Raw genomic sequence first — 94,420 nt, 5'->3', positions numbered from 1 at the left:
CGTTCACACTTATCGGTTTGTTTGCTGTTACAGCCAAGGGTCTGTAGCTCAGGTGGTTAGAGCACCGTCTTGATAAGGCGGGGGTCGTAGGTTCAAGTCCTACCAGACCCACCAAGTTATCCGAGGGGGATTAGCTCAGCTGGGAGAGCACCTGCTTTGCAAGCAGGGGGTCGTCGGTTCGATCCCGTCATCCTCCACCACCGCTTACGAGCGGTGCGAAACACCTGGTACCTTGGATTGGTTGTCAAAGGAAAGCGCTTACCGAGTGCTTTCCTTTGGCATTGCCAAGCGATCTAACGATCGGCTGTTCTTTAACAATATGGGATGTAGTAAAGGTGTCGCGGTGCTTTGATGAGAAGCACAGTAGTTGAACGCGATACCGGGTTGTGATTGTATCAACCAAATGTATTTTAAAGTGATCGAAAGATGACTTGGAATACGGCACAAATGCGAGAACTCAACCTGTAGTGAGCGTGTCCTCGAGACACACTTGTTATAGGGTCAAGCGAACAAGTGCATGTGGTGGATGCCTTGGCGATCACAGGCGATGAAGGACGCGGTAGCCTGCGAAAAGCTTCGGGGAGCTGGCAAACAAGCTTTGATCCGGAGATGTCCGAATGGGGAAACCCGGCCCGAATGGGTCATCCCTTGCTGAATACATAGGCAAGGGAAGCGAACGCGGCGAACTGAAACATCTAAGTAGCTGCAGGAACAGAAATCAACCGAGATTCCCAAAGTAGTGGCGAACGAAATGGGAAGAGCCTTGTACTCTTTAGCAGTGGTGTTAGCAGAACGGGATGGAAAGCCCGGCCATAGCAGGTGATAGCCCTGTATGCGAAAACACGATTGTGGAACTAGGTGTACGACAAGTAGGGCGGGACACGTGAAATCCTGTCTGAAGATGGGGGGACCATCCTCCAAGGCTAAATACTCGTGATCGACCGATAGTGAACCAGTACCGTGAGGGAAAGGCGAAAAGAACCCCGGGAGGGGAGTGAAATAGATCCTGAAACCGCATGCATACAAACAGTCGGAGCCTCTTCGGGGGTGACGGCGTACCTTTTGTATAATGGGTCAGCGACTTACATTCAGTGGCAAGCTTAACCGATTAGGGAAGGCGTAGCGAAAGCGAGTCCGAACAGGGCGTTGAGTCGCTGGGTGTAGACCCGAAACCAGATGATCTATCCATGGCCAGGTTGAAGGTGCGGTAACACGTACTGGAGGACCGAACCCACTAACGTTGAAAAGTTAGGGGATGAGCTGTGGATAGGGGTGAAAGGCTAAACAAATCTGGAAATAGCTGGTTCTCTCCGAAAACTATTTAGGTAGTGCCTCGTGTCTCACCTTCGGGGGTAGAGCACTGTCATGGTTGGGGGGTCTATTGCTGATTACCCCGCCATAGCAAACTCCGAATACCGAAGAGTGCAATCACGGGAGACAGACATCGGGTGCTAACGTCCGGTGTCAAGAGGGAAACAACCCAGACCGCCAGCTAAGGTCCCCAAGATTGGCTAAGTGGGAAACGAAGTGGGAAGGCTAAAACAGTCAGGAGGTTGGCTTAGAAGCAGCCACCCTTTAAAGAAAGCGTAATAGCTCACTGATCGAGTCGTCCTGCGCGGAAGATGTAACGGGGCTAAGCCAGTCACCGAAGCTGCGGACGCACGCAAGTGCGTGGTAGGAGAGCGTTCTGTAAGCCTGTGAAGGTGTCTTGTAAAGGATGCTGGAGGTATCAGAAGTGCGAATGCTGACATGAGTAGCGATAAAGGGGGTGAAAGGCCCCCTCGCCGTAAGCCCAAGGTTTCCTACGCAACGTTCATCGGCGTAGGGTGAGTCGGCCCCTAAGGCGAGGCAGAGATGCGTAGCTGATGGGAAGCAGGTTAATATTCCTGCACCGTCGTATGATGCGATGGGGGGACGGATCGCGGAAGGTTGTCCGGGTGTTGGAAGTCCCGGTCCCTGTAGTGGAGAAGGCGCTCAGGCAAATCCGGGCGCGGAATTCAAGGCTATGGGGCGAGCGGCCTAGTGCTGCGAAGCAATTGGAAGTGGTTCCAAGAAAAGCCTCTAAGCTTCAGTCATACGAGACCGTACCGCAAACCGACACAGGTGGGCGAGATGAGTATTCTAAGGCGCTTGAGAGAACTCGGGAGAAGGAACTCGGCAAATTGGTACCGTAACTTCGGGATAAGGTACGCCCTGGTAGCTTGACTGGCCTGCGCCAGAAGGGTGAAGGGGTTGCAATAAAATGGTGGCTGCGACTGTTTAATAAAAACACAGCACTCTGCAAACACGAGAGTGGACGTATAGGGTGTGACGCCTGCCCGGTGCCGGAAGATTAAATGATGGGGTGCAAGCTCTTGATTGAAGTCCCGGTAAACGGCGGCCGTAACTATAACGGTCCTAAGGTAGCGAAATTCCTTGTCGGGTAAGTTCCGACCTGCACGAATGGCGTAACGATGGCCACACTGTCTCCTCCCGAGACTCAGCGAAGTTGAAGTGTTTGTGATGATGCAATCTCCCCGCGGCTAGACGGAAAGACCCCATGAACCTTTACTGTAGCTTTGCATTGGACTTTGAACCGATCTGTGTAGGATAGGTGGGAGGCTTTGAAGCGTGGACGCTAGTTCACGTGGAGCCGTCCTTGAAATACCACCCTGGTTTGTTTGAGGTTCTAACCTTGGCCCGTGAATCCGGGTCGGGGACAGTGCATGGTAGGCAGTTTGACTGGGGCGGTCTCCTCCCAAAGTGTAACGGAGGAGTTCGAAGGTACGCTTGGTACGGTCGGACATCGTACCTAAAGTGCAATGGCAAAAGCGTGCTTAACTGCGAGACCGACAAGTCGAGCAGGTGCGAAAGCAGGACATAGTGATCCGGTGGTTCTGAATGGAAGGGCCATCGCTCAACGGATAAAAGGTACTCTGGGGATAACAGGCTGATACCGCCCAAGAGTTCATATCGACGGCGGTGTTTGGCACCTCGATGTCGGCTCATCTCATCCTGGGGCTGTAGCCGGTCCCAAGGGTATGGCTGTTCGCCATTTAAAGAGGTACGTGAGCTGGGTTTAAAACGTCGTGAGACAGTTTGGTCCCTATCTGCCGTGGGCGTTGGAATCTTGACGGGGGCTGCTCCTAGTACGAGAGGACCGGAGTGGACGTACCGCTGGTGTACCTGTTGTCTCGCCAGAGGCATCGCAGGGTAGCTATGTACGGAAGAGATAACCGCTGAAAGCATCTAAGCGGGAAACTCGCCTGAAGATGAGGATTCCCTGGAGGCTTGACCTCCTTGAAGGGTCGTTCGAGACCAGGACGTTGATAGGCTGGGTGTGGAAGCGCAGTAATGCGTTAAGCTAACCAGTACTAATTGCCCGTAAGGCTTGATCCTATAACCAGTGTGTTTCACCTGGTGAGTCGATCGCCTTGTGCCTCGATACACACACAACCAACACTACATCCCGATTCGTGACGCTGGCTTCAACCCCAGCGCCACAACCCCTCATGCCTGGTGACCATAGCGAGTTGGAACCACCCCTTCCCATCCCGAACAGGTCCGTGAAACGACTCCGCGCCGATGATAGTGCGGATTACCCGTGTGAAAGTAGGTCATCGCCAGGCTCTTATTGTGCAAAACCCCTCGACAGCGTGTGCTGCGAGGGGTTTTGTCTTTGGCGCGGCGCTCGCCGTTGTTTTCCCGCTGCATTGCGGGTCGCGGCGAATTCCTGCTCCGACTACCTTCTGTTATGTTCGACCCTCAAGTGCCCACGCGCGGCACGAAGGCGGTTGCGACATGTGTTTGCAGCAAGCAGTGAGCAATAGAGCGGGCCGATGCCGACAGAGCGGGTCCGTGATTTCGGGTTTCGAGGGGTTACATGACGGCCAAGATGTTTCGGCTGGTTTTGACTGGCGCCGCCGGCGCGCTACTGCTGGCCGGGTGCGCTTCCGCTCCTCCTGTCCCTGCCGCGCCACCAGGACATTCGGCCTCCGCCGCCCCGATCGTCTCCGGCTCCGCCGTTGATTGCCAGGCCTTCACCGAGCGCATGGCTGCCCACGCCGCTGCGCAGGCCGATACCCGCGAGGCCGAGTCCGACGCACTGGCCGCTGCCACCACTGCCGCGCCGGATGCGGAAGCAGGCGACGATGGCGAGTCTGCCGACGCCACGCCTGCCACCCTCGCCACGCTGCCGTTGTTTTCGGTGTCGCCGCGCGGCAACCGGCTGCCCGTAGGCTGGCAGCCGTGGACCATCAACCGCAACAAGATTCCCACCACTTACTCGATGGCCGAGGTCGACCAGCGCGTCGTGGTGCACGCCAAGGCCGATAGTTCTGCCTCAGGCCTCTATGTGCCGCTGCGCGAGCGCGATGCCGGCATGCTGCGCTGGACCTGGAAAACCAGCGGCATCATCCGCAATGCCGACAACAGCCACGGCCCGCGCGAGGATTCGCCGCTGCGGCTGTTCGTCGCGTTCGATGGCGACAAGGGCACGCTGCCGCTCAAGGACCAGTTGATGTACGAGATGGCGCGGCTGACCACCGGCCGCGAAATGCCGTACGCGACGCTGATGTATATCTGGGGCGGACAGCGGCCGGAAGGCGCGCTGGTGAAAAACCCGCACACCGATCGCGTGCGCATGATCGTGGTGGATAGCGGTACGAAGCATGCCAATCAATGGCGTTGCCACGAACGCGATCTGCGCGCCGACTACCGCAAGGCGTTCGGGACCGACCCGGGCCGCGTCATCGCGGTCGGCATCATGACCGATACCGACAATACCAAGAGCCAGGCCGAAGCCTGGTACGGCGACATCGCTCTGGATTAGCGGGCAGTGCCGGCGGCACCTCAGCCGCCGATCGGCTCGGCCAGCGCGAGCACCGCGAACGAGGCCAGCCAGTGCGTGGACACATACTCGCCCTCCACCGCCTGGGGCAGCGACGCCTCGATATGGTCCGACCACGCGCGGATTGCCAGCGGCCGCAGCGGATCGGGTAGCGCAGGCTCCAGCATGCGCCAGCACCACGCGCGCGACAGGTTCAGACCGTCCAGGTGTGCGGCCTTTGGGTCGCCGCGGTTGGTCACCGTGACCGGTGTCAGCCAGTTGGCCAGTTCGGCCTGGCCCGGCACGAACAACTCCCACCACTCCGAAAACGCACAGCCGTCCATCACGGCGTGCATCAGCACGGCTTCGGTCAGCCCGCCGGACAGGAACTCGTCGCCGCCAGGCTCGTAGCGCGCGGGATACTTCTGATCGTGGCCGAACCAGCGGTGCGCACGCCGTACGATGGCGCGCCGCAAGGCGAGGTCCTGGTGCGCGCGCGCATAGGAGAGGGCCATGACCAGCGCGAAGGCGCTGTTGTAATGGGTGCCGGTGCGTACCGGGAACGCTGCCGCATCGAGGAAATCCGCCAGTTGCTGAGATAAATGCGAGGCCAGCGGCGCGCAGGCATCAGCCCAGACGCTGGCATGCGGATCGTGCCGTGCCAGCGCCAGCAGTTCGGCCTGCAGCTTCAGCATCCAGCCCCAGCCGTAGGGGCGTTCGAAGGTGCGTGAGTCGGGCCGGCGGAAATACGCGAGTTCGGCGGCCATCGCGTCCGGCCGCAACTGGGCGTCCAGCATGGCGCGGATGCGCGGCGCTTCCTCGAGGTCCGGATGCAGTGCCAGCAGCCGCACCAGCAGCCAGTGCATATGTACGCTGGAGTGCCAGTCGTAGCTGCCGCAAAACACCGGATGCCAGGCGGCCGGTCCGGCGAGATCGCCGGCGCCCGCCATCATGTGGTCAAGCTTGTACGGATAACGGCGCAGGATATTCTCCAGCGCCACGCGCGCAAAGCTGCGCGCGGTCTCGCGATCCAGCGCAGAACGCCCCATCGCCGAAGCTCCCCTTGGTGATCGTATTGCCCTGTTCAGGCAGGCGTGCTCGGGCACGCTCTGGTCTCTGCCAACCGTGCCTGCCCTCAGGCAGGTGCCAGCCATTTCTCCACCAGCCGCACGAAGAAGGTCGAGCCGACCGGCAGCAGTTCGTCGTTGAAATCGTAGCTGGGGTTGTGCAGCATGCAAGGCCCGATGCCGTGGCCGGCGTCGCGATGGCCGCCGTCGCCATTGCCGAGGAACAGGTAGCAGCCCGGCTTGTGCTGCAGCATGAACGAGAAATCCTCTGCACCCATGGTGGGCTCGACATTGCTGTCGACGTTGTCCGCGCCGACCAGTTCGGCGGCGACCGCGGCGGCAAAGCCGGTCTCGGCCTCGCTGTTGATGGTGGGCGGGTAGTTGCGGTGGAATTCGTATTCGACGGCGCAGTCGAATGCCGTCGCCACCGCGCGCGCCACCTCTTCCATGCGCCGCTCGATCAGGTCCAGCACCGGCACCGTGAACGTGCGCACGGTACCGCCGATCCAGGCCTGGTCCGGCACGATGTTGGTGGCATCGCCGGCATGGAATTGCGTGACCGAGATCACCGCGGTATCGATCGGGCGCTTGTTGCGCGTGATGATGCCCTGCAGCGCCGACACGATTTGCGCCGCGGTGAACACCGGGTCGTTGCCGTTGTTGGGCATGGCCGCATGCGCGCCCTTGCCGCGCACGACGATGCGGAACTCGTTGCTCGATGCCATCAGCGGGCCGGCGCGCGTGCCGAAGGCGCCCATCGGCATGCCCGGCCAGTTGTGCACGCCGAATACCGCGTCGCACGGAAAGCGCTCGAACAGCCCGTCCTTGATCATCTCGCGCGCGCCGCCGCCGCCTTCCTCGGCCGGCTGGAAGATCAGGTGCACGGTGCCGTCGAACGGCTTGTGCTGCGCCAGGTAGCGCGCCGCACCGAGCAGCATGGCGGTGTGGCCATCATGGCCGCATGCGTGCATCTTGCCGGCGTGCTGCGAGCGGTGGTCGAAGGTATTGGCTTCCTGCAGCGGCAGCGCGTCCATGTCGGCGCGCAGGCCGATGGTGCGAGGGCTGCTGCCGTTGCGGATCACCCCGACCAGGCCGGTGGTGCCCAGCCCGCGGTGGACTTCGATGCCCCACGCTTCCAGGTTGCGCGCGACCACGTCGGCGGTGCGCTGCTCTTCGAAGCACAGTTCTGGGTGGGCGTGGATGTCGCGCCGGATCGCGCGGATTTCGGCTTGTGCCTGCAGGATTTCGGGGATGAGCTTCATGATGCCGGGCGGCCCTGGGATCAAAGGCGTTAGCAATGGGATACCGGGATCATACGATGCCTGTCGCGAAAGCGCCAAAACGCGGCGATTTGCTGCGCGCTCGCCGCGTTGGCGCAGTGCAATATGCCGGCGCGGGTGGGTTTCCCCGCATTGCCGTGGCATGTGCACTGCTGGAACAGTTCATGCTTGAAGTGCCCGGCCGGCAATACCGTCGCTTTGTGATGCCCCATCGCACCAAAAAGCAGCGCCGCTCGTGACCCGCTGCGTGCGCGCATTGCCGATCCTAAAACGTCTGCTTCACTTCCTACAGGGAGAATTGCGCGATGTCCCTTCGCACTTTCAAGAAGGCAATTGGCGCGGTCGCGGTGGCGGGGGCCCTTGGCCTCGCGCTGGCCGGCACCGCCCAGGCCGCGGACCTCAAACTGGCCATGAGTTCGCCGCCGACCTCCATGGATCCGCACTTCTACAACCTGTTCTCCAACATCAACGTTTCCGAGCACATCTTCGACTCGCTGACCAAGATGGACCCAGACAGCCGCATCATCCCGGGCCTGGCCGAGTCGTGGAAGCTGGTCAACAACCTCACGTGGGAATTCAAGATCCGCAAGGGCGTGAAGTTCCACGACGGCTCCGAGCTGACCGCCGAGGACGTAATCTGGTCGCTCGACCGTCCCGCCACCATCCAGAACAGCCCGGGCAAGTTCGACGTCTACACCAAGGCGATCGTCAACAAGAAGATCATCGACAAGTACACCATCCAGCTCACCACCAGCCAGCCGTATCCGCTGATGCTGAATGACCTGACGTCGATCTTCATCGTGCAGAAGAAGGCCACGCAGGGACTGGGCTCGGATGACTTCGCGCAGGGCAAGGGCATGATCGGCACCGGCCCGTTCAAGTTCGTCAGCTATGCGCGCGACGACCGCGTCGAACTGGTGCGCAACAACGATTACTGGGGCAACAAGCCGGCCTGGGACAAGGTGACGCTGCGCTTTATCCCCAACCCGGCGACGCGCCTGGCGGCGCTGCTGTCGGGCGACGTGCAGGCCATCGAGAACGTGCCCACGCCGGACCTGCCCAAGGTGCGCAACGATCCCAAGCTGGCGTTCTTCTCCAAGATCTCGCATCGCGTGATCTACCTGTACTTCGATGCCAAGCGCGACAAGTCGCCTTACGTCACCACCAAGGAAGGCGCGCCGCTGGACAAGAACCCGCTGAAGGACACGCGCGTGCGCAACGCCATCAGCATGGCGATCAACCGGCAGGGCATCAAGGACCGGCTGATGGAAGGCCTGTCCGAGCCGACCAACAACCTGGTGCCGCCCACGCTGTTCGGCTACAACCCCAACCTGAAGACGGTCAAGTACGACCCCGAGGGCGCCAAGAAGCTGCTGGCCGAGGCCGGCTTCCCCAACGGCTTTGGCGTGACGCTGCACACGCCCAACAACCGCTACGTCAACGACGAGAAGATCGCGCAGACCATCGCGCAGAACCTGACCCGCATCGGCATCGCCACCAAGGTCGAGGGCATGCCGATGGCGACGTACTCGTCCAAGGGCATCAAGCACGAGTGGTCCTTCGGCCTGCTCGGCTGGGGCGCGCAGACCGGCGAGGTCAGCTCGCCGCTGCGCGCGCTGCTGGCGTGCGAAGACAGCAAGAAAGGCTTCGGCACCACCAACTGGGGCGAGTACTGCAATCCGAAGATGGACGTCGTGCTGGAAAAGGCGCTGTCGACGGTGGACGATACCGAACGTTCCAAGCTGCTGCAGGAGGCCACCGCGATCGCGATCAACGATGGCGGTATCATCCCGATCCACCAGCAGGTGACCACCTGGGCCACGCAGAAGGGCATCGTCTACGTGCCGCGCACCGACGAGCGCACGTACGCGCATAACTTCAAGCCCCAGTAAGGCAAGCCCCAAGCCAAGCCCCGGCAGGCTGCCTGCTGCTGAGTTCGCGGTGCCGCGCATGGCTGCCGCGCCGCCTGGAAGCGCACGGCGCTCCCGGGCGGCGTGCGCATTCCCGCGCGAAAGGAAAGTGGTTCGAATATGCTGGTCTTTATCATCCGGCGCCTGATGCAGAGCGTGGTCGTGCTCTTCGTCATGTCGCTGCTGGTTTTCCTCGGCGTCTTTGCCATCGGCAATCCCGTCGACATCCTGATCAACCCGCAGGCCGACCAGGAGGACATCAAGCGCACCATCGCGGCGCTGGGCCTGGACAAGCCGTTGTGGGAGCAATACTGGGTGTTCCTGCAGAACGCGCTGCAAGGCAACCTCGGCACGTCGTTTGCGCACGGCACGCCGGCGCTCAAGCTGATCTTCGAGCGCATGCCCGCGACCATGGAGCTGGCCGTCTGCGCGATCCTGCTGGCCATCGTACTGGGCATCCCGCTGGGCCTGTGGGCCGGGCTGCGGCCCAAGGGCATTGCCGGCAAGTCCATCATGACGGTGTCGATCCTGGGCTTCTCGCTGCCCACCTTCTGGGTCGGGCTGATGCTGATCATGGTGTTCGCGGTGCAGCTGGGCTGGCTGCCGTCCAACGGCCGCGGCGAGACCGTGCGCGTGCTGGGCATTCCGCTCAGCTTCCTGACCGCGGACGGGATCCGCCACCTGATCCTGCCCGCCGTGACGCTGTCGCTGCTCAACATCGCCATGGTGATCCGGCTTACGCGCGCCGGCACGCAGGAGGCGATGCTGCAGGACTACGTCAAGTTCGCGCGCGCCAAGGGGTTGTCCAATACCCGCATCGTCGGCGTGCATGTGCTGAAGAACATCCTGATCCCGATCGTGACCGTGATCGCGCTGCAGTTCGGCTCGATCATCGCCTTTGCGATCGTGACCGAGACTATCTTCGCCTGGCCCGGCATGGGCAAGCTCATCATCGACTCGATCCAGCTGCTGGACCGGCCGGTGATCGTCGCCTACCTGATGGTGATCGTGACGCTGTTTATCCTGATCAACCTGGTGGTGGACATTATCTACAGCATGCTCGATCCGCGCGTGCGCATTGCCGACAACAAGGGCTGAGCCATGACCGCCGTCACTGTCGAACCCGAAGACAAGACGCCGCCGCCCGCCGCGGCGCGCGAGCAATCCCCATGGCGGCGCTTTGCCGCCGAGTTCTTCGCCAGCAAGATTGCCGTGGCCGGGCTGGCGACGCTGGTGACCATCATCCTGATCGCCATCTTCGCGCCGTGGCTGGCGCCGCAGAACCCGTATGACCTGGCCACGCTCGACGTGCTCGACGCGCGCCTGGCGCCGGGCGAGCAGGCCGGCAGCGGCATGACCTTCCTGCTGGGCTCGGACGAACAAGGCCGCGACATCCTGTCGGCGGTGATGTACGGGCTGCGCATCAGCATCGGCGTGGGCGTGGTCAGCACGCTGATCGCGCTGCTGCTGGGCGCCACGCTTGGCCTGCTGGCCGGCTTCCTGGGCGGGCGCACCGAGGCCTTCATCATGCGCGTGGCGGACCTGCAGCTGTCGTTCCCCCCGATCCTGCTGGCGCTGATTCTGCTGGCCTTCCTGCGCCCGGGGCTGGGCAATATCGTGATCGCGCTGGTGGCGGTGCAGTGGGCCTACTATGCGCGCACCACGCGCAGTGCCGCGCTGGTCGAACGGCGCAAGGAGTACATCGAAGCCGCCACCTGCCTGGGCCTGCCGCCCGCGCGCATCATGTTCCGGCACCTGCTGCCCAACTGCCTGCCGCCGCTGATCGTGATCGCGGCGCTGCAGGTGGCATCGGCGATCACGCTGGAGGCGACGCTGTCGTTCCTCGGGCTGGGCGTGCCGATCACCGAGCCGTCGCTCGGTTCGCTGATCTCCAACGGCCAGCAGTACATGCTGTCGGGAAAGTACTGGATCAGCTTCTTCCCGGGCATCGCGCTGGTGGTCACCATCGTGGCGATGAACCTGGTCGCCGACCAGCTGCGCGATGTGCTGAACCCGCGCCTGCAGACGCAATAACCGGGAGCGCGAGATGGCACAACCGATGGCACAACCGACACTGGTGGTCGAACACCTGAAAACGCATTTCCATACGCGCGGCGGCATCGCCAGGGCCGTCGACGACGTGTCCTTCACCGTGGGCCGCGGCGAGATCATGGGGCTGGTGGGCGAGTCCGGCTCGGGCAAGTCCATGACCGGCTATTCGATCATGGGCCTGATTGATCCGCCCGGGAAGATCGTCGACGGCCGCATCGCGCTGACCAGCCGCGACGGCGTTACGCGCGACCTGCGCGCGCTCACGCCGGCGCAGCAGCGCGACGTGCGCGGCAACCGCATCGCGATGATCTTCCAGGATCCGATGATGACGCTGAACCCGGTGCTGCGCATCGATACGCAGATGATCGAGGCGGTGCTGGCGCACGAGAACGTAAGCAAGGCGGTGGCGCGCGAGCGCGCGCGCAACGCGCTGGCGCGGGTCGGCATCCCATCGCCGGACGAGCGCCTGCTGGCGTATCCGCACCAGTTCTCAGGCGGCATGCGCCAGCGCGTGGCGATTGCCATCGCGCTGCTGAACAAGCCCGACCTGATCATTGCCGACGAGCCGACCACGGCGCTCGACGTCACCATCCAGGGCCAGATCCTGTACGAGATGCAGACGCTGTGCCGCGAGTCGGGCACGGCGCTGATCTGGATCACGCATGACCTGTCGGTGGTGGCAGGGCTGGCCGATACTGTCTGCGTGATGTATGCCGGCAAGATCGTTGAAGCCGGCGACGTGCGCCAGGTGCTGGAACGCCCCGAGCATCCCTATACCCACGGCCTGATCCGTTCGGCGCCGTCGCGCAATCCGCGCGGCACGCCGTTGCGGCAGATCCCCGGCATGACGCCGTCGCTTCTGAACCTGCCGGGCGGCTGCGCGTTCCGCGAGCGCTGCCCGTATGCAACGGCTGCCTGCAAGACCGAACCCCCGCTGGAAACCGCGGCGGACGGGCGCCGGCTGCGCTGCTTCCATCCGGTTCTGGCCAACCAGGAGGCGGCATGAACGCCACTGCACTGCAATCCCGCCCGATGACGGAGCCCGCCGGGCAAGAAGGCGCCACGCCTGCCGCGCCGATCCTCGAACTGCGCGGCGTGTCCAAGCGCTTCGTCAAGTCGCTCGATGCCGCGGCGCGCATCGCCAACCTGTTTGGCGCGCATGCGCGCGAAGAGGTGGTGCACGCGGTGGACCGCGTCGACCTGAGCATCCGCGCCGGCGAGGTGGTGGGGCTGGTCGGCGAGTCCGGCTGCGGCAAGTCCACGCTCGGGCGCATGGCCGTGGGCCTGCACTCGCTGACCGAAGGCGAGCGGCTGTGGCGCGGCACCAACCTGGACCGGCTGCCGCCCGACAAGCGCCGCGAAAAGCAGCTGGCGATCCAGATGATCTTCCAGGATCCGTATGCCTCGCTGAACCCCCGGCTGCGCGTGCTGGATATCGTCGGCGAGGCGCCGGTGGTGCATGGCCTGATCGGCCGCGGCGAGCAGAAGGGCTATGTGGAAGACATGCTGGTGCGCGTGGGCATGGACCCCACCGTGCTGCGCCGCTTTCCGCACCAGTTCTCCGGCGGCCAGCGCGCGCGCATCGGCATTGCGCGCGCGCTCGCGGTGAAGCCCGAATTCCTGGTCTGCGACGAATCGGTGGCGGCGCTGGACGTGTCGATCCAGGCCCAGGTGCTGAACCTGTTCATGCGCCTGCGGGAAGAGCTGAACCTGACCTACCTGTTCATCAGCCACGACCTGGGCGTGGTCAAGCACATCAGCGACCGGGTGGTGATCATGTACCTGGGGCGGGTAGTCGAATCCGCGCCGACCGAGGACGTGTTCGCCACGCCCAACCACCCCTATACGCAGGCGCTGCTGGCGGAGGCGCCCAAGCTGGAGGTGGCGCGCAAGACCTATGTTGCGATCCGGGGCGAGATTCCGTCGCCGCTGAACCCGCCGAGCGGCTGCCATTTCCATCCGCGCTGCCCGCACGCGATGCCGCGCTGCCGGGAAGAGCAGCCGCTGCTCAAGGAGATTGCGCCGCTGCGGTTTTCGGCATGTCACCTGAATGACATGAAGTAGGGCGTCTCAAGTCGCGCTGGTTTTCTCCCCTCTCCCATTTATGGGAGAGGGGCGGGGGAGAGGGCAGGAGTCTCAACGGAGTGAGGCGCCTTGATGCTTGCCATGCGCCTGCTCTCTCCCACAGCCCCTCTCCGGCAAGCGGGAAAGGGGAGACAACATGCGGTCACGCTGAGCACCTCAGCGGATCACCTGCCCCTTCGAATTGATGATCGTCATCTCCACGAACTTCGAGCCGACATGGTTCTCCGGCGTGAAGTTGACGATAAACCCGCCCAGGTCGTAGTTGCGCATCGACTCCAGTGCGGTCACCAGCTTTTCGCGCGTCAGGTCCTTGCCCGCCCGGCGCAGGCCTTCGGTGAAGGTCTTGGCGGCGATGAAGCCCTCGATGCTGGCGTAGTCGAATTCGCTGGGCTTGCCCGCGGCCTGCAGCAGGCGCAGGTATTCGCGCACGATCGGCAGCGTGGCGTTGCCCGGATGCGGCATCACCTGCGAGATGATCACGCCGCTGCCCTGTGCGCCGACCTCGTTGGCCAGCGCCTGCGTGCCCACGAACGACACGTTGTAGAACTGGCCGTTGTAGCCGCGGCGCAGCGCTTCCTTCACGAAGGCCCCGGCGGTGCGGTAGGCGCTGATCATGACCACGGCGTCGGGCTTTGCCTTCATCGAGCCCTGCATGGCGTCGCCGATCTCGGTGGTGTTGCGCACCACGGGCTCGCGCGCGACGATCTGCACGCCGCTGTCGGGCGCGGCCTTGAGCGCGCGCTCGAGCCCGTCCAGGCCGGCCTTGCCGTACGCATCCTCGTTGTAGACCACGGCCACGCGCTTGAGCCCGGTGGTCTGGATCTGGCGCACGATGGCCGCGGTTTCCTCGTTGTATCCGGCGCGCACATGGAAGACGTAGCGGCTGCGCGGGTCGCGCAGCGACTGCGCGCCGGTGTACGGCCCGAAGAACGGCACCCTGGCCTGGATCGCCAGCGGCAGCGCAGCCTGGCTGGTGGGCGTGCCGACATAGCCGAACAGGGCGAAGACGCGATCCTCTTCGATCAGCTTCTTCGTGTTCCTGGCTGCGGGCTCGGGTTCGTAATAGTCGTCCAGCGCCTCGAGCCGGATCTTCCGCCCGTGGATGCCGCCCTGCTGGTTGATGTGGTCGAAATAGAGCCGCGCGCCCGAGTTCATCTGCTTGCCCAGCACGGCGGTCGGGCCCGTCAGCGCGGCCGACTGGCCCAGCAGGATGGTGTCGGCGGTGACGCCTTGCTCGGATATGGCAGTAGTGGTTGCGGTGTTCGCCGCCAAGGCGGCGCAGGACGCGCCGCCCGTGCCGATGGCGCACGCCACCAGCAGGCCGGCAAGCCGGCCGTTGACCCCGGATCGGAAAGACATAAACCCCCCGCGAATGATGGTTCGGTTACCCGTTCGCCGCGTTGGCCGGTCTGCGCCGGCGCGTTGGTGAAATCGTGCGGCATGCCGCGCGTCCCGGTCTGTGCCGCGAGCGCGCCGGCACATCATAATCGAATACAATCGGGACGAGATACTCCCCGCCGTTGCCGCGCACGCCCGGGGGAATGCGCCGCCAGCCGGCGCGCCGCAGGTGCCGCTATCCGCCGCCTGCGCCAGCATCTCACGTTCCGTACGACCGAACGAAAACAACACATCCCCCGCCCGGAGACCCCATGGCTTCCCGCATCGTCCGCGCCGCCTGCCCGCATGACTGCCCCGATACTTGTGCCTTGCTCGTCACCGTCGAGGACGGCCGTGCCGTCAAGGTAGCGGGCGACCCCGACCACCCCGGCACGCAGGGCGTGCTGTGCACCAAGGTCTCGCGCTACACCGAGCGCACCTACCATCCGGACCGCCTGCTCACGCCGATGAAGCGCATCGGCAAGAAGGGCGAGGGCAAGTTCGCGCCGATCTCCTGGGATGAGGCGCTCGACACCATCGCCACCCGCCTGCAGGCGATCGCCGCGCGCGATCCGCAGGCGATCGTGCCGTACAGCTACGCCGGCACCATGGGGCTGGTGCAGGGCGAGAGCATGGCGGCGCGCTTCTTCAACAAGCTGGGCGCGTCGCGTCTGGACCGCACCATCTGCGCCAGCGCCGGCGCCACCGCGCTGCGCTACACCTACGGCGCCAGCGTGGGCATGGACATGGAGCACGTGGTCGATGCCAGGCTGGTGATCATCTGGGGCGGCAACCCGATTGCTTCCAACCTGCACTTCTGGACCCGCGCGCAGGAGGCCAAGCGGCGCGGCGCCACGCTGGTGGCGATCGATCCGTACCGCTCGCTCAGCGCCGAGAAATGCCACCGCCATATCGCGCCGATGCCCGGCACCGACGGCGCGCTGGCACTGGCGCTGATCCACGTGCTGATCCGCGACGGCCTGCTCGATCACGACTACATCGAACGCCACACCGTGGGCTTCGAGGCGCTGCGCGAGCGCGCGCAGGCCTATCCGCCGGCGCGCGCCGCCCAGATCTGCGGCATCCCGGTCGAGGACATCGAATGGCTGGCCGGGCTCTACGGCCAGCTCGCGGTGCGCGAGCGCCAGCCGGTGGCGATCCGGCTGAACTACGGCATGCAGCGCGTACATGGCGGCGGCCAGGCGGTGCGCGCGGTCGCGTGCCTGCCGTCGCTGGTGGGCGCGTGGCGCCATCCGGCGGGTGGGCTGCAGTTGTCGACCTCGGGTTTCTTCCCGATCAACGAAGCCGCGCTGCAGCGGCCGGACCTGCTGCCCGGATGGCCGCAGCAGCTGCCGCGCCTGGTCAACATGAGCACCATCGGCGATGCGCTGCTGGCCGAACCCGCGCCCGGCGCGCCGCGCATCGAGGCGGTGGTGGTCTACAACAGCAACCCGGTGGCGGTGGCGCCGGAATCCGGCAAGGTCGCCGCAGGCTTCGCGCGCGAGGACCTGTTCACGGTGGTGCTGGAGCATTTCCGCACCGACACCGCGGACTACGCCGACATCATCCTGCCCGCGACCACGCAGCTCGAGCACACCGACGTGCACAAGGCCTACGGCCATACCTATTTCCTGGCCAACAACGCCGCCATCGCTCCGCTGGGCGAGGCCCTGCCCAACACCGAGATCTTCCGCCGCCTGGCGCGGCGCATGGGCTTTACCGAGGCTTGCTTCGCCGACAGCGACGAGGCTATCGCCGCGCAGGCGATCCTGCCCGACGATGCGCGCGCGGCGGGTATCAGCTGGGAAACGCTGAAAGCGCAGGGCTGGCAGAAGCTGGCGCTGCCGGCGGCGCCGTTCGCCGAGGGCGGCTTCCCCACGGCATCGGGCAAGTGCCAGTTTTATTCCGAGCCGATGGCGCGCGACGGCTTCGATCCGCTGCCCGACTACGTGCCGCAGTACGAAGCGCCGCAGACCGCGCCGGAACTGGCGGCGCGCTATCCGCTGGCGATGATCTCGCCGCCGGCGCGCAATTTCCTCAACAGCTCGTTCGTCAACGTCGACAGCCTGCGCGCCACCGAGGGCGAGCCGCACCTGGACATCCATCCGGCCGACGCCGCCGAGCGCGGCATCGTGCACGGCGCGCTGGTGCGCGCCTTCAATGACCGCGGCAGCATGGTGGCACGCGCGCGCGTGACCGATCGCGCCCGGCGCGGCCTGGTGGTAGGGCTGTCGATCTGGTGGAAGAAGCTCGCGTCCGACGGCAAGAACGCCAATGAGCTGACCAGCCAGCGCTTGACCGACCTGGGCCGTGCGCCGGTGTTCTACGACTGCCTGGTGCAGGTCGAAGCCTGCTCGCAGGGGGCAGTCCAGGCGGCATGACGCGGCCGCGCGGGCGCCGCGGCTGGGCGGCACTCCTGGCGGCGGCGGCGCTGTCGGCGGTGGTGCTGTCGACGGCGGGATGCGAGGCGATCGGCTACTACGCGCAGTCGATCGGCGGGCATCTGGGCGTGATGGCCCAGGCCCAGCCGCTGACCGACGCGATCGCCAGCGCGCGCGACGCCAACGACGCGCGCCTGGCCCAGCGGCTGGCGCTGGCCGGCCGCATGCGCGACTTTGCCTCGCGCGAGCTGAAGCTGCCCGACAACGGCAGCTACCGCCGCTACGCCAACCTGCACCGGCCCTATGTGGTGTGGAGCGTGTTCGCCACGCCGGAGCTGTCGATGGAACTGCGCAAGTGGTGCTTCCCCATCGTCGGCTGCATCAGCTACCGCGGCTACTACGCCCAGTCAGACGCCGAGCAGTATGCGCAAGGCTTGCGCCGCGATGGGCTAGAGACCTACGTGGCAGGCGTCCCCGCCTATTCGACCCTGGGCTATTTCGATGACCCGCTGCTCAATACCTTCGTCTACCTGCCCGAGGGCGAGCTGGCGCGGCTGATCTTCCATGAGCTGGCGCACCAGGTGGTGTACGTGCGCAACGACACCGCCTTCAACGAGTCCTTTGCCACCGCGGTGGAAGCGGCCGGCGTGGAGCGCTGGCTGGACCAGGACGCGTCGGAGGACGCGCGCACCAGCTATCGCCAGTACGATGCGCGGCGCCAGCAGTTCCGCGCGCTGCTGCTGGGCACGCGCGACCGGCTGGTGGCGCTGTACCAGACTCCGCTCGACGACGCGGCCAAGCGCGAGGGCAAGGCGAAGATCTTTGCCGACCTGCGCGCCGGCTATGCGCGGCTGCGCGCGGAGTGGGGCGGCTACAGCGGCTACGACCGCTGGTTCGACCAGCCGCTGACCAACGCCCATCTGGCGGCGGTGGCGACCTACCAGCAATGGGTGCCGGCCTTCACCGCGCTGCTGGCGCGCTGCGATGGCGACTGGCAGCGCTTCTATGCCGAGGCGCGCCGCATCGGCGCGCTGCCCGCCCGCGAGCGCGAGGCGGCATTGCGCCAGCTGGCGCCGCCGGCGACCCGCACCAACACCCTGACCGCGGGCGGCAAGGCCGCGGTCAACTAGGCCGCAGGCCGGCTGCGGGCGGGTAACCACGGTGCTGCGCCCCGCGCGCCCCGTGCGAGAATGCCGTCATGTCGATTGCTCCCAGATCCGAACCGCTGGCGCCGCCGTTGAGCGCGCCGCCGGAGCCCCAGCCGGCCCGCCCGCCGATCGCCGAGCGCCAGGAGGCGCGCCGCCGGCAGATCCTCGATACGGCCGCGCAGCTTTTCTACAGCAAGGGCTACCCCGGCATGACCATGAACGACCTGTGCCGCGCGCTGGGCGTGACCAAGCCGGCGGTCTACTACTACTTCACCGACAAGTACGAGATCTTCGACATCCTGTGCCGCGAGTCGGCGCAGACCTGCCTGCCCGTGATCCGCGAGACCGCGGACCCGGCGCAACCCGTGCAGGCCCGCCTGCATGCCTGCCTGCTCGAGATGGCGCGGCGCTGCATCGCCTGCCATGTGCCGGCCACACTGAGCTTTCGCGACCGGCAGTACCTGCGCCCGGACACGGTGGCCTGGCTCGACAGCATGGCGCGCGACTTCTATCGCGACCTCTATGCCCTGCTGGACGAAGGCAGGCGCGAGGGGGTGTTCGCCTTTGGCGACGCACGCGTGACCGCGCATGCCATCGGCAGCGTGGTTGGCTTCCTCTACACCTGGCACGAACCCGGGCGCACCGACCCCGAAACCCTGGCGCAGGAACTCGCGGCCAGCATGATGAAACTGGTGCTGCCCAGCGGCGGGTGAGCGTGAACGCGGCCCCTAGGGGTTATCCCGCTGCTTATGTCGGGTCAGTGGCGCATAATGCTCGCCAGGGGCGCGAGAGATGTCGGAACGACCCTGAGGACTTCGTCTAAGTTGTTGTTTTAACCGGGGCGCACGTTTAGCATCTCGGCAAAATCGAACGACCATTCAGAAAATCAGGAGACGGTGCTATGGAAAGAATTTGGCTGAAACACTACCCGGCCGGCGTCCCTGCCGAGATCGATGCCAGCCAGTTCCGCTCGCTCGCTGCGCTGCTCGAGGCGTCTTTCCACAGCTATGCCGACCGCAAGGCCTTTATCTGCATGGACAAGGCCATCACCTACGGCGAACTGGACCGGCTCTCTGGGCATTTCGCGGCGTGGCTGCAGTCGCGCGGGCTGCGTCCCGGCGCCCGCGTGGCCATCATGATGCCCAACGTGCTGCAATACCCGGTGGTGCTGGCCGCGGTGCTGCGCGCGGGCTTCGTGGTGGTCAACGTCAATCCGCTCTATACCCCGCGCGAGCTCGAGCACCAGCTCAAGGACAGCGGCGCCGAGGCCATCGTGATCCTGGAGAACTTTGCCGCGACGCTGCAGCAGGTGCTGCCCCGGACCCCGGTCAAGCACGTGGTGGTGGCCAGCATGGGCGACATGCTGGGCGGGCTGAAGGGTGCGATCGTCAATTTCGTCGTGCGCAACGTGAAGAAGATGGTGCCGGCGTGGGAGCTGCCCCACTGCGTGCGCTTCAACAGCGTGCTGGCCGAAGGCCGCAAGCTGACGCTGCAGCCGGCCACCACCGGCCCCGACGACATCGCGTTCCTGCAGTACACCGGCGGCACCACCGGGGTGTCGAAGGGCGCGGTGCTGCTGCACCGGAACGTGGTCGCCAACGTGCTACAGTCCGAGGCGTGGATGCAGCCGGCGCTGAACAAGGGCGCCCATATCGACCAGCCCATCACCATCACGGCGCTGCCGCTGTACCACATCTTCGCGCTGACGGTCTGCTGCCTGCTGGGCATGCGCAGCGGCGGCACCAGCGTGCTGATTCCGAATCCGCGCGACATCCCGGGCTTCATCAAGGAGCTGCAGAAGTACAAGTTCAACATGTTCCCGGCCGTCAACACGCTCTACAACGCGCTGCTCAACAACCCCGAGATCAGCAAGGTCGATTTCTCCGGGCTACGCGTGGCCAACGGCGGCGGCATGGCGGTGCAGGAGGCGGTGGCCAGGCAATGGCTGGCCAAGACCGGCTGCCCGATCATCGAGGGCTACGGCCTGTCCGAGACCTCGCCCTCGGCCACCTGCAACCCGACCGATACCGATGCGTTCTCCGGCACCATCGGCATGCCGCTGCCGTCGACCGAGGTCGTGATCCGCGACGACGACGGCAACGACGTGCCGCTGGGCCAGCCCGGCGAGATCTGCATCCGCGGCCCGCAGGTGATGGCCGGTTACTGGAACCGCCCGGACGAGACCGCCAAGGTCATGACCCCGGACGGCTTCTTCAAGACCGGCGATATCGGCGTGATGGACGAGCGTGGCTACACCCGGATCGTCGACCGCAAGAAGGACATGATCCTGGTGTCGGGCTTCAATGTGTATCCGAACGAAGTCGAGGGCGTGGTGGCCGAGTGCCCCGGCGTGCTGGAAGTGGCTGCGGTGGGCGTGCCCGACACGCACTCGGGCGAGGTGGTCAAGCTGTTCGTGGTGAAGAAGGATCCCGCGCTGACCGAGGCCGATGTCATCGAGTTCTGCAAGGAGCGCCTGACCGGTTACAAGCGGCCCAAGTACGTCGAATTCCGCACCGAGCTGCCGAAGACCAACGTCGGCAAGATTCTGCGTCGCGAGCTGCGCGACAGCCGCCAGGCAGCCTGAACGCAAGGCCCTGCCGCAGCAAAGACAACGGCCTCCGCGGAGGCCGTTGTGCATTCAGGCGCGGCCGCGCAGGTTCAGCATTCGTTCGACGGTGCCAGCTGCGCCTCCTGGCCGCCGTCGGGGTAGATCACGCGCACGCAGGCGCCGGGTTCCAGGCCGGGAATCGCGGGTGCGTTGGCCGACACGATCGCGCCGTCCAGGGTGCGCACCTTGTACTGGAACAGGTCGACCTGCTGCACCGGCGCCGGCCTGCTGAACAGCCGGCTCAGGTCGAAGGCGAAGCCCACGCCCACGCCGCCGCCGTGGCCGCCGCTCGCCGCACCCACGCCGACGCTGGTGCCGCCGCCGTAGTAAGGGGGCACCTGGGCCACGTCCAGGCGGGTCAGGAACACCCTTTCGGTGACGCGGCCGAGCTTGATGGTGGCGTTCACCGGGGTGACCTGCGGTGGCTGCGGCGCGCTGGTGCAGGCGGCCAGCACCGGCAGCACACCGCACAGGGTAAGGAAGGCAAGCGGTTTCATGGCGAGATCAGGCCGGATTTGAGCCGGCCAAGCAGTCGGAACAGGGCGCGCCGGTCGGTCTCGGCCAGGCCCGAGAACAGTTGCCCGATCCAGTCCTCATGCGCGCGCGCCATGCGCGAGAACGCGGCGCGCCCGGCCGGCGTCAGGCGGATCAGGTAGGCGCGCCGATCGGTGGGCAGGGCCTCGCGCGAAACCAGGCCTTCCTGCTGCAACTGGTCGGTGATGCCCGTGACGTTGCCGCCGGTCACCATCATGCGGCGCGACAGCTCGCCCATCTTGAGGCCCTCGGGATGGCGGTCGAGCTGCGCCATCAGGTCGAAGCGGGGCAGTGTGCAGGCAAAATCCTGGCGCAGCCGCGAGCGGATATCGGCCTCGATCAGGTTGGTACAGGTCAGCAGCCGCAGCCACAGCCGCAGGGCCTCGTGCTCGGTTTGGTCGGCGCGGGTTTCAAGGTCGACCGGCGCGTTCTCGGCGCCGGTGGCGGGAGACAGGTTGGGCATCTTCAGTGCGGCGAGGTGTGGCAGGTGTGCGGCAAGCGCCGCCAGGGGCGCCCAGGCTGCGGGCGTTCAACATTTGATGCCTCAAGTATATGCGCGATGCGCGCCGCGAACCTGTCCGGCGTCAATCCACCTTGGCGCCCGAGTCCTTGACCACCTTGGCCCATTTGGCGGTTTCGGCGCGGATGAAGGCGGCGAACTGTTCCGGCGTGTTGCCGACCGGCTCGGCCCCCTGTGCCTGCAGCCGTTCGCGCACCGCCGGAGCGCCCAGCGCCTTGGCCACTTCGTGCTGGATACGCTGGATGACGTCCGGCGGCGTGCCCGCCGGCGCGAGCATGCCGAACCATGAACTGGCCTCGTACTGCGGCAGGCCGGCGGCCTGGGCGATGGTCGGCACGCCCGGCAGCGCCGGCGATGGTTTGGCGCTGGTTACCGCCAGCGCCTTGAGCTTGCCGCTCTTGATCAGCGCCATCGACGACGGCAGGTTGTCGAACATCACCTGCATGGTGCCGCCCGCCAGATCGGTCAGCGCGGGTCCGCTGCCCTTGTACGGGAAGTGCACCATGAAGGTCCGGGTTTGCGTCTTGAACAGCTCGCCGGCGAGGTGGATCGAGGTGCCGTTGCCGCTCGAGGCCATGTTGATCTTGCCCGGATTGGCGCGCGCATAGGCGATCAGGTCCTTGACGCTGTCGATCTTGTTCTGCTGCGCAAACGCCGGATTGAGCACCAGCACGTTGGGCACCGCCGCCACCTCGGTGATCGGCGCGAAGTCCTTGATCGGGTCGAACGGCAGCTTGCCGTACAGCGACTGGTTGATGCCATGGGTGCCGACGGTGCCCATCAGCAGCGTGTAGCCGTCGGGCGCGGCCTTGGCGACGATGTCGGCGCCGATATTGCCGCCCGCGCCCGGCTTGTTGTCGACCACCACGTTCCAGCCCGGCAGCTTGGCCAGCTCGGCCGCCACCGCGCGCGCCAGGATGTCGGTGGTGCCGCCGGCGGCGAAGGGCACCACCAGCCGGATCGGCTTGGCCGGATACGGGTCGGCGGCCAACGCCGGCTGGCCGGCAAGCGCGCCGATGCCGGCGGACAGCAGCAGCGCAACGACGCGCCGGCGAGTGGTTTGCATGCCTGGTCTCCTGTGTGTCCCGCTGGATCGCCCATGGCGGGGATGGTCAGTGCATTCTAGGCGGCAGCCGCGGCGGCGCCGATGGGGTGATGCCCTATGGCAGCCGCCCTGCCGCCATGAAAAAAGGCACCCGAAGGTGCCTTGCAAGATCGAACCGGGAAGGCGGATCAGAACTTGTGGCGCACGCCGACGGCGACGGCGACCATGTTGTCCTTGCCCGTGCCCAGGAAGTAGCCGTTGGCGAAGCTGATGGCCGAGGTGTCGAAGTTGACGCCGGCGTTCTTCGCGTAGGCGGTGGTCAGGTAGACGTCGGTGCGCTTGGACAGGTTGTAGTCGGCGACAAACGAGATCTGCCAGGGGTTCTTGATGTTGTTGGTGGCGCCGTTGGCAGCAAGGTTCAGGTTCTTGACGTCGTCGTAGAAGTAGGCGAGCGTCAGGCCCAGGGCCGGGCTGACCTGGTAGTTCGCGCCGACCCAGTAGTAGTTGTCCTTCAGGATGTTGTTGTCGTTGGCGGCCTTGTTCATGCCCCAGCGGTAACCGGCCATCAGCTTGGCCGGGCCGAAGGCATAGCTGGCGGCGACGGCGGCCTTCTTGAAGTCGCCGGTACCGCCGGCGGCGTTCAGGGTCGGGTTGTACTGGTCGTAGGCCGCCGAAATGCCGAACGGACCTGCCGCCCAGGACAGGCCGGCACCGTAGCCGGTGTCGCGGCGGAATTGGCCCGGCACCTCGCCGCCGCCGGCGACGCCGTTGCCGAACGACCAGTGGGCGATCGCGGTCACCGGACCGAACTTGCCGGTGTACTTGGCGGTGTTGTCCGAGCGGAAGTTCAGGCCCAGCTGTGCCACCACCGGTTCATACTGGGTGGCGTAGCCGGTCGGCGAGAAGTTGGCCATCATGTCGAACAGCGTGGTGTACTGGCGACCGAAGGTGAAGCGGCCAACGCGGTCGCTTTCCATGCCGACGTAAGCCTGACGACCGAACAGTCGGCCGGCTTGCTGCGACCTGCCATCATCGAGACCGAAACCGCTTTCGAGCACGAACAGGGCCTTCAGGCCGCTGCCGAGGTCTTCCACGCCGCGCAGACCCCAACGCGAACCGGACAGGCCGCCCGAGGTCAGCCGGAAGACGTTTTCCGCCGGGCCGACGGCCAGGCCGTTGGCGGCCGACGGCGTGACGCTGGACATGTTGCTCACGTATTCGATGTTGGCATCCACCACACCGTACAGGGTCACGCTCGATTGGGCCTGCGCCGCCCCAGCAAATGCGCCAAGCGCTGCCAGCGCCAGAAGCGATTTCTTCATGCTCGTTGATCTCCACTGTAAGAATTATTGGTGACGGCTCGGAAGAACCTCCTGATGGTCTCCATCTCCCGTGCGTCAAACTTCCTTGGAAGTTGCGAAGTACTGTAACAAACAACGTTTCGTTCACCATCGGGGCCCAACCCCTTGTCTTCTTTTAACAACTCAGGGTTTCTGAGTAGCCGGGCGTATCAGGGCAAGGCGGGAAGCGGGCTGGCGGCGATTAGAGGCAAGCTACAATACGGGTAATCCCGATGGCGCCCGGCATGCCGCCGCACCGCGGCCGCGCACCCCACCATGGCCGCGGCAGCCGGGCACCGAGACCAACCGCCTCTGCGACATGGATACCCTGATCAAAGAATTCGACGTGGCCCTGCGCGCCATTGCCGGCGCCACGCGTTCGGCGCGCGCCAACCCGGCTGACCGGCTGGCGCCGGACACCGAACAGATGAGCGCCGAGGAGCGCCGCCATGTGGCCGGCCTGATGCGCATCAACCATGTCGGCGAGGTCTGCGCGCAGGCCCTGTACCAGGCGCAGAAGCTGACCGCGCGCAACGGCGCCGTGCGCGCCCAGATGGACGCCGCCGCGCGCGAAGAGGAAGACCACCTGGCGTGGTGCGCCGAGCGTCTGCGCGAGCTGGGTTCGCGCCCCAGCCTGCTCAATCCCCTTTGGTACGCCGGCGCCTTCGCCATCGGCTGGGTCGCCGGGCGCGCCGGCGATCGCGTCAGCCTTGGCTTCGTGGCCGAGACCGAGCGCCAGGTCGAGCACCACCTCGGCGGACACCTGGACCGCCTGCCCGAATCCGACAGCCGCTCCCGCGCCATCCTCGAACAGATGCGCGACGACGAGATCCGCCACGGCGACGCCGCGCGCGAGGCCGGCGGCATGCCCCTGCCGGCGCCGGTGCGGGCGCTGATGCGCGGCGCGTCGCGCGTGATGACCACCGCCGCCTACCGCATCTGAGGTCCGCCGCCCGGGTCCGGGCCCACTCCCGCCAAGCCCTGATTCCAGCGGGCCTGGCGGGCAATTGTTGTATCCTCTGGACGCGCGCCGGGACAGGTCTTTCCGGCGCGGTCGGCAGTTCCTCCGCAAGTGGTTCTCAGGTGGTTTCTCTGCTTTCTTCCCTAAGATCTTCATTTCATTAAGGATTCACTTTTCCGGTGCGTGAAGTGTGCGCGCTAAGTCATTGTTCTGATTAAAAAAATCTCGTTTGCAGCCCTGCCTGCAGCCTTGACCGCCCATATGGCTTCCTCTAAAGTGGGAAATAGTGTGAGGAAGTGTATTTTTGTGTGAAATTGGGCCCCGGCCATGGGATGATTCTCACCATAGTCGGAACGGAAGGATTCACGCGCATGCCGGCCGGCGAAGCGTTCGCAAGGCCGGCGTGGACCGGGAGCAAGCTTGTTTCAGGGAGCATCGGCGCTGTCGCTGGATGCCAAGGGGCGGATGTCCATTCCGTCGCGGCATCGCGAAGCGCTGCAACAGCAGGCCGAGGGCCGGGTGACGCTGACCAAGCACCCGGATGGCTGCCTGTTGCTGTTTCCCCGGCCCGAGTGGGAGACCTTCCGCACGCGCATTGCAGCGCTGCCGATGGATGCGCACTGGTGGAAGCGCATCTTCCTGGGCAACGCTGCCGACGTGGAAATGGACGGCGCGGGCCGGGTGCTGATCGCACCGGAGCTGCGCAGTGCCGCCATGCTCGACAAGGAAGTCATGCTGCTCGGCATGGGCAGCCATTTCGAAGTGTGGGATGCCGCGACCTACGCCGCCAAGGAACAGCAGGCGATGGCGCAGGGCATGCCCGAAGCATTGAAGAATTTCTCTTTCTGAAGAGGTCATGAGTCCTACCGGAACCCCGGCAACCCCCGCCTTGCAGCATCGCACCGTGCTGCTGGACGAGGCCGTCGACGCCTTGGTCTGGCGGCCCGACGGGGTGTATGTCGACGGCACCTTCGGCAGGGGAGGGCACAGCCGGGCGGTACTGGCCCGGCTGGGGCCAGACGGGGCCCTGGTTGCGTTCGACAAGGACCCAGCAGCAATCGCAGAAGCGGGCACCATCAAGGATGCCCGCTTCTCCATTGAGCACGCGAGCTTTGCGGCCATGGCCGAGCGCCTGGCGGGGCGCGGCCATGTCGCCGGCGTGCTGCTCGACCTGGGGATCAGCTCGCCCCAGATCGATGAGGCGGCGAGGGGGTTTTCCTTTCGTTTCGAGGGCCCGCTGGACATGCGCATGGACACCACGCGCGGCATCACCGCCGCGCAGTGGCTGGCGCAGGCGGATGAGCAGGACATTGCCAGGGTGATACGAGACTATGGGGAAGAACGGTTTGCTGTACAGATTGCAAAGGCGATTGTTGCTCGCCGGAGCGAATCCGGCGATGGCGGACCCGTCGCCACTACTGCCGACCTTGCCGCGCTCGTGGCGAAAGCCGTCAAAACACGCGAGAAGGGTCAGGACCCTGCGACCCGCACCTTTCAGGCTCTACGGATTCACGTCAATCAAGAGCTTGAGGACCTCGAAAGAGGGCTGAAGGCGGCCTATGACCTGCTGCAGGTAGGGGGACGCCTGGTGGTGATCAGTTTCCATTCGCTGGAGGACCGCATCGTCAAGCGGTTCATGGCGGCGCATGCCCGTCCCCAGCAGGATGCCGACCCGGCGCTGCGCCGCGCGCCGCTGCGCGCGGCCGACCTGCCGCAGCCGACGCTGCGCCTGCTTGGCCGCTACAAGCCCGGCGCCGAAGAGGTGGCCGCCAACCCGCGCGCGCGCTCGGCGGTGATGCGCGTGGCCGAGAAGCTGGCCCCGGCCGGCGGAGGTGCGCGCGCATGAACCGCCTGACCTTCTTCCTGCTGGCCGCGCTGATCCTGTGCGCGCTGTCGCTGGTCAGCGCGCAGCACCAGGCGCGCACGCTGTTCGTCGCGCTCGAGCGGGCCCAGACGGAAGAGAAGCAGCTCGATATCGACTGGTCGCGCCTGCAATACCAGCAGAGCGCGCTGGGCAAGAGCGCGCGCATTGCCGATGCAGCGCGTGCGCAGCTGAAGATGGCGCCGGTCAACCCCGGCAAGACCCAGTACCTGTCCGGCATCGTGCTGCCGCCGGCACCGTCCGCGCCGGCCAGCGCAGCGGAGGCGCGCTGATGAGCATGGCCCGCCCCAACCCGCCCCGCCGCGACCGCAACGGCACCGCCTCGCGCCCGCGCAGCGGCCAGTTCGCCGCCAGCCCGGTGCTGGGGCTGCGCCTGCCGATGTGGCGCTCCAAGCTGGTGGTGTTCCTGATGTTCGCCGCGTTCGTCGCGCTGGCGGTGCGCGCGGCCTGGATCCAGGGGCCTGGCAACCAGTTCTACGAGGCCGAGGGCAAGAAGCGCTTCCAGCGCACGCTGGAGCTGCCGGCCACGCGCGGCAAGATCCTCGACCGCAACGGCCTGGTGCTGGCCACCAGCCTGCCGGTCAAGGCGATCTGGGCGGTGCCCGAGGACGTGCCCAACCAGGTCGAGGCCGCCAAGATCCGCCAGCTGGCCCGGCTGCTCGGCATGTCCGAGAAGGAACTGGGCAAGAAGCTGTCCGAAGACAAGGGCTTTGTCTACCTGAAGCGCCAGGTGCTGCCCGACGTCGCCGACAAGATCGCCGCGCTGAAGATCGAAGGCATCCACCAGACCCGCGAATACAAGCGCTTCTACCCGGAAGGGGAGGCGATGGCGCATATCGTCGGCTTCACCAACGTGGAGGACCGCGGCCAGGAAGGCGTCGAGCTGGCGCGCGAGAGCGGCCTGGCCGGCCGCGCCGGTGCGCGCCAGGTGATCAAGGACCGGCTCGGCCGCGTGGTCGAGGACATCGGCGTGCTGAAGACCCCGCGCGACGGCGAGGACATCCAGCTGTCGATCGACGCCAAGATCCAGTACCTGGCCTACAACGAGCTCAAGGCCGTGGTCGACAAGCACAAGGCCAAGGCCGCCAGCGCGGTGGTGCTCGACGCCCAGACCGGCGAGGTGCTGGCGCTGGCCAACTGGCCCACCTACAACCCCAACGACCGCACCCGGCTGTCGGGCGAACAGCTGCGCAACCGCGTGCTGACCGACACGTTCGAGCCCGGCTCGATGATGAAGCCGATCACGGTAGCGCTGGCGCTGCAGCTCAAGCGCGTGTCGCCGTCGACGGTAATCGCCACCACCGGCAAGTACAACTTCGAAGGCGCGACCATCACCGATACCCACAACTACGGCGCGCTCACCGTCACCGGCGTGATCCAGAAGTCGTCCAACATCGGCACGACCAAGATCGCGATGATGATGAAGCCGCAGGAAATGTGGGACATGTACACCAGCATCGGCCTGGGCCAGGCCCCCAAGATCGGCTTCCCCGGCGCGGTGGCCGGGCGCGTGCGCCCGTACAAGAGCTGGCGCCCGATCGAGCAGGCGACCATGTCGTATGGCTACGGCCTGTCGGTGTCGCTGTTCCAGATGGCGCATGCCTACACCATCTTCGCGCACGACGGCGAACTGATCCCGGTGACGATGTTCCGCACCAACGGCCCCGCCACCGGCGAGCGCATCCTGTCGCCGCAGGTGGCGCGCGACGTGCGCGCGATGATGGAAACCGTGACCGCGCCCGGCGGCACCGCGCCCGAGGCGCAGGTGATGGGCTACCGCGTCGGCGGCAAGACCGGCACCGCCTACAAGCATGAAGGGCGCGGCTACAACCGCAGCAAGTACCGCGCCTCGTTTATCGGCCTGGCGCCGATGTCGAACCCGCGCATCATCGTCGCCGTCAGCGTGGACGAGCCGACCGCCGGCAGCCACTACGGCGGCCTGGTCGCCGGCCCCGCGTTCGCGGCCATTACCGGCGGCACGCTGCGCGCGCTGAACGTCCAGCCCGATTCGCCGATCCGCCAGCTGGTGGTCAGCGACAAGGTGCAGGAAAGCGAACCGTGGAGCTCGACGCAATGAGATCGACCCGATGACGGCCAAGCCCCTGCTTCCCCTCGAGGTCACCGCCCAGGCCAGCAACGCGCTGGCCTGGCTGCGTACCAACGTGGCCGCCGCGGCGCAGCTGAGCGGCGATACCCGGCGCCTGTCGCGCGGCGATGTGTTCTTCGCCTACGTGCTGGGCAACGACCGCCTCGCCACCGACGGCCGGCCGTATATCGCCCAGGCGATCGCCGCCGGCGCCGGCGCCGTGGTCTATGAGGCCGACGGCTTCGACTGGCCCTTCGGCGACGCCGTGCCGCACCTCGCCGTCAGCCGCCTGCACCAGCTCGCCGGCCCGATCGCCGCCGGCTGGCATGGCAACCCGGCGCGCGGCCTGGCCGTGACCGGCATCACCGGCACCAACGGCAAGACCTCGTGCAGCCAGTGGCTGGCGCGCGTGCTGCAGGCGACCGGCACGCCCTGCGCGACCATCGGCACGCTCGGCACCGGCTTCCCCGACGCGCTGCAGGCCACCGGCTTCACCACGCCCGACGCGGTGCAGCTGCAGGCCAGCCTGGCTACGCTGCACGACGCCGGCGCGCGCGCCGTGGCGATGGAAGTGTCCTCGCACGGCCTCGAGCAGGAGCGCGTGGCCGGCACGCATTTCTCGGTGGCGGTGCTGACCAACCTGACCCAGGACCACCTCGACTACCACGGCTCGATGGCCGAGTACGAGGCCGCCAAGGCGCGCCTGTTCCGCTGGGACGGCCTGCGCACCGCGGTGATCAACCGCGACGACGCGATGGGCCAGCGCCTGCTGGCGGCAGATGCCGCCGCCGTGGTCGCGCCGCACGTGATCGAATACGGCATCGACGGCCCCGCCGCCGCCACGGTGCGCGGCCCGCGTGGCGCATGGCTGCGCGCCACCAGCGTGCGCGCCACGGCCACCGGCACCGCCTTCCATATCGACGGCAGCTTCGGCCACGCCGAGATGGCGACCCCGATGATCGGCGCCTTCAATGTCAGCAACCTGCTGGCGGTGCTGGGCGCCGCGCTGGCCAACGGCGTGGCATGGGACGCGGCGATTGCCGCGCTGCGCGCGCTCGCGCCGGTGGAAGGCCGCATGGAGCTGTTCGGCGCCGCCGGCCACGACGCCGCGCAGGCGCCGCTGGCCGTGGTCGACTACGCCCACACCCCCGACGCGCTCGAGCAGACCCTGGCCGCGCTGCGCCCGGTAGCGCAGGCGCGCAACGGCCGCCTGTGGTGCGTGTTCGGCTGCGGCGGCGACCGCGACCCGATCAAGCGCCCGCTGATGGGCGCCGTGGCCGAGCGGCTGGCCGACGAGGTCGTGCTGACCAGCGACAACCCGCGCAGCGAAGACCCGCAGGACATCCTCGACGCGATTGCCGACGGCATGACCGAGCGCGCGCGCGGGCGCCAGATCGAAGACCGCGCCGCCGCCATTCTCTATGCCGTGCGGCACGCCGCGCCGGCCGACGTGGTGCTGGTGGCGGGCAAGGGCCACGAGGCCACCCAGGAGATCCAGGGGCGCAAGCGCCCGTTCTCGGATCGCGAACACGTACGGCTGGCACTGGCCACGCGCGGAGTATCGGCATGAGCCAGACCCCCATGACCACCTTGCAACAGGCCGCCGGCTGGATCGCCGGCGCGCGCATTTGCGGCGACGGCGCCGTGCCGTTCGCGCGCGTGCATACCGACAGCCGCAGCGTCGAGCCCGGCGACCTGTTCGTGGCGCTGCGCGGCGAGCGCTTCGACGCGCACGACTTCATTGCCGACGTGGTCGCGCGCGGCGCCGCCGCGGTGCTGGTGAGCCGCGAGGTCGACGCCGCGGTACCGGCCATCGTTGCGCCGGACACGCGCATTGCGCTGGGCCAGCTGGGCGCCGGCTGGCGCCGCCAGTTCACGCTGCCGGCGGTGGCGGTGACCGGCAGCAACGGCAAGACCACGGTCAAGGAAATGATCGCGGCGATCTTTGCCGCGGCCGTCGGCGAAGACCAGCGCCTGGCCACCGGCGGCAACCTGAACAACGATATCGGCCTGCCGCTGACGGTGCTGCGCCTGCGCGCGACCCACAAGCTGGCGGTGCTCGAGCTCGGCATGAACCATCCGGGCGAGACGGTCTACCTGGCCGGCATCGCCCAGCCCACCGTGGCGGTGATCACCAATGCGCAGCGCGAGCACCAGGAGTTCATGGTCAGCGTGGAAGCCGTGGCGCACGAACACGCCGCTGCCATCGCGGCGCTGCCGGCCGACGGCGTGGCGGTGTTCCCGCTCGATGCGGAAAGCGGCGGTGCCTACGCGCCGGTGTGGCGCGCGGCGGCGGGCACGCGCCGCGTGCTGTCGTTCGGCACCACGCAGCAGGCCGACGTGCACGCCACCGTGGAGCTGGTCGACGGCGTGCAGGTGATGCAGGTGCGCGCGCCGGGCCATGCCTTCGAGGTGCGGCTGGCGTTGCTGGGCGAGCACAACGTGCGCAACGCGCTGGCGGCGATCGCGTGCGCGCTCGCCGCGGGCGTGCACGTGCCGGCCATCCAGGCGGGACTGGCGGAGTTCAAGCCCGTGAAGGGGCGGCTGCAGGTCAAGTACACGCCGGCCGGCACGGTGGTCATCGACGACACCTATAACGCCAACCCCGACTCGATGCGCGCCGCCATCGACGTGCTGGCCGGCTTTGCCGCGCCGCGCGTGCTGGTGCTGGGCGACATGGGCGAAGTGGGCGACCAGGGGCCGGCGTTCCACGACGAGATCGGGGCCTATGCCCAGGCGCGCGGCATCGAAGTGCTGTGGGCCACCGGCGAGCTGGCGGTGCACGCGGTGCAGGCCTTCGGCGCCAACGGCCGCCATTTCGGCAGCGCGGAAGACCTGGCAAAGGCCTTGGAGGAAGACAGCGGGGGCATGGTGGCGCAAGCGGGCGCCGTGCTGGTGAAGGGATCGCGCTTCATGCGCATGGAACGGATGGTCGCGGCGCTGGTCGCAGACACTTCCGCACACTAAATAAGACTACACGATGTTATTGGCTCTGGCCCAGTGGCTGCAAAACGACTACAGCTTCCTCCGGGTCGTCAACTACCTGACTTTCCGCGCGGTGATGGCCAACGTCACCGCGCTGGTGATCGGCCTGGCGTTCGGGCCGTGGGTGATCCGCAAGCTGACCGAGCTGAAGGTCGGCCAGGCGGTGCGCACCATCGGCCCGCAGACGCACCTGGTCAAGTCCGGCACGCCGACCATGGGCGGCGTGCTGGTGCTGGTGTCGATCGCCGTGTCGACGCTGCTGTGGTGCGACTGGGGCAACCGCTTTATCTGGGTGGTGATGCTGGTCACGTTCGGCTATGGCGCGATCGGCTGGGTCGACGACTACCGCAAGGTGGTGTATCGCGACCCGCGCGGCATGTCGAGCCGCGAGAAGTTTTTCTGGCAGACGCTGATCGGCCTGGTGGCCGCGGTCTACCTGGCGTTCTCGGTGTCCGAGAGCAGCAACGTGCGGGTCTGGGAGCTGTTCCTGAACTGGGTCGAGGGCGGGCTGTCGCTGGACATGCCGTACAAGTCCAACCTGATCGTGCCTTTCTTCAAGGAGATCAGCTACCCGCTGGGCGTGGCCGGCTTCATCGTCCTGACTTACCTGGTGATCGTGGGCTCGAGCAACGCGGTCAACCTGACCGACGGCCTGGACGGCCTGGTGATCATGCCGGTGGTGCTGGTCGGCGGCGGCCTGGGCGTGTTTGCCTATGTGATGGGCAACGCGGTCTACAGCAAGTACCTGCTGTTCCCGCATATCCCGGGCGCGGGCGAGCTGCTGATCTTCTGCTCGGCGCTGGGCGGGGCAGGGCTGGCCTTCCTCTGGTTCAACGCGCACCCGGCGCAGGTGTTCATGGGCGACGTGGGCGCGCTGGCGCTGGGCGGCGCGCTGGGCACGGTGGCGGTGATCGTGCGGCAGGAAATCGTGCTGTTCGTGATGGGCGGCATCTTCGTGGTGGAAACGCTGTCGGTGATGGCGCAGGTCACGTGGTTCAAGATCACCAAGCGCCGCTATGGCGAAGGCAGGCGGCTGTTCCGCATGGCGCCGCTGCATCACCATTTCGAGCTGGGCGGCTGGAAGGAAACGCAGGTCACGGTGCGCTTCTGGATCATCACCATGCTGCTGGTGCTGATCGGGTTGTCGACGCTGAAGCTGCGTTAAGAAAGACGCTGCGCCGATGAGGCGCGGCTTTATCGTTACAGGAAACCAAGGGCAGGAAATCGAAGTGTTTGGCGAGCTGCAAAAACCTCATGTGCTGGTACTGGGCCTCGGCGAGTCGGGGCTGGCCATGGCGCGCTGGTGTGGCCTGAACGGCTGCGCGGTGCGCGTGGCCGACACGCGCGAGGCGCCCGCCAACCTTGTGTTCCTGCAGGCCGAGCTGACTTCGGCCGAATTCGTCGGCGGCCCGTTCGCCGAAGGCCTGCTCGACGGCATCGGTCTGGTCGCGATCAGCCCCGGCCTGTCGCCGCTGGAGGCCGCCACCGGCGCGCTGCTGGCCGCGGCGCAGGCGCGCGGCATCCCGGTGTGGGGCGAGATCGAGCTGTTCGTGCGCGCGCTGCGCCACCTGGAAGCCGAGTCCGGCTATGCGCCGAAGCTGCTGGCTATCACCGGCACCAACGGCAAGACCACCACCACCGCGCTGACCGGCCGCCTGGTTGAGCGCGCCGGCAAGAGCGTGGCGGTGGCGGGCAATATCAGCCCGTCGGCGCTGGACAAGCTGTCGGCCTGCATTGCCTCGGCCTCGCTGCCGGAGGTCTGGGTGCTGGAGCTGTCGAGCTTCCAGCTGGAAACCACGCACACGCTGGCGCCGCATGCCGCCACGGTGCTCAACGTGACGCAGGACCACCTCGACTGGCACGGCTCGATGGAAGCCTATGCCGCGTCCAAGGCGCGCATCTTCGGCCCCGCCGGCCACGCGTGCGTGCAGGTGCTGAACCGCAACGACCGCCTGACGCTGGACATGGCTCGCCCCGGGTCGACCCCGGTGACCTTCGGCATCGACCTGCCCGAAGTCCCGGGCAGCTTCGGCATCCTGCGCGAAGGCGGCATGCCGTGGCTGGTGCTGGCCGAGCCCGATCCCGACGCGGAAGGGGAGGGCAAGCCGCGCGGCCGCAAGGCCGCCGAGGCGGTCCAGGAAGCGGTGCCGGTGCGCCACAAGCGCCTGATGCCGGCGGACGCGCTGCATATCCGCGGCATGCACAACGCCACCAACGCCATGGCGGCGCTGGCGCTGTGCCGTGCCATCGACCTGCCGATGAACGCGCTGCTGCATGGCCTGCGCGAGTACCGCGGCGAACCGCACCGGGTGGAGTGGGTTGCCACCATCGACGACGTCGAGTATTTCGACGACAGCAAGGGCACCAACGTGGGCGCCACCGTGGCCGCGCTGTCGGGCCTGGACAAGCGCGTGGTGCTGATCGCCGGGGGCGAGGGCAAGGGGCAGGATTTCTCGCCGCTGGCCGCCCCGGTGGCGCAGTACGCGCGCGCGGTGGTGCTGATCGGCCGCGCGGCGGCCGAGCTGCGCGATGCGCTGCAGGGCAGCGGCGCCACGCTGGTCGACGCCGCCACGCTGGAAGAGGCCGTGACGCAGGCCGCCGGGCTGGCCGAAGCCGGTGACGCGGTGCTGCTGTCGCCGGCGTGCGCCAGCCTCGACATGTTCCGCAACTACGTGCATCGCGCCGAGGTGTTCCGCGGCGCGGTGGAAGAACTGGCCCTGTCCCGGGGGATCCTGCCATGAGCGACGCACAGGTCAAGCGCAGCGGTTTTATCGGCGCCACCATCGGCAATGCCTGGGGCGGCCTGCGCGACGCGGTGTCGGGCGTCAAGCCGACCCGCTCGCGCATGATGGAGTACGACCAGCCCATGCTGTGGGTCTCGATCGTGCTGCTCGCGCTCGGCCTGGTAATGGTCTACTCGGCGTCGATCGCGCTGCCGGACTCGCCGCGCTACGCCAACTATCGCGAAAGCCACTTCCTGCTGCGCCATGCGTTCGCGCTGGGGATCGGGCTGTCGGTCGGGCTGGCGGCGTTCCAGGTGCCGGTCAAGGTCTGGGACCGCTATGCGCCCAAGCTCTTTATCGTCGCGCTGATCCTGCTGGTGATCGTGCTGGTGCCGTTCGTGGGCAAGGGCGTCAACGGCGCGCGCCGCTGGATTCCGCTGGGCGTGATGAATTTCCAGCCGTCCGAGCTGATGAAGCTGGCGGTGGTGCTGTACGCCGCCAACTACACGGTGCGCAAGCAGGAATGGATGCAGACCGTGTCCAAGGGCTTCCTGCCGATGGGCGTGGCGGTGGTGGTGGTGGGCATGCTGCTGCTGCTGGAGCCCGACATGGGCGCGTTCCTGGTGATTGCCGCGGTGGCGATGGGCATCCTGTTCCTCGGTGGCATCAACGGCAAGCTCTTCGCCGGGCTGGTGGGGGTGGCAGTGGGCGCGTTCGCGCTGCTGATCACCGCGTCGCCCTGGCGGCGCGAGCGGATCTTCGCCTACCTGAATCCATGGGAAGAAAGCAACGCGCTGGGCAAAGCCTACCAGCTGACGCACTCGCTGATTGCCTTCGGCCGCGGCGAATGGACCGGGGTCGGGCTGGGCGGCAGCATCGAAAAACTGCACTACCTGCCCGAGGCGCATACCGACTTCATCCTCGCCGTGATCGGCGAGGAATTCGGCTTTATCGGCGTGCTGGTGGTGATCGTGCTGTTCTACTGGCTGGTGCGCCGCGCCTTCAATATCGGCCGCACCGCGCTGCAGCTGGACCGTACTTTCGCCGGCCTGGTGGCCAAGGGCATCGGCGTCTGGATCGGCTGGCAGACCTTTATCAACATGGGCGTGAACCTGGGCCTGCTGCCGACCAAGGGGCTGACGCTGCCGCTGGTCAGCTATGGCGGCTCGGGGATTCTGATGAATTGCGTGGCGCTGGCCATCTTGCTGCGGATCGATTACGAGAATCGGGTATTGATGCGCGGAGGGAAGGTATGACCCAGCCGCGCACCCTGCTCGTGATGGCCGGCGGCACCGGGGGACATGTATTCCCCGGGCTGGCGGTCGCGCATGCGTTGCGCGAGCAGGGCTGGAACATCGTCTGGCTGGGCAACCGCACCGGCATGGAAGCCACGCTGGTGCCGAAGCACGACATTCCGATGGAGTTCATCCAGTTCGGCGGGCTGCGCGGCAAGGGGCTGGTGACCAAGTTCCTGCTGCCGCTGAACCTGCTGCGCGCGTTCTGGCAAAGCATCGCCGCGCTGCGGCGGGTGCGTCCGAGCGTGGTGCTGGGCATGGGCGGCTATATCACCTTCCCGGCCGGCATGATGGCCTCGCTGCTGGGGCGGCCGCTGGTGCTGCACGAGCAGAATTCGATCGCCGGCCTGGCCAACAAGGTATTGGCCAAGGTGGCCGACCGCGTGCTGTGCGCATTCCCTGACACGCTGCCCGGCGGCGAATGGACCGGTAACCCGGTGCGCGAGGAACTGGCGCACCTGGATGCGCCCGAGTCGCGCTACGACCAGCGCACCGGCCCGCTGCGCATCCTGGTGGTGGGCGGCAGCCTGGGCGCCGCGGCGCTGAATGACGTGGTGCCAAAGGCCATCGCGCTGTTGCCGGAGGGCGAGCGCCCGGTGGTGACGCACCAGGCCGGCGCCAGGCAGATCGACACGCTGCGCGCCAACTACGCGGCGGCGCGGGTGCCGGCGCAGACCCTGCCGTTCATCGACGACATGGCGCGGGCCTATGCCGACGCCGACCTGGTGATCTGCCGCGCCGGCGCGATGACGGTGTCGGAAGTGGCCGCGGCGGGCGTGGCGGCGCTGTTCGTGCCGTTCCCGCACGCCGTGGATGATCACCAGACCACCAACGCAAAGTTTTTGTCCAGCCAGGGCGCGGCCCTGCTGGTGCAGCAAAACGACCTGACGGCCGAGGGCCTGGCGCAGACCATCGCCAGCCTGACCCGGCCGCAGCTGAAGGACATGGCGCGCCTGGCGCGCGGACTGGCCAAGCCTGAGGCAACCCGGCGCGTCGCTGAGGTGTGCAGCGAGCTGGCCAGGGACTGAAGTGAGCGAAGCAGCAATCCAATGAAGCATATCGTCAAGAACATCCACTTCGTGGGCATCGGCGGCGCCGGCATGAGCGGCATCGCCGAGGTCCTGCTGAACCTGGGATACAAGGTCTCGGGCTCGGACGTGGGCAACAACGCCGCCACGCGGCGCCTGGCGTCGCTGGGCGCCACCGTCATGCACGGCCATGACGCCGCCAACGTGAGCGGCGCCAACGCGGTGGTGGTGTCGACCGCCGTCAGCGGCGACAACCCCGAAGTACTGGCCGCGCGCAGCCAGCGCATCCCGGTGGTGCCGCGCGCGGTGATGCTGGCCGAACTGATGCGGCTGAAGCAGGGCGTGGCCATCGCCGGCACGCACGGCAAGACCACCACTACCAGCCTGGTGGCATCGGTGCTGGCCGAAGGCGGCCTCGATCCGACCTTCGTCATCGGCGGCCGGCTGAACTCGGCCGGCGCCAACGCGCGCCTGGGCACCGGCGATTTCATCGTGGCCGAGGCCGACGAGTCGGATGCCTCGTTCCTGAACCTGTTCCCGGTCATCGAGGTCATCACCAATATCGATGCCGACCACATGGACACCTACGGGCACGACTTCGCCCGGCTCAAGCAGGCGTTCATCGAATTCACCCAGCGGCTGCCGTTCTACGGGATCGCGGTGCTGTGCGTGGACGACCCGAACGTGCGCGAGATCCTGCCGTTCGTGTCCAAGCCGGTGGTGCGCTACGGCTTTGCCGAAGACGCGCAGATCCGCGCCGTGGATGCGCGCGCGGTCGACGGCCAGATGCACTTTACCGTGCTGCGCCAGCTCAACGGCCATACCGAGCCGCCGCTGGAGATCGTGCTGAACCTGCCCGGCCTGCACAACGTGCAGAACGCACTGGCGGCGATCGCCATCGCGACCGAGCTGGAAGTGCCCGATGCCGCCATCGTCAAGGCGCTGCGCGAGTTCCACGGCGTTGGCCGCCGCTTCCAGCGCTACGGCGAGGTGGCTACGCCCGACGGCGCCGGCACCTTCACGCTGGTGGACGACTACGGCCATCACCCGGTGGAAATGGCCGCGACGCTGGCCGCGGCGCGCGGGGCGTTCCCCGAACGCCGCCTGGTGCTGGCGTTCCAGCCGCACCGTTTCACCCGCACGCGGGATTGCTTTGAAGACTTCGTCAAGGTGCTGGGCACGGTCGACGCCCTGCTGCTGTCCGAGGTCTATGCCGCCGGCGAGGCGCCGATCGTGGCCGCCGACGGCCGTGCGCTGACCCGCGCGCTGCGCGTGGCCGGCAAGGTCGAACCTGTTTTCGTGGAGCAGATGGAAGAAATGCCGCAGGCCATCCTGAATGCCGTACGGCCCGGCGATGTGGTCGTGACCATGGGCGCGGGTTCGATCGGCGGCGTGCCGGGGCAACTGGTGTCGCACCAGCAAGCGCTGCAAGGGAGCCAGGCATGAGCTTCGTCGCCCATCCCAATATCGATCCCAGGTCGCTGGGCAAGGTCGGCGTGCTGCTGGGCGGGCGCTCGGCCGAGCGCGAGATCTCGCTGATGTCCGGCAACGGCGTGCTGGCCGCGCTGCAGTCGCGCGGCGTCGACGCGCACGGCTTCGACCCCGGCCTGCAGGGCGTGGCCGAACTGGCGGCGGCCGGTTTCGACCGCGTCTTCATCGCGCTGCACGGCCGCTACGGCGAAGACGGCACCATCCAGGGCCTGCTCGAGCAACTGGGCGTGCCGTACACCGGCAGCGGCGTGCTGGCCTCGGCGCTGGCCATGGACAAGCAGGCCACCAAGCGCCTGTGGATGACGCACGGCCTGGCCACGCCGCGCTTCGCCATGCTGCACGCAGACACCGACTTTGATGCCGTGGTGGCGGACCTGGGCCTGCCGCTGATCGTCAAGCCGGCGCGCGAGGGCTCGTCGATCGGCCTGACCAAGGTCACCGCCGCCGACCAGATGCGCGCCGCCTTCGACAAGGCCGCAGCGCTGGACAACGACGTCATCGCCGAGACCTTTGTCGACGGCGCCGAGTTGACCTGCCCGGTGGTGGGCGAGGGCGACACCGCCGAAGCGCTGCCGGTGATCCGCATCGTCGCGCCCGAGGCCAACTACGACTATCAAAATAAGTACTTTACTGACGATACCCAGTACTTGTGTCCGTCGGGCCTGGATGCCGAAGTCGAACGGCAGGTGCAGGCGCTGGCGGTGCAGGCCTACCGCGTGCTGGGCTGCCGCGGCTGGGCGCGAGCCGATGTGATGCTGCGCGCCGACGGCACGCCTTTCCTGCTCGAGATGAATACCTCGCCCGGCATGACCGGCCATTCGCTGGTGCCGATGGCGGCGCGCGCGGTCGGCATCAGCTACGAGGACTTCGTGCTGCAGGTACTGGCCGCCGCCACGCTGGACCTGCATCCCAACGAGCATTGGAAACCCGAATAACTTCACCCGAGACCGCACCGGACCATGTGGCATAACGCACGCCTGCTCAACCTGATCGCCTCCACGCTGTATGCGGTGGTGGCGCTGATGGCGCTCGCGGCGGGCCTGCTGTGGCTGGCGCAGCGGCCGGTGTTTGCCATCACGCACGTGGAGATCGGCCCGATGGACGGGGGCGCCCTGCGCCACGTGAACGCGCCGAGCGTGCGCGCCAGCGCGCTGGGCAAGCTGAGCGGCAACTTTTTCACGCTGGACCTGAACGCGGCGCGCCAGGCCTTCGAATCGGTGCCGTGGGTGCGGCGCGCCAGCGTGCGGCGCGAATGGCCCAACGGCCTGGCGGTCGAGGTCGAGGAGCACGAGGCGCTGGGCACCTGGGGCGCGCCCGACAGCGGCCGGCTGATCAATACCTATGGCGAGATCTTCGTCGCCAACACCGCCGAGGCGGAAGAGGACGCGCAGCTGCTGGCGCTGGACGGCCCGCCGGACAGCGAAGGCGATGTGATCGAAAAGCTCGAGGTCATGCGCCAGTGGTTCAAGCCGCTCAAGGCCGAGCCGCTGGCGGTGGCGCTGTCCGGCCGCTACGCCTGGCGCGCGCGCCTGTCCAACGGCATGGAGGTCGAGCTGGGCCGCGAGCAGAACGACGAGGACCGCACCGCGATGGACCAGCGCGTGCGCCGCTTCGTCGCGGCCTGGCCGCAGGTCACGCAGCAATGGGGCAGCCAGATCGAATATGCCGACCTGCGCTATCCCAACGGCTTCGCCATCCGCGCCGCCAACGCGCGCTTCCTGACCGAGGCGCAGATCGCGGCGGCGGTGCGGGCCGAGAAGGCCGAAAAAGCGGCCAAGGCCAAGGCGGCGAGCGCGGCAACGAGTGCCGCCAGGCCGGGGGCGGCCGCAACGGTTTCAGGTACATCCAACAACAATCCGACGCGACTGAAGAGCAAGAACGCGGAGAAAACCCGATGAGCAAGGAATACAAGGACCTGTTGGTCGGTCTCGATATCGGCACCTCGAAGGTGGCGGCCGTGGTGGCGGAACTGCGCCCCGACGGCAGCTACGAGGTGATCGGGATGGGCCAGTCTGAGTCCAAGGGTCTGAAGAAAGGGGTCGTGGTCAACATCGAGGCCACCGTGCAGTCGATCCAGAAGGCGCTGGAAGAGGCCGAGCTGATGGCCGACTGCAAGATTTCGGAGGTCTTCACCGGCATTGCCGGCAGCCATATCCGCAGCTTCAATTCCAGCGGCATGGTGGCCATCAAGGACAAGGAGGTTACGCAGACCGACGTGGCGCGCGTGATCGAGACCGCCAAGGCGGTCAATATCCCGACCGACCAGCAGATCCTGCACATCCTGACGCAGGAATTCATCATCGACGGCCAGGAAGACGTGCGCGAGCCCATCGGCATGAGCGGCATCCGCCTGGAAGTGAAGGTGCATATCGTCACCGGCGCGGTCAGCGCCGCGCAGAACATCGTCAAGTGCGTGCGCCGCTGCGGCCTGGAAGTGCACGACCTGATCCTGCAGCCGCTGGCGTCGAGCCTGGCGGTCCTGACCGAGGACGAGAAGGAACTGGGCGTGGTGCTGGTCGACATCGGCGGCGGCACCACCGACATCGCCATCTTCAGCGAAGGCGCGATCCGCCATACGGCCGTGATCCCCATCGCCGGCGACCAGATCACCAACGATATCGCGATGGCGCTGCGCACGCCGACGCCGGACGCCGAGGACATCAAGATCCAGTACGGCATCGCCAAGCAGGCGATCGCCGATCCGGAAGACATGATCGAGGTGCCGGGCGTGGGCGACCGCGGCACGCGCACGCTCAGCCGCCAGGCGCTGGCCGCGGTGATCGAGCCGCGCATCGAAGAGCTGTACTCGCTGGTGCACCAGGTGGTGCGCGAGTCGGGCTATGAAGAACTGTTGTCGTCGGGCGTGGTCATCACCGGTGGGACCGCGATGATGCCGGGCATGGTCGAGCTGGGCGAGGACATCTTCCTGAAGCCCGTGCGCGTCGGCGTGCCCGAGTATCGCGGCAACCTGCACGAGGTGGTGAAGAGCCCGCGCTACGCGACGGTGATGGGCCTGCTGCTGGAAGGCCGCGTGCAACGCATGCGCGGGCGCAAGGTGGCGGTGCAGAGCGGGTCGGTCAAGCAGGTGTGGACCCGCATGAAGGAATGGTTCGTCGGCAATTTCTGAGCCGCGCGCGGATGGATGCGCCGGCGATGCAACGGTGCGCGGGCAGGATGGTCTACCGGACAGGCTTACGCGCCAGGTAACGGTTTTCAGGTTTTCTTTTTTTGGTTTCTTGTTCAGAAACCAGGGGTTGCGGCGGGGAGGCCGCATCGTCTGGGGACTGATTTTTCTCGGAGGCAGTGATGGACTTTGACATGATCGAAACGGAAGTGCAGGACGGCACCATCATCAAGGTGGTCGGCGTGGGCGGCGCGGGCGGCAACGCTGTGCAGCACATGATCAGCCGCGGCGTGCAAGGCGTCGAATTCATCTGCATGAACACCGACGCGCAGGCGCTCAAGCGTTCGACCGCTTCGCGCGTGCTGCAGCTTGGCAACACGGGCCTGGGCGCCGGCGCCAAGCCGGAAGTGGGCCGCAACTGCGCCGAATCGGCGCGCGATCAGATCGCCGACGCCTTGCGCGGCGCGCACATGGTCTTCATCACTGCCGGCATGGGCGGCGGCACCGGCACGGGCGCCGCGCCGATCGTCGCGCAGGTGGCCAAGGAGATGGGCATCCTGACCGTGGGCGTGGTCAGCAAGCCGTTCGACTTCGAAGGCGCACGCCGCGCCAAGGTGGCCGAGCACGGTTCCAGCGAGCTGGAATCGAGCGTCGACTCGCTGATCGTGGTGCTCAACGAGAAGCTGTTCGAAGTGATGGGCGACGACGCTGAGATGGACAAGTGCTTCCAGTGCGCCGACGACGTGCTGCACAACGCGGTGGCCGGCATTGCCGAGATCATCAACGTTGACGGCCTGGTGAACGTCGACTTCGAAGACGTCAAGACGGTGATGGGCGAGCAGGGCAAGGCCATGATGGGGACGGCTACCGTGTCGGGCGTGGACCGCGCCCGCCTGGCGGCCGAGCAGGCCGTGGCCAGCCCGCTGCTGGAAGGCGTGGACCTGTCCGGCGCGCGCGGCGTGCTGGTCAACATCACCGCCAGCCGCTCGCTGAAGCTGTCGGAAACCAAGGAAGTCATGAACACCATCCGCAGCTACGCCGCGGAAGATGCGACCGTGATCTTCGGTACGGTGTACGACGACTCGATGAGCGATGCGCTGCGCGTGACCGTGGTCGCGACCGGCCTGGGCCGCTCGGCCAAGAAGCAGCAGCCGATGACGCTGCTGAAGACCGGTACCGACAACATGCCCGTGCAGATGATGGCCAACATGGCCGCCACCGCCGCGCAGCACAGCTCGCCGGACTACAGCAACCTGGATACGCCGGCGGTGTGGCGCAGCTCGCGTGAGTCGGCTTCGGCCCACGTGGCGGCGCTGCAGGAAAAGGGTGTGGATACGTACGACATCCCGGCCTTCCTGCGCAAGCAGGCAGACTGAAGCCTGCCTGGCGCGGCATCGGTGCCTCCACCGGCCGCCTGACGGAACGCGTCGCCTGGTCGCGATGCACGTGCGCTCCCCATCCGCGCGTGCCTTTGCATGGCTGACATGAACCGCCGGGCTGCCGGCGGCGCCGCGCCTGCGCCGGACTGACTTCACCCGCATCCCGTTGCCGGGTTCGGGCGTGCCGCTGGCCGCCTCCCCGGACTGGTTTCCCGCCTTCCCGGTCGGGATGTATCGCCGTCCGCGCGGCGCACCCAAAAGGTGCGCCGCGCGGACGTCTTTGTAGCGTCTTCGGGTGTATCGGCATTCGTCCGAATATTGGTGCGAACGTAAGCGGATGTGATCCGGCTTTGGCAGCGCCGGCCGGGCGCCTATGATCGTTAGGTTGCCCGGCGGCAACGCGCCGCCATGCGCCCCCGCATCCGTCCTATCCTTCATAGACCCGTTCACACACCCAAGGAAAACCAGAGCGCCATGATCACTGTCGGATCCCGCGTCCCCGACGCCACGCTGTACGAATTTTTCGAGACTGAAAGCAACGGCTGCGCGCTCGGTCCCAATGCCTTCAAGGTGGCGGACCTGGTCCGCGGCCGCAAGATCGTCGTGTTCGGCCTGCCCGGCGCCTTCACGCCGACGTGTTCGGCCAAGCATGTGCCCGGCTTCGTGCAGCATGCCGAAGCATTGCGCGCCGCCGGCGTGGACGAGGTCTGGTGCGTCTCGGTCAACGATGCCTTCGTGATGGGCGCCTGGGGCCGCGAGCAGCAGGTGGCCGGCAAGGTCCGGATGATGGCCGACGGCAGCGCCGAGTGGACGCGCGCGCTGGGCCTGGACCAGGACCTGAGCGCGCGCGGCCTGGGCGTGCGTGCCAAGCGCTTCGCCATGGTGATCGAGGACGGCGTGGTGACCCGGATCGATGTCGAGGCGCCGGGCGAATTCCGCGTCAGCAGCGCCGAAGCCGTGCTGGCGGCGTTGCGTGGCTGACACAGTCATCCGGGTAAACGTGGATAATACGTAACTTGTGACGGGCGTGTTAACAGCCGGAAACAAAACCCGGCTGCAGCGCCGCGGATGTGGTGGTAAAATCCCTTAATCAAAAAGATAACAAGATAGATTTTATTAATTGTTGAGGCTGTCATGCTCAAACAGCGCACGATCAAATCCCTGGTGAAGACCGTTGGCATCGGCCTGCACTCTGGCCGCAAGGTCACGCTGACGCTGCGTCCGGCGCCGGCGGGTACCGGCATCGTCTTCACCCGCGTCGACCTGCCCGAGGCCGTCGAGATTCCCGTGGCCGCCTCGGCCATCGGCGACACACGCCTGGCATCGGTGCTGCAGAAGGATGGCGCGCGCGTTTCCACCGTCGAGCACCTGATGTCCGCGTGCGCCGGCCTGGGCATCGACAACCTCTATGTCGACGTCGACGCCGAGGAAATCCCGATCATGGACGGCAGCGCGGCGTCGTTCGTGTTCCTGCTGCAGTCGGCCGGCATCGAAGAGCAGAACGCGCCCAAGACCTTCATCCGCGTGAAAAAACCGGTGGAAGTGCGCGAAGGCGACAAGCTGGCGCGGCTGGAGCCATTCTTCGGCTTCAAGCTGTCGTTCACCATCGACTTCCGCCATCCTGCAGTCGACAAGACCGGCCAGACGTTCTCGATCGACTTTGCCGACACCAGCTATGTGCGCGAGATTGCGCGCGCCCGCACCTTCGGCTTTGCGCACGAGGTCGAGGCCCTGCGTGAAATGGGCCTGGCGCGCGGCGGCAGCCTGGACAACGCGATCGTGCTGGACGAGCACCGCATGCTCAACAACGAGGAACTGCGCTACGGCGACGAGTTCGTGCGTCACAAGATCCTCGATGCGATCGGCGACCTGTACGTGGTGGGCCATCCGCTGATCGGCGCCTATGTGGCGAACAAATCCGGCCACGGCCTGAACAACCAGCTGCTGCGCGCGCTGCTGGCGGACCAGGAAGCGTATGAGCTGGTCACCTTCGACCGCGTCGAGGAAGCCCCGGCGGCGTTCCTGCCACAGGCCCAGCCGGCCTTCGCCTGAGCGGCCTCGCATAGAGAAAGAGCCGACCTGCACAGGTCGGCTCTTTTGCTTTGGACGCGGCGCGGTCGCTCAGCGGTGGTGGGACAGCAGCGTATTGAGCGCGTCGCGCAGCGGCGAATCCGGCAGGCTGCGCGCAAGCTGGTCGAGATTGGCCAGCCCGGTCGGCGTCATGCGGCCGCCGGTGCGCGGGCGTGCCACCGGTTCCACCTCCCAGTCGGCATGGCGCTGCACCTCGGGCTGCACCCGCACGCGGATCGAGGTGACCGGCGAGCCGCGCTGCTGCAGGCGTCCGAGCAGCGTGGGCACGACCTGGCGCACCCGCGCCGCGGCAGCGCCATGGGCCGCCAGCAACAGCAGCACCTGGCCGTTGGGGTCGGACGGGTCGCGCTTGATGCCGGCCACGGCCAGGCCCGCGCGCATGCCGGCCGGCAGCAGGGACAGTACCTCGGCCTCGAGCACCGACAGCTGGCGTGCAGTCTGGAGCAGCGTCGATACCGGGCCGGCCTTGTCCAGCCAGTCGTTGAGCGGCTTGGCGGCGGGGGTCTGCAGGGCGGGATGGGTGAAGCGGCGCATGGGTCCATTCTAGCAAGGGGCGGCGCGCGCACGCAGGGCAGCGCGGACCGAAAGCGAGAGCGGCCGGATTGAAGCCGGCGCAACCGTCCCAACCTGCTTGCGGCAGGGCCCGCGCCAGCGCTCCGCACCGCCGGGCGTGACCCCGGCACATGATAAACTCGGCGTTTTGCGCCAATCTATCCATTACCGCGCCCGGTCGCCGGGGCAGTCCGCCTTCCCTGGGGATGCCACCCGGTTCCGCGCAGGTGAAAGCAATCGATGATCACGGGCCTTCTCAAGAAAGTCTTCGGCAGCCGCAATGAGCGGCTGATCAAGCAATACCGCCGCACGGTGGCGCAGATCAATGCGCTGGAGCCGAAGTTCGAGCAGCTCTCCGACGACGAGCTGCGCGGCATGACCGAGGCCTTCCGGCAACGCCACGCCGGTGGCGAATCGCTCGAGGCGCTGCTGCCCGAGGCTTTCGCCGTGTGCCGCGAGGCCAGCAAGCGCGTCATGAAAATGCGCCACTTCGACGTGCAGCTGATCGGCGGCATGGTGCTGAACGACAACAAGATCGCCGAAATGCGCACCGGCGAAGGCAAGACCCTGACCGCGACGCTGGCGGTGTACCTGAATGCCATCACCGGCAAGGGCGTGCACGTGGTCACCGTCAACGACTACCTGGCACAGCGCGATGCCGAGTGGATGGGCCGGCTGTACAACTTCCTGGGCCTGTCGGTGGGCGTGAACCTGTCGCAGATGGCGCACGACCAGAAGCAGGCGGCGTACAACGCCGACATCACCTACGGCACCAATAACGAGTTCGGCTTCGACTACCTGCGCGACAACATGGTCTACGACCCGTCGCAGCGCGTGCAGCGGCCGTTGCACTACGCCATCGTCGACGAGGTGGACTCGATCCTGATCGACGAGGCGCGCACCCCGCTGATCATCTCCGGCCAGGCCGAGAACCAGACCGACCTGTACCAGCGCATGAACGGCATCCCCAAGCTGCTCGAGCGCCAGATCGGCGAAGAAAAGGCCGACGGCACCGGGGTGGAGAAGCCGGGCGACTACTACGTCGACGAGAAGGGCCACCAGGTCTACCTGACCGAGGCCGGCCATGAAAAGGCCGAAGAGATCCTGTCGCAGCTGGGCCTGATCGGCGAAGGCGAATCGCTCTACGCGCCGCAGAACATCACGCTGATGCACCACCTGTACGCGGCCTTGCGCGCGCACAGCCTGTTCCACCGCGACCAGCACTACGTGGTGCAGAACGACGAAGTCGTGATCGTCGATGAATTCACCGGCCGCCTGATGACCGGCCGCCGCTGGTCCGACGGCCTGCACCAGGCCGTGGAAGCCAAGGAAGGCGTCACTGTCCAGCAGGAAAACCAGACGCTGGCGACCGTCACCTTCCAGAATTACTTCCGCATGTACGAGAAGCTGGCCGGCATGACCGGCACGGCCGACACGGAAGCCTATGAATTCCAGGAGATCTACGGCCTGGAAGTGGTGGTGATCCCGACCAACCGCCCGACCCAGCGCAAGGACTTGCAGGATCAGATCTACAAGACCGGCAAGGAACGCTACGACGCCGTGGTGCGCGATATCCGCGACTGCTACGAGCGGGGCCAGCCGGTGCTGGTGGGCACCACCTCGATCGAGACCTCGGAATACCTGTCGGGCCTGCTCGACCGCGAACAGCTGCCGCACCAGGTGCTCAACGCCAAGCAGCATGCGCGCGAAGCCGAGATCGTGGCCCAGGCCGGCCGCCCCAAGATGATCACCATCGCCACCAACATGGCGGGCCGCGGTACCGACATCGTGCTGGGCGGCAACGTGGAGAAGCAGGCGGGCTTCATCGAAGCGGACCCGAACCTGTCCGACGCCGACAAGGCTGCCCGCATCCAGCAGCTCAAGGATGAATGGCAGTCGCTGCACGAGCAGGTCAAGGCCGCCGGCGGCCTGCATATCGTCGGCACCGAGCGCCATGAGTCGCGCCGCATCGACAATCAGCTGCGTGGCCGCGCCGGCCGCCAGGGCGACCCCGGCTCGTCGCGCTTCTATCTGTCGCTGGACGACCAGCTGCTGCGCATCTTCGCCGGCGACCGCGTGCGCGCCATCATGGAGCGGCTGAAGATGCCCGAGGGCGAGCCGATCGAAGCCGGCATCGTCACGCGCTCGATCGAATCGGCGCAGCGCAAGGTGGAAGGCCGCAACTTCGACATCCGCAAGCAGCTGCTGCAGTACGACGACGTCGCCAACGACCAGCGCAAGGAAATCTACAAGCTGCGCAACGACGTGCTCGAGGCCAATGACGTCGGCGAGATGGTCGCCAACCTGCGCGAGAGCGTCCTGATCGAGCTGTTCCGCGACCACGTGCCGGCCGACACGATGGAAGAGCAGTGGAACATCGCCGGCCTGGAAACGCGCCTGCGCGAGGACTGGGGCCTGGAAGTGCCGCTGGCAAAGACCATCGAGGGCGCGCAGAGCATCGAGGACGAAGAACTGCTCAACCTGATCATGAAGGCGGCGACGGAGCGCTACGAAAGCAAGGTGGCCATGGTTGGCCGCGAGTCGTTCGCCGGCTTCGAGCGCTCGGTCATGCTGCAGAGCATCGACACGCACTGGCGCGAGCACCTGGCTGCGCTGGACCACCTGCGCCAGGGCATCCACCTGCGCGGCTACGCGCAGAAGGACCCCAAGCAGGAGTACAAGCGCGAGTCGTTCGAACTGTTCGCGCGCCTGCTGGACGTGATCAAGAACGAGGTCACGCGCGTGACCTTCAACGTGCAGATCCAGTCGCCGGAAGAGCTGGAACAGGCTTCCGAGCAGATCGAGGAAGGCCTGTCGCACCTGGAGAACGTGCAGTACAAGCACGACGAGTTCGCCGAAGGGCGCGAGCCGGTCGAGGAAGCGCCGTCGCCGCGCACCGGCACTGCCATGGCCGCCGCCGAGCTGGCGCTGGCGGGCATGCCCAAGGTCGGCCGCAACGACCCGTGCCCGTGCGGCTCGGGCAAGAAGTTCAAGCAGTGCCACGGCAAGCTCAGCTGAACTGAGCCAGGCCGGGCATCCGGTATGACGCCGCTCCCCGCAGTACGGGCGTGGCGCAAGAGGAATCGAACATGCCCGCCCTTCGCGGGCATGTTCGTCTGAGACAAGCAAGTCGCTAGCTGCAGCAACATCGAGGAGTCCTGCATGCCCGTCAATCTTCCGCTGCCCCAGGCAGAGAACCTGAAATCCGTCGCCGGCGTCGAGCTCGGCTGGGCCGAGGCCGGCATCCGCAAGGCCAACCGCAAGGACGTGCTGGTGGTGCGCGTGGCCGAAGGCAGCACCGTGGCCGGCGTCTTTACCAGCAACCGCTTCTGCGCCGCGCCGGTGCAGGTGTGCCGCGAGCACCTGGCGGCAGCGGACAAGTCCGGCAAGGGCATCCGCGCGCTGGTGGTCAACACCGGCAATGCCAACGCCGGCACCGGCGAGCAGGGACTGGCCAACGCCCGCGCCACCTGCGACGCACTGGCTGCGCAGCTGGGCATCGAGGCCGGCCAGGTACTGCCGTTCTCGACTGGCGTGATCCTCGAGCAGCTGCCGATGGACCGCCTGCTGGCCGGGCTGCCCGCCGCCATCGCCAACGCCAGGGCGGACAACTGGCTGGCCGCCGCGGAGGCGATCATGACCACCGACACCCAGCCCAAGGTCGCGTCGCGCACGCTGCAGATCGACGGCAAGACCGTGACGCTGTCGGGCATCAGCAAGGGCGCCGGCATGATCCGCCCGAACATGGCGACCATGCTGGGCTTCATCGCCATGGATGCCGCGGTGGCGCAGCCCGTGCTGCAGGCGCTGGTGACGCACGCCGCCGACCACTCGTTCAATAGCATCACCATCGACGGCGATACCTCGACCAACGATTCCTTCGTGCTGATCGCCTCGGGCAAGTCCGGTGCCGTGGTCGACCGTGCCGAAGGCCCGGCCTTTGAAGCACTGCGCGATGCGGTGACCGGCCTGGCGCAGGAGCTGGCGCAGATGATCGTGCGCGACGGCGAAGGCGCGACCAAGCTGATGACCATCCGCGTAGAAGGCGGCAAGGACGTGGCGGAGTGCCGCCAGATCGCCTATGCGGTCGCGCATTCGCCGCTGGTCAAGACCGCGTTCTATGCCTCGGACCCCAACCTGGGCCGCATCCTGGCCGCGGTGGGCTACGCCGGCGTGGACGATCTCGATGTCGGCCGCGTCAACCTGTGGCTGGACGATGTCTGGGTCGCCCGCGACGGCGGCCGCAATCCCGACTACCGCGAGGAAGACGGCCAGCGCGTGATGAAGCAGGCCGAGATCACCGTGCGCATCGCGCTCGGCCGCGGCAATGCCGAAGCCACCGTGTGGACCTGCGACCTGTCGCACGACTACGTGTCGATCAACGCCGACTACCGTTCCTGAGCCTGTCCGTCCTTCCCGCGCACGCGGGAAGGACATCGATTTCCGCTGCCTGTCACCGCCCCGCTGCCATGTCCGACCTCGCCGCCCGCCTCGACAACTTCCTCGCCCGACTCGAACAATGGCTGCCGCCGCAACTGAGCGATGCGGACTGGCAGGAGGCGGTCGCGTTCCGCTGGCGCAAGCGCCAGAGCCTGTTCGGCAATATCGGCTACCTGCAGCCGGTGCGCCAGCTGCCGCCGATCCACCTGGACGACCTGAAGAACATCGAGCGCCAGAAGGATGCCATCGTCGGCAATACGCGCCAGTTCGTGAACCGCCTGCCCGCCAACAACGTACTGCTGACCGGCGCGCGCGGCACCGGCAAGTCATCGCTGATCAAGGCCTGCCTCAATGCCTTCGTCCAGGACGGGCTGCGGCTGGTCGAGGTCGACAAGGACGACCTGGGGGACCTCGGCGATATCGTCGAGCTGGTGTCGCAGCGGCCCGAGCGCTTCGTGATCTTCTGCGACGACCTGTCGTTCGAGGAAGGCGAGTCGGGCTACAAGTCGCTCAAGTCGGCGCTGGATGGCTCGGTGGCGGCGCAGTCGGACAACGTGCTGATCTACGCCACGTCCAACCGCCGGCACCTGCTGCCGGAGTACATGAAGGACAACGAGAGCTACCGCCACACCGACGACGGCGAGATCCACCCCGGCGAAGTGGTGGAAGAAAAGATTTCGCTGTCCGAGCGCTTCGGGCTGTGGCTGTCGTTCTATCCGCCCAAGCAGGACGAGTACCTGGCCATCGTCGGCCACTGGCTGCGGCACTTCGGCTGCACCGACGCGGACATCGCCGCCGCGCGCGGCGACGCGCTGGTGTGGGCGCTGGAGCGCGGCTCGCGTTCGGGCCGCGTGGCCTGGCAGTTCGCGCGCGACTGGGGCGGCAAGCACGGCAAGCCGTACATTGCCGATGTTGCCGGGGACGCCAAGGCATGAGCGCGGCCACGGAGAATCCTGCAGCCATCGGCGGCAACCCCCCGCGCAAGGTGACCGAGGTGGCGGTCGGCGTGCTGGTGCAGCCCGACGGCCGCTTCCTGCTGGCGCAGCGCCCGGCCGGCAAGCCCTACGAGGGTTACTGGGAATTCCCCGGCGGCAAGCTGGAGCCGGGCGAGTCGGTGGAGGCAGCGCTGGCGCGCGAGCTGCACGAAGAGCTGGGGCTTGATGTCACGCAATGCGAGCGCTGGCACATCCTGGAACATGACTACCCGCACGCCTACGTGCGGCTGCATTTCTGCAAGGTCACGGCCTGGCAGGGCGAGCCCGTCGGCCGCGAAGGCCAGGCCTTCTCGTGGCAGGGCACGCCGGTGACGGTGGGGCCGCTGCTGCCGGCCACCATTCCCGTGGTGGCGTGGCTGGACGAGGAAGCGCGCAACGGCTGACCCTGCCGTCCGCATCGCTGACAAGCGGCCGCGGCGCCCGCTTGCGCGCCGCCCGGGCCAGCGGCCCGGATCCACAGGAAAGGAACCTGCATGCTACGTGTCGATCGTATCGCCGACGACGTTTCCCTGCCTGAACTGACCCTGCGCGGCATCATCCTCGGTGCGCTGATCACGGTCGTGTTCACCGCCTCCAACATCTACCTGGGGCTGAAGGTCGGCCTGACCTTCTCGTCGGCGATCCCCGCGGCGGTGATCTCGATGGCCGTGCTGCGCCTCTTCCCCGGCGCCAACATCCTCGAAAACAACATGGTGCAGACGCAGGCCTCGGCCGCGGGCACCCTGTCGTCGATCATCTTCATCCTGCCCGGCCTGGTGATGCTGGGCCACTGGCAAGGCTTCCCGTTCTGGCAGACGCTGGCGATCTGCGCCGCCGGCGGCATGCTGGGCGTGGTGTTCAGCATCCCGCTGCGCCATGCCATGGTGGTGCAGAGCGACCTGCCTTATCCCGAGGGCGTGGCCGCGGCGGAAATCCTGCGCGTGGGCAGCGCCGCCCCGGCCGAAGCTGCGCCGGGCCAGAAGCCGCAGGCGACCGGCCTGGCCGACCTGATGGCCGGGGGCCTGGTCGCGGGGCTGTTCAGCTTCGCCGCCGGCGGGCTGCGCGTGCTGGCCGAGGGCGCCAATTTCTGGCTGTCGGCGGGCGCCTCGGTGGTGCGGCTGTCGATGGGATTCTCGCTGGCGCTGGTGGGCGCGGGCTACCTGGTCGGCATCGTCGGCGGGCTGGCGATGCTGCTCGGGCTGGTGCTGACCTGGGGCGTCGCGGTGCCGTGGCTGACCGCCATCACGCCGCGCCCGGACGGCGCCACGCTGTCGGCCTTCGGCACCATGGTGTGGAGCCAGCAGGCGCGCTTTATCGGCGCCGGCACCATCGGCATCGCCGCGATCTGGACGCTGCTGTCACTGGCCAGGCCGATGCTGTATGGCATCCGCGCCTCGTTCGGCGCGCTGCAGGCCGGCCCGGCGGGGCAGGGCAGCGTGCCGCGCACGCAGCAGGACATGCCCGCCAGGTGGATCGGGCTGGTGATGCTGGCGCTGCTGGCGGTTCTGGTAACGGTGTTCGCCTGGTTCCTCGCGCCGGCGCCGCTCGATAACGGGGCGCGCTGGCGCCTGGTGGTCTACGCGGTGGTATTCGCGTTTATCTTCGGCTTCCTGGTGGCGGCGGCGTGCGGCTACATGGCCGGACTGGTGGGCTCGTCGGCCAGCCCGATCTCGGGCATCGGCATCATCGCGGTGATCCTGGTATCGCTGCTGATCCTGCTGGCGGGCCAGGCCGATGGCCTGCTGGCCACGCCGGAGGGCGGCAAGTTCGCGATCGCGCTGGCGATCTTCACCACCTCCGCGGTGGTGGCGGTGGCCTCCATCGCCAACGACAACCTGCAGGACCTGAAGACCGGCTGGCTGGTCGGCGCCACGCCGTGGCGCCAGCAGGTGGCGCTGCTGATCGGCTGCGTGGTGGGCGCCGCGGTGATCCCGCCCGTGCTCGAGCTGCTCTACAGCGCCTATGGTTTCGCCGGCGCGCTGCCGCGTGCGGGCATGGACCCGAACCAGGCGCTGGCCGCGCCGCAGGCGACGCTGATGACCGCGATCGCCACCGGTATCTTCACCCACCAGCTCAACTGGAACATGATCCTGATCGGCATCGGGCTGGGCGTGGTGCTGATCGCCATCGACGAGATCCTGCGCCGCCGCGGCGGCCCGGCGCGGCTGCCGGTGCTGGCGGTGGGCATCGGCATCTACCTGCCGCCGACGATCAGCTCGGCGCTGGTGGTCGGGGCAGTGCTGTCGTGGCTGCTGCTGCGCGCCGAGCGCCGCCGTGCCACCGCGCGCGGCGACGACGTGCGGCTGGCGCTGGAGCACGCCGAGCGGCGCGGCACGCTGCTGGCGTCTGGCCTGATCGTCGGTGAAAGCCTGGTCGGCGTGATGCTGGCCGCGGTGATCGGCCTGTCGGGCAGCGATGCGCCGCTGGCAGTGGTCGGGGGCGGGTTTGAAGCGGCCGCGCAGTGGCTGGGCCTGGCGGTGTTCTTGCTGGTGTGCGTGGGCTTCTACCGCCGCGTGCTGGCGGCGGCGCACTGAACGCGGGGCGCCGGGCCTCGCGCTTCAGTCGTCCTCGTCGTCAGGCGGGCCGGCCGGGGATTCGCCCGGCTTGCCGCCGATCACGTACTTCTCGGACGCCCAGGCGCCGAGATCGATCTGCTTGCAGCGCTCGGAACAGAACGGACGGAATTTGTTGTCGGGTACCCAGGCCACCTCGGTGCCGCAGGTGGGGCATTTGACGACAGCAGGCATGGCGTTCAGCGCAGGCTTCAGAAGTTGCAGAGTTTGAGCAGGAACGGGATATCGGCATCGACCGAGCGCGGGCGCAGGTCACCGTCCTGCTGCGTGAAGCGCACCCACAGCATGTACTTGTTGGCGCTCATCTCGGGAATGAAGGCCAGCAGCGAATCGTCCAGGTAGACCTGCATCAGCTGGTAGCTGCGGCCCGACAGCATCTGCTGGTAGCTGCCCCCGGTGGCGATCACCTTGCCGCTCTGTCCCGCTTCTCGCAGCAGCCGCAGCACGATGGTGGTGCCCATGCGCAGCGACACCAGCGGACGTGCCCATTTCAGGATGTCGGCGCGGCGGTCTTCGGCGGGGCGATGCTGCCAGGCATAGTAGGCGGGCAGGTCGAACTCGCAGGTGCCGCCGGGGATGATGGCGCGGCTGCGGATGCTGGTCAGCCACTCGTTGTCCGTCAGCAACTGGCCGGCCTTGCCCACGGTCTGGTTGAGCATGGCGATACCCTGCTCGATCTCGCCGATGACCGAGTCGAGCGCGTCCTGGTCAATCTGCGGATTGGCGCGCAACGGCGCCAGGGCCTGGCGCTGGCGCTCCAGTTCCTTGATCAGGTCGGTCTTGAGGTCCGCACGGCCGGCCACGTCGATGATCTCGAACAGCGTGGTCAGCGCGACATGATGCTGCTGGGCATGATCCTGGCCGAGGAAGTATTCCAGCCGATCGAACAGGTCTTCCAGGCGCAGGAGAGTCCTGATGCGTTCGTTGAAAGGGTATTCGTACAGAATCAAGTGCTGTGTCCGTGCAGGGCGTCGGGCGCTTCAGGGGCGGCCCGGTGCAGAATGAGGCCCGGGAAATACCGGAAAGGGCGATCTATGCGTGGGGGATACCGGCACTATGCGGCGATTTCCCGGCATGTTCCAGCGCATTCTATGCGAGACAAGGTCCGAGGACAATGTCGCCCGCATGATGCCATGCGCCACGGCGCCGGCCCCGGGCGTTATGGATGGACCGTGCCCGCGGCCGACAGTTCACGGTAGTAGCGGTCGAGCCGGTCGACCTGCGCCACCAGCGCCTGCACCGGCCCGTCGTTGTCGATGACGTCGTCGGCACATGCCAGGCGCGCGGCGCGCGTGGCCTGCCTGGCCATGATGGCCAGCACCTGTTCGCGGCTGAAGCCGTTGCGCGACATCACGCGGGCCACCTGCGTGGCTTCCGTGCAGTCGACCACCAGCACGCGGCCGACGCGCTCGCGCCACGAGCCCGACTCCACCAGCAGCGGCACCACGTAGATCAGGTAGGGATGCGCGCCCGCAGCGCGGATCGACTGTGCGCGTTCGGTCGTCAGCGCGCGGATCAGCGGATGCGTGATGGCTTCGAGCCGGGCCTTGGCGGCGGGATCGGCGAATACCAGCGCGCGCATCGCGTCGCGGTCCATGGCGCCGTCCGGGCGCAGGCAGGCCGGGCCGAAGGCTTCGACCAGCGCCGGGATGGCGCGCCCGCCCGGGGCGGTGATCTCATGCGCGAGCAGGTCGGTGTCGATGATCGCGGCGCCGCGCGCGGCGAACATGTCGGCCACGCGGGTCTTGCCGCTGCCGATGCCGCCGGTCAGTCCGATTTCCAGCATGTGAAGTTCTGTCAGACGTCGTTGCCGCAACGATACCAGCTTCGGCCGGGGTCCGATGAGGGCCGCGCGGCCTTACCAGGCAAACAGCGGCAGCACCCCGGGACCGAACAGCAGCACCACCACGCCGGCCAGGGCAATAAAGGGCCCGAACGGGAACGGCGTGTCTCGGTCCTGGCGGCGCAGCGCGATATTGGCCAGCCCGAACAGCACGCCGGCGACCGACGACAGCAGCACCAGCGCGGGCAGCGCCTGCCAGCCAAACCACGCCCCCAGTGCCGCCATCAGCTTGAAGTCGCCGAAGCCCATGCCCTCCTTGCCGCGCAGCAGCCGGAACAGCCAGTAGGCAATCCACAGCACCAGGTAGCCGGCGGCCGCGCCGATCACCGCGTCGGGCAGCGCCACGAACAGGCCGGCGACGTTCAGCAGCAGGCCGATCCACAGCAGCGGCAGCGTGATCTGGTCGGGCAGCAACTGCGTATCGGCATCGATCATGGTCAGCGCCAGCAGCCCCCACACCAGCACCAGCGCGGCCAGTGCCTGCGCGGTCGGGCCGAAGCGCCATGCCACCAGCGCGCTCAGCACACCGCAGGCCAGCTCCACCAGCGGATAGCGCACGCTGATCGGCGCCTTGCACGCGGAGCAGCGGCCGCGCAGGAACAGGTAGCTCAATACCGGCACGTTTTCCCACGGGGCGATGGCGTGGCCGCAGTGCGGGCAGGCAGAACGCGGCACCATCAGGTTGTAGCGGCCGGGGTAGGGCAGCGGGTCGCCGCGCAGCTCGGCAATGTAGTTGGCCTCGTCGCGCTCCATCATGCGCGGCACGCGGTGGATCACCACGTTGAGGAAGCTGCCGACCACCAGCCCCAGCAGCCCCGCTGCCGCCACCAGAAAGACTGGCGGCAGCGCCGCCAGCGCGTGCAGCAGCGGGGCGGTGCCGGTCGCGGTTCCGGTCGCGGCTCCGTTCGGATAGGGGGAAACGGACCACACAGGCTGCATCGCTTACACCACCTGTCCCAGCTTGAAGATCGGCAGGTACATCGCCACCACCATGCCGCCGATCAGCACGCCCAGCACCACGATGATCAGCGGCTCGATCAGGCTTGAGATGGCGGCAACGGCATCGTCGACCTCGCGCTCGTAGAACTCCGCCACCTTCAGCAGCATGTCGTCCAGCGCGCCGGATTCCTCGCCGATCTGCGTCATCTGCAGCACCATGTTGTCGAACACATGGGTCGCCTGCATGGCGTTGGTGAGGCTGGTGCCGATGCGCACCGATTGCTCGATCTCTCGGGTGGCGTCGTAGTAGACCCAGTTGCCGGCGGCGCCGGCCACGGACTCCATCGACTCGACCAGCGGCGTGCCGGCCGCGAACATCGTCGCCAGGGTGCGGGTCCAGCGAGCGATCACGGCCTTGCGGAACAGGCTGCCGAAGATCGGCAGCTTCAGCAGCGCGCGGTCGGTGGCGCGCTGCACCTTCTCGGATTTCTTCAGCGCGCGCAGGTAGAAGCTGATGCCGGCCACCGGCGCGCCGATCACCAGGTACCAGTACTGCACAAAGAAGTCCGAGATCGCGATCACCAGCAGCGTCGGCGCCGGCAGGTTGGCGCCGAAGCTGGAGAACACCCCCTTGAACGCCGGGATCACGAACAGCATCAGGATCACGGTGACGGCAAAGGCGACGGTCAGCACCGCGATCGGGTAGATCATCGCGGACTTGATCTGCCCCTTCAGCGCGATGGTCTTCTCCATGTAGAGCGACAGGCGCTCCAGCAGCGAGTCCAGGATACCGCCCTGTTCGCCGGCATCGATCAGGTTGCAGTACAGCGTGTCGAAGTACTTGGGGTGGCGGCGGAACGCCGCGGCCATGCTGCTGCCGGCCTCGATGTCGAAGCGGATGTCGGACAGCAGCTGGGTGAAGTTGGGGTTGACGTGCCCGCGCGCGATGATGTCGATCGACTGCAGCAGCGGGATGCCGGCCTTGAGCATGGTCGACAGCTGCCGGGTGAAGTAGGCGATGTCCTTCTCGGTGATCTTGCGCCCGCGCGCGGCCTTGCGCTTTTTCAGCCTGACGATGGTCAGGCCCTGCTTGCGCAGCGTGGCGGTGACCTCGGCCTGGTTTTCGGCGCGCAGTTCGCCGGTGAAGGTCTTGCCCTTGCGGTCCTTGCCTTCCCACTCGAAGATGTACTGGGTGGGGGCCTTGCGTCCCTTCCCTGATTTGGCCCGTGACGGTGCCCCCGTCCGGGCGCCCGCTGCTGGTGCGCGCGTCGCCATGGTATTGACCCCCGATGCAAATGACGCTTGTTGTGCGTCTTGTCTTTACGTTGTGTCGTACTTGCCTACGTGTTCGTGGTCGCCAGCACTTCTTCGAGTGACGTGACGCCCTGCCTGACCTTCAGCAGCCCCGCTTCGCGCAACGATAGCACGCCGTCCTTGCGCGCCTGTTCGGCAATCTGCAGCGCCGTGCCGTGCGCCAGGATGATTTCCTGCATGGCCTCGGTGATCGGCATCACCTGGTAGATGCCGCAGCGGCCCTTGTAGCCGCTGCCGTTGCAGCGCTCGCAGCCGACCGGATGGTAGGGCTGCCAGCTGCCGTCCAGGTCGTGCTCGCGGAAGCCCGCTTCCAGCAAGGCCTCACGCGGGATCTCGCCCTCGCGCTTGCAGGTGCACAGCCGTCGCGCCAGCCGCTGGGCGGTGATCATCAGCACGCTGGACGCAATATTGAAGGGGGCCACGCCCATGTTCATCAGGCGTGTCAGCGTGGTGGGCGCATCGTTGGTGTGCAGCGTCGACAACACCAGGTGACCGGTCTGCGCGGCCTTGATGGAAATGTCGGCGGTTTCCAGGTCGCGGATTTCGCCGACCATGATGATGTCCGGATCCTGGCGCAGGAACGACCGCAGCGCGGCGGCGAAGGTCAGCCCGGCCTTGTCGTTGACGTTGACCTGGTTGATCCCCGGCAACTGGATTTCGGCCGGGTCCTCGGCCGTGGAGATATTGATGTCGCCCTGGTTCAGCAGGTTCAGGAAGGTGTACAGCGACACGGTCTTGCCGCTGCCGGTGGGGCCGGTCACCAGCACCATGCCGTAGGGGCGCTTGATCACGTCCAGCAGCAGCGCCTTCTGCTCCGGCTCATAGCCGAGCTGGTCGATATCGAGCTTGTCGGACGAGGATTCCAGGATCCGCATCACGATCTTCTCGCCGAACAGCGTGGGCAGCGTCGAGACGCGGAAGTCCACCGCCTTCTCGACGGTTTCCTTGGCATCCTTGTCCTTGGGCAGCGCGATCAGCAGCTTCATGCGGCCGTCCTGCGGCACGCGCTTTTCAGAAATATCCAGCCGCGACAGCACCTTGATCCGGGTCGCGATCTTGTCGCGGATATCCAGCGGCGGGCGCGCAACCTCCTGCAGCACGCCATCGACGCGGAAGCGGATGCGGTAGAAGGTTTCGAACGGCTCGAAGTGCAGGTCCGAGGCGCCGCGATGGAAGGCCTCGGTCAGCAGCTTCTGCAGGAAGCGCACCACCGGGGCGTCGTCGATGTTGTCGGCCGTGGTGCGGTTGCGCGGGTTGGCGGCCGCGGCCACCGGATCGTATTCGATCATCTTGCGCTCGGCCTGCACCGGCGAGATGTTCTTGAGCGTGCCCAGCGCCTCGCCGGCGGCGCGCACATGCTTCATCAGCTTGTCGTGCTCGACCACCACCGCTTCGACCGGCAGCTTGTACTTGTCGCGGATCGCGTCCAGGCCGGCCTGGTTGGACGGGTCGGAAAGCGCCAGCACCAGGCGGTTCTCGCGCCGGCCCAGCGGCAGCAGCCGGTGGGCATGGAATTCCCGGTTGCCGGCCAGCGCCGGCGGCACCTTGGAGAGGTTGTACTGGGCCAGGTCCAGCAGCGGCAACTGGTACTTGTCCGCGGCGAACAGCGCCAGGTCGTGCGCGCTCATGGTGCCGCTGCCGACGATCTCGTCGATCAGCTGCGATTGCTTTTCACGCGCGGCCTGCTCCAGCTGAGCAAGCAGCGCGGGCGCGATACGCCGGCTCTGGGCCAGGGCAAGTCCGAGTGTCATGGCAGGTGCGCAGTGATTGGAGCAGTGTCCGCGGACAGGGCAGGACGAGACGAGCCCGCTTCTAGGGATCGGGGCAGTTTGCCGATGGGGTCACTTTTTGTAAAGGCGACGGCGGGACGTATTGGCGTTTGTGCGACACCGGCGCAACCGCTAATGCGCGGGGCCCCAGTCCCACGGGGCCGCGAACACCGCAGACGGCAATTTGAGAGTCGCCTCAATCCCAATGGGCCGCTGGCCCGCCATGCTTCTCGGCACGGTGGCTCGCCGGCGTCCGACGGAGCCTGATCTGTTATAGAATCAAAAATGAGTGTATAACATCGCATGAGGCGAAACTACAAGAAGCCTTTCGCACAGTTCGTCAAGAAAGCACACAAGCCCCTGCAACTGGCGATCGAAGACGAGGTTGAGGAGCTCTGTGCGGCGCCCGAGTTGGGGGAAGCGAAGATCGGGGACTTGGGTGGCATCCGGGTGCACAAATTCCGGTTCAACCGGCAGCAATACCTGATCGCCTACCGGGTACTGCCGCAGGAGTTCAACGCGAAAGGCGGGGCGCTTGAAGTGCTATGGATCGATTTCTACAAGGTGAGCTCGCATGAGAACTTCTATGACGAGCTCAAGAAATACCTGAAGGCAGAAAGGAATGGACACGATGACGGCTGAAGATCTGCTGCATGCCCTCGGCGAGTTGCCCCCGCGGGAGCGCGTCAGGTTCTTCACACTGATCGGGCAGCAGGCCTTTGGTGACGAAGATTTCTCGCACGAGGAAGTCTTCGGCCATCTGGCTGAGGACGATTTCACCGCGGCAGAGGCTGCCCAATACCTCGAAATCTCGATTGCCACCTTCCGCCGGCTGGTGCGCGATGGCAAGCTGGCTCCACGGGCGGAAGTCGGGCGCAGCCAGCTTTTCTCCGTGGCAGAGCTGAAGGCATTCAAACGACGGCGCAAAGCCATCAAGGGCTGAGAAGGAAGGGGTAGAAAGACAAAAAGCCGAACCAACTTTCGTTGATTCGGCTTTCTAAATCTGGTCGGGGTGAGAGGATTCGAACCTCCGGCCTCTACGTCCCGAACGTAGCGCTCTACCAGGCTAAGCTACACCCCGATTTGGTTTGCCGGCAGACGCTTTGGCGTCAGCAGCAAAGAACGTAAGTTTAGCAGCGTTTTTTTGGGAATGGAAGAGGGCGAAGGAAAACCGCCTTTCATCCCGCTGATCCCGGGCTCAGGACTGCCGCTGCAGGGAGAATGCGCAGAGCTGGATCAGGGTTTCCTTCAGCGCTGACGGCGGGAATTGCCGGGCCGCCTGCTCGGCGGCTTCGGCTTCGCGCCGCGCGGCTTCGAAGGTGACCTCGAGCGCGCCGCTGGCATGGATGGCGGCGAAGACCGCGTCGAAATGCTCGGTGCCGCCCTGCACGATCGCGTCGCGGGCCAGCTGGCGCTGCTCGGCCGTGCCGTGTTCCATCAGATGCAGCAGCGGCAGGGTGGGCTTGCCTTCGCGCAGGTCGTCGCCGGCATTCTTGCCCATCTGCTCGGCGCTGGCGGTGTAGTCCAGCATGTCGTCGATCAGCTGGAACGCAGTGCCGATGCGCCGGCCGTATTCGGCGGCGGCTTCTTCCATCTGCGCGTCGGCGCCGGACAGCACGGCGCCCAGCTGCGCGGCGGCCTCGAACAGCTTTGCGGTCTTGTAGCGGATCACCTGCAGGTAGCGCTCGACTGTGACGTCGGGATCGTGCATGTTCAGCAGCTGCAGCACTTCGCCCTCGGCGATCACGTTGGTCGCGTTCGACAGGATTTCCATGATGCGCATGCTGCCGGCATCGACCATCATCTGGAACGCGCGCGAATAGAGGAAGTCGCCCACCAGCACGCTGGCGGCATTGCCGAACACCGCGTTGGCGGTGTCGCGCCCGCGCCGCAGCTCGGACTCGTCCACGACATCGTCGTGCAGCAGGGTGGCGGTGTGGATGAATTCCACGACCGCGGCCAGCTCATGGTGACGGTTGCCGTCGTAGCCCAGCGCGCGCGCCGTCAGCAGCAGGATCACCGGGCGCAGGCGCTTGCCGCCGGCACCGATGATGTATTCGCCGATCTGCTCGATCAGCGGGACTTCGGAGGACAGCCGCTGGCGGATAACAGCATCGACCGCGCGCATGTCTGCAGCGACCGGGGCAAGCAAGGCAGTGGCGGAAGGCTGGGACAAGATGATCACCGTTACGCAAAACCGGACGATTATATGCGATGCACGCGGCGTTCTACGCATGCCCCGCATTCTTGCCTGGCACTGGCTAAGGGTATGCGCGCAGCGGCGCTGATGACCGGCGCCACTATAATGCGGGCATGGACAAGCCCATACCTCGCCGCCAACTGCGCCGCACCGCGTGGTGGGTGGCGTTTGCCGCACTGGCGGGGTTCCTCCTCGCCGACCTGACCTGACCGAGCCGCCGCCGATTGTGCGGGCTGCGCCGCTCACAGGCTATGTGCCTGTTTTCTTTGCAGTTTTCCCCGATCTCGTTTACAATTCCCGGTTTCCTCCGGTAGTCGCTCGCCTTGCGGGTCTTTGCCGGCGGGAGATAACCGGGCCGCATTGCGCGGTTTCGGCGTTTTATTCACATCCGAGAGGTTCGACAATGTACGCGGTCGTAAAAACCGGCGGCAAGCAATACAAGGTTGCTGCTGGCGAAAAACTGAAAGTAGAACAGATACCGGCAGACATTGGCGCAGAAATCACGCTCGACCAGGTGCTCGCAGTGGGCGCCGGCGACCAAATCAAGTTTGGTACGCCGCTGGTGAGCGGGGCTTCCGTCAAGGCTACCGTTATCTCCCAGGGTCGTCACGACAAGGTGAAGATCTTCAAGATGCGCCGTCGCAAGCACTACCAGAAGCGTCAGGGCCATCGTCAGAATTACACCGAACTGCGCATCGAAGCGATCGTTGCCTGATCGATCGAGCGTAATCCGGTAAAGCGACAGGAGTAAGACATGGCACAGAAAAAAGGCGGCGGTTCCACGCGGAACGGCCGTGATTCCGAATCGAAGCGTCTGGGCGTGAAGGTGTTTGGTGGCCAGGCCATCAACGCCGGCGGCATCATCGTCCGCCAGCGCGGTACCCGCGTGCATGCCGGCGACAACGTCGGCGTGGGCAAGGACCACACGCTGTTCGCCCTCATCGACGGCCACGTGCAGTTCGCCGTCAAGGGCCCTGCCAAGAAGCAGCAAGTCAGCGTCGTTCCGGCGGCCTGATAACAGCCTTTGCAGGACGAAAGGCCCCGCAACGCTTGCGGGGCCTTTTCTTTTCTGGCGAAGTAAACTACGCCAGCGCCCGATCTGCCGATCCACCACGGAAAACCCATCATGAAGTTCATCGACGAAGCCCGAATTGAAGCCATCGCCGGCAACGGCGGCAATGGCAGCGCCTCGTTCCGGCGCGAAAAGTTTGTGCCCTTCGGCGGCCCGGATGGTGGCGACGGCGGCCGGGGCGGCAGCGTGTTCGCCGTGGCGGACCGCAATATCAATACGCTGATCGACTTCCGCTACGCCAAGAAGCATGTGGCCAGGAACGGCGAGAACGGCCGCGGCTCCGACTGCTATGGCGCCGCCGGTGAAGACATCACCCTGCGCATGCCGGTGGGCACGCTGATCACCGACATGGACACCGGCGAAGTCATCGCCGACCTGACCGAGCACGGCCAGCGCGTGTGCCTGGCCGAAGGCGGCATGGGCGGCTGGGGCAACCTGCATTTCAAGTCCAGCACCAACCGCGCGCCGCGCCAGCAGGTCGATGGCAAGCCGGGCGAGCGCCGCATGCTCAAGCTGGAGCTGAAGGTGCTGGCCGATGTCGGCCTGCTGGGCATGCCCAACGCCGGCAAGTCGACCTTTATCTCGCATATCTCCAACGCGCGCCCGAAGGTGGCGGACTATCCGTTCACCACGCTGCACCCGAACCTGGGCGTGGTGCGCGTCGACCATGAGCAATCGTTCGTGGTCGCCGACATCCCCGGCCTGATCGAGGGCGCGGCCGAAGGCGCGGGCCTGGGCCACCAGTTCCTGCGCCACCTGCAGCGCACCGGGCTGCTGCTGCATATCGTCGACCTGGCGCCGTTCGACGAGGCGGTCGATCCGGTCGCCGAGGCCAGGGCCATCGTCAACGAGCTGAAGAAATACGACGAGACCCTGTATGAAAAGCCGCGCTGGCTGGTGCTGAACAAGCTAGACATGGTGCCCGAGGACGAGCGCGCGGCGAAGGTGAAGGACTTCCTCAAGCGCTACAAGTGGAAGGGCCCGGTGTTCCAGATCTCCGCGCTGACCGGCGAAGGCTGCCGCGAGCTGATCTACGCGATCAAGGACCACCTGCAGGCGATCAAGGCCGAAGAGGCCGCGGCGCTGGCAGAGCCGGACATCCGCCTGGACGACCGCCTGCATAACGTCGACCAGGACCAGCGCGAGGCATAAACAAGAATCAGCGGTTCCTAACGATCTCCGGAGACAGGATTTCCACCATGCAATCGGTCATCGCGCAGGCAAAGCGCATCGTCGTCAAAGTGGGCTCCAGCCTGGTCACCAACGACGGCAAGGGGCTGGACCACGACGCCATCGCCCGCTGGGCCGCCCAGATCGCAAGACTGCGCGTGGCCGGCAAGGAAGTGGTGCTGGTCAGTTCCGGCGCCATTGCCGAAGGCATGCAGCGGCTTGGCTGGGCGCGCCGCCCGAAGGAAATCCATGAGCTGCAGGCCGCCGCGGCGGTGGGCCAGATGGGGCTGGCGCAGGTCTATGAAAGCCAGTTCACCCGCTACGGCATCCGCACCGCGCAGGTGCTGCTGACCCACGCCGACCTGGCCGACCGCGAGCGCTACCTGAACGCCCGCTCCACACTGCTGACGCTGCTGTCGCTGGGCGTGGTGCCGATCATCAACGAGAACGACACCGTGGTCACCGACGAAATCAAGTTCGGCGACAACGACACGCTGGGCGCGCTGGTCACCAACCTGATCGAAGGCGACGCGCTGGTGATCCTGACCGACCAGCGCGGCCTGTACACCGCCGATCCGCGCAAGGACCCGGCCGCGCAGTTCGTCGACGAGGCCCTGGCCGGCACGCCCGAGCTGGAAGCCATGGCCGGCGGCGCCGGCACGTCGATCGGCCGCGGCGGCATGCTGACCAAGATCCTGGCGGCCAAGCGCGCGGCCAAGTCCGGCGCGCATACCACCATCGCCTCGGGCCGCGAGGCCAACGTGCTGGAGCGCCTGGCCGCCGGCGAGGCGATCGGCACCCAGCTGCTGGCGCCGACCGGCCGGCTGACCGCGCGCAAGCAGTGGATGGCCGACCACCTGCAGCTGCGCGGCCGCGTCGTGATCGACGGCGGCGCGGTCGAGAAGCTGACCAGCGGCGGCAAGTCGCTGCTGCCGATCGGCGTGGTCGAAGTGCAGGGCGAATTCGCCCGCGGCGAAGTGATCGCCTGTGTCGATGCGCAAGGCAAGGAGGTGGCGCGCGGCATCACCAACTATTCCAGCGCCGAGTCGCGGCTGATCGCGCGCAAGCCGTCGTCCGAGATCGAATCGGTGCTCGGGCACCTGAACGAGCCCGAACTGATCCATCGCGACAACCTGGTGCTGGTCTGAGCGATGGAAAGAAAAACGGCGGGACTGCCTGGCGGTCCCGCCGTTTTTTTATGCCTGCACCGGTTGCGTCAGCGCTTGTGCGGCGCGCGCGATTGCAGCTCGAGCACCATGTCCGCGGGCTTGCCGGCCACGGTGCGGCCTTCGCAGAAGAAATCGATCGCCAGCGTGGCGGCGTAGGCGTTGCGCACCCCGGTCTGCATGCGGTGCCAGGTCTCGCCGTAGTCGCTGCTGTTGGGCACCCACTCGGTGGCGCCCGGGGGCAGGGTTGCATACAGCTTGCGCTCGAACGCGTCGCAGCGCATGCCTTCGAAGGTCACGTTGCGCGCGCCGCTCTGGCTGGTGGTGACCACGGTATAGCGCACCACGTTGTCCTTGCCCACCGAGATCGACTTGCTGTCCACCGCGAACGACAGCGTGCCGGTGCCCGACACCGAGAACGGGATCAGGTTGGCCTCCTGCGGCAATGGCGGCAGCATGGCCTTGGCTTCCTCGAAGGTCTTGGGCGCGAACGGGTTGTTCCAGGTGCTCTCTTCCTCCGCCATCTCCTTGCCGGTGGTCTTGCAGCCGGCCAGGGCCAGGCTGGCCGCGGCAAGCAGCAATCCGGCCGCGCTCAGGCCGCCGCGGCGGCCCACGCCGGTCAAACTAGTCATCAGTGCTCCGTGTAGTGGATACCGGCGTCGCCGGCGAAACGTAGTCGGCCGCGCCCGGGACCTCGGCATTGCCATCGGCATCGGCCTGCTGCGCCGCCTGGGCGCGGCTCAGTGCCTGGCCGCGCGGGCCGCCGTGGCGCCCGTGCACGCCGTGGGCACCATGGGCGCCATGCGTGCCATACGGGCTGAGCGGCACGCGCGGATGCCGGTTCAGGAAGCGTGACAGTTCCGTCAGCGCCATCTGGTAGACATCGCGCTTGAATTCGATCACGGCCTCGAGCGGCACCCAGTAATGGCTCCAGCGCCAGGCATCGAACTCCGGGTGCTCGGTGGCGCGCAGGTGGATGTCGCAGTCCCTGCCGGCCATGCGCAGCAGGAACCAGATTTGTTTCTGGCCCTTGTAGTGGCCGCGGATCTCGCGGCGGATGAACTTGTCCGGCACCTCGTAACGCAGCCAGTCGCGCGTGCGACCGACAATCCTGACGTGCTCCGGAAGCAGGCCGATTTCCTCATGCAGTTCGCGGTACATGGCCTGTTCCGGCGTTTCGCCGTACTTGATGCCGCCTTGCGGGAACTGCCAGGAGTGTTCGCCGATTCGCTTGCCCCAGAAAACCTCGTTTCTTGCGTTGAGGAGGATGATGCCGACGTTCGGGCGAAAGCCTTCACGATCGAGCATGACTGCACCTCGAATCCTTTAGAATTACGCTGATTATAAAGGAAGCGCGCAGCCTGGCCCGGACCGGGGGATGGTGGTTTTCCCCGAGCGGAAGGGCAGTTTCAGGCGCGTGCGCATAAATCAGCGCCGCCGGCCCCCCGGATTGTGCCGGGACGGATTTTTCCACCTTGGCGGCCCAGAGAGAAATTACGGATGAAAGCCTCGCAATTCTTCATTTCCACCCTCAAGGAAGCGCCCGCCGACGCGGAAATCGTTTCGCACAAGCTGATGATGCGCGCCGGCATGATCAAGAAGCTGGGTGCCGGCATCTACAACTACATGCCGATCGGGCTGCGCGTAATCCGCAAGGTGGAGAACATCGTCCGCGAGGAAATGAACCGGGCCGGTGCGGTGGAACTGTCGATGCCGGTGATCCAGCCGGCCGAGCTGTGGCAGGAAACCGGCCGCTGGGACAAGATGGGCCCCGAGCTGCTGCGCCTGAAGGACCGCCATGAGCGCGACTTCGCGGTGCAGCCCACCTCCGAAGAAGTGGTGACCGATATCGCCCGCTCGGAAATCCGCAGCTACAAGCAGCTGCCGGTCAATTTCTACCAGATCCAGACCAAGTTCCGCGACGAGCGCCGGCCGCGCTTCGGCATCATGCGCGGTCGCGAGTTCACCATGAAGGACGCTTATTCCTTCGACCGCGACACCGACGGCCTGCGCAAATCGTACGAGAACATGTACGACGCCTACGTGCGCATCTTCCGCCGCTTCGGGCTGGAATTCCGCGCCGTGGCCGCCGACAACGGCGCCATCGGCGGCTCGGGCTCGCATGAGTTCCACGTCATCGCAGAAACCGGCGAAGACGCCATCGTCTACTGCCCGACCTCGGCCTACGCCGCCAACATGGAGGCCGCCGAGGCGCTGCCGCTGGTGGCCGAGCGCGCCGCGCCCACGCAAGACCTGGTCAAGACCTTCACCCCGGAGAAGGTCAAGTGCGAGCAGGTCGCCGAATTCCTGAACATCCCGCTGGAAACCAACGTCAAGTCGATCGTGCTGGCCACGGACAGCGACGCCGGGCCCCAGATCTGGCTGCTGCTGATCCGCGCCGACCACGAGCTGAACGAGGTCAAGGCCTCCAAGGTGCCGGGACTGGCCGAGTTCCGCTTCGCCACCGAAAACGAGATCGTCGAAGCCTTCGGCTCGCCGCCCGGCTACCTGGGCCCGATCGACATGAAGAAGCCGGTCAAGGTGGTGGCCGACCGCACGGTCGCCAACATGAGCGATTTTGTCTGCGGCGCCAACTACCGCGACTACCACTACACCGGCGTCAACTGGGGCCGCGACCTGCCCGAGCCGATCGTGGCCGACCTGCGCAACGTGGTGGCGGGCGACGCCTCGCCGGACGGCCAGGGCACGCTGGAGATCTGCCGCGGCATCGAGGTGGGCCACGTGTTCATGCTGGGCACGCGCTACTCGGAATCGATGAACGCCACCTTCCTCGACGAGAACGGCAAGACCCAGCCGATGCAGATGGGTTGCTATGGCATCGGCATCACCCGCATCCTGGGCGCGGCGATCGAGCAGAACTTCGACGAGCGCGGCATCATCTGGCCGGCCGCGATCGCCCCGTTCGCGGTGGTGATCTGCCCGGTGGGCTATGACCGCTCCGAGGCCGTCAAGGCCGAGGCCGACCGCATCCACGCCGAGCTGCTGGCGGCCGGCGTCGACGTGATCCTCGACGACCGCGGCGAGCGCCCGGGCGTGATGTTCGCCGACTGGGAACTGATCGGCGTGCCGCACCGCGTGGTGGTGGGCGACCGCGGCCTGAAGGAAGGCAAGGTCGAGTACCAGGGCCGGCGCGACGCGCAGGCCACCGCCGTCAGCGTGGCCGAAGTGGTCGGCCACGTGCGCAGCCTGCTGGCGAACTGAGCCCCATGCGCGCCCTCCGCGGCCCGACTGCCGCCGCCGCGGCCCGCCGCCTGGCGGGCGCGCTGCTGGTCTCGCTGCTGGCCCTGGTTGCCACGGGGGCGCATGCCGGCGCGCAGAAGGAAGAAGACCTGGCCGACTCCGTGCGCGGCGCGCTGGCCGCGGCCATTGCCGACGACCGGCCGCTGCGGCCGGTGTTCGCCTCCGGCGGCGAGCGCCTGGCCTACCTGAAGTGGCTGGGCGAGATGTCGGCGCGGCTGGCCGCGCGCATTCCCGAGCCGCAGGTGCGGGTCGAGCTGATCGAGGTGGCCTACTACGAAGCCAAGCGCGCCGGCCTGGAGCCCGCTCTGGTGCTGGGCCTGATCCAGGTCGAAAGCAACTTCCGCAAGTACGCCATCAGTTCGGCCGGCGCGCGCGGGTTGATGCAGGTGATGCCGTTCTGGGTACGAACCATCGGCGACAGCGATGCACGCAAGCTGTTCCACCTGCAGAGCAACCTGCGCTACGGCTGCACCATCCTGCGCTATTACCTGGACCGCGAGCAGGGCGACCTGTACCTGGCGCTGGGCCGCTACAACGGCAGCCGCGGCCGCCCGGAATACCCCAACGCAGTGCTGGCGGCGTGGAAGCGCTGGCAGTATTCCGAAGCCACCGTCACCGTGGCCGGCGATGCCGAGATCGCGCCGTCGCGCCCGCGCGCGCCGGTGGCCGAGCCGCCGGCCCGCAACCCGTTCTCGTCGCAGCGCGTCGCAGCCAATCCGTCATGATCCGCGAAGCATCCGTTGCCGGCGGCAAGACCGGCTACACCGAATCCTCGCCCGAACTCGAACAATGGCTGGCCCGGCATATCGCCCAGGGCTTCACCGCCGATGCGCTGGTGCTGTCGATGCTGCGCTCGGGCTACGACGATGCCTTCGCGCGCCGTGCCGTGGCCGCGGCGTTTGCCCAGGACTCCGCCGGCGCCGCGCCGGCACAGCCGGCGCAGGCTGAAACCGCGATGGCCGGCGCACCCACCGTCTACGCCGCCGATGGCGGCGACCGCCGGGTGCCCATCCTGTTCCGGCTGGCGTCGCCGCAGGTGCAGCTGTTCCAGCAGCTGCTGAGCGACGACGAGTGCGACGCGCTGGTGGCGCTGTCGCGCGGCCGGCTGGCGCGCTCGCCGGTGGTCAATCCCGACACCGGCGACGAGAACCTGATCGATGCCCGCACCAGCATGGGGGCGATGTTCCAGGTGGCCGAGCACGCCCTGATCGCGCGCATCGAGGCCCGCATCGCCGCGGTCACCGGGGTGCCGGCCGACCACGGCGAAGGGCTGCAGATCCTCAACTACAAGCCGGGCGGCGAGTACCAGCCGCACTTCGACTACTTCAACCCGCAGCGCCCCGGCGAAGCGCGGCAGCTGTCCGTCGGCGGCCAGCGCATCGCCACCCTGGTGATCTACCTGAACACGCCCGAGGCGGGCGGCGCCACCGCGTTCCCGCGCGTCGGCCTGGAGGTGGCGCCGGTCAAGGGCAACGCGGTCTACTTCAGCTACCTGCTGCCCGACGGCACGCTGGACGACCGCACCCTGCACGCCGGCCTGCCAGTGGCCGCCGGCGAAAAGTGGATCGCCACCAAATGGCTGCGCGAACGGCCGTACCGCAGCGCGGCGTGAGCCGCCCCGCGGCCGCACCGGCCGCCAGCTGCTGGTGGGCGGATCCCGCTCTGCCGTTCGCAGAAAGCCGGCGAGCCACCCAGAGCAGCGCCAGCTACCTGCCGCATACCCATGCCACCCTGTCGGTCGGCGCCGTGGACAGCGGCGCCAGCCGCTTTGCCTGCGGCGAGGACACCGCCGTGCTCGGGCCGGGCGCGGTGGTGGTGATCCCGGCGCACCAGGTCCATGCCTGCAACCCGGTGCCCGACGGGCGCTGGAGCTACCAGATGCTGCATTTCGACCCCGCCTGGGTGGCGGGCGTGCTGGAGGAGGACAGCGCCGCAGGGGCTGCCTGGCTGCCCGCACGCGTGATGGCGTCCGCGCACGTCTACCGGCTGGTCTGCGCGCTGAACCGCACGCTGTTCTCGCCCGCCGACAGCGTCGAGAAAGAGGCCGCGCTGGTGGCCTTCGTCGGCGACCTGCATGCCGCCATCGACACGGGCGCAGTCACCCGTACACTGCCGGTGCCCGCTGCCGTCTCCGCCCGCGTGGCGAAGTTGTGCAAACTGCTGCGCGAGCGCCATGCCGAGCGTCTGCCGCTGGCCGAGCTGGCGCGCGCCTGCGGCCTGAGCCGCTACCATCTGGTCCGCGCCTTCCGCGCCGAAACCGGCATGACGCCGCACGCCTACCAGCTCGACCTGCGCATCCAGCATGGGCGCCGCCTGCTGCGGCAAGGTGCGGCGCTGGCCGAGGTCGCCCTGGCGCTGGGCTTTGCCGACCAGAGCCACTTCCAGCGCGCCTTCAAGCAGCGCGTGGCCATGACACCGCGCCGATACCAGCGCGCCGCCTGAGGCGCCGGTCCTGGCGCCACACCGCAACTTTCTTCAAGACCTGCCCCTGCCGCGCGCACGACACTGCGGACTCTTCACGGAGGGTCGGCATGGACATCGCGTTCGATCTTGCCCCCGGGGCGTTGCCATGGCAGCAATTCGCCATGGTGGCCGGCGCGCATGCGCTGGCGCTGCTCAGCCCGGGGCCGGATTTTTTCCTGGTGGTGCGCAGCGCGCTGCTGCACGGGCCGCGGCGCGCCAGCGCCGTCTGCCTGGGCATCGCGCTGGGCAATGGCGTTTTTATCGGCCTCGCGCTGGCCGGCTTCGCCGCGATGCGGGACTCGCCGCAACTGTTCGCGGCGCTGCAGTGGGCCGGCTGTGCCTACCTGGCGTGGCTGGGCTGGCGCCTGCTGAACGCCTCGGGCGAACTGTCGATGCCTGCGGCCGATGCTGCTGCGAGGCCCGCGCCCGCGGCCTGGCTGGCCCAGATGGCCAGCGGCTTCCTGTCTGCCGTGCTGAACCCGAAGAACGGGCTGTTCTACGCCAGCCTGTTCTCCGTCCTGGCCGCCAGCCGCACGCCGGCGGCGGTGCAACTGGCCTACGGGGTCTGGATGTTTGCCGTGGTGCTGGGCTGGGACCTGCTGGTGGCCTACGGCATCGGTCATCCGGCGATGGCGGCGCGCTTCGGGCGGTCGGTGCGGTGGGTCGAGCGCCTGACCGGAGTTGTCCTCTGGCTGCTGGCGATGGGCGTCGCCTGGCACGCGCTGCGGTGAGCGGACCTGTATCGGCGCATTTCCCTCAAAGTGTACCGGTACTGTACCGTTAAGTGGCCGTAGACTGATTTCCCGAAAGCACATGAACGCCGCTGGAGTCAGTCATGGAAGTGTCCCAACTCGCCGCCGGCACCGGTGTCTTTGCCGCCTTTGCCGGCTTTGCCCTGGTGTCGTCGATCACCCCCGGCCCGAACAACACGATGCTGCTCGCCTCGGGCGTGAACTTTGGTTTCCTGCGCACGGTGCCGCACCTGCTCGGCGTCAGCATCGGCTTCGCGCTGATGGTGGGGCTGGTGGGGCTGGGCCTGGGGTCGCTGTTCCACGCATTCCCGTGGACCTGGCAGGTACTGCGCGTGGTGGCGACGGTCTACCTGGTCTGGCTGGCGTGGAAGCTGGCCACGGCCGGCGGCGTGCAGGACCAGCAGGTGGCGCGGCCGATGGGCTTCTGGGCCGCCGCGGCGTTCCAGTGGGTCAATCCCAAGGCGTGGGTGATGGCGGTGGGCGCGTGCAGCACCTACGTGCTGCACGGCAACCTGTGGCTCAACGTGCTGCTGCTGTCCGGGATCTTCGGCGTGGTGAACCTGCCCAGCGTGGCGATGTGGGCGTTGTGCGGCTCGGCGCTGCGGCGCTGGCTGGCGCGGCCGAAGGTGCTGCGGGCGTTCAATATCGGGATGGCGGTGCTGCTGCTGGCTTCGCTGTGGCCGATTCTGGGGACGCACCAGGCTTGACCTGTTTTCTCCCTTCTCCCGCGGCGGGGAAGGGAGAAAACCGTCAGTCTTGCAGACGGCTCAAACCAGCGCCCGGATCGAATCCAGGTTCCGCCAGTATCCCTTGGCATCCATCCCGCAACCGAACACATAGCGATCCGGCACCGCAAAGCCGCAGAAATCCGGGTGCATGGGCTTGGGCTTGCTCAGCGTCTTCTCGCACAGCACCGCCGCGTGGAATTCCCGCGCGCCCATGTCCATGATGCGCTGGCGGATTGCGGCCATGGTCTCGCCTTCATCGAGGATGTCGTCCAGCACCAGCACCACGCGGTCCTTGACCGATTCGCGCGGGGCCACGCGCCATTGCATCTCGCCGCCCACGGTCTTGTTGTTGTAGCGCGAGAGGTGGATGTAGTCGAACTCCAGCGGGAACGCCAGCTTGGGCAGCAGCATGCCGGTGAAGACCACCGCGCCGCCCATCACCGACAGCACCAGCGGGAAGTCGTTGCCCATCCTGGCGGTGATGTCCGCGGCCATCCGGTCCAGCGAATCCTGGACTTCCGCGGCGGAGACGATTTCTTCGGAGTTGGCCCACAGCTCGCGGGCCTGTTCGGCGCTCATCATGATGTCTTTCCTGTTCTTTTGCGGGGAGGCAGTTCGGCTTGCGGCGGCGGGCTTCAGCGGTTGAAGAGGCCCTTCATGCCGCCCTTCATCGCGCCCATCTGGCGCATCATCTTCATCATGCCGCCGCCCTTGAGCTTCTTCATCATGGACTGCATCTGGTCGAACTGGTTGAGCAGGCGGTTGACCTCCTGCACCGGCACGCCGGCGCCCGCGGCAATGCGGCGCTTGCGGCTGGCCTTGATCAGGTCGGGCTTGGCGCGCTCGGCCGGGGTCATGCTGTTGATGATGCCTTCCATGCGCGCGACCTGCTTCTCGGCCTGGTCCATGTTGGCGCCCTGCGCCTGCTGGGCGAACTGCGCCGGCAGCTTGTCGACCAGGCTGCCCAGGCCGCCCATCTTCTTCATCTGGCCGATCTGCGCCTTGAAGTCTTCCAGGTCGAAGTCGCCGGTCTTCTTGATCTTCTTGGCCAGCTTCTCGGCCGCGGCCATGTCCACGCCGCGCTGGGCTTCCTCGACCAGCGCGAGGATGTCGCCCATGCCCAGGATGCGCTGGGCCATGCGGTCCGGATAGAACGGTTCCAGGCCATCCAGCTTTTCGCCGACGCCGACGAACTTGATCGGGCGGCCGGTGATATGGCGCACGGACAGCGCCGCGCCGCCGCGCGCATCGCCGTCCAGCTTGGTCAGCACCACGCCGGTCAGCGGCAGGGTGTCATTGAAGGCCTTGGCGGTGTTGACGGCGTCCTGGCCCAGCATGGCGTCGACCACGAACAGGGTTTCGGCGGGCTTCAGTTCGGCGTGCAGCGCGGCGATTTCCTGCATCATCGCCTCGTCGATACCGAGCCGGCCGGCCGTGTCGACGATCAGCACGTCGTGGTAATGCTTGCGCGCCCAGTCCACCGCCGCGCGGGCGATGTCGACCGGCTTCTGGTCCGGCTGCGACGGGAAGAACTCGGCGCCGACCTGCTCGGACACGGTCTTGAGCTGGGCGATGGCGGCGGGGCGGTAGACGTCGCACGAGACCGTCAGCACCTTCTTCTTTTTGTTTTCCTTGAGCCACTTGGCCAGCTTGCCGGCGGTGGTGGTCTTGCCCGCGCCTTGCAGGCCGGCCATCAGGATGATGGCGGGCGGCTGCACCGCCAGGTTCAGCTCTGACTCTTTATTGTTGCCGCTGGCGGCCTCGGCGCCGCCGATCACCGCGGTCAGCTCGCGCTGGACGACGCCGACCAGAGCCTGGCCCGGGGTCAGGCTGCTGACCACCTCTTCGCCCATGGCCTTTTCCTTCACGCGGGCCACGAATTCGCGCACGACCGGCAGTGCCACGTCGGCTTCGAGCATGGCAAGGCGCACTTCGCGCAGCATCTCGGCGGTGTTGGCCTCGGTCAGGCGCGCCTCGCCGCGCATGGTCTTGACCACACGCGCCAGGCGTTGAGTGAGATTGTCCAGCATGGCAGGAATCGGGGGAGAAGTCGGAGCAGGGCTCGGGGCTGAAAATCGGGACGCAGTCCGGCACACCGGGCGAGCCTGGAACACCGGTCACACCGGTTCAAGCAGGCCGCCACCGTCCGTGGGCACTAAGGTAAACTGCGTAAATGGTCATTGTACTGTATGCCCTGACGGCACTTCTCTATTGCGGCCTGGCCTGGCACGGCTGGGCCACGCGCCACCCGCGCGTGGCCGCTGCCGCCGGCTCCACCGGCGCGGCGGGCAACTCGGCCGCGGCCGTGCTGGTGGCGGGCGGGGGCCCCATCCCCCCGGCCGGCGGCGCTCACGGCGAGGGGCGCCCGGCGTGGTGGCACGTGCTGATGCTGGCCGCGCTGGCCAGCCACGGCATGCTGCTGCACGAAACCATCTTCCCGGCCGAGCGCATGATGTTCGGCTTTGCCTTTGCGCTGTCGGCCATGCTGTGGCTGGGCGTGGGCATCTACTGGATCGAGAGCTTCTTCTTTTCGCTGGCGGGGCTGGGCCTGATCGTGATTCCGGTGGCGCTGGTGGCCAGCCTGATGCCGCTGGCCTTTCCCGGCTCGCAGATCCTGGGCTACGCGGCGCGGCCGCTGTTCAAGCTGCATTTCATCATCGCCAACGTGGCCTACGGGTTGTTCACGCTGGCCGCCTTCCACGCCTTCCTGATGCTGCTGGCCGAGCGCCGCCTGCACGGCTTCCGCCACGCGCCGGCGCGGCCGTCGGCGCCGCAGCCCGGCCAGTGGCTGGGGCGCTGGCTGGACCTGCTGCCGCCGCTGCTGACGCTGGAGAAGCTGCTGTTCCGGCTGATCGGCGCCGGCTTCGTGCTGCTGACGCTGACCATCGGCTCGGGCCTGCTGTTTTCCGAAGAGCTGTTCGGGCGCGCGTTCCGGCTGGACCACAAGACCGTGTTCGCGCTGATCTCGTGGGCCATGTTCGGCGGCATCCTGGCCGGGCGTGTTTTCCGCGGCTGGCGCGGCAAGGTAGCGCTGCGCTGGGTCATCGCCTCGTTCGGCATCCTGCTGCTGGCCTATGTCGGCAGCCGTTTCGTGATTGAAGTCGTCCTGCACCGGCTCTGATTTGCCATGGCACGTATCCTGATCCTGCTGGCCGTGGTGCTGGGCGTCTTCTGGTGGCTGCGCGCCCGCGCCGAGGCCCGGCTGGCCGAGCATCGCGCCCGCCAGGCCCGTGAGGCCAGCGAACACGCGGCCGCTGGCATGCCCGACGCCGCCGCCGAGCGCATGGTCCAGTGCGCCCAGTGCGGCGTGCACCTGCCGCAGGGCGACGCCATTGCCTGGCGCGGCCTGCACTACTGCCGGCGCAGCCACCTGCCCGACGAAAGCCGCACCGAAAGTAGCGACGGCAGCGAGAGCGGCAGCGGCAGCAGCGGCCCGCGCCCATGACCCAGCCGGCGCCGTCGGCCTGGCAGCGGCTGAACGCCTGGCGCGGCCTGGCGCAGCTGTGGCGCCAGCCCGAACCGCCTGACTTCCACTGGCGCCTGCTGCGCTATTTCTGCTGGACCCGCGTCGCCGTGGGCCTGCTGCTGGTCGGCTTTGCGCTGATGCGACGCGGCGAGCCGCCCGCCGGCGTTTCCGGTACGGCCGCTTCCCCCTTCACTGCCGCCATCCCCGCCTTGCCTTTCGGCCTGGAGGCCATGGGCGGGATCGAGCATGCGGCGGCCATGGCCGTCGCCGTCCCTTACCTTGGCATTGCGCTGGCGATGCTGGCGGGCACGCTGTGGCGCCGGCATTTTCACCTGCGCGTGCGGGTACAGGTGCTGGCCGACCTGGCGCTGCTGGCGCTGGTCTTCAGCGTGCTGGGGCGCGGCGGGCACGCCGAGGGCCTGGCCATGATCTTCCTGCTGCCGGCGCTGGAAGCCGGCGCGCTGACCAGCCTGCTGTTCGCGCTGTTTGCCGCGGCGATCTCGGCGCTGGTGGTGATGAGCGGCCCGTTCATGCACACCATCCTGCTGCGCCAGGCCGATGCCGGGCTGCTGGGCTCGGGCCTGTTCGGCCTGGTGTTCATGATCGCCGCGCTGCTGATGTATATGCTGGCCAACCGGCAGATCGCGCAGGAGCGCCTGGCGCTGGCGCGAGAGCAGGAGCTGCGCCTGCAGCAGCTGGTCAACCGGCTGATGGTCAACGACATGCAGGACGGCGTGATGCTGGTGCGCGCCAACGGCGCGGTGGTGGCCGCCAATCCCGCCGCGGTGGTGCTGCTGGGCGTGCAGCCGCACGAGCGCATCTACTCGCGCAAGCTGGGCGGTGCGCCGGGCGGCGAAGCCGGGCAGGGCGGCGGCGATACCGTGCTGTTCGACCTGCGCCGCATCCCGCGCCTGCAGCCGCTGATGGAAATGCTGCGCGACTGGCTGCGCAGCAAGGACGACGTGCCGCGCATCCTGCAGCTGCTGCCGATGGCCTCCGGCCCCGCGCTGGCCGACGGCACCATGCAGCATACCCGGCTGCGGCTGCGCTTCGTGCTGCCGGGCCTGGCCGGGCTGCGCTCGACCATGGCGCATGGCCGCACCGTGCCGGCCGCGCTCGACACCGCCGCGTGGAACGAGCTGTCGCCCGAAGCCGCCGGGCGCCTGCGCCTGGCCATCGCCCAGAACGAGGCCATGGCGTGGTCGCAGGAGGATGAGGCGCTGTTGCGCAGCGAGATGCGCGACACCGTGCTGGTCCATATCGAAAGCTGGGAGCGCATCGCCGAGCAGGTGCAGCAGGAAAAGCTGGCCGCCATGGGCCGGCTGGTGGCCAGCATCGCGCACCAGATCCGCAATCCGCTGGCGGCGATCAGCCAGGCCAGCGAACTGCTGGGCGATTCCGGCCGGCACGGCCCTGAAGCGCAGGACCCGGGCAGTGCCGATGTCGATATTGACGCCCGCCTGCTGCGCATCATCCACGATAACGTGCGCCGGCTGGACCAGGTGGTGTCCGACGTGCTGCAGATGTCGCGCCGCCCGCGCACCGGCCGCAGCACCGTGCACCTGGCGCAGGCGCTGCCCGAGATCGTCGAGCGCTGGCGCGCCGAAATGCGCCAGCGCCGCCCGCGCGCCGGCGAGACCCGCCCGGCGGGCCGTGCGGACATCAATGCCAATGCCATCCGCCTGACCGTCGACGTGGCCCAGCCGGTGGTGTTCGACGCCTCGCAGCTGCAGCAGGTGCTGGGCAACCTGCTGGACAATGCCTGGCGCTACTGCAGCCGGCTGCCCGGCTCGATCCGGCTGCTGGCGCACGCGCTGGATCAGCATCATGCCGAGCTGATCGTCTGGAACGACGGCGCCGAGGTGGCGCGCGAACACCAGCGCAGCCTGTTCGAGCCGTTCTTCACCAGCAACGCCCAGGGCACCGGGCTGGGCCTGTTCATGGCGCGCGAGCTGTGCGGCGCCAATGACGCGCAGGTGCGCTACGGCACCATCTCGCTGCCGGCGCTGATCGAGCGCACCGGCATGCTGGCCTCCAGTGCGCGCGATACACTGCCGGGCAAGGCCTTCGTGCTGACCTTGCGCATCGAGAGCGCAGAGGCTGCCGCGGCGGCCGCCGTCTGACCTGTCTTTATCCAGCCACCACCCATGCCACCCCGACTGTCCCGCGCGCCCGATCCCATCCTGGTCATCGACGACGAGGCCGACCTGCGCGAGCTGCTGGACATCTCGATCCGCCGCATGGGCCATGACGTGGTGCTGGCCGGCTCGCTGGCCGAGGCGCGCGCGAAGCTGGCGCAAGGCCGCTACAGCCTGGTGCTGACCGACATGCGCCTGGGCGACGGGCTGGGCATCGAGATCGTGCGCCAGCTGTCGGCCGCGCCGGAACGCATCCCGGTGGCCGTGATCACCGCCTACGGCAGCGCCGACAACGCCGTCGAGGCGCTCAAGGCCGGCGCCTTCGACTACATCGCCAAGCCGGTGTCGCTGGAACAGCTGCGCAGCCTGGTGCTGAACGCGCTGGGCCGCCAGCCGCGCGACAACGCCGATGCCGACGCCGCCGCGGCGGCGGAGCAGGCCGCCGACCGCGCCGCGGCGCTGCTGCCCGGCCATTCCGCGGCGATGCAGGAGGTGCGCCGCTCGCTGTCGCGGCTGGCGCGCAGCATGGCGCCGGTGGTCATCAGCGGCGAATCCGGCAGCGGCAAGGAGCGCGCCGCGCGCGCCATCCACGCCACCAGCGCGCGCGCCGCGCATCCGTTCGTCGCCGTCAACTGCGGCGCCATCCCCGAGAACCTGATGGAGTCCGAATTCTTCGGCTACGTCAAAGGGGCCTTCACCGGCGCCGATGCCGAGCGCGGCGGCTTCTTCCAGGCCGCCAACGGCGGCACGCTGCTGCTCGATGAAGTGGCCGACCTGCCGCTGCCGATGCAGGTCAAGCTGCTGCGCGCGCTGCAGGAGCGCCGCGTGCGCAAGATCGGCGCCAGCCGCGAAGACGCCGTAGACGTGCGCGTGATGTGCGCCAGCCACAAGGACCTGGCGGCGATGGTGGCGGCCGGGCAGTTCCGGCAAGACCTGTATTACCGGCTGAATGTGCTGGCGCTGCGCATGCCCACGCTGCGCGAGCGTGGCGAAGACATCCCGGTGCTGGCCCGCGCCATCCTGGACCACCTGGCGGTGCGCTACGGCGATGCGCACCCCAAGCGGCTGTCGCCAGAGGCGCTGCAGCGGCTGGCGGCCTATCCGTTCCCGGGCAATGTGCGCGAGCTGGAAAACCTGCTCGAGCGCGCCTACGCGTTTGCGGAAAGCGATGACATCGCGCTGGCCGACCTGGGACCGCTGGACGCGGGCACCGGGCGCGCCGGGCTGATGCCGGCACCGGCGCCGACGATGGCGCCCCAGCCGATGGCGCCTTACCCGTACGCCCCCTGGGGCACCGGCGTGGTGGCGCCCGTGCCGGCCGCCGCAACGCCTGCGCCTGTACCGCCCCCGGCCGAACCGCTCCCGGCAGCCCCCGCGCACGCCGCACCCGAACCCGAGCCCGCCGGCGACCCCGCCGAGCGTGCCTGCCGCGGCATCGTCTTCCCGATCGACCTGCCGGCCAAACTGGAAGCGGTCGAGCGCGAACTGATCCTGCAGGCGCTGGCGCAGACCAACTTCAACCGCACCGCGGCCGCGCCGCTGCTGGGCCTGAACCTGCGCCAGCTGCGCTACCGCATCCAGCAACTTGGCATCCGCGAGGCCATGGACGCCGCCGACCGCGGCGCGGTGGAAGGCGAGGGCACGCCATGACCGCGCCCGCGTCCTCGTCGTCGTCCTCGTCCTCGTCCTTTCTGCCCGGCGCCGACGGCTGGGTCCCGGCCGCGCGCCGCGTGCCGTCGCCCAATTTCGACGCGCGCCCGGACGGCATGCCGGTGGACCTGGTGGTGCTGCACAACATCAGCCTGCCGCCCGGCCAGTTCGGCAGCGGCGACATCGAGGCCTTCTTCCAGAACCGGCTCGATCCGGACAAGCATCCGTTCTTTGCCACCATCCACCAGATCCAGGTGTCCGCGCACTTCCTGGTGACCCGCTCCGGCGAACTGGTGCAGTTCGTGCCGTGCACGCAGCGGGCCTGGCATGCGGGGCAGTCCGAGTTTTTTGGCCGGGCGCGCTGCAACGATTTTTCGATCGGCATCGAGATCGAGGGCACCGACGACGTGCCGTTCACTGCCGCGCAGTACAACACCACCGCCGCGCTGGTGCGGGCGCTGCGCGCCGCTTATCCCGTGCAGGCCATCGCCGGACATAGCGATATCGCGCCGGGCCGCAAGACCGACCCGGGACCGCATTTCGACTGGAACCGTTTTGCCCGGCTCGCGGGGGTTGCGCCAAACCTGTTACCCTACCGCCCCTCGCACGATTAAAGTGCGCGGCGGGGTTGCCACGGCCACATGTCGGTGCCATGTCACTTAGCCAATTCCCTACAATCGGGTGGGCTATCGGACCTCCGCTCTGATAAAAAAATTTTGCAGAAAATGTGCGCTTGCGCACGACTTGCCCCCATCCCTTGTCGTAGCGCGGTTCCCGGGAATGTGGCGCCGCCGCACACATGCCGCCGGGTGTGGCAACTACGCTTGTCAAGACTGGTTTTTCGCATTCGCTTCACTATACTTGGGCCAGTTTCTCGTATCGACCACTACATCTAGTAGTCAGACCGGGGAGCCGGCCCGAGTGTGAGGCAGCCATCGCATACCGTCATGACGGCAATGTGACATGGCAGCATCATCCCTCCGCGAAGCCGGCGCATCACCAAGAGTCCCTGGCGAAATGTCAGTCAAGGCAGTACGTCCAGCCCCCGAACATTGCGGGCCGGATGCGCTTTCCGCCGCATTTCGCCAGGGACTCTTTTGTCTCTAAATAGCCAGGGTAAAAACAGGAGTTCTCATGCAAACGGCACAGAACGAAATCACCACGGGTGGCGCCGCCGCCGGAGTTGCCAGCCAGGCCCCGACCACGCAGCAGACCCCCAGCGCCGCGACCTCGAATTACCCGGATCACAAGATCATTCGTCGCAACGGTGCCGTGGTGGCGTTCGAGCCGTCCAAGATCGCCGTCGCCATGACCAAGGCCTTCCTCGCCGTCAACGGCGGGCAGGGCGCCGCGTCGGCGCGCGTGCGCGAGATCGTCGAGCAGCTGACCGACAACGTGGTGCGCGCGCTGGTGCGCAGCCGCCCGAGCGGTGGCGCCATCCACATCGAAGACGTGCAGGACCAGGTCGAACTGTCGCTGATGCGCTCGGGCGAGCATGAAGTCGCCCGCGCCTATGTGCTGTACCGCGAGAAGCGCAAGGCCGAGCGCGCCAGCGCCAGCGCGCAGGCCGTCGCCCGCGTGCAGGAAGCCGGCATCAGCATCAACGTGACCGACGCCGGCGTGACCAAGCCGCTCGACATCGTCGCGCTGCACGCCCTGATCGACAACGCCTGCTCCGGCCTGGGCGATGCCGTCAGCGCCGAGCCGATCCTGAAGGAAACGCTGAAGAACCTGTACGAAGGCGTGCCGATGACGCAGGTGTACGACTCCGCCATCCTGGCCGCGCGTACCCTGATCGAGAAGGACCCGGACTACAGCCAGGTCACCGCCCGTATCCTGCTGCACACCATCCGCAAGGAAATCCTCGGCACCGAAGTGACCCAGGCCGAGATGGCCACCCGCTACGCCGAGTACTTCCCCAAGTTCATCGCGCGCGGTATTGCCGCCGAGCTGCTGGACGAGAAGCTGGCCACCTTCGACCTGGCCCGCCTGGGCGCCGCGCTGGACGCCGGCCGCGACTTCCAGTTCAACTACCTCGGCCTGCAGACCCTGTACGACCGCTACTTCCTGCATATCGATGAAACCCGCATCGAAATGCCGCAAGCCTTCTTCATGCGCGTGGCCATGGGCCTGGCGCTGAACGAGAAGGACCGCGAAGCGCGCGCCATCGAGTTCTACCAGCTGCTGTCGTCGTTCGACTTCATGTCGTCCACGCCGACCCTGTTCAACTCGGGCACCCAGCGCTCGCAGCTGTCGTCGTGCTACCTGACCACAGTCTCGGACGACCTGGAAGGCATCTACGAAGCGCTCAAGGAAAACGCGCTGCTGTCCAAGTTCGCCGGCGGCCTGGGCAATGACTGGACCAACGTGCGCGCACTGGGCTCGCACATCAAGGGCACCAACGGCAAGAGCCAGGGCGTGGTCCCGTTCCTGAAGGTGGTGAACGACACCGCCGTGGCCGTGAACCAGGGCGGCAAGCGTAAGGGCGCCGTCTGCGCCTACCTGGAAACGTGGCACCTGGACATCGAAGAATTCCTGGAGCTGCGCAAGAACACCGGCGACGACCGCCGCCGCACCCACGACATGAACACGGCCAACTGGATTCCGGACCTGTTCATGAAGCGCGTGATGGAAAACGCCGAATGGACGCTGTTCTCGCCGTCCACCTGCCCGGACCTGCACGACAAGGTCGGCAAGGCATTCGAGAAGGCCTACCTGGGCTACGAAGCCAAGGCCGCCAACGGCGAACTGAAGCTGTTCAAGAAGGTCCCGGCCATGCAGCTCTGGCGCAAGATGCTGGGCATGCTGTTCGAAACCGGCCACCCGTGGATCACCTTCAAGGATCCTTGCAACATCCGCAGCCCGCAGCAGCACGTCGGCGTCGTCCACAGCTCCAACCTGTGCACGGAAATCACGCTGAATACCAACGACAGCGAAATCGCCGTGTGCAACCTGGGTTCGGTGAACCTGGTGGCCCACCTGGCCAAGCAGGCTGACGGCTCGTACGCGCTCGACCACGCCAAGCTGCAGAAGACCATCCGCACCGCCATGCGGATGCTGGATAACGTCATCGACATCAACTACTACGCTGTCGAGAAGGCCCGCAACTCCAACCTGCGCCACCGCCCGGTCGGCATGGGCATCATGGGCTTCCAGGACTGCCTGCACGTGCTGCGCACGCCGTACTCCAGCGACGCCGCGGTGAAGTTCGCCGACACCTCGATGGAAGCCGTGTGCTACTACGCCTACCAGGCCTCCACCGAGCTGGCCGAAGAGCGTGGCCGCTACGAGACCTACACCGGCTCGCTGTGGGATCGCGGCATCCTGCCGCAGGACTCGCTCAAGCTGCTGGCCGAAGAGCGCGGCGGCTACCTGGACGTGGACATGTCCAGCAGCATGGACTGGACCAGCCTGCGTGCCCGCATCAAGCAGCACGGCATGCGCAACTCGAACTGCATCGCGATCGCGCCGACCGCCACGATCTCGAACATCATCGGCGTATCCGCGTGCATCGAGCCGACGTTCCAGAACCTGTACGTGAAGTCGAACCTGTCGGGCGAGTTCACCGTGGTCAATGACTACCTGGTGCGCGACCTGAAGGAACGTGGCCTGTGGGACGAAGTGATGGTCGCCGACCTGAAGTACTTCGACGGCTCGCTGTCGCGTATCGACCGCATTCCGCAAGACCTGCGCGACATCTACGCCACCGCGTTCGAAGTCGAGCCGACCTGGCTGGTGGAAGCCGCCAGCCGCCGCCAGAAGTGGATCGACCAGGCCCAGTCCCTGAACATCTACATGGCCGGCGCCTCGGGCAAGAAGCTGGACGACACCTACAAGCTGGCCTGGCTGCGCGGCCTGAAGACCACGTACTACCTGCGCACCATGGCTGCCACGCACGTGGAGAAGTCGACCGTGTCGCGCGGCTCGCTGAACGCGGTGTCGTCGGGCAGCGACAGCGGCTCCGCCCTGGACGCGGCAGCTGCATCGGCCCCGGCCATGCCGGAAGCCGAAGGCGCGGTCTGCACGATGCGCCCGGGTGACCCTGGCTTTGAAGAGTGCGAAGCCTGCCAGTAAAAGAAAAAGCCCGCGGTGGTGGAACACCGCGGGCTTTGCAACAAGGCTGAAGGTTAAGGCACTAGACCTTTGGCCCTCCGGCATCGTTGGGCAAACGGATCTTAGCACCGGAGCAAGCCAAGTTGGTGTGAAGCTTTTTGAAGGAGATTGGGATGTCCAAGAAGACCCCGCCCCCTCAGAAGATTGGCCGCGACGCAGGAACTGGGCAGTTCATTCCGGTGCGTGAGGCGCAGCGCCGTCCCAACACCACTACGGTGGAGACGATCAGGCGCACGCCGGCTAAGACTTCGAAGTAATCAGAAGTAACGGAAGGGCCGCAAGGCCCTTCTCTTTCCTTTGCAGTTTTTTTGAAGGCTGCGAAGGAAAGAGATGTAGAGATGCGCCCCTGTAGATGCTTAGTAGCTTACAGAATGCGATTGGACTGAATAGGAGAATATGACGATGCTAAATTGGGACGACGTTGACGCCACCTCGCAGGCCGCACCGCAGCCTCCCCTGCAACCTGCTGCCGCCCCTGCCACCGCTGACCAGCAAGGCGTCCTGCCGTCGAGCGCCACGCAAGCCGGCATCCTGGGCAACAACCCCAATGCCGCCGCCGCGCAAAGCAACCGGCGCGTCAACGCCGCCGACAAGCGCGTCATCAACGGCTCGACCGACGTCAACCAGCTCGTCCCGTTCAAGTACAAGTGGGCGTGGGAAAAGTACCTGGCCGGCTGCGCCAACCACTGGATGCCGCAGGAAATCAACATGTCCCGCGACATCGCCCTGTGGAAAGACCCCAACGGCCTGACCGAGGACGAGCGCCGCATCATCAAGCGCAACCTGGGCTTCTTCGTCACCGCCGACTCGCTGGCCGCCAACAACATCGTGCTGGGCACCTACCGCCAGATCACCGCGCCCGAATGCCGCCAGTACCTGCTGCGCCAGGCCTTTGAAGAGGCTATCCACACGCACGCCTACCAGTACATTGTTGAATCGCTGGGCCTGAACGAAGCCGAGATCTTCAACGCGTACCACGAAGTGCAGTCGATCCGCGACAAGGACGAGTTCCTGATCCCGTTCATCGACACGCTGACCGACCCGTCGTTCAAGACCGGCACGCCGGAAAACGACCAGAAGCTCCTGAAGTCGCTGATCGTGTTCGCCTGCATCATGGAAGGGCTGTTCTTCTATGTGGGCTTCACGCAGATCCTGGCGATGGGGCGGCAGAACAAGATGACTGGGGCTGCGGAGCAGTATCAGTACATCCTGCGGGATGAGTCGCTGCACTGCAATTTTGGGATTGACCTGATCAACCAGATCAAGCTGGAGAATCCGCATCTTTGGACGGCGGAGTTCAAGGCTGAGATTACGGAGTTGTTCAAGAAGGCGGTGGATCTGGAGTATCGCTATGCGGAAGACACAATGCCGCGTGGGGTGCTGGGGCTGAATGCGCCGATGTTCAAGTCGTATCTGCGGTTCATCTGCAATCGTCGGTGCCAGCAGATTGGTCTTGACCAGTTGTTCCCGAATGAGGAGAACCCGTTCCCGTGGATGAGCGAGATGATCGATCTGAAGAAGGAACGCAACTTCTTTGAGACGCGAGTTATTGAGTATCAGACGGGTGGGGCGTTGAGCTGGGATTGAGTTGGTTGTTTTTTGCTTTGATGATGAGAAATGGGAGCTGATGGCTCCCATTTTTCATAGCTAGAGAAAACAAGTGGCTGCAATCGGCCAGAATGGGCCGATCGACATCGGCCCTGAAAGCAGCCATCTGAAATCGTTTTCGGGTATGCTCCGGCGCAAATCTATTCCTTCACTTACCCCTAGTAATCACCTGTGACGATGTCCTTCGAGCTACTATCAAAAGAAGACCTTCTCATCGCCGCTGTTGCGACAAAGCGTCCCGTGGCCTTCCTTGTCGGGTCACCGCTGTCAGTGAAGGACGGCGTTGGTGTGCCTGGTGTAACGGAAATCCTGGACATCATCCGAGATGAGATTCGTGGCCGTGCTGCTTTCTCGCTCCCCAACTTTGATACCGCTCTGAGTGGAAAAGTAGGCGGCGATGCCTACCAAGAGGGGATGAAGTGGCTCGGTAAAAAGATGGGGCAAGACGCCATAAACGACGTTATCAAAACGGCCATTTTGAAAGCGCGTAAGGCAGGAATCGCGGAACCGCTGCCGGGCATGGATGGACACCCCGAGGAATGGAATATTCCAGCCGGGACCTTGAGTCTGGGTGAGATGGTGGCCGGTGGAAATGAGCGATTTCTGGGGCCAGTCCTCACAACCAACTTCGACCCGCTGATTTCATTAGCAGTTCGAAGCGCAGGAGGTCGATCCGGACGGCGAGTTTTGGCAGCCGACGGAACACTTGCTGGCCAAGCTGAGGATGAGCCTGGAATCTGCTCCATCGTCCACCTGCATGGATTTTGGCGCGATTCCGACACGCTTCACACTCAGGCGCAACTGACCAACCCTCGGCCGAAGTTGACCAAATCCCTGCAACGCCTCCTCCAAAGGCGTACGCTCATCGTCGCTGCCTATGGTGGTTGGGATGATGTCTTCACGCGGGCGCTGATCGAACAAGAACGATGAGCAGGCACCCCTCGATGTCCTCTGGTGCTTCTACGAGGCCAACGCAGACAGGGTGACGGAAAAGTACGGGAAACTCCTTGCTGCTGTCGAACCCGCCATCGCGATGAATCGATTCAGGGCGTTTGGCGGTATCGACTGCCACAGCATTTTTGGCGAGATTCTCTCCACGCTGCAGGAAATGGCGCCGGCCGCTACGGCTCCCTCGGCCGTTTCGCCAATTGCAGGATGGGAAATCATTGACGCTGCTTGCCTAGGTGCGCTACCACCGCTTTGCCACGACGATGTTATACGGTATTTCGATGGCGCAACCCCTACTTGGCGACATGCAGTGTGCGCAGGTATCCCGAGTCGGGCCGCTGTCGCAGAGATCGGCCGCCGCCTTGAGGAAGCCAGAAGCTCTAAGGCTGCCTGTTCGCTTCAGCTCATCCGCGCCGCCGGAGGCGAAGGCAAATCCACGCTCCTTCTACAAGCTGCCGCCGAATGTGCGAAAAGCGGAGACTGGAATGTCTTGTGGCGTCCAGCTTCCCGCATCGGTCTGCCCCCGGAGCACATCAGTACTTTGGATCCGACCAAACCTTGGCTCATCGTCGCCGACGATGCCGAAAATCTGGTTCGCAACCTCAGCGAGGCCGCTAGCCTCCTGCACGAAGCCGGCAGTACTCATGTTCACTTTCTCTTGGCTGCACGCGATACCGACTGGCGTCATAGCAAGGGTAACCAACAGCCTTGGAACACCTTGCTGACGAAGTACCCCGACATCCTACTTCGCGAACTGCAGCCAGAAGACGCGAACAGGTTGGTCGACGCATGGCAGAAATTTGGCAGCGATGGCTTGCGTAAACTCGCCTCACTAGCGGACAGGGGTAAGCAAACAGCCGCGCTCCTCGAAGCCATACAGGGAGCCGCCGCTGGTAATGAGGGCTCGTTCTTTGGCGGATTGCTCGATGTGCGATTTGGACCGGACGGATTACGAAGCCATGTCATTGCTCTGCTCCAGCGGTTGAAGCACACGAAGATTGCGGACAGCAACCATACTCTGTTTGATGCGCTCCTTTACGTCGCCGCCTGTCATGCGGTGGGTATTCCGGGTATTGACGACAGGGTTCTCGCAGACTTGCTTCGCGTGGAGCGCGACTGGATTCAGACTTGTGTTGTAAATCCACTTGGCGAAGAGGCCGCCGCCGTCCGAAGTGCGGGACATGTGTTCACCCGCCATCGCAACGTAGCTGCTGCCATCTTGGTTTCTGCCGAACAGGACTTTGGTGCGGATACCGCAGAAGTTTGGAGCGCCATTGTGCGCCAGACAGTGCGGACAGGCACGGAGGTTCAAATGGATCGCCGTTGGTTCTCAAGTATTATCCATGCAGGCCCGCGACTGCAGCGTGCACTGCCGTCTCAATTCTCCGAACAACGACGAAAAGAAATAGCCGTCTCGGCGGCGAAGGCCGATATTGCTGCTGAACCTGACAGGCTTTGTGCTCTGGTTGATCTCTGCAAGACTTACCGAAACGCGGGCGAGAGTGCAACGGCTGTCCAAGTGTTCCGGGAAAACGTGAGCGCTCTTCCGACGAAAATTGATTTTGATTCTGACGTTCGCGGCTACTGGTATGAGTGGGGAATCGCCGAAGGCTCCGCCGTAGATGATGCAGCACACCCCGCTGCAGATGCCTGGCTTCAAGGCTTGTCAGTTGCTGACCACCTGAAGACAGCGCCAATCACTACCGATCATGCAAAGCTAGGCTGCGCGGGCCTCGGTGTCGCCTTCGGCAAACTCGCTGAACCTCGACCAGACTGCCCGTATGCCCGTGCCCGCCGCGCCACCGCATATCTCGGCCGACTGACCAAGCCTGACCCGAAAACCCTAAGCTACTTCGACAAGCATGATCGCGATGCCGAAACGATTCACACGCCACGTCCGAGGAGCCTTGAAGAAGCTATCGTTTGGCTGACGACGGCAGTAGCCCAGGCGGGTCACGAACTTCAAGACCCGTTCCTGAAGGCCTTGGCCAAGCCCGAGCAAGTCTCCTTCGACATGCTCCGCAATCTTCTCAAGTCCGTCCAATCTCCACGATCAGGCTCCATGCGGCCCAGTCTCAAATCTGTCTCTAATGCATCGGCTGAGTTTGGTGGCAGGTTAATGCTGCAGAAAATGCACAGCGAGCTAAAAGAAAGGATCAATTCAGGCGTCGAGCGCGTATTGAAACAGGCATGGGAAGCGGTCCCGGATGATACCGCAGAGGAAGCCCGATTCAGCACAGCAAAGCGGAAGGCTGGGGAGGCGATTACTCGCCTTTCCCCTGCCATCCGGAAACAAGTCAAAGCCCACTTTGATTCAACAAATTGGGAACCGCTGAGATCACACAAGCCACAGACGTGACAAGGCGCATGTGGCCATGACTTACGAGTTACCCCAGAAGGTTGCCGAAGCACTAATACAGCATCGTTCGTCATATGAGGCCATCTTCACAAACGGGCTCTTTACGTCGGGCCTGTTTATTGAAATTTTAAACGTCCGCCCTTCGTACCCGCATTAATTTCCCGCGGTGGACAAGTCTGTCCGTAGCATTCCGGTTCCAGAAGAGTTGGAGAAAGCAGCCAAAGCCGACGTCATTGAGCGGGCAATAAAGGCTATCGCCAAGTGGGTTACTGCATTCCCACTGACCACGGACTCAACGTCTGATTCGTAGGATCGAACCGCTGTTGCATCGACCGGTTGAATCCGCAGTCGGTAGGGGCCGTATCCGGCGCCTACCGACTTGACAGTCTACGTTATTCCACCCAAATAATTACCCGCCGACGCTGAACTTTTACCTTCAGCGATTGGCCGACGCGGAATCCCGCCCGCTCCAACCAAACACCTCTCAACCGAATCCACGGAATCTCCCGCAGACCAGTGAAATTGTTGCTGCTACCTGGAACAACCGGGAAGTGGGTTCGGCTAATCTTGATTGTCCGAACGTGCGTGCCTGCAGATTTGGTTTTCATGGCGGCTTCCAAGAGAATGACCGCAAGCAGTCCGGGTGCGGTAAAGCCGCTGCAAGAGTGTGCGACTGCGCCGCCATCGAACTGCACCTCATTCGACAAAGGCCAAAACTCTCCGACCAGCCTTTCATGCGGGAACGACGCAATCGCAGCCGTACTCAAGCCTTCACAGTCGACGGAAATGATCTGCCTGGCCACCGTCCGATATCCAGCACGGAAGTGGTTGGCCCCCTTGATCGCAACGAGCTTGTGCCCAGTAACATCCACCCCATGCAGTACAAACGGCTCGACATCAAAAATCTGCTCCGCACGCGAAGCCACGATGACATCGACACCGTTGATGATGAGGCGACACATCACCCCCAGGTCGAAGCGAACGCCTTCGAACATCGAGCCGGCGCGATTCACGAAACGACCGTCCGTGATGCATTTCACATAGGCACCGGCCTTGATCGGCGCGCCCTGGAAGCGGCCTTGCTTGCCGCCCAGCGAGACCCTGATCGTGGCACCGACACCCGCGCGCTGTGCTTGTGCAACCACGGCAGCATCGTTGATCGACGCGAAACAGCACGTGCCGGCTGGCGGATTGGCGTCCAGTAACGCGCGAAGCAGATGCGTGCCGTCTCCGGGTGTGCCGCCGCCCGCGTTGTCTGCGTACTCGTTGACAACGACCGGCCCCTCTGCCGCCGACAGGGCAAGGGCGACGCCCTGTGCGGGGGTCGGAAACGTCGGACGGAACGCCTCGCGATGCGACCAGATCCATTGCGCGACTTCGTCGACGCAACGCTGCGCAAGCGCGGCGTCTCCGGTTGTGGTGCACACGACCGCCGGGCAGGGCGCCGCGATATCCGCGTAGGGGAAACCGTGGAACCACGAGCAGTCGATGACGCCGGGTTGTGCGGCCAGCTTCCGGCAAACGTCGTTGACTTCCGCCGGGATGAACCCGTCTTGTGTCGTCACGATGTACGGCAGCATCGGCAGGCGTCGCATTGCGGTGACCGGTGTGAGCTTGCCCCGAATCATCTCAAGCAGCAGCTCGACGGCTTCGATGCCCCGGTCATGGAAGTCGGTATGCGGATACAGCTTGCACGGCAACGTCAGGTCGCAAGCGTCGCGCATCGCGTCCGTCATGTTGCCGTGCAAATCGTAGACCGCGGCAATCGGGACACCCGGCCCGACCAGCGCACGAACGGCAAGCGCCAGATCGCCTTCGATGTCTTCAGTGCCGTCGGCGACACCGGCGCCATGCAGGGCCAGCAGCACGCCGTCAACCGGCAGCGCAGCGCGAATGCCTTCGAGGATGTCTTGCTTCATTGCGGCATACGCGCCGGCTTCGATCGTGCCCGAGGGCGTCGCCTGCCTGACATAGGTGGGAATGGGACTGCGCGAATAAACTTGCTTTCGCCGGATGGCGTGCCCAGAGGCGCCAGGTCGCGCTTAATTTGACGGCTACCCCACCCACAGTTCCCGAAGGACGAAGGCGTTGCGCTGAAACAGTCGCTTCGACACGTCGTTGCCGGGCGATATTCTCGCGCGACACACGGTGAATCCCTCGACAGAAAGCGCATTCACGCAGCTGCGCAAGAGATAGGTACCCAGACCCGCGCCTTGCGCACAAGGATGGACTGCGATCAGCGCAATGACAGGACCCCGATAGAACAGAAAATTGGTGGCGAGTACCACTCCTGCCAATTGGCCAGCAGTTGCGTCCGCCATAAAGGAAGCCGTTGGCAAGAAGGTGCCGTACTTGCCATTGATGATCGACGAAATCTTACGGGTCCATAGCCCCAGCGGTTCATGATCGACTGTTTCTTCGAAGGCAGCATGAGCCAGCGATGCCAGCTTCTCGATGTCACTGCCGTCGCAAGGCCTTACCGGCATGGCATGCGATCGGAGATCGATGCCCGAACACATTCGCTCCCACAGCGGCTCAATGTAACGGTCCGTGGTCATTCTTGCTTCTCCTCAGGCATCGCAATTCGTGATCCTCCGCCACATTGGGATTCAAAGCGCCGCATTCGCATCGCTCACAGAATGCCCTTGGACGCTGCCGTTCGCGATGCGATATACGCGGTCTGACGCCCGAACAAGCGCATGTCGATGCGTAACCACGATCAGCGTCGGCACCCGCTCCCGGACACGCGCAAAGATGCGCTCCTCGCGTTCCGGATCGAGCGATGAGGTGGGTTCGTCCAGAATGAGGACCGCCGGACGGCGAGCGAGTGCTCGGCCCAGTGCGACGCGCTGACGTTCCCCTCCTGATAGGTCCCTGCCTTGAATGCCCAGCGGACGGTCCAGGATGTTGCCGCTTCCGTCTGCGGCGATCGCATGCAGTTCAAGCAAGGCAACGAGTTCGTGCAGCGCGCGGTCTGAAGGCAAGGTGTCACAGCCGTAGGTCAGATTCTCCCTGAGTGAACCGGTCAGGATCATAGGTGCCTGAGGTGCGACGGCGACTTCGCTGGCGATGTCGCTGACTGAAAGCTTGCTGACGTCCGTGCCAAGTAGATATACCGTGCCAGCCGCGGGGCTGGCGAGTCCGAGCATTAGGTGAACCAGGCTCGATTTGCCCGCGCCCGATGGCCCGATGAGCGCGACGAACTCGCCCCGTCTGATAGTGATGTTCACGTCCTGCAGAATCTGTTTTCCGCCTTGCGTGACAACTGCGTTCTCGATGCGGCAGACTTCATCCGCTGCACGGTCGATGTGCAAGCTCGATTCACTGCGCTCAATTGGCGTCTTCAGCAGACCAAAACCTTCGCGCAGCGCGAGATGGTTGCGGCGCAAATCGGACAGCGATCCCGCGAGGTTGGTGAATGGCATCGCCAGTGTCACGACGTAGCTGACGATCATGACAAAATCGCCCGAGCGCAGTACGGAGCGAGTGACGCCGTATGCGGTCGTCACCGAAAGCAGCGTAAGCAAAAGGCCGGTGCAGATGGCCTGCGCAGCCAGCAGAAGTGCGAGCCTGATGTTCCCACGAGTGACTTTGCCGATATAGACATCAAGCGTGCGTTGCAACGCGGCATCTTCTCTCGCGTATGCCTTGTTGAGTTTGATGTCCAGCATGAATCCAAGTCTTTCAACCAGATGGCTCGACAGCATGTCGGCACCGCTGAAGATCTCTTCATGAGCGCTTTTGCTTTGCTCTGCAAGCAACCATGTCGCGGCAAAGAGAAGTAGCACGGAGATGGCAAATCCGAGAGCGAACGCGCCGTCGGTCAGCTGCCACAGAACGACGCTGGAGAGTACCAACTGGAGAACAATCGGGATGATTGCCCAGAACACCGAAAACGTGATTGCACTGAAAGCGGTGCGACTTCGCGCAATGACTGAGACCAGCTTGCCTGGATCCAGCGCATTCAGGCGCGGGTAGTCAGCCCTGATCAGTCTGGCAAAGATGGCGTTATGGAATGCGGCATCACACCTGGCGAGAACTGCCGCGAAGATCATCGCTTTCAGCCACTCGCAGGCGCGAGCGGTAGTCCAGGTAAGTCCGTACGCGGCTGCCAGAATCACCGGCATGCCTGTAGCGGTGAGCGTGGCGTCTACAGACAGAGCGTTGGTTGTCTCGCGTAAAAGGTAGGGAACCAGCGTTGACAATGCCGCGGACAGCGCTACAAACAGGGTTGCTCCGCAGAAGTGGGTTGGCAAGGCTGGGTACTTCCTGACCGCGATTCGACAGGCGAAGATCCAGTCCTTATACAAATCCAACAGAAACCTCATCGGCGTCACCTTCAGAGATCGAAGTCATGCGGGGTGTCTGGACCAGATTTGCTTATTTCACACTGATCGAGACCATCTGTTCGCAGATTAAGGTGTGTTGCCAGACAATGGTCTCCAGACTATTCGGAACATTGCGGAAGAAACTTCTGTCGATTCGCGATATGCGGCGAAGGCTGGCTGGGACGCAGCGAAAAATCCTCGCAGACGTCTCGCGGGATCAACGCCCTAATCGAGAAAAAACATGATCTTTGCCGTTCGCTTCCACGACAGGCCTGACCAGCTGGCTCTGCGCAACGCATTCTTGCAGACCCATCTCGATTGGCTAGCCCAGCATCGCGACATGATCCCGATCGCCGGCTCTTTGCGCGAAGCTCCGAATGAAGGTGCGGTTGGCGGGCTCTGGATTGTCCGGGCTGCGGATCGCGCGGAGGTTGAGGCCCTCATTCAAACGGATCCGTTCTGGACGCAAGGCCTACGCGAGCGCGTGGAGATTCACAGCTGGCACAGGGCTTTCGATGATCCGGTAACCCTTTGAGGCTTGGCTTCGACCTGACATCGAGAAGACTCGTTACTACTGTCACACACCTACCGGTCGGCCCGCGCGTCCAAAAACGCTACCACCTCCGCTGACCGGTTGCAGCCGTTTCCATCACCCTTGCAGAAACGGACGCATCTCTTTGCGGATTTCCTCCGTTGTCACGACCCATTGCACCAACTACCTTGGGCAAGCATGCACCGGGCATGCCAGACGGCTCTTTCGAGCATAACGAAGGTGGAGGGGTAAGGTGATCTCCGGACTCATTTGCGTGGGCGACCGGACTACGCACGGAGGGACAGTCATTACCGGCGATGCCACGAGCATCATCGGTAATCGCGCCATGGCGCGTGCAGGGGACATGACCATCTGTCCCAAGTGCAAGGGTGCTTTTCCGATCCTGGCGGGCGACGGAATTATCACTGCGCCCAATGGCGTTCCCTACGCCAGGCATATGGACCGCACCGCCTGCGGTGCCAGGTTGCTAGCCAGCCAGGACAGCACGTTGGCAAGCGACATGGAAACACCAGCGGTTGCCGACTTTGAACCGGCAGGAATCGCGGCTGTAACGGGTTCTGGCCTCTGCCTGGATTGCTTGATGAAGGCGGCTGCGACAGGGTCGGCGACTGTCGTGCGAGGGTAGCTGGCTAATGGATGTCCTCGATCGATACAGTCAACTGCGTGCACGCTTGCAGACGCTCAACCTGTATGCGCTGGTGGATGGCGCGCTCTATCAGCAGCATCGGGAGCGACAGCTTGAACACGTGCCCGGCGTGGTGGTTGCCTTGTTCTCCGGTACAGCGGATGACGCGCTGGCACATGCTGGACCTTGGCTGGTTGATGCGACGCAGGTAACCGAT

General features: G+C 66.0%; 81 protein-coding genes, 3 tRNA genes and 2 rRNA genes (1 of these 86 running past the window's edge). 63 read left to right on the top strand and 23 right to left on the bottom strand.

The annotated features are described in order from the left end of the window. Positions 1-37 precede the first annotated feature (37 nt). The 5 genes from RALTA_RS13435 to RALTA_RS13415 all read left to right on the top strand — a co-directional run bounded on the left by RALTA_RS13435 (position 38) and on the right by RALTA_RS13415 (position 4,810). Positions 38-114 (top strand) — tRNA-Ile (locus tag RALTA_RS13435). 10 nt (positions 115-124) lie between these two features. Continuing rightward, positions 125-200, top strand: a tRNA-Ala gene (locus tag RALTA_RS13430). Between the two features lie 299 nt (positions 201-499). Continuing rightward, positions 500-3,378: ribosomal RNA gene (locus tag RALTA_RS13425) — 23S ribosomal RNA — on the top strand. Between the two features lie 116 nt (positions 3,379-3,494). Continuing rightward, positions 3,495-3,608 (top strand): 5S ribosomal RNA (gene rrf / locus RALTA_RS13420). A gap of 254 nt (positions 3,609-3,862) precedes the next feature. After that, positions 3,863-4,810, top strand: a complete 948-nt coding sequence (locus RALTA_RS13415; protein WP_012353981.1) for a DUF3047 domain-containing protein — start codon at positions 3,863-3,865, stop codon at positions 4,808-4,810. A gap of 20 nt (positions 4,811-4,830) precedes the next feature. On the opposite strand, the gene RALTA_RS13410 is transcribed toward RALTA_RS13415, so the two are convergent. Both RALTA_RS13410 and RALTA_RS13405 read right to left on the bottom strand, forming a co-directional pair. After that, positions 4,831-5,856 carry a DUF2891 domain-containing protein gene (locus tag RALTA_RS13410; RefSeq protein ID WP_012353980.1) on the bottom strand — a complete coding sequence of 342 codons (1,026 nt, stop codon included), beginning with the start codon at positions 5,854-5,856 and terminating at the stop codon, positions 4,831-4,833. An 86-nt stretch (positions 5,857-5,942) separates the two neighbouring features. Further along, positions 5,943-7,136, bottom strand: a complete 1,194-nt coding sequence (locus tag RALTA_RS13405; protein WP_012353979.1) for a M20 aminoacylase family protein — start codon at positions 7,134-7,136, stop codon at positions 5,943-5,945. Between the two features lie 56 nt (positions 7,137-7,192). Between RALTA_RS13405 and RALTA_RS30285 the strand changes: the two genes are divergently transcribed. From RALTA_RS30285 to RALTA_RS13380, 6 genes are all read left to right on the top strand, one after another. Continuing rightward, positions 7,193-7,393: a hypothetical protein gene (locus tag RALTA_RS30285; RefSeq protein ID WP_145987336.1), complete on the top strand. Its 201-nt coding sequence runs from the start codon at positions 7,193-7,195 to the stop codon at positions 7,391-7,393. A 66-nt stretch (positions 7,394-7,459) separates the two neighbouring features. Next, complete coding sequence (locus tag RALTA_RS13400) at positions 7,460-9,046, top strand: ABC transporter substrate-binding protein (RefSeq protein ID WP_012353977.1); 1,587 nt, start codon at positions 7,460-7,462, stop codon at positions 9,044-9,046. Between the two features lie 138 nt (positions 9,047-9,184). Further along, positions 9,185-10,162: an ABC transporter permease gene (locus RALTA_RS13395; RefSeq protein ID WP_012353976.1), complete on the top strand. Its 978-nt coding sequence runs from the start codon at positions 9,185-9,187 to the stop codon at positions 10,160-10,162. 3 nt (positions 10,163-10,165) lie between these two features. After that, entirely contained in the window at positions 10,166-11,098 is a 933-nt protein-coding gene (locus RALTA_RS13390; protein ID WP_012353975.1) for an ABC transporter permease, read from the top strand. A gap of 25 nt (positions 11,099-11,123) precedes the next feature. Continuing rightward, the gene (locus RALTA_RS13385) at positions 11,124-12,122 is read left to right on the top strand and encodes an ABC transporter ATP-binding protein (RefSeq protein ID WP_041232210.1); all 999 of its coding nucleotides are present in this window, start codon (positions 11,124-11,126) and stop codon (positions 12,120-12,122) included. Further along, positions 12,119-13,180 (top strand): ABC transporter ATP-binding protein, encoded by a 1,062-nt coding sequence (locus RALTA_RS13380; RefSeq protein WP_012353973.1) that lies wholly within the window; start codon positions 12,119-12,121, stop codon positions 13,178-13,180. Before RALTA_RS13385 ends, RALTA_RS13380 begins: the two co-directional genes overlap by 4 nt. A 177-nt stretch (positions 13,181-13,357) precedes the next feature. Here RALTA_RS13380 and RALTA_RS13375 read toward each other — a convergent pair whose 3' ends face one another. Then, positions 13,358-14,560: an ABC transporter substrate-binding protein gene (locus RALTA_RS13375; RefSeq protein ID WP_012353972.1), complete on the bottom strand. Its 1,203-nt coding sequence runs from the start codon at positions 14,558-14,560 to the stop codon at positions 13,358-13,360. Positions 14,561-14,850: 290 nt separating this feature from the next. Here RALTA_RS13375 and RALTA_RS13370 point away from each other — a divergent pair, with 290 nt between their 5' ends. From RALTA_RS13370 to RALTA_RS13355, 4 genes are all read left to right on the top strand, one after another. After that, on the top strand, positions 14,851-16,959 hold the full coding sequence (locus tag RALTA_RS13370) for a molybdopterin-containing oxidoreductase family protein (protein WP_012353971.1): 2,109 nt from the start codon (positions 14,851-14,853) through the stop codon (positions 16,957-16,959). Then, on the top strand, positions 16,956-18,089 hold the full coding sequence (locus RALTA_RS13365) for an aminopeptidase (RefSeq protein ID WP_012353970.1): 1,134 nt from the start codon (positions 16,956-16,958) through the stop codon (positions 18,087-18,089). The genes RALTA_RS13370 and RALTA_RS13365 overlap by 4 nt, the downstream gene beginning before the upstream one ends. A 68-nt stretch (positions 18,090-18,157) precedes the next feature. After that, positions 18,158-18,820 carry a TetR/AcrR family transcriptional regulator gene (locus RALTA_RS13360; protein WP_012353969.1) on the top strand — a complete coding sequence of 221 codons (663 nt, stop codon included), beginning with the start codon at positions 18,158-18,160 and terminating at the stop codon, positions 18,818-18,820. 188 nt (positions 18,821-19,008) lie between these two features. After that, positions 19,009-20,691 carry a long-chain fatty acid--CoA ligase gene (locus RALTA_RS13355; protein ID WP_012353968.1) on the top strand — a complete coding sequence of 561 codons (1,683 nt, stop codon included), beginning with the start codon at positions 19,009-19,011 and terminating at the stop codon, positions 20,689-20,691. 74 nt (positions 20,692-20,765) lie between these two features. Here the strand turns inward: RALTA_RS13355 and RALTA_RS13350 are convergent, their stop codons facing one another. The 4 genes from RALTA_RS13350 to RALTA_RS13335 all read right to left on the bottom strand — a co-directional run bounded on the left by RALTA_RS13350 (position 20,766) and on the right by RALTA_RS13335 (position 24,136). Then, positions 20,766-21,212 (bottom strand): hypothetical protein, encoded by a 447-nt coding sequence (locus RALTA_RS13350; RefSeq protein ID WP_012353967.1) that lies wholly within the window; start codon positions 21,210-21,212, stop codon positions 20,766-20,768. Further along, the gene (locus RALTA_RS13345; RefSeq protein ID WP_012353966.1) at positions 21,209-21,712 is read right to left on the bottom strand and encodes a MarR family winged helix-turn-helix transcriptional regulator; all 504 of its coding nucleotides are present in this window, start codon (positions 21,710-21,712) and stop codon (positions 21,209-21,211) included. Before RALTA_RS13345 ends, RALTA_RS13350 begins: the two co-directional genes overlap by 4 nt. 121 nt (positions 21,713-21,833) lie before the next feature. After that, positions 21,834-22,835: a Bug family tripartite tricarboxylate transporter substrate binding protein gene (locus RALTA_RS13340; protein ID WP_012353965.1), complete on the bottom strand. Its 1,002-nt coding sequence runs from the start codon at positions 22,833-22,835 to the stop codon at positions 21,834-21,836. A gap of 167 nt (positions 22,836-23,002) precedes the next feature. Then, on the bottom strand, positions 23,003-24,136 hold the full coding sequence (locus RALTA_RS13335; protein ID WP_012353964.1) for a porin: 1,134 nt from the start codon (positions 24,134-24,136) through the stop codon (positions 23,003-23,005). Positions 24,137-24,473: 337 nt separating this feature from the next. Here RALTA_RS13335 and coq7 point away from each other — a divergent pair, with 337 nt between their 5' ends. The 18 genes from coq7 to lpxC all read left to right on the top strand — a co-directional run bounded on the left by coq7 (position 24,474) and on the right by lpxC (position 45,160). Continuing rightward, positions 24,474-25,097, top strand: a complete 624-nt coding sequence (coq7, locus tag RALTA_RS13330) for a 2-polyprenyl-3-methyl-6-methoxy-1,4-benzoquinone monooxygenase (RefSeq protein WP_012353963.1) — start codon at positions 24,474-24,476, stop codon at positions 25,095-25,097. Between the two features lie 438 nt (positions 25,098-25,535). Then, positions 25,536-25,964, top strand: a complete 429-nt coding sequence (mraZ, locus tag RALTA_RS13325; RefSeq protein ID WP_010814778.1) for a division/cell wall cluster transcriptional repressor MraZ — start codon at positions 25,536-25,538, stop codon at positions 25,962-25,964. Positions 25,965-25,971: 7 nt separating this feature from the next. Further along, positions 25,972-26,961, top strand: coding sequence for a 16S rRNA (cytosine(1402)-N(4))-methyltransferase RsmH (gene rsmH, locus RALTA_RS13320; protein ID WP_012353962.1), 990 nt, complete (start codon positions 25,972-25,974; stop codon positions 26,959-26,961). Continuing rightward, positions 26,958-27,269, top strand: coding sequence for a cell division protein FtsL (ftsL, locus tag RALTA_RS13315; RefSeq protein ID WP_012353961.1), 312 nt, complete (start codon positions 26,958-26,960; stop codon positions 27,267-27,269). Before rsmH ends, ftsL begins: the two co-directional genes overlap by 4 nt. Beyond that, on the top strand, positions 27,269-29,074 hold the full coding sequence (locus RALTA_RS13310; protein ID WP_025583686.1) for a peptidoglycan D,D-transpeptidase FtsI family protein: 1,806 nt from the start codon (positions 27,269-27,271) through the stop codon (positions 29,072-29,074). The genes ftsL and RALTA_RS13310 overlap by 1 nt, the downstream gene beginning before the upstream one ends. Before the next feature lie 10 nt (positions 29,075-29,084). Beyond that, entirely contained in the window at positions 29,085-30,653 is a 1,569-nt protein-coding gene (locus tag RALTA_RS13305; RefSeq protein ID WP_012353959.1) for a UDP-N-acetylmuramoyl-L-alanyl-D-glutamate--2,6-diaminopimelate ligase, read from the top strand. Further along, entirely contained in the window at positions 30,650-32,050 is a 1,401-nt protein-coding gene (locus RALTA_RS13300; RefSeq protein ID WP_041232209.1) for a UDP-N-acetylmuramoyl-tripeptide--D-alanyl-D-alanine ligase, read from the top strand. The genes RALTA_RS13305 and RALTA_RS13300 overlap by 4 nt, the downstream gene beginning before the upstream one ends. Positions 32,051-32,063: 13 nt before the next feature. Next, complete coding sequence (mraY, locus tag RALTA_RS13295) at positions 32,064-33,233, top strand: phospho-N-acetylmuramoyl-pentapeptide-transferase (RefSeq protein ID WP_012353957.1); 1,170 nt, start codon at positions 32,064-32,066, stop codon at positions 33,231-33,233. Between the two features lie 64 nt (positions 33,234-33,297). After that, the gene (gene murD / locus RALTA_RS13290; protein WP_041232208.1) at positions 33,298-34,809 is read left to right on the top strand and encodes a UDP-N-acetylmuramoyl-L-alanine--D-glutamate ligase; all 1,512 of its coding nucleotides are present in this window, start codon (positions 33,298-33,300) and stop codon (positions 34,807-34,809) included. Then, a complete protein-coding gene (ftsW, locus tag RALTA_RS13285; protein ID WP_012353955.1) occupies positions 34,806-36,047 on the top strand; it encodes a putative lipid II flippase FtsW in 1,242 nt (413 codons plus the stop codon). The genes murD and ftsW overlap by 4 nt, the downstream gene beginning before the upstream one ends. Then, the gene (gene murG, locus RALTA_RS13280; RefSeq protein ID WP_041232207.1) at positions 36,044-37,114 is read left to right on the top strand and encodes an undecaprenyldiphospho-muramoylpentapeptide beta-N-acetylglucosaminyltransferase; all 1,071 of its coding nucleotides are present in this window, start codon (positions 36,044-36,046) and stop codon (positions 37,112-37,114) included. The genes ftsW and murG overlap by 4 nt, the downstream gene beginning before the upstream one ends. Positions 37,115-37,135: 21 nt before the next feature. Continuing rightward, positions 37,136-38,560, top strand: coding sequence for a UDP-N-acetylmuramate--L-alanine ligase (murC, locus tag RALTA_RS13275; RefSeq protein ID WP_012353953.1), 1,425 nt, complete (start codon positions 37,136-37,138; stop codon positions 38,558-38,560). Next, positions 38,557-39,540 carry a D-alanine--D-alanine ligase gene (locus RALTA_RS13270; RefSeq protein WP_012353952.1) on the top strand — a complete coding sequence of 328 codons (984 nt, stop codon included), beginning with the start codon at positions 38,557-38,559 and terminating at the stop codon, positions 39,538-39,540. Before murC ends, RALTA_RS13270 begins: the two co-directional genes overlap by 4 nt. A gap of 24 nt (positions 39,541-39,564) precedes the next feature. Further along, a complete protein-coding gene (locus tag RALTA_RS13265; RefSeq protein ID WP_012353951.1) occupies positions 39,565-40,503 on the top strand; it encodes a cell division protein FtsQ/DivIB in 939 nt (312 codons plus the stop codon). Then, positions 40,500-41,732, top strand: coding sequence for a cell division protein FtsA (ftsA, locus tag RALTA_RS13260; RefSeq protein ID WP_012353950.1), 1,233 nt, complete (start codon positions 40,500-40,502; stop codon positions 41,730-41,732). Before RALTA_RS13265 ends, ftsA begins: the two co-directional genes overlap by 4 nt. Positions 41,733-41,911: 179 nt before the next feature. Then, entirely contained in the window at positions 41,912-43,105 is a 1,194-nt protein-coding gene (ftsZ, locus tag RALTA_RS13255) for a cell division protein FtsZ (protein WP_012353949.1), read from the top strand. A gap of 477 nt (positions 43,106-43,582) precedes the next feature. After that, positions 43,583-44,089, top strand: a complete 507-nt coding sequence (locus RALTA_RS13250) for a peroxiredoxin (protein ID WP_012353948.1) — start codon at positions 43,583-43,585, stop codon at positions 44,087-44,089. A gap of 153 nt (positions 44,090-44,242) precedes the next feature. Then, entirely contained in the window at positions 44,243-45,160 is a 918-nt protein-coding gene (gene lpxC / locus RALTA_RS13245) for a UDP-3-O-acyl-N-acetylglucosamine deacetylase (protein ID WP_012353947.1), read from the top strand. 69 nt (positions 45,161-45,229) lie between these two features. Here lpxC and RALTA_RS13240 read toward each other — a convergent pair whose 3' ends face one another. Continuing rightward, positions 45,230-45,733: a DciA family protein gene (locus RALTA_RS13240; protein ID WP_012353946.1), complete on the bottom strand. Its 504-nt coding sequence runs from the start codon at positions 45,731-45,733 to the stop codon at positions 45,230-45,232. 258 nt (positions 45,734-45,991) lie between these two features. Here RALTA_RS13240 and secA point away from each other — a divergent pair, with 258 nt between their 5' ends. The 5 genes from secA (at position 45,992) to RALTA_RS13215 (ending at position 53,699) form a co-directional block, all read left to right on the top strand. Beyond that, a complete protein-coding gene (gene secA / locus RALTA_RS13235) occupies positions 45,992-48,769 on the top strand; it encodes a preprotein translocase subunit SecA (RefSeq protein WP_012353945.1) in 2,778 nt (925 codons plus the stop codon). 144 nt (positions 48,770-48,913) lie between these two features. Then, the gene (argJ, locus tag RALTA_RS13230; RefSeq protein ID WP_012353944.1) at positions 48,914-50,152 is read left to right on the top strand and encodes a bifunctional glutamate N-acetyltransferase/amino-acid acetyltransferase ArgJ; all 1,239 of its coding nucleotides are present in this window, start codon (positions 48,914-48,916) and stop codon (positions 50,150-50,152) included. Positions 50,153-50,220: 68 nt separating this feature from the next. Continuing rightward, positions 50,221-51,126, top strand: a complete 906-nt coding sequence (locus tag RALTA_RS13225; protein ID WP_012353943.1) for an ATP-binding protein — start codon at positions 50,221-50,223, stop codon at positions 51,124-51,126. Next, positions 51,123-51,569: an NUDIX domain-containing protein gene (locus RALTA_RS13220; RefSeq protein WP_012353942.1), complete on the top strand. Its 447-nt coding sequence runs from the start codon at positions 51,123-51,125 to the stop codon at positions 51,567-51,569. Before RALTA_RS13225 ends, RALTA_RS13220 begins: the two co-directional genes overlap by 4 nt. A gap of 90 nt (positions 51,570-51,659) precedes the next feature. Continuing rightward, complete coding sequence (locus RALTA_RS13215) at positions 51,660-53,699, top strand: OPT family oligopeptide transporter (protein WP_012353941.1); 2,040 nt, start codon at positions 51,660-51,662, stop codon at positions 53,697-53,699. Positions 53,700-53,723: 24 nt separating this feature from the next. Here RALTA_RS13215 and RALTA_RS13210 read toward each other — a convergent pair whose 3' ends face one another. From RALTA_RS13210 to pilB, 6 genes are all read right to left on the bottom strand, one after another. Further along, positions 53,724-53,912, bottom strand: coding sequence for a DNA gyrase inhibitor YacG (locus RALTA_RS13210; protein WP_012353940.1), 189 nt, complete (start codon positions 53,910-53,912; stop codon positions 53,724-53,726). A gap of 17 nt (positions 53,913-53,929) precedes the next feature. Next, positions 53,930-54,688: a cell division protein ZapD gene (gene zapD / locus RALTA_RS13205; RefSeq protein WP_012353939.1), complete on the bottom strand. Its 759-nt coding sequence runs from the start codon at positions 54,686-54,688 to the stop codon at positions 53,930-53,932. Positions 54,689-54,897: 209 nt separating this feature from the next. Beyond that, positions 54,898-55,524 (bottom strand): dephospho-CoA kinase, encoded by a 627-nt coding sequence (gene coaE, locus RALTA_RS13200; RefSeq protein ID WP_018006249.1) that lies wholly within the window; start codon positions 55,522-55,524, stop codon positions 54,898-54,900. A 72-nt stretch (positions 55,525-55,596) separates the two neighbouring features. Beyond that, complete coding sequence (locus RALTA_RS13195) at positions 55,597-56,520, bottom strand: prepilin peptidase (protein WP_012353937.1); 924 nt, start codon at positions 56,518-56,520, stop codon at positions 55,597-55,599. Between the two features lie 3 nt (positions 56,521-56,523). Beyond that, a complete protein-coding gene (locus tag RALTA_RS13190; protein ID WP_012353936.1) occupies positions 56,524-57,795 on the bottom strand; it encodes a type II secretion system F family protein in 1,272 nt (423 codons plus the stop codon). Positions 57,796-57,860: 65 nt separating this feature from the next. Continuing rightward, positions 57,861-59,585, bottom strand: coding sequence for a type IV-A pilus assembly ATPase PilB (pilB, locus tag RALTA_RS13185; RefSeq protein WP_012353935.1), 1,725 nt, complete (start codon positions 59,583-59,585; stop codon positions 57,861-57,863). A 321-nt stretch (positions 59,586-59,906) separates the two neighbouring features. On the opposite strand from pilB, the gene RALTA_RS13180 reads away from it, so the two are divergent. Next, positions 59,907-60,245, top strand: a complete 339-nt coding sequence (locus RALTA_RS13180) for a type II toxin-antitoxin system RelE/ParE family toxin (RefSeq protein WP_012353934.1) — start codon at positions 59,907-59,909, stop codon at positions 60,243-60,245. After that, the gene (locus RALTA_RS13175) at positions 60,235-60,546 is read left to right on the top strand and encodes a helix-turn-helix domain-containing protein (protein ID WP_012353933.1); all 312 of its coding nucleotides are present in this window, start codon (positions 60,235-60,237) and stop codon (positions 60,544-60,546) included. Before RALTA_RS13180 ends, RALTA_RS13175 begins: the two co-directional genes overlap by 11 nt. A gap of 61 nt (positions 60,547-60,607) precedes the next feature. On the opposite strand, the gene RALTA_RS13170 is transcribed toward RALTA_RS13175, so the two are convergent. Beyond that, positions 60,608-60,684 (bottom strand) — tRNA-Pro (locus RALTA_RS13170). A 117-nt stretch (positions 60,685-60,801) separates the two neighbouring features. After that, positions 60,802-61,731 (bottom strand): octaprenyl diphosphate synthase, encoded by a 930-nt coding sequence (gene ispB, locus RALTA_RS13165; RefSeq protein ID WP_050976459.1) that lies wholly within the window; start codon positions 61,729-61,731, stop codon positions 60,802-60,804. A 475-nt stretch (positions 61,732-62,206) separates the two neighbouring features. Between ispB and rplU the strand changes: the two genes are divergently transcribed. The 4 genes from rplU to proB all read left to right on the top strand — a co-directional run bounded on the left by rplU (position 62,207) and on the right by proB (position 65,193). After that, complete coding sequence (gene rplU / locus RALTA_RS13160; RefSeq protein WP_006576525.1) at positions 62,207-62,518, top strand: 50S ribosomal protein L21; 312 nt, start codon at positions 62,207-62,209, stop codon at positions 62,516-62,518. Positions 62,519-62,557: 39 nt separating this feature from the next. Then, positions 62,558-62,818, top strand: a complete 261-nt coding sequence (rpmA, locus tag RALTA_RS13155; protein ID WP_012353931.1) for a 50S ribosomal protein L27 — start codon at positions 62,558-62,560, stop codon at positions 62,816-62,818. A gap of 111 nt (positions 62,819-62,929) precedes the next feature. Then, entirely contained in the window at positions 62,930-64,027 is a 1,098-nt protein-coding gene (obgE, locus tag RALTA_RS13150; protein ID WP_012353930.1) for a GTPase ObgE, read from the top strand. A 47-nt stretch (positions 64,028-64,074) separates the two neighbouring features. Next, positions 64,075-65,193 carry a glutamate 5-kinase gene (gene proB / locus RALTA_RS13145; protein ID WP_012353929.1) on the top strand — a complete coding sequence of 373 codons (1,119 nt, stop codon included), beginning with the start codon at positions 64,075-64,077 and terminating at the stop codon, positions 65,191-65,193. Positions 65,194-65,261: 68 nt separating this feature from the next. Here the strand turns inward: proB and RALTA_RS13140 are convergent, their stop codons facing one another. Next, entirely contained in the window at positions 65,262-65,843 is a 582-nt protein-coding gene (locus tag RALTA_RS13140) for a CNP1-like family protein (RefSeq protein ID WP_012353928.1), read from the bottom strand. Next, positions 65,836-66,519, bottom strand: coding sequence for an RNA pyrophosphohydrolase (locus RALTA_RS13135; RefSeq protein ID WP_012353927.1), 684 nt, complete (start codon positions 66,517-66,519; stop codon positions 65,836-65,838). Before RALTA_RS13135 ends, RALTA_RS13140 begins: the two co-directional genes overlap by 8 nt. A gap of 192 nt (positions 66,520-66,711) precedes the next feature. On the opposite strand from RALTA_RS13135, the gene RALTA_RS13130 reads away from it, so the two are divergent. The 6 genes from RALTA_RS13130 to RALTA_RS13105 all read left to right on the top strand — a co-directional run bounded on the left by RALTA_RS13130 (position 66,712) and on the right by RALTA_RS13105 (position 72,394). Then, positions 66,712-68,433, top strand: a complete 1,722-nt coding sequence (locus RALTA_RS13130; protein WP_012353926.1) for a proline--tRNA ligase — start codon at positions 66,712-66,714, stop codon at positions 68,431-68,433. Positions 68,434-68,438: 5 nt separating this feature from the next. Next, positions 68,439-69,197 (top strand): lytic transglycosylase domain-containing protein, encoded by a 759-nt coding sequence (locus RALTA_RS13125; RefSeq protein ID WP_012353925.1) that lies wholly within the window; start codon positions 68,439-68,441, stop codon positions 69,195-69,197. Beyond that, the gene (locus RALTA_RS13120) at positions 69,194-70,084 is read left to right on the top strand and encodes a 2OG-Fe(II) oxygenase (RefSeq protein WP_012353924.1); all 891 of its coding nucleotides are present in this window, start codon (positions 69,194-69,196) and stop codon (positions 70,082-70,084) included. The genes RALTA_RS13125 and RALTA_RS13120 overlap by 4 nt, the downstream gene beginning before the upstream one ends. Further along, on the top strand, positions 70,081-70,914 hold the full coding sequence (locus tag RALTA_RS13115; protein ID WP_012353923.1) for an AraC family transcriptional regulator: 834 nt from the start codon (positions 70,081-70,083) through the stop codon (positions 70,912-70,914). Before RALTA_RS13120 ends, RALTA_RS13115 begins: the two co-directional genes overlap by 4 nt. Before the next feature lie 89 nt (positions 70,915-71,003). Continuing rightward, the gene (locus RALTA_RS13110) at positions 71,004-71,666 is read left to right on the top strand and encodes a LysE family translocator (RefSeq protein WP_012353922.1); all 663 of its coding nucleotides are present in this window, start codon (positions 71,004-71,006) and stop codon (positions 71,664-71,666) included. A 104-nt stretch (positions 71,667-71,770) separates the two neighbouring features. Beyond that, positions 71,771-72,394, top strand: coding sequence for a LysE family translocator (locus tag RALTA_RS13105; protein ID WP_012353921.1), 624 nt, complete (start codon positions 71,771-71,773; stop codon positions 72,392-72,394). A gap of 60 nt (positions 72,395-72,454) precedes the next feature. Here the strand turns inward: RALTA_RS13105 and RALTA_RS13100 are convergent, their stop codons facing one another. Both RALTA_RS13100 and ffh read right to left on the bottom strand, forming a co-directional pair. Next, entirely contained in the window at positions 72,455-72,997 is a 543-nt protein-coding gene (locus RALTA_RS13100; protein WP_012353920.1) for a hypoxanthine-guanine phosphoribosyltransferase, read from the bottom strand. A 53-nt stretch (positions 72,998-73,050) separates the two neighbouring features. Next, positions 73,051-74,445 carry a signal recognition particle protein gene (gene ffh / locus RALTA_RS13095; protein ID WP_012353919.1) on the bottom strand — a complete coding sequence of 465 codons (1,395 nt, stop codon included), beginning with the start codon at positions 74,443-74,445 and terminating at the stop codon, positions 73,051-73,053. A 143-nt stretch (positions 74,446-74,588) separates the two neighbouring features. Between ffh and RALTA_RS13090 the strand changes: the two genes are divergently transcribed. The 10 genes from RALTA_RS13090 to RALTA_RS30280 all read left to right on the top strand — a co-directional run bounded on the left by RALTA_RS13090 (position 74,589) and on the right by RALTA_RS30280 (position 88,697). Further along, positions 74,589-75,536 (top strand): cytochrome C assembly family protein, encoded by a 948-nt coding sequence (locus RALTA_RS13090; protein WP_012353918.1) that lies wholly within the window; start codon positions 74,589-74,591, stop codon positions 75,534-75,536. Between the two features lie 6 nt (positions 75,537-75,542). Continuing rightward, positions 75,543-75,860, top strand: a complete 318-nt coding sequence (locus RALTA_RS13085; RefSeq protein WP_012353917.1) for a PP0621 family protein — start codon at positions 75,543-75,545, stop codon at positions 75,858-75,860. After that, positions 75,857-78,004 (top strand): sensor histidine kinase, encoded by a 2,148-nt coding sequence (locus tag RALTA_RS13080; RefSeq protein ID WP_012353916.1) that lies wholly within the window; start codon positions 75,857-75,859, stop codon positions 78,002-78,004. The genes RALTA_RS13085 and RALTA_RS13080 overlap by 4 nt, the downstream gene beginning before the upstream one ends. Positions 78,005-78,028: 24 nt before the next feature. Next, on the top strand, positions 78,029-79,669 hold the full coding sequence (locus RALTA_RS13075) for a sigma-54-dependent transcriptional regulator (protein WP_012353915.1): 1,641 nt from the start codon (positions 78,029-78,031) through the stop codon (positions 79,667-79,669). Continuing rightward, a complete protein-coding gene (ampD, locus tag RALTA_RS13070) occupies positions 79,666-80,283 on the top strand; it encodes a 1,6-anhydro-N-acetylmuramyl-L-alanine amidase AmpD (RefSeq protein WP_012353914.1) in 618 nt (205 codons plus the stop codon). The genes RALTA_RS13075 and ampD overlap by 4 nt, the downstream gene beginning before the upstream one ends. Positions 80,284-80,803: 520 nt before the next feature. Next, positions 80,804-83,743, top strand: coding sequence for a ribonucleoside-diphosphate reductase subunit alpha (locus RALTA_RS13065; protein ID WP_012353913.1), 2,940 nt, complete (start codon positions 80,804-80,806; stop codon positions 83,741-83,743). A gap of 152 nt (positions 83,744-83,895) precedes the next feature. After that, on the top strand, positions 83,896-84,039 hold the full coding sequence (locus RALTA_RS30645) for a hypothetical protein (protein WP_167330448.1): 144 nt from the start codon (positions 83,896-83,898) through the stop codon (positions 84,037-84,039). Between the two features lie 145 nt (positions 84,040-84,184). Further along, positions 84,185-85,369, top strand: coding sequence for a ribonucleotide-diphosphate reductase subunit beta (locus RALTA_RS13060; protein WP_041232384.1), 1,185 nt, complete (start codon positions 84,185-84,187; stop codon positions 85,367-85,369). Positions 85,370-85,567: 198 nt separating this feature from the next. Further along, positions 85,568-86,320, top strand: coding sequence for an SIR2 family protein (locus RALTA_RS29085; protein WP_206777545.1), 753 nt, complete (start codon positions 85,568-85,570; stop codon positions 86,318-86,320). A 52-nt stretch (positions 86,321-86,372) separates the two neighbouring features. After that, entirely contained in the window at positions 86,373-88,697 is a 2,325-nt protein-coding gene (locus RALTA_RS30280) for a P-loop NTPase (protein WP_012353910.1), read from the top strand. Positions 88,698-89,089: 392 nt separating this feature from the next. Here RALTA_RS30280 and RALTA_RS13040 read toward each other — a convergent pair whose 3' ends face one another. The 3 genes from RALTA_RS13040 to RALTA_RS13030 all read right to left on the bottom strand — a co-directional run bounded on the left by RALTA_RS13040 (position 89,090) and on the right by RALTA_RS13030 (position 93,025). Beyond that, a complete protein-coding gene (locus tag RALTA_RS13040) occupies positions 89,090-90,679 on the bottom strand; it encodes a M81 family metallopeptidase (RefSeq protein WP_277915542.1) in 1,590 nt (529 codons plus the stop codon). 72 nt (positions 90,680-90,751) lie between these two features. Beyond that, a complete protein-coding gene (locus RALTA_RS13035; protein WP_041232202.1) occupies positions 90,752-91,255 on the bottom strand; it encodes a GNAT family N-acetyltransferase in 504 nt (167 codons plus the stop codon). Between the two features lie 51 nt (positions 91,256-91,306). Continuing rightward, entirely contained in the window at positions 91,307-93,025 is a 1,719-nt protein-coding gene (locus tag RALTA_RS13030) for an ATP-binding cassette domain-containing protein (protein ID WP_012353907.1), read from the bottom strand. Positions 93,026-93,266: 241 nt separating this feature from the next. Between RALTA_RS13030 and RALTA_RS13025 the strand changes: the two genes are divergently transcribed. From RALTA_RS13025 to RALTA_RS13015, 3 genes are all read left to right on the top strand, one after another. Beyond that, positions 93,267-93,560 (top strand): YciI family protein, encoded by a 294-nt coding sequence (locus RALTA_RS13025; protein ID WP_012353906.1) that lies wholly within the window; start codon positions 93,267-93,269, stop codon positions 93,558-93,560. 250 nt (positions 93,561-93,810) lie between these two features. Continuing rightward, positions 93,811-94,203, top strand: coding sequence for a PAAR domain-containing protein (locus RALTA_RS13020; protein WP_012353905.1), 393 nt, complete (start codon positions 93,811-93,813; stop codon positions 94,201-94,203). Between the two features lie 7 nt (positions 94,204-94,210). Continuing rightward, positions 94,211-94,420: the 5' end (the start) of a DUF4123 domain-containing protein gene (locus RALTA_RS13015; RefSeq protein WP_012353904.1), read on the top strand. Its footprint extends 294 nt past the window's final position; 210 of the gene's 504 nt are visible here — the first part of the coding sequence; its start codon is at positions 94,211-94,213; its stop codon lies beyond the right edge, outside the window.

Source organism: Cupriavidus taiwanensis LMG 19424 (assembly GCF_000069785.1).
GTDB classification, from domain to species: domain Bacteria; phylum Pseudomonadota; class Gammaproteobacteria; order Burkholderiales; family Burkholderiaceae; genus Cupriavidus; species Cupriavidus taiwanensis.
Note: the sequence above shows the minus strand (reverse complement) of the source record. Positions and strands in the feature narration are given on the sequence as shown.

What these genes read in the sequence shown, in the direction of transcription:
- RALTA_RS13415 (WP_012353981.1), top strand. Translation starts at nt 3,863, where the DNA reads ATGACGGCCAAGATGTTTCGGCTGGTTTTGACTGGCGCCGCCGGCGCG.
- RALTA_RS13410 (WP_012353980.1), bottom strand. Translation starts at nt 5,856, where the DNA reads ATGGGGCGTTCTGCGCTGGATCGCGAGACCGCGCGCAGCTTTGCGCGC.
- RALTA_RS13405 (WP_012353979.1), bottom strand. Translation starts at nt 7,136, where the DNA reads ATGAAGCTCATCCCCGAAATCCTGCAGGCACAAGCCGAAATCCGCGCG.
- RALTA_RS30285 (WP_145987336.1), top strand. Translation starts at nt 7,193, where the DNA reads ATGCCTGTCGCGAAAGCGCCAAAACGCGGCGATTTGCTGCGCGCTCGC.
- RALTA_RS13400 (WP_012353977.1), top strand. Translation starts at nt 7,460, where the DNA reads ATGTCCCTTCGCACTTTCAAGAAGGCAATTGGCGCGGTCGCGGTGGCG.
- RALTA_RS13395 (WP_012353976.1), top strand. Translation starts at nt 9,185, where the DNA reads ATGCTGGTCTTTATCATCCGGCGCCTGATGCAGAGCGTGGTCGTGCTC.
- RALTA_RS13390 (WP_012353975.1), top strand. Translation starts at nt 10,166, where the DNA reads ATGACCGCCGTCACTGTCGAACCCGAAGACAAGACGCCGCCGCCCGCC.
- RALTA_RS13385 (WP_041232210.1), top strand. Translation starts at nt 11,124, where the DNA reads ATGGCACAACCGACACTGGTGGTCGAACACCTGAAAACGCATTTCCAT.
- RALTA_RS13380 (WP_012353973.1), top strand. Translation starts at nt 12,119, where the DNA reads ATGAACGCCACTGCACTGCAATCCCGCCCGATGACGGAGCCCGCCGGG.
- RALTA_RS13375 (WP_012353972.1), bottom strand. Translation starts at nt 14,560, where the DNA reads ATGTCTTTCCGATCCGGGGTCAACGGCCGGCTTGCCGGCCTGCTGGTG.
- RALTA_RS13370 (WP_012353971.1), top strand. Translation starts at nt 14,851, where the DNA reads ATGGCTTCCCGCATCGTCCGCGCCGCCTGCCCGCATGACTGCCCCGAT.
- RALTA_RS13365 (WP_012353970.1), top strand. Translation starts at nt 16,956, where the DNA reads ATGACGCGGCCGCGCGGGCGCCGCGGCTGGGCGGCACTCCTGGCGGCG.
- RALTA_RS13360 (WP_012353969.1), top strand. Translation starts at nt 18,158, where the DNA reads ATGTCGATTGCTCCCAGATCCGAACCGCTGGCGCCGCCGTTGAGCGCG.
- RALTA_RS13355 (WP_012353968.1), top strand. Translation starts at nt 19,009, where the DNA reads ATGGAAAGAATTTGGCTGAAACACTACCCGGCCGGCGTCCCTGCCGAG.
- RALTA_RS13350 (WP_012353967.1), bottom strand. Translation starts at nt 21,212, where the DNA reads ATGAAACCGCTTGCCTTCCTTACCCTGTGCGGTGTGCTGCCGGTGCTG.
- RALTA_RS13345 (WP_012353966.1), bottom strand. Translation starts at nt 21,712, where the DNA reads ATGCCCAACCTGTCTCCCGCCACCGGCGCCGAGAACGCGCCGGTCGAC.
- RALTA_RS13340 (WP_012353965.1), bottom strand. Translation starts at nt 22,835, where the DNA reads ATGCAAACCACTCGCCGGCGCGTCGTTGCGCTGCTGCTGTCCGCCGGC.
- RALTA_RS13335 (WP_012353964.1), bottom strand. Translation starts at nt 24,136, where the DNA reads ATGAAGAAATCGCTTCTGGCGCTGGCAGCGCTTGGCGCATTTGCTGGG.
- coq7 (WP_012353963.1), top strand. Translation starts at nt 24,474, where the DNA reads ATGGATACCCTGATCAAAGAATTCGACGTGGCCCTGCGCGCCATTGCC.
- rsmH (WP_012353962.1), top strand. Translation starts at nt 25,972, where the DNA reads ATGAGTCCTACCGGAACCCCGGCAACCCCCGCCTTGCAGCATCGCACC.
- ftsL (WP_012353961.1), top strand. Translation starts at nt 26,958, where the DNA reads ATGAACCGCCTGACCTTCTTCCTGCTGGCCGCGCTGATCCTGTGCGCG.
- RALTA_RS13310 (WP_025583686.1), top strand. Translation starts at nt 27,269, where the DNA reads ATGAGCATGGCCCGCCCCAACCCGCCCCGCCGCGACCGCAACGGCACC.
- RALTA_RS13305 (WP_012353959.1), top strand. Translation starts at nt 29,085, where the DNA reads ATGACGGCCAAGCCCCTGCTTCCCCTCGAGGTCACCGCCCAGGCCAGC.
- RALTA_RS13300 (WP_041232209.1), top strand. Translation starts at nt 30,650, where the DNA reads ATGAGCCAGACCCCCATGACCACCTTGCAACAGGCCGCCGGCTGGATC.
- mraY (WP_012353957.1), top strand. Translation starts at nt 32,064, where the DNA reads ATGTTATTGGCTCTGGCCCAGTGGCTGCAAAACGACTACAGCTTCCTC.
- ftsW (WP_012353955.1), top strand. Translation starts at nt 34,806, where the DNA reads ATGAGCGACGCACAGGTCAAGCGCAGCGGTTTTATCGGCGCCACCATC.
- murG (WP_041232207.1), top strand. Translation starts at nt 36,044, where the DNA reads ATGACCCAGCCGCGCACCCTGCTCGTGATGGCCGGCGGCACCGGGGGA.
- murC (WP_012353953.1), top strand. Translation starts at nt 37,136, where the DNA reads ATGAAGCATATCGTCAAGAACATCCACTTCGTGGGCATCGGCGGCGCC.
- RALTA_RS13270 (WP_012353952.1), top strand. Translation starts at nt 38,557, where the DNA reads ATGAGCTTCGTCGCCCATCCCAATATCGATCCCAGGTCGCTGGGCAAG.
- RALTA_RS13265 (WP_012353951.1), top strand. Translation starts at nt 39,565, where the DNA reads ATGTGGCATAACGCACGCCTGCTCAACCTGATCGCCTCCACGCTGTAT.
- ftsA (WP_012353950.1), top strand. Translation starts at nt 40,500, where the DNA reads ATGAGCAAGGAATACAAGGACCTGTTGGTCGGTCTCGATATCGGCACC.
- ftsZ (WP_012353949.1), top strand. Translation starts at nt 41,912, where the DNA reads ATGGACTTTGACATGATCGAAACGGAAGTGCAGGACGGCACCATCATC.
- RALTA_RS13250 (WP_012353948.1), top strand. Translation starts at nt 43,583, where the DNA reads ATGATCACTGTCGGATCCCGCGTCCCCGACGCCACGCTGTACGAATTT.
- lpxC (WP_012353947.1), top strand. Translation starts at nt 44,243, where the DNA reads ATGCTCAAACAGCGCACGATCAAATCCCTGGTGAAGACCGTTGGCATC.
- RALTA_RS13240 (WP_012353946.1), bottom strand. Translation starts at nt 45,733, where the DNA reads ATGCGCCGCTTCACCCATCCCGCCCTGCAGACCCCCGCCGCCAAGCCG.
- secA (WP_012353945.1), top strand. Translation starts at nt 45,992, where the DNA reads ATGATCACGGGCCTTCTCAAGAAAGTCTTCGGCAGCCGCAATGAGCGG.
- argJ (WP_012353944.1), top strand. Translation starts at nt 48,914, where the DNA reads ATGCCCGTCAATCTTCCGCTGCCCCAGGCAGAGAACCTGAAATCCGTC.
- RALTA_RS13225 (WP_012353943.1), top strand. Translation starts at nt 50,221, where the DNA reads ATGTCCGACCTCGCCGCCCGCCTCGACAACTTCCTCGCCCGACTCGAA.
- RALTA_RS13220 (WP_012353942.1), top strand. Translation starts at nt 51,123, where the DNA reads ATGAGCGCGGCCACGGAGAATCCTGCAGCCATCGGCGGCAACCCCCCG.
- RALTA_RS13215 (WP_012353941.1), top strand. Translation starts at nt 51,660, where the DNA reads ATGCTACGTGTCGATCGTATCGCCGACGACGTTTCCCTGCCTGAACTG.
- RALTA_RS13210 (WP_012353940.1), bottom strand. Translation starts at nt 53,912, where the DNA reads ATGCCTGCTGTCGTCAAATGCCCCACCTGCGGCACCGAGGTGGCCTGG.
- coaE (WP_018006249.1), bottom strand. Translation starts at nt 55,524, where the DNA reads ATGCTGGAAATCGGACTGACCGGCGGCATCGGCAGCGGCAAGACCCGC.
- RALTA_RS13195 (WP_012353937.1), bottom strand. Translation starts at nt 56,520, where the DNA reads ATGCAGCCTGTGTGGTCCGTTTCCCCCTATCCGAACGGAGCCGCGACC.
- RALTA_RS13190 (WP_012353936.1), bottom strand. Translation starts at nt 57,795, where the DNA reads ATGGCGACGCGCGCACCAGCAGCGGGCGCCCGGACGGGGGCACCGTCA.
- pilB (WP_012353935.1), bottom strand. Translation starts at nt 59,585, where the DNA reads ATGACACTCGGACTTGCCCTGGCCCAGAGCCGGCGTATCGCGCCCGCG.
- RALTA_RS13180 (WP_012353934.1), top strand. Translation starts at nt 59,907, where the DNA reads ATGAGGCGAAACTACAAGAAGCCTTTCGCACAGTTCGTCAAGAAAGCA.
- RALTA_RS13175 (WP_012353933.1), top strand. Translation starts at nt 60,235, where the DNA reads ATGACGGCTGAAGATCTGCTGCATGCCCTCGGCGAGTTGCCCCCGCGG.
- ispB (WP_050976459.1), bottom strand. Translation starts at nt 61,731, where the DNA reads ATGCGCGCGGTCGATGCTGTTATCCGCCAGCGGCTGTCCTCCGAAGTC.
- rplU (WP_006576525.1), top strand. Translation starts at nt 62,207, where the DNA reads ATGTACGCGGTCGTAAAAACCGGCGGCAAGCAATACAAGGTTGCTGCT.
- rpmA (WP_012353931.1), top strand. Translation starts at nt 62,558, where the DNA reads ATGGCACAGAAAAAAGGCGGCGGTTCCACGCGGAACGGCCGTGATTCC.
- obgE (WP_012353930.1), top strand. Translation starts at nt 62,930, where the DNA reads ATGAAGTTCATCGACGAAGCCCGAATTGAAGCCATCGCCGGCAACGGC.
- proB (WP_012353929.1), top strand. Translation starts at nt 64,075, where the DNA reads ATGCAATCGGTCATCGCGCAGGCAAAGCGCATCGTCGTCAAAGTGGGC.
- RALTA_RS13140 (WP_012353928.1), bottom strand. Translation starts at nt 65,843, where the DNA reads ATGACTAGTTTGACCGGCGTGGGCCGCCGCGGCGGCCTGAGCGCGGCC.
- RALTA_RS13135 (WP_012353927.1), bottom strand. Translation starts at nt 66,519, where the DNA reads ATGCTCGATCGTGAAGGCTTTCGCCCGAACGTCGGCATCATCCTCCTC.
- RALTA_RS13130 (WP_012353926.1), top strand. Translation starts at nt 66,712, where the DNA reads ATGAAAGCCTCGCAATTCTTCATTTCCACCCTCAAGGAAGCGCCCGCC.
- RALTA_RS13125 (WP_012353925.1), top strand. Translation starts at nt 68,439, where the DNA reads ATGCGCGCCCTCCGCGGCCCGACTGCCGCCGCCGCGGCCCGCCGCCTG.
- RALTA_RS13120 (WP_012353924.1), top strand. Translation starts at nt 69,194, where the DNA reads ATGATCCGCGAAGCATCCGTTGCCGGCGGCAAGACCGGCTACACCGAA.
- RALTA_RS13110 (WP_012353922.1), top strand. Translation starts at nt 71,004, where the DNA reads ATGGACATCGCGTTCGATCTTGCCCCCGGGGCGTTGCCATGGCAGCAA.
- RALTA_RS13105 (WP_012353921.1), top strand. Translation starts at nt 71,771, where the DNA reads ATGGAAGTGTCCCAACTCGCCGCCGGCACCGGTGTCTTTGCCGCCTTT.
- RALTA_RS13100 (WP_012353920.1), bottom strand. Translation starts at nt 72,997, where the DNA reads ATGATGAGCGCCGAACAGGCCCGCGAGCTGTGGGCCAACTCCGAAGAA.
- ffh (WP_012353919.1), bottom strand. Translation starts at nt 74,445, where the DNA reads ATGCTGGACAATCTCACTCAACGCCTGGCGCGTGTGGTCAAGACCATG.
- RALTA_RS13090 (WP_012353918.1), top strand. Translation starts at nt 74,589, where the DNA reads ATGGTCATTGTACTGTATGCCCTGACGGCACTTCTCTATTGCGGCCTG.
- RALTA_RS13085 (WP_012353917.1), top strand. Translation starts at nt 75,543, where the DNA reads ATGGCACGTATCCTGATCCTGCTGGCCGTGGTGCTGGGCGTCTTCTGG.
- RALTA_RS13080 (WP_012353916.1), top strand. Translation starts at nt 75,857, where the DNA reads ATGACCCAGCCGGCGCCGTCGGCCTGGCAGCGGCTGAACGCCTGGCGC.
- RALTA_RS13075 (WP_012353915.1), top strand. Translation starts at nt 78,029, where the DNA reads ATGCCACCCCGACTGTCCCGCGCGCCCGATCCCATCCTGGTCATCGAC.
- ampD (WP_012353914.1), top strand. Translation starts at nt 79,666, where the DNA reads ATGACCGCGCCCGCGTCCTCGTCGTCGTCCTCGTCCTCGTCCTTTCTG.
- RALTA_RS13065 (WP_012353913.1), top strand. Translation starts at nt 80,804, where the DNA reads ATGCAAACGGCACAGAACGAAATCACCACGGGTGGCGCCGCCGCCGGA.
- RALTA_RS30645 (WP_167330448.1), top strand. Translation starts at nt 83,896, where the DNA reads ATGTCCAAGAAGACCCCGCCCCCTCAGAAGATTGGCCGCGACGCAGGA.
- RALTA_RS13060 (WP_041232384.1), top strand. Translation starts at nt 84,185, where the DNA reads ATGCTAAATTGGGACGACGTTGACGCCACCTCGCAGGCCGCACCGCAG.
- RALTA_RS29085 (WP_206777545.1), top strand. Translation starts at nt 85,568, where the DNA reads ATGTCCTTCGAGCTACTATCAAAAGAAGACCTTCTCATCGCCGCTGTT.
- RALTA_RS13035 (WP_041232202.1), bottom strand. Translation starts at nt 91,255, where the DNA reads ATGACCACGGACCGTTACATTGAGCCGCTGTGGGAGCGAATGTGTTCG.
- RALTA_RS13030 (WP_012353907.1), bottom strand. Translation starts at nt 93,025, where the DNA reads ATGAGGTTTCTGTTGGATTTGTATAAGGACTGGATCTTCGCCTGTCGA.
- RALTA_RS13025 (WP_012353906.1), top strand. Translation starts at nt 93,267, where the DNA reads ATGATCTTTGCCGTTCGCTTCCACGACAGGCCTGACCAGCTGGCTCTG.